120 protein-coding genes, 1 tRNA gene and 2 pseudogenes (2 of these 123 running past the window's edge) are annotated in these 108,057 nt (G+C 66.5%); 55 read left to right on the top strand and 68 right to left on the bottom strand.

Going from position 1 to position 108,057, the window contains the following annotated elements; genetic code table 11:
• The 3 genes in view from NP511_RS07170 to NP511_RS07160 are tightly spaced (each overlapping or abutting the next) and all read right to left on the bottom strand, a layout consistent with a single transcriptional unit that may run on beyond the window.
• Positions 1–418: the 5' portion of a type II toxin-antitoxin system VapC family toxin gene (locus NP511_RS07170; protein ID WP_136396865.1), read on the bottom strand. 50 nt of this gene lie to the left of the window's left edge; the window shows 418 of its 468 coding nt (coding positions 1–418); the start codon lies at positions 416–418; its stop codon lies off the left edge, out of view.
• The gene (locus NP511_RS07165; protein ID WP_136396864.1) at positions 408–764 is read right to left on the bottom strand and encodes a hypothetical protein; all 357 of its coding nucleotides are present in this window, start codon (positions 762–764) and stop codon (positions 408–410) included. The genes NP511_RS07170 and NP511_RS07165 overlap by 11 nt, the downstream gene beginning before the upstream one ends.
• The gene (locus NP511_RS07160) at positions 761–1,327 is read right to left on the bottom strand and encodes a hypothetical protein (protein ID WP_144240366.1); all 567 of its coding nucleotides are present in this window, start codon (positions 1,325–1,327) and stop codon (positions 761–763) included. Before NP511_RS07160 ends, NP511_RS07165 begins: the two co-directional genes overlap by 4 nt.
• Before the next feature lie 1,053 nt (positions 1,328–2,380).
• Between NP511_RS07160 and NP511_RS07155 the strand changes: the two genes are divergently transcribed.
• Entirely contained in the window at positions 2,381–2,599 is a 219-nt protein-coding gene (locus tag NP511_RS07155) for a HalOD1 output domain-containing protein (protein ID WP_049964992.1), read from the top strand.
• A 19-nt stretch (positions 2,600–2,618) separates the two neighbouring features.
• Here NP511_RS07155 and NP511_RS07150 read toward each other — a convergent pair whose 3' ends face one another.
• From NP511_RS07150 to NP511_RS07135, 4 genes are all read right to left on the bottom strand, one after another.
• The gene (locus NP511_RS07150; protein WP_049964991.1) at positions 2,619–3,266 is read right to left on the bottom strand and encodes an anthranilate synthase component II; all 648 of its coding nucleotides are present in this window, start codon (positions 3,264–3,266) and stop codon (positions 2,619–2,621) included.
• The gene (gene pabB / locus NP511_RS07145; RefSeq protein ID WP_049964990.1) at positions 3,259–4,854 is read right to left on the bottom strand and encodes an aminodeoxychorismate synthase, component I; all 1,596 of its coding nucleotides are present in this window, start codon (positions 4,852–4,854) and stop codon (positions 3,259–3,261) included. Before pabB ends, NP511_RS07150 begins: the two co-directional genes overlap by 8 nt.
• A gap of 177 nt (positions 4,855–5,031) precedes the next feature.
• Positions 5,032–5,748 (bottom strand): helix-hairpin-helix domain-containing protein, encoded by a 717-nt coding sequence (locus tag NP511_RS07140; protein ID WP_049964989.1) that lies wholly within the window; start codon positions 5,746–5,748, stop codon positions 5,032–5,034.
• Positions 5,749–5,818: 70 nt separating this feature from the next.
• A complete protein-coding gene (locus tag NP511_RS07135; protein WP_049964988.1) occupies positions 5,819–6,622 on the bottom strand; it encodes a shikimate dehydrogenase in 804 nt (267 codons plus the stop codon).
• Positions 6,623–6,987: 365 nt separating this feature from the next.
• Here NP511_RS07135 and NP511_RS07130 point away from each other — a divergent pair, with 365 nt between their 5' ends.
• Complete coding sequence (locus tag NP511_RS07130; protein ID WP_049964987.1) at positions 6,988–7,932, top strand: calcium/sodium antiporter; 945 nt, start codon at positions 6,988–6,990, stop codon at positions 7,930–7,932.
• Between the two features lie 42 nt (positions 7,933–7,974).
• Here the strand turns inward: NP511_RS07130 and NP511_RS07125 are convergent, their stop codons facing one another.
• Entirely contained in the window at positions 7,975–9,300 is a 1,326-nt protein-coding gene (locus tag NP511_RS07125; protein WP_049964986.1) for a DUF7344 domain-containing protein, read from the bottom strand.
• A 74-nt stretch (positions 9,301–9,374) separates the two neighbouring features.
• Positions 9,375–11,813, bottom strand: a complete 2,439-nt coding sequence (locus NP511_RS07120) for a PAS domain S-box protein (protein ID WP_049964985.1) — start codon at positions 11,811–11,813, stop codon at positions 9,375–9,377.
• 154 nt (positions 11,814–11,967) lie between these two features.
• On the opposite strand from NP511_RS07120, the gene NP511_RS07115 reads away from it, so the two are divergent.
• The 4 genes and pseudogenes from NP511_RS07115 to NP511_RS07100 all read left to right on the top strand — a co-directional run bounded on the left by NP511_RS07115 (position 11,968) and on the right by NP511_RS07100 (position 16,794).
• Positions 11,968–13,356: a D-aminoacyl-tRNA deacylase gene (locus NP511_RS07115; RefSeq protein WP_049964984.1), complete on the top strand. Its 1,389-nt coding sequence runs from the start codon at positions 11,968–11,970 to the stop codon at positions 13,354–13,356.
• Between the two features lie 158 nt (positions 13,357–13,514).
• On the top strand, positions 13,515–14,681 hold the full coding sequence (ftsZ, locus tag NP511_RS07110; RefSeq protein WP_049964983.1) for a cell division protein FtsZ: 1,167 nt from the start codon (positions 13,515–13,517) through the stop codon (positions 14,679–14,681).
• A 450-nt stretch (positions 14,682–15,131) separates the two neighbouring features.
• Positions 15,132–15,704, top strand: a complete 573-nt coding sequence (locus NP511_RS07105; protein WP_136396862.1) for a hypothetical protein — start codon at positions 15,132–15,134, stop codon at positions 15,702–15,704.
• 460 nt (positions 15,705–16,164) lie between these two features.
• A pseudogene (locus NP511_RS07100) lies at positions 16,165–16,794 on the top strand (DDE-type integrase/transposase/recombinase).
• A gap of 96 nt (positions 16,795–16,890) precedes the next feature.
• On the opposite strand, the gene NP511_RS07095 reads toward NP511_RS07100, so the two are convergent.
• A complete protein-coding gene (locus NP511_RS07095; protein ID WP_136396861.1) occupies positions 16,891–17,295 on the bottom strand; it encodes a hypothetical protein in 405 nt (134 codons plus the stop codon).
• A 198-nt stretch (positions 17,296–17,493) separates the two neighbouring features.
• Entirely contained in the window at positions 17,494–18,129 is a 636-nt protein-coding gene (locus tag NP511_RS07090) for a hypothetical protein (RefSeq protein WP_049964981.1), read from the bottom strand.
• Between the two features lie 86 nt (positions 18,130–18,215).
• Here NP511_RS07090 and NP511_RS07085 point away from each other — a divergent pair, with 86 nt between their 5' ends.
• Positions 18,216–19,397, top strand: a complete 1,182-nt coding sequence (locus NP511_RS07085; RefSeq protein WP_049964980.1) for an MBL fold metallo-hydrolase — start codon at positions 18,216–18,218, stop codon at positions 19,395–19,397.
• A 4-nt stretch (positions 19,398–19,401) separates the two neighbouring features.
• Here the strand turns inward: NP511_RS07085 and NP511_RS07080 are convergent, their stop codons facing one another.
• Both NP511_RS07080 and NP511_RS07075 read right to left on the bottom strand, forming a co-directional pair.
• Positions 19,402–19,734 (bottom strand): 2Fe-2S iron-sulfur cluster-binding protein, encoded by a 333-nt coding sequence (locus tag NP511_RS07080; protein ID WP_049964979.1) that lies wholly within the window; start codon positions 19,732–19,734, stop codon positions 19,402–19,404.
• A gap of 87 nt (positions 19,735–19,821) precedes the next feature.
• A complete protein-coding gene (locus NP511_RS07075; RefSeq protein WP_049905800.1) occupies positions 19,822–20,160 on the bottom strand; it encodes a twin-arginine translocation signal domain-containing protein in 339 nt (112 codons plus the stop codon).
• A 222-nt stretch (positions 20,161–20,382) separates the two neighbouring features.
• On the opposite strand from NP511_RS07075, the gene NP511_RS07070 reads away from it, so the two are divergent.
• Both NP511_RS07070 and NP511_RS07065 read left to right on the top strand, forming a co-directional pair.
• Positions 20,383–21,786: a geranylgeranyl reductase family protein gene (locus tag NP511_RS07070; protein WP_049964978.1), complete on the top strand. Its 1,404-nt coding sequence runs from the start codon at positions 20,383–20,385 to the stop codon at positions 21,784–21,786.
• Positions 21,787–22,216: 430 nt separating this feature from the next.
• Positions 22,217–23,011 (top strand): DUF4397 domain-containing protein, encoded by a 795-nt coding sequence (locus tag NP511_RS07065; protein ID WP_049965096.1) that lies wholly within the window; start codon positions 22,217–22,219, stop codon positions 23,009–23,011.
• A gap of 13 nt (positions 23,012–23,024) precedes the next feature.
• On the opposite strand, the gene NP511_RS07060 is transcribed toward NP511_RS07065, so the two are convergent.
• The 3 genes from NP511_RS07060 to NP511_RS07050 form a co-directional block, all read right to left on the bottom strand.
• A complete protein-coding gene (locus tag NP511_RS07060; protein ID WP_049964977.1) occupies positions 23,025–24,251 on the bottom strand; it encodes a M48 family metallopeptidase in 1,227 nt (408 codons plus the stop codon).
• Positions 24,252–24,380: 129 nt separating this feature from the next.
• Entirely contained in the window at positions 24,381–25,658 is a 1,278-nt protein-coding gene (locus NP511_RS07055) for an amidohydrolase (RefSeq protein ID WP_049964976.1), read from the bottom strand.
• 81 nt (positions 25,659–25,739) lie between these two features.
• Positions 25,740–26,075, bottom strand: a complete 336-nt coding sequence (locus NP511_RS07050) for an uS10/mL48 family ribosomal protein (protein WP_006181433.1) — start codon at positions 26,073–26,075, stop codon at positions 25,740–25,742.
• A gap of 180 nt (positions 26,076–26,255) precedes the next feature.
• Here NP511_RS07050 and NP511_RS07045 point away from each other — a divergent pair, with 180 nt between their 5' ends.
• Together NP511_RS07045 and NP511_RS07040 are read left to right on the top strand one after the other, a co-directional pair.
• Complete coding sequence (locus NP511_RS07045; protein ID WP_006181432.1) at positions 26,256–26,696, top strand: bis(5'-nucleosyl)-tetraphosphatase; 441 nt, start codon at positions 26,256–26,258, stop codon at positions 26,694–26,696.
• Between the two features lie 159 nt (positions 26,697–26,855).
• On the top strand, positions 26,856–27,905 hold the full coding sequence (locus tag NP511_RS07040; protein WP_049964975.1) for a DUF5787 family protein: 1,050 nt from the start codon (positions 26,856–26,858) through the stop codon (positions 27,903–27,905).
• 316 nt (positions 27,906–28,221) lie between these two features.
• On the opposite strand, the gene NP511_RS07035 is transcribed toward NP511_RS07040, so the two are convergent.
• From NP511_RS07035 to NP511_RS07025, 3 genes and pseudogenes are all read right to left on the bottom strand, one after another.
• Entirely contained in the window at positions 28,222–28,725 is a 504-nt protein-coding gene (locus NP511_RS07035; RefSeq protein ID WP_006650126.1) for a DUF5797 family protein, read from the bottom strand.
• Positions 28,726–28,796: 71 nt separating this feature from the next.
• Complete coding sequence (locus tag NP511_RS07030) at positions 28,797–29,960, bottom strand: epoxide hydrolase family protein (protein ID WP_049964974.1); 1,164 nt, start codon at positions 29,958–29,960, stop codon at positions 28,797–28,799.
• Between the two features lie 87 nt (positions 29,961–30,047).
• Positions 30,048–31,339, bottom strand: a pseudogene (locus NP511_RS07025) (MFS transporter).
• Between the two features lie 115 nt (positions 31,340–31,454).
• Between NP511_RS07025 and NP511_RS07020 the strand changes: the two are divergent.
• From NP511_RS07020 to NP511_RS07010, 3 genes are all read left to right on the top strand, one after another.
• Positions 31,455–31,709, top strand: coding sequence for a DUF5789 family protein (locus NP511_RS07020; protein WP_049964973.1), 255 nt, complete (start codon positions 31,455–31,457; stop codon positions 31,707–31,709).
• A 251-nt stretch (positions 31,710–31,960) separates the two neighbouring features.
• Positions 31,961–32,281 (top strand): hypothetical protein, encoded by a 321-nt coding sequence (locus NP511_RS07015; RefSeq protein ID WP_308986955.1) that lies wholly within the window; start codon positions 31,961–31,963, stop codon positions 32,279–32,281.
• A gap of 132 nt (positions 32,282–32,413) precedes the next feature.
• Positions 32,414–32,722 carry a transcription factor S gene (locus NP511_RS07010; RefSeq protein ID WP_006650129.1) on the top strand — a complete coding sequence of 103 codons (309 nt, stop codon included), beginning with the start codon at positions 32,414–32,416 and terminating at the stop codon, positions 32,720–32,722.
• 288 nt (positions 32,723–33,010) lie between these two features.
• On the opposite strand, the gene NP511_RS07005 is transcribed toward NP511_RS07010, so the two are convergent.
• The 3 genes from NP511_RS07005 to NP511_RS06995 form a co-directional block, all read right to left on the bottom strand.
• On the bottom strand, positions 33,011–33,796 hold the full coding sequence (locus NP511_RS07005; RefSeq protein ID WP_211249095.1) for a methyltransferase domain-containing protein: 786 nt from the start codon (positions 33,794–33,796) through the stop codon (positions 33,011–33,013).
• Positions 33,793–34,173 carry a nascent polypeptide-associated complex protein gene (locus NP511_RS07000; protein WP_049964970.1) on the bottom strand — a complete coding sequence of 127 codons (381 nt, stop codon included), beginning with the start codon at positions 34,171–34,173 and terminating at the stop codon, positions 33,793–33,795. The genes NP511_RS07005 and NP511_RS07000 overlap by 4 nt, the downstream gene beginning before the upstream one ends.
• 129 nt (positions 34,174–34,302) lie before the next feature.
• The gene (locus NP511_RS06995) at positions 34,303–35,160 is read right to left on the bottom strand and encodes an SDR family oxidoreductase (protein WP_049964969.1); all 858 of its coding nucleotides are present in this window, start codon (positions 35,158–35,160) and stop codon (positions 34,303–34,305) included.
• A gap of 97 nt (positions 35,161–35,257) precedes the next feature.
• Between NP511_RS06995 and NP511_RS06990 the strand changes: the two genes are divergently transcribed.
• On the top strand, positions 35,258–35,869 hold the full coding sequence (locus NP511_RS06990) for an HD domain-containing protein (protein ID WP_049964968.1): 612 nt from the start codon (positions 35,258–35,260) through the stop codon (positions 35,867–35,869).
• Positions 35,870–35,905: 36 nt separating this feature from the next.
• Here the strand turns inward: NP511_RS06990 and NP511_RS06985 are convergent, their stop codons facing one another.
• On the bottom strand, positions 35,906–36,394 hold the full coding sequence (locus NP511_RS06985) for a PUA domain-containing protein (RefSeq protein WP_006650134.1): 489 nt from the start codon (positions 36,392–36,394) through the stop codon (positions 35,906–35,908).
• A 198-nt stretch (positions 36,395–36,592) separates the two neighbouring features.
• On the opposite strand from NP511_RS06985, the gene NP511_RS06980 reads away from it, so the two are divergent.
• Positions 36,593–36,769, top strand: coding sequence for a hypothetical protein (locus NP511_RS06980; protein ID WP_006181419.1), 177 nt, complete (start codon positions 36,593–36,595; stop codon positions 36,767–36,769).
• 38 nt (positions 36,770–36,807) lie between these two features.
• On the opposite strand, the gene NP511_RS06975 is transcribed toward NP511_RS06980, so the two are convergent.
• Entirely contained in the window at positions 36,808–37,305 is a 498-nt protein-coding gene (locus tag NP511_RS06975; protein ID WP_006181418.1) for a LabA-like NYN domain-containing protein, read from the bottom strand.
• Positions 37,306–37,374: 69 nt separating this feature from the next.
• On the bottom strand, positions 37,375–38,199 hold the full coding sequence (locus NP511_RS06970) for a M48 family metallopeptidase (RefSeq protein ID WP_006650135.1): 825 nt from the start codon (positions 38,197–38,199) through the stop codon (positions 37,375–37,377).
• Between the two features lie 341 nt (positions 38,200–38,540).
• Between NP511_RS06970 and dapA the strand changes: the two genes are divergently transcribed.
• The 8 genes from dapA (at position 38,541) to NP511_RS06930 (ending at position 45,401) form a co-directional block, all read left to right on the top strand.
• Positions 38,541–39,464, top strand: a complete 924-nt coding sequence (gene dapA, locus NP511_RS06965; RefSeq protein ID WP_049964967.1) for a 4-hydroxy-tetrahydrodipicolinate synthase — start codon at positions 38,541–38,543, stop codon at positions 39,462–39,464.
• Positions 39,461–40,228 carry a 4-hydroxy-tetrahydrodipicolinate reductase gene (gene dapB, locus NP511_RS06960; RefSeq protein ID WP_049964966.1) on the top strand — a complete coding sequence of 256 codons (768 nt, stop codon included), beginning with the start codon at positions 39,461–39,463 and terminating at the stop codon, positions 40,226–40,228. Before dapA ends, dapB begins: the two co-directional genes overlap by 4 nt.
• Positions 40,225–41,061, top strand: a complete 837-nt coding sequence (locus NP511_RS06955; protein ID WP_049964965.1) for a 2,3,4,5-tetrahydropyridine-2,6-dicarboxylate N-succinyltransferase — start codon at positions 40,225–40,227, stop codon at positions 41,059–41,061. Before dapB ends, NP511_RS06955 begins: the two co-directional genes overlap by 4 nt.
• A gap of 110 nt (positions 41,062–41,171) precedes the next feature.
• Positions 41,172–41,423, top strand: coding sequence for an AbrB/MazE/SpoVT family DNA-binding domain-containing protein (locus NP511_RS06950; RefSeq protein WP_049964964.1), 252 nt, complete (start codon positions 41,172–41,174; stop codon positions 41,421–41,423).
• Positions 41,424–41,429: 6 nt separating this feature from the next.
• Positions 41,430–41,810, top strand: a complete 381-nt coding sequence (locus NP511_RS06945; protein ID WP_049964963.1) for a type II toxin-antitoxin system VapC family toxin — start codon at positions 41,430–41,432, stop codon at positions 41,808–41,810.
• 46 nt (positions 41,811–41,856) lie between these two features.
• Positions 41,857–43,290, top strand: a complete 1,434-nt coding sequence (gene lysA / locus NP511_RS06940) for a diaminopimelate decarboxylase (protein ID WP_049964962.1) — start codon at positions 41,857–41,859, stop codon at positions 43,288–43,290.
• Positions 43,291–43,387: 97 nt separating this feature from the next.
• Entirely contained in the window at positions 43,388–44,218 is an 831-nt protein-coding gene (gene dapF, locus NP511_RS06935; protein WP_006650142.1) for a diaminopimelate epimerase, read from the top strand.
• A gap of 13 nt (positions 44,219–44,231) precedes the next feature.
• A complete protein-coding gene (locus NP511_RS06930) occupies positions 44,232–45,401 on the top strand; it encodes a M20 family metallopeptidase (RefSeq protein ID WP_049964961.1) in 1,170 nt (389 codons plus the stop codon).
• A gap of 29 nt (positions 45,402–45,430) precedes the next feature.
• On the opposite strand, the gene NP511_RS06925 is transcribed toward NP511_RS06930, so the two are convergent.
• From NP511_RS06925 to purB, 4 genes are all read right to left on the bottom strand, one after another.
• A complete protein-coding gene (locus tag NP511_RS06925) occupies positions 45,431–45,694 on the bottom strand; it encodes a hypothetical protein (protein ID WP_006650144.1) in 264 nt (87 codons plus the stop codon).
• 82 nt (positions 45,695–45,776) lie between these two features.
• The gene (locus NP511_RS06920; protein ID WP_006181407.1) at positions 45,777–46,193 is read right to left on the bottom strand and encodes an EamA family transporter; all 417 of its coding nucleotides are present in this window, start codon (positions 46,191–46,193) and stop codon (positions 45,777–45,779) included.
• Entirely contained in the window at positions 46,193–46,615 is a 423-nt protein-coding gene (locus tag NP511_RS06915; protein WP_049964960.1) for an EamA family transporter, read from the bottom strand. The genes NP511_RS06920 and NP511_RS06915 overlap by 1 nt, the downstream gene beginning before the upstream one ends.
• Positions 46,616–46,693: 78 nt before the next feature.
• Complete coding sequence (gene purB, locus NP511_RS06910; RefSeq protein ID WP_049964959.1) at positions 46,694–48,079, bottom strand: adenylosuccinate lyase; 1,386 nt, start codon at positions 48,077–48,079, stop codon at positions 46,694–46,696.
• A gap of 177 nt (positions 48,080–48,256) precedes the next feature.
• Between purB and purH the strand changes: the two genes are divergently transcribed.
• On the top strand, positions 48,257–49,894 hold the full coding sequence (gene purH, locus NP511_RS06905) for a bifunctional phosphoribosylaminoimidazolecarboxamide formyltransferase/IMP cyclohydrolase (RefSeq protein WP_136396860.1): 1,638 nt from the start codon (positions 48,257–48,259) through the stop codon (positions 49,892–49,894).
• Positions 49,895–50,786: 892 nt separating this feature from the next.
• Here purH and NP511_RS06900 read toward each other — a convergent pair.
• The gene (locus tag NP511_RS06900; RefSeq protein WP_049964936.1) at positions 50,787–51,227 is read right to left on the bottom strand and encodes a DUF5518 domain-containing protein; all 441 of its coding nucleotides are present in this window, start codon (positions 51,225–51,227) and stop codon (positions 50,787–50,789) included.
• A gap of 212 nt (positions 51,228–51,439) precedes the next feature.
• Here NP511_RS06900 and NP511_RS06895 point away from each other — a divergent pair, with 212 nt between their 5' ends.
• Positions 51,440–52,768 (top strand): glycerate kinase type-2 family protein, encoded by a 1,329-nt coding sequence (locus NP511_RS06895; protein ID WP_049964935.1) that lies wholly within the window; start codon positions 51,440–51,442, stop codon positions 52,766–52,768.
• On the opposite strand, the gene NP511_RS06890 is transcribed toward NP511_RS06895, so the two are convergent.
• Together NP511_RS06890 and NP511_RS06885 are read right to left on the bottom strand one after the other, a co-directional pair.
• On the bottom strand, positions 52,765–54,126 hold the full coding sequence (locus NP511_RS06890) for a GntP family permease (protein ID WP_049964934.1): 1,362 nt from the start codon (positions 54,124–54,126) through the stop codon (positions 52,765–52,767). The two genes, NP511_RS06895 and NP511_RS06890, sit on opposite strands and share 4 nt — an antisense overlap.
• 342 nt (positions 54,127–54,468) lie before the next feature.
• On the bottom strand, positions 54,469–55,302 hold the full coding sequence (locus NP511_RS06885) for an amidohydrolase family protein (protein WP_049905825.1): 834 nt from the start codon (positions 55,300–55,302) through the stop codon (positions 54,469–54,471).
• A gap of 187 nt (positions 55,303–55,489) precedes the next feature.
• Here NP511_RS06885 and thsA point away from each other — a divergent pair, with 187 nt between their 5' ends.
• Both thsA and NP511_RS06875 read left to right on the top strand, forming a co-directional pair.
• Positions 55,490–57,034: a thermosome subunit alpha gene (thsA, locus tag NP511_RS06880; protein WP_049964933.1), complete on the top strand. Its 1,545-nt coding sequence runs from the start codon at positions 55,490–55,492 to the stop codon at positions 57,032–57,034.
• Between the two features lie 104 nt (positions 57,035–57,138).
• Entirely contained in the window at positions 57,139–57,510 is a 372-nt protein-coding gene (locus NP511_RS06875; protein ID WP_049964932.1) for a HalOD1 output domain-containing protein, read from the top strand.
• Here NP511_RS06875 and NP511_RS06870 read toward each other — a convergent pair whose 3' ends face one another.
• Positions 57,511–58,356, bottom strand: a complete 846-nt coding sequence (locus tag NP511_RS06870) for an SAM hydrolase/SAM-dependent halogenase family protein (RefSeq protein ID WP_049964931.1) — start codon at positions 58,354–58,356, stop codon at positions 57,511–57,513. It abuts the gene before it with no gap.
• Between the two features lie 28 nt (positions 58,357–58,384).
• Positions 58,385–58,903, bottom strand: a complete 519-nt coding sequence (locus tag NP511_RS06865) for a nicotinamide-nucleotide adenylyltransferase (protein WP_006650155.1) — start codon at positions 58,901–58,903, stop codon at positions 58,385–58,387.
• Positions 58,904–59,188: 285 nt separating this feature from the next.
• Between NP511_RS06865 and lonB the strand changes: the two genes are divergently transcribed.
• The 3 genes from lonB to NP511_RS06850 are packed head-to-tail and all read left to right on the top strand — an operon-like array spanning position 59,189 to position 62,728.
• Complete coding sequence (lonB, locus tag NP511_RS06860) at positions 59,189–61,342, top strand: ATP-dependent protease LonB (RefSeq protein WP_049964930.1); 2,154 nt, start codon at positions 59,189–59,191, stop codon at positions 61,340–61,342.
• Positions 61,343–62,362 (top strand): CPBP family intramembrane glutamic endopeptidase, encoded by a 1,020-nt coding sequence (locus NP511_RS06855; RefSeq protein ID WP_049964929.1) that lies wholly within the window; start codon positions 61,343–61,345, stop codon positions 62,360–62,362.
• A gap of 24 nt (positions 62,363–62,386) precedes the next feature.
• Positions 62,387–62,728, top strand: a complete 342-nt coding sequence (locus tag NP511_RS06850) for a hypothetical protein (protein WP_049964928.1) — start codon at positions 62,387–62,389, stop codon at positions 62,726–62,728.
• Positions 62,729–62,812: 84 nt separating this feature from the next.
• Here the strand turns inward: NP511_RS06850 and NP511_RS06845 are convergent, their stop codons facing one another.
• On the bottom strand, positions 62,813–63,190 hold the full coding sequence (locus NP511_RS06845; protein ID WP_006650158.1) for a DUF8147 domain-containing protein: 378 nt from the start codon (positions 63,188–63,190) through the stop codon (positions 62,813–62,815).
• Between the two features lie 63 nt (positions 63,191–63,253).
• The gene (gene rnhB, locus NP511_RS06840; protein ID WP_049964927.1) at positions 63,254–63,925 is read right to left on the bottom strand and encodes a ribonuclease HII; all 672 of its coding nucleotides are present in this window, start codon (positions 63,923–63,925) and stop codon (positions 63,254–63,256) included.
• Between the two features lie 106 nt (positions 63,926–64,031).
• Between rnhB and NP511_RS06835 the strand changes: the two genes are divergently transcribed.
• Positions 64,032–64,331, top strand: a complete 300-nt coding sequence (locus NP511_RS06835; protein ID WP_006650160.1) for a ribbon-helix-helix domain-containing protein — start codon at positions 64,032–64,034, stop codon at positions 64,329–64,331.
• A 44-nt stretch (positions 64,332–64,375) separates the two neighbouring features.
• Here the strand turns inward: NP511_RS06835 and NP511_RS06830 are convergent, their stop codons facing one another.
• Entirely contained in the window at positions 64,376–65,749 is a 1,374-nt protein-coding gene (locus tag NP511_RS06830) for a tRNA pseudouridine(54/55) synthase Pus10 (RefSeq protein ID WP_049964957.1), read from the bottom strand.
• Between the two features lie 162 nt (positions 65,750–65,911).
• On the opposite strand from NP511_RS06830, the gene NP511_RS06825 reads away from it, so the two are divergent.
• From NP511_RS06825 to NP511_RS06815, 3 genes are all read left to right on the top strand, one after another.
• On the top strand, positions 65,912–67,024 hold the full coding sequence (locus NP511_RS06825) for a S1C family serine protease (protein ID WP_049964956.1): 1,113 nt from the start codon (positions 65,912–65,914) through the stop codon (positions 67,022–67,024).
• 280 nt (positions 67,025–67,304) lie between these two features.
• Entirely contained in the window at positions 67,305–67,496 is a 192-nt protein-coding gene (locus NP511_RS06820; RefSeq protein WP_006181387.1) for a DUF7511 domain-containing protein, read from the top strand.
• A gap of 8 nt (positions 67,497–67,504) precedes the next feature.
• Positions 67,505–67,693 carry a DUF8028 family protein gene (locus NP511_RS06815; RefSeq protein WP_006181386.1) on the top strand — a complete coding sequence of 63 codons (189 nt, stop codon included), beginning with the start codon at positions 67,505–67,507 and terminating at the stop codon, positions 67,691–67,693.
• A gap of 26 nt (positions 67,694–67,719) precedes the next feature.
• Here the strand turns inward: NP511_RS06815 and NP511_RS06810 are convergent, their stop codons facing one another.
• A complete protein-coding gene (locus NP511_RS06810) occupies positions 67,720–67,896 on the bottom strand; it encodes an HVO_A0556 family zinc finger protein (RefSeq protein ID WP_006181385.1) in 177 nt (58 codons plus the stop codon).
• Between the two features lie 105 nt (positions 67,897–68,001).
• On the opposite strand from NP511_RS06810, the gene NP511_RS06805 reads away from it, so the two are divergent.
• On the top strand, positions 68,002–68,553 hold the full coding sequence (locus tag NP511_RS06805; protein WP_006650163.1) for a metal-dependent hydrolase: 552 nt from the start codon (positions 68,002–68,004) through the stop codon (positions 68,551–68,553).
• A 16-nt stretch (positions 68,554–68,569) separates the two neighbouring features.
• On the opposite strand, the gene NP511_RS06800 is transcribed toward NP511_RS06805, so the two are convergent.
• On the bottom strand, positions 68,570–68,881 hold the full coding sequence (locus NP511_RS06800) for a HalOD1 output domain-containing protein (RefSeq protein ID WP_049964926.1): 312 nt from the start codon (positions 68,879–68,881) through the stop codon (positions 68,570–68,572).
• A gap of 114 nt (positions 68,882–68,995) precedes the next feature.
• Here NP511_RS06800 and trmY point away from each other — a divergent pair, with 114 nt between their 5' ends.
• Positions 68,996–69,598, top strand: a complete 603-nt coding sequence (trmY, locus tag NP511_RS06795) for a tRNA (pseudouridine(54)-N(1))-methyltransferase TrmY (RefSeq protein ID WP_049964925.1) — start codon at positions 68,996–68,998, stop codon at positions 69,596–69,598.
• 84 nt (positions 69,599–69,682) lie between these two features.
• A tRNA-Pro gene (locus tag NP511_RS06790) sits at positions 69,683–69,755 on the top strand.
• A gap of 449 nt (positions 69,756–70,204) precedes the next feature.
• Here NP511_RS06790 and NP511_RS06785 read toward each other — a convergent pair.
• The 5 genes from NP511_RS06785 to NP511_RS06765 all read right to left on the bottom strand — a co-directional run bounded on the left by NP511_RS06785 (position 70,205) and on the right by NP511_RS06765 (position 75,416).
• A complete protein-coding gene (locus NP511_RS06785; RefSeq protein ID WP_006650166.1) occupies positions 70,205–70,429 on the bottom strand; it encodes a hypothetical protein in 225 nt (74 codons plus the stop codon).
• A gap of 161 nt (positions 70,430–70,590) precedes the next feature.
• Positions 70,591–72,663 (bottom strand): hypothetical protein, encoded by a 2,073-nt coding sequence (locus NP511_RS06780; protein WP_049964924.1) that lies wholly within the window; start codon positions 72,661–72,663, stop codon positions 70,591–70,593.
• Positions 72,664–72,813: 150 nt separating this feature from the next.
• Positions 72,814–74,394, bottom strand: coding sequence for an acetolactate synthase large subunit (locus tag NP511_RS06775; RefSeq protein ID WP_049964923.1), 1,581 nt, complete (start codon positions 74,392–74,394; stop codon positions 72,814–72,816).
• A 94-nt stretch (positions 74,395–74,488) separates the two neighbouring features.
• Positions 74,489–74,917: a DUF5518 domain-containing protein gene (locus NP511_RS06770; protein WP_049964922.1), complete on the bottom strand. Its 429-nt coding sequence runs from the start codon at positions 74,915–74,917 to the stop codon at positions 74,489–74,491.
• A gap of 109 nt (positions 74,918–75,026) precedes the next feature.
• Positions 75,027–75,416, bottom strand: coding sequence for a PPOX class F420-dependent oxidoreductase (locus NP511_RS06765; RefSeq protein WP_049964921.1), 390 nt, complete (start codon positions 75,414–75,416; stop codon positions 75,027–75,029).
• Positions 75,417–75,582: 166 nt separating this feature from the next.
• Between NP511_RS06765 and NP511_RS06760 the strand changes: the two genes are divergently transcribed.
• The 3 genes from NP511_RS06760 (at position 75,583) to NP511_RS06750 (ending at position 77,068) form a co-directional block, all read left to right on the top strand.
• Positions 75,583–75,867: a hypothetical protein gene (locus NP511_RS06760; protein ID WP_049964920.1), complete on the top strand. Its 285-nt coding sequence runs from the start codon at positions 75,583–75,585 to the stop codon at positions 75,865–75,867.
• Positions 75,868–75,945: 78 nt separating this feature from the next.
• Positions 75,946–76,674, top strand: a complete 729-nt coding sequence (locus tag NP511_RS06755; protein ID WP_049964919.1) for a profilin-fold protein — start codon at positions 75,946–75,948, stop codon at positions 76,672–76,674.
• A gap of 139 nt (positions 76,675–76,813) precedes the next feature.
• Positions 76,814–77,068, top strand: coding sequence for a DUF7511 domain-containing protein (locus tag NP511_RS06750; RefSeq protein ID WP_006650172.1), 255 nt, complete (start codon positions 76,814–76,816; stop codon positions 77,066–77,068).
• An 82-nt stretch (positions 77,069–77,150) separates the two neighbouring features.
• On the opposite strand, the gene NP511_RS06745 is transcribed toward NP511_RS06750, so the two are convergent.
• Complete coding sequence (locus tag NP511_RS06745; protein ID WP_006181375.1) at positions 77,151–77,426, bottom strand: PadR family transcriptional regulator; 276 nt, start codon at positions 77,424–77,426, stop codon at positions 77,151–77,153.
• 185 nt (positions 77,427–77,611) lie between these two features.
• Between NP511_RS06745 and NP511_RS06740 the strand changes: the two genes are divergently transcribed.
• Positions 77,612–78,181 carry an NUDIX hydrolase gene (locus NP511_RS06740; RefSeq protein WP_049964918.1) on the top strand — a complete coding sequence of 190 codons (570 nt, stop codon included), beginning with the start codon at positions 77,612–77,614 and terminating at the stop codon, positions 78,179–78,181.
• A gap of 67 nt (positions 78,182–78,248) precedes the next feature.
• Here NP511_RS06740 and NP511_RS06735 read toward each other — a convergent pair whose 3' ends face one another.
• Together NP511_RS06735 and NP511_RS06730 are read right to left on the bottom strand one after the other, a co-directional pair.
• Positions 78,249–79,319, bottom strand: coding sequence for a hypothetical protein (locus NP511_RS06735; protein WP_049964917.1), 1,071 nt, complete (start codon positions 79,317–79,319; stop codon positions 78,249–78,251).
• A 336-nt stretch (positions 79,320–79,655) separates the two neighbouring features.
• Complete coding sequence (locus NP511_RS06730; protein ID WP_049964916.1) at positions 79,656–79,847, bottom strand: HVO_0649 family zinc finger protein; 192 nt, start codon at positions 79,845–79,847, stop codon at positions 79,656–79,658.
• Between the two features lie 105 nt (positions 79,848–79,952).
• On the opposite strand from NP511_RS06730, the gene NP511_RS06725 reads away from it, so the two are divergent.
• Together NP511_RS06725 and NP511_RS06720 are read left to right on the top strand one after the other, a co-directional pair.
• Positions 79,953–81,836 carry a bacterio-opsin activator domain-containing protein gene (locus tag NP511_RS06725; protein ID WP_049964915.1) on the top strand — a complete coding sequence of 628 codons (1,884 nt, stop codon included), beginning with the start codon at positions 79,953–79,955 and terminating at the stop codon, positions 81,834–81,836.
• Between the two features lie 108 nt (positions 81,837–81,944).
• A complete protein-coding gene (locus NP511_RS06720; protein WP_006650178.1) occupies positions 81,945–82,145 on the top strand; it encodes a DUF1328 family protein in 201 nt (66 codons plus the stop codon).
• A gap of 29 nt (positions 82,146–82,174) precedes the next feature.
• Here the strand turns inward: NP511_RS06720 and NP511_RS06715 are convergent, their stop codons facing one another.
• Complete coding sequence (locus NP511_RS06715) at positions 82,175–82,837, bottom strand: helix-turn-helix domain-containing protein (RefSeq protein WP_006650179.1); 663 nt, start codon at positions 82,835–82,837, stop codon at positions 82,175–82,177.
• 92 nt (positions 82,838–82,929) lie between these two features.
• Between NP511_RS06715 and NP511_RS06710 the strand changes: the two genes are divergently transcribed.
• The gene (locus tag NP511_RS06710) at positions 82,930–84,123 is read left to right on the top strand and encodes an FAD-dependent monooxygenase (protein WP_136396859.1); all 1,194 of its coding nucleotides are present in this window, start codon (positions 82,930–82,932) and stop codon (positions 84,121–84,123) included.
• 202 nt (positions 84,124–84,325) lie between these two features.
• Positions 84,326–86,251, top strand: a complete 1,926-nt coding sequence (locus NP511_RS06705) for an aldehyde ferredoxin oxidoreductase family protein (RefSeq protein WP_049964913.1) — start codon at positions 84,326–84,328, stop codon at positions 86,249–86,251.
• Positions 86,252–86,443: 192 nt separating this feature from the next.
• Here the strand turns inward: NP511_RS06705 and NP511_RS06700 are convergent, their stop codons facing one another.
• Positions 86,444–86,839: a winged helix-turn-helix domain-containing protein gene (locus tag NP511_RS06700; protein WP_006650182.1), complete on the bottom strand. Its 396-nt coding sequence runs from the start codon at positions 86,837–86,839 to the stop codon at positions 86,444–86,446.
• Positions 86,840–86,981: 142 nt separating this feature from the next.
• On the opposite strand from NP511_RS06700, the gene NP511_RS06695 reads away from it, so the two are divergent.
• Together NP511_RS06695 and NP511_RS06690 are read left to right on the top strand one after the other, a co-directional pair.
• Positions 86,982–87,641 (top strand): helix-turn-helix domain-containing protein, encoded by a 660-nt coding sequence (locus tag NP511_RS06695; protein WP_049964912.1) that lies wholly within the window; start codon positions 86,982–86,984, stop codon positions 87,639–87,641.
• A 174-nt stretch (positions 87,642–87,815) separates the two neighbouring features.
• Complete coding sequence (locus NP511_RS06690) at positions 87,816–87,965, top strand: DUF7560 family zinc ribbon protein (protein WP_006181366.1); 150 nt, start codon at positions 87,816–87,818, stop codon at positions 87,963–87,965.
• Between the two features lie 37 nt (positions 87,966–88,002).
• Here the strand turns inward: NP511_RS06690 and NP511_RS06685 are convergent, their stop codons facing one another.
• From NP511_RS06685 to NP511_RS06635, 11 genes are all read right to left on the bottom strand, one after another.
• A complete protein-coding gene (locus NP511_RS06685; protein WP_006181365.1) occupies positions 88,003–88,455 on the bottom strand; it encodes a pyridoxamine 5'-phosphate oxidase family protein in 453 nt (150 codons plus the stop codon).
• 104 nt (positions 88,456–88,559) lie between these two features.
• Positions 88,560–88,931, bottom strand: a complete 372-nt coding sequence (locus NP511_RS06680; RefSeq protein WP_049964911.1) for a DUF8048 family protein — start codon at positions 88,929–88,931, stop codon at positions 88,560–88,562.
• Positions 88,932–89,192 carry a MoaD-like domain-containing protein gene (locus NP511_RS06675; protein ID WP_049964910.1) on the bottom strand — a complete coding sequence of 87 codons (261 nt, stop codon included), beginning with the start codon at positions 89,190–89,192 and terminating at the stop codon, positions 88,932–88,934.
• A 50-nt stretch (positions 89,193–89,242) separates the two neighbouring features.
• Positions 89,243–89,563 (bottom strand): AzlD family protein, encoded by a 321-nt coding sequence (locus tag NP511_RS06670; protein ID WP_084158246.1) that lies wholly within the window; start codon positions 89,561–89,563, stop codon positions 89,243–89,245.
• Positions 89,553–90,335 (bottom strand): AzlC family ABC transporter permease, encoded by a 783-nt coding sequence (locus tag NP511_RS06665; RefSeq protein WP_049964955.1) that lies wholly within the window; start codon positions 90,333–90,335, stop codon positions 89,553–89,555. The genes NP511_RS06670 and NP511_RS06665 overlap by 11 nt, the downstream gene beginning before the upstream one ends.
• A gap of 82 nt (positions 90,336–90,417) precedes the next feature.
• A complete protein-coding gene (locus NP511_RS06660; RefSeq protein ID WP_049964908.1) occupies positions 90,418–90,627 on the bottom strand; it encodes a hypothetical protein in 210 nt (69 codons plus the stop codon).
• A gap of 69 nt (positions 90,628–90,696) precedes the next feature.
• Complete coding sequence (locus tag NP511_RS06655; protein WP_006181359.1) at positions 90,697–90,975, bottom strand: ubiquitin-like small modifier protein 1; 279 nt, start codon at positions 90,973–90,975, stop codon at positions 90,697–90,699.
• Between the two features lie 68 nt (positions 90,976–91,043).
• Positions 91,044–91,394 carry a hypothetical protein gene (locus NP511_RS06650; RefSeq protein ID WP_049964907.1) on the bottom strand — a complete coding sequence of 117 codons (351 nt, stop codon included), beginning with the start codon at positions 91,392–91,394 and terminating at the stop codon, positions 91,044–91,046.
• 67 nt (positions 91,395–91,461) lie between these two features.
• Complete coding sequence (locus NP511_RS06645) at positions 91,462–91,848, bottom strand: DUF7971 family protein (RefSeq protein WP_006650190.1); 387 nt, start codon at positions 91,846–91,848, stop codon at positions 91,462–91,464.
• Between the two features lie 94 nt (positions 91,849–91,942).
• Complete coding sequence (locus NP511_RS06640; protein WP_049964905.1) at positions 91,943–92,506, bottom strand: PadR family transcriptional regulator; 564 nt, start codon at positions 92,504–92,506, stop codon at positions 91,943–91,945.
• A 92-nt stretch (positions 92,507–92,598) separates the two neighbouring features.
• The gene (locus tag NP511_RS06635) at positions 92,599–93,456 is read right to left on the bottom strand and encodes a GNAT family N-acetyltransferase (RefSeq protein ID WP_049964954.1); all 858 of its coding nucleotides are present in this window, start codon (positions 93,454–93,456) and stop codon (positions 92,599–92,601) included.
• A 1,113-nt stretch (positions 93,457–94,569) separates the two neighbouring features.
• Here NP511_RS06635 and NP511_RS06630 point away from each other — a divergent pair.
• The 4 genes from NP511_RS06630 to dpsA all read left to right on the top strand — a co-directional run bounded on the left by NP511_RS06630 (position 94,570) and on the right by dpsA (position 99,041).
• The gene (locus tag NP511_RS06630; protein WP_049964901.1) at positions 94,570–95,457 is read left to right on the top strand and encodes a VOC family protein; all 888 of its coding nucleotides are present in this window, start codon (positions 94,570–94,572) and stop codon (positions 95,455–95,457) included.
• Between the two features lie 736 nt (positions 95,458–96,193).
• On the top strand, positions 96,194–96,658 hold the full coding sequence (locus NP511_RS06625; protein WP_049964899.1) for a response regulator: 465 nt from the start codon (positions 96,194–96,196) through the stop codon (positions 96,656–96,658).
• Entirely contained in the window at positions 96,655–98,346 is a 1,692-nt protein-coding gene (locus tag NP511_RS06620) for a bacterio-opsin activator domain-containing protein (protein WP_049964898.1), read from the top strand. The genes NP511_RS06625 and NP511_RS06620 overlap by 4 nt, the downstream gene beginning before the upstream one ends.
• A gap of 149 nt (positions 98,347–98,495) precedes the next feature.
• A complete protein-coding gene (gene dpsA / locus NP511_RS06615; protein ID WP_049964897.1) occupies positions 98,496–99,041 on the top strand; it encodes a DNA starvation/stationary phase protection protein DpsA in 546 nt (181 codons plus the stop codon).
• An 81-nt stretch (positions 99,042–99,122) separates the two neighbouring features.
• On the opposite strand, the gene NP511_RS06610 is transcribed toward dpsA, so the two are convergent.
• The 4 genes from NP511_RS06610 to arcS all read right to left on the bottom strand — a co-directional run bounded on the left by NP511_RS06610 (position 99,123) and on the right by arcS (position 102,680).
• A complete protein-coding gene (locus NP511_RS06610) occupies positions 99,123–99,509 on the bottom strand; it encodes a metal-dependent transcriptional regulator (RefSeq protein ID WP_049964896.1) in 387 nt (128 codons plus the stop codon).
• The gene (locus tag NP511_RS06605) at positions 99,506–99,637 is read right to left on the bottom strand and encodes a hypothetical protein (RefSeq protein WP_257720303.1); all 132 of its coding nucleotides are present in this window, start codon (positions 99,635–99,637) and stop codon (positions 99,506–99,508) included. Before NP511_RS06605 ends, NP511_RS06610 begins: the two co-directional genes overlap by 4 nt.
• A gap of 201 nt (positions 99,638–99,838) precedes the next feature.
• Positions 99,839–100,441 carry an HdeD family acid-resistance protein gene (locus NP511_RS06600; RefSeq protein WP_049964953.1) on the bottom strand — a complete coding sequence of 201 codons (603 nt, stop codon included), beginning with the start codon at positions 100,439–100,441 and terminating at the stop codon, positions 99,839–99,841.
• Positions 100,442–100,928: 487 nt separating this feature from the next.
• Positions 100,929–102,680 carry an archaeosine synthase subunit alpha gene (gene arcS, locus NP511_RS06595; protein WP_049964895.1) on the bottom strand — a complete coding sequence of 584 codons (1,752 nt, stop codon included), beginning with the start codon at positions 102,678–102,680 and terminating at the stop codon, positions 100,929–100,931.
• A 151-nt stretch (positions 102,681–102,831) separates the two neighbouring features.
• On the opposite strand from arcS, the gene NP511_RS06590 reads away from it, so the two are divergent.
• Positions 102,832–104,820: a hypothetical protein gene (locus NP511_RS06590; RefSeq protein WP_049964894.1), complete on the top strand. Its 1,989-nt coding sequence runs from the start codon at positions 102,832–102,834 to the stop codon at positions 104,818–104,820.
• Between the two features lie 45 nt (positions 104,821–104,865).
• Here NP511_RS06590 and NP511_RS06585 read toward each other — a convergent pair whose 3' ends face one another.
• Complete coding sequence (locus NP511_RS06585) at positions 104,866–105,228, bottom strand: TRAM domain-containing protein (RefSeq protein WP_006181344.1); 363 nt, start codon at positions 105,226–105,228, stop codon at positions 104,866–104,868.
• A gap of 255 nt (positions 105,229–105,483) precedes the next feature.
• Between NP511_RS06585 and ddfA the strand changes: the two genes are divergently transcribed.
• Positions 105,484–105,792: a DdfA family disk-determining factor gene (gene ddfA / locus NP511_RS06580; protein WP_006650203.1), complete on the top strand. Its 309-nt coding sequence runs from the start codon at positions 105,484–105,486 to the stop codon at positions 105,790–105,792.
• Between the two features lie 66 nt (positions 105,793–105,858).
• On the opposite strand, the gene tgtA is transcribed toward ddfA, so the two are convergent.
• The 3 genes from tgtA to NP511_RS06565 form a co-directional block, all read right to left on the bottom strand.
• Positions 105,859–107,337: a tRNA guanosine(15) transglycosylase TgtA gene (tgtA, locus tag NP511_RS06575; RefSeq protein ID WP_049964893.1), complete on the bottom strand. Its 1,479-nt coding sequence runs from the start codon at positions 107,335–107,337 to the stop codon at positions 105,859–105,861.
• Positions 107,338–107,409: 72 nt separating this feature from the next.
• Entirely contained in the window at positions 107,410–107,706 is a 297-nt protein-coding gene (locus tag NP511_RS06570) for a type II toxin-antitoxin system RelE family toxin (RefSeq protein ID WP_049964892.1), read from the bottom strand.
• Positions 107,696–107,893: a hypothetical protein gene (locus tag NP511_RS06565; protein WP_049964891.1), complete on the bottom strand. Its 198-nt coding sequence runs from the start codon at positions 107,891–107,893 to the stop codon at positions 107,696–107,698. The genes NP511_RS06570 and NP511_RS06565 overlap by 11 nt, the downstream gene beginning before the upstream one ends.
• A 132-nt stretch (positions 107,894–108,025) precedes the next feature.
• Between NP511_RS06565 and NP511_RS06560 the strand changes: the two genes are divergently transcribed.
• Positions 108,026–108,057: the start of an archaeosine biosynthesis radical SAM protein RaSEA gene (locus tag NP511_RS06560; RefSeq protein ID WP_049964890.1), read on the top strand. The gene runs 1,069 nt beyond the window's last position; only the first 32 of its 1,101 coding nucleotides appear in the window; its start codon is at positions 108,026–108,028; its stop codon lies beyond the right edge, outside the window.

Here is a 108,057-nt window from a genome sequence, read left to right as displayed (position 1 = left end):
AAATAACATCACTTTCTAATCCAGGAACTTTATCAAAGTCATCGTCCAAAGTGATGATCTTATTTGCTTCTGTAATTTGTGCAACCCTTGCATAATAACTGTCCCATCCATCAATACTAATGTCCTGCAAAATACTAAGGCTCTCCCTCAAAATGTCTTTAGACATTTCACCAAACCAGACTATACTTTTTGCAGATGAAAAATTTCTCATTAGTTGACTTGCGTGTTGTCGATCAATTTTGTACACACCACGCAAAACATGATATGCCCCAATAACTGCCGAACAAGGAACTATCGCCGTAACGTCTCCGGAGATTGCTTTACGAACATGGTCTAATGCAGGTTCACTAACTGGTGTTCCAGCATGAGCCAATGCTATTGTCGCGACATCAAATAACACCGGGCCATCATGATCCATCCCTCTCAGCACCTTTCTTGATTACTTGTCGATGCCGTTGAGTGTATGTATCTTCCGGTATTTCAGCTGAATCGACTCTTTGGATTTCTCCAGATGCTAGTTTTGAGGTGATCTCCTCAATGTATTCAATTATCTCATTTGCTTCTCTGTTATCAAGGTGATCCTTGGCATCGTCAAGGTCTTCCCAGTCTTTGAATTCAGGCCTTGATTTAGACTGCTTCTCTCTAGTAGAGTCTGTATCAATTTTCTTCTCCTGGTTTTCTCCAGATACCCGCCTCATATCATCTTCAATTGGCCAGAGATCACCTGACCGAGTCCTGCATCTACTAGAGGCTGCGGGAGTCATGGTCTAACCTCTTCTACGAAGTCGATATGCTTAGTAATGTTGGTTGATATATATTCCTCTATTTCTTCAGATTTTATCACAGTATCTGGATAGGACGATGCTCTTATGAGACTCCCACCGCTTGATTCTTGTACAATATAGTTGTCTTCATCATGATCGAATCGATATCCGACGAGATCTACTTGGTCTGCGGAGTCATGTATGATATTCAGATCATTTGGGCTATTTTCGATATGAAGGTCTGATTCAATCGATCGAATATTTATTTGCTTCTCACCTAATACATCGGACAAGAACTCAAATACGTCATCAAAGTTTTCAGGACCGATATATGGGTGAAAATGGATTCTGGGTGGTTCATCTTCTTCACTTTCAAACATATTTATGAGTAAGCTAGAGTATTCATATGTGTCTGGTTCTGATAGCTTATCCTCAGAGATCATAATTTCAGATTCTTCGACATTATCTTCTTGAATTTCAACAGAGTAGTTCTGAAGACTGTCCGGGAAGGACATTTCTTTGATTTCCTTGAAGAGTTCAACGGCTTCTGTGTCATCCTCCATCTCAACGTTAGAGCAAATGGAGGTAAAAACAACTTGAGTAGATTCGTCACTCATACTGTGTTCTTGGATAGTCCTATCAACATCATACCCATATAAGTTTTTATTTGCCCTACCGACATGTGAGAATATAAGTTCGGGCTGAGCCCCCATTTTAACACTATGCGAATGGGTTATATTAATATTACACGAGTATACTATTTCCTTTTCATGTTGAGGTAGAGTGATGTTTCTATTGCACTACCACGGAGCAGTGCGGTGTATTTTGATGAAGCGGCCTTAGCCGTACTCTCTACTCGAACTGACGAATTGCATCACTTACTGCTAGTCCGTGTTGATCTGCGACCTCGGCCGCGAGATTCAATGCTTGGTCTTCTCTCTTGGTCCCTTTATGCTCCTTAGCAAGGAGTGATAGTGCGTAAACGATCAGTAGGTCATCTTGTGGGTGTCACATCTGACCATGGTTCGCCGCGGCTTCACTGATATACCCTTGTAGGCATATTCGACAATCACGGTTAACGAGCTCCCGCTACATCCTACCAGTAAAGTAGCCCCGCTCAATTTTTCGACAGCGCGGCGCGCAATTGCTTTGCCCCCTTAGGGGCACCCCGTTTTTGCAGAAGTACCGACGAACCGTGCCCACAGTCTGTCTCTCGAGCCAACACCCACCACCCAACCAGTCAATATCCTAACGTTCTTTAGGATAGATTCCGTAACGTACAAACGCGCACGAAAGTGCGCTGAGCCGGAGTCCTGCCACCAAGCTAGCACTCCGGCTCAACTATCGCCCCCGCGTCGCGGGAGCAATCCACCATTGACGTTGGCGAAATAAAGACCTGCCGACGTCCGTCGACCGGTCGCGCCCGTCGCCGACTCCCTCGCTGGGTTGTGAACCGCCGTCTCGGGGACACACAGAACGACCTATGGTCTCAAGCATCACCATCCACTGCGATTGTGGGACAGACTGCTGTATCGTACCGACCGACGGTCCGACCACGTGTCCGGACTGCGAGACGACGTTCGAACTCACGCTCCTCGAGCGCCCCACCGATCACCATGCACCCAGCAATCGCCACGGCACTCACGTATATTGCGGCCCGTGAGGATCGTGCGGTGACGGGTCTGCCGCCCCTCTCCGAGGCGGTCGACACCGAGGCGCTTGCCGCCGTCCTCGAGTCGAACCCGACCGCTACCGTCCGCTTCGAGTACGCGGGCTATCGTATCGTGTTGGGTCCCGACCCCGACGCGGTCACGGTGATCGAACGGGATCGCTGAGACCGCTCGAGCGGCTCGATCACGCGTCGGCGCGGGCGGCGAGCCGACAGAAGTTCGCGATCAGCTGTTTGCCCACCTCGAGCGAGATCTCTTCGCCGCTCCCGTCCTCGCCGGCCGCGCCCGGATCCGCCCGCGTGAGGATGCTTTCGGGGTGGAACTGCACCCCGAACTGGGGCTTCTCGCGGTGGCGGACCGCCATCAAAACGCCGCGCTCGTCGGTCGTTCGGGCGGTCTCCTCGAGCGTGTCCGGCAGGCCAGCGCGCTCCACCGACAGCGAGTGATACCGGCCGACCCGAAACGTCTCGGGCAGCCCGTCGAAGAGTCCCGTCCCGTCGTGGGTGATCGTCGACGGCTTCCCGTGGACGACCTCGGGGGCGTGGCCCACCGGCGCACCGTTGGCCGCACACAGCGCCTGATGGCCCAGACAGACCCCCAGAATCGGGTACTCGGTCTCGGAAAACAGCGGCATCGAGATTCCCGCCTCCTGCGGCGTTCCCGGCCCCGGCGAGACGACGATCCCCGTCGGCTCGAGGGCCCGAACGTCCGCGAGGTCGATCTCGTCGTTCCGGCGGACCACGACGTCGTCGGCGATTTCGCCCACGTACTGGACGAGGTTGTAGGCGAACGAGTCGTAGTTGTCGATCACCAGAACGCGCGTCTCAGTCACTCGCGTCACCTCCGTTCGGCTCCGTTGCGTCGTCGCCGGCCTCGAGCCCCAGCGCGGCCCGCTCGCCCAGCGCCTCGTCGACGGCCGCGATGAGCGCCCGTGCTTTGTCCAGCGTCTCGTCGTACTCGCGCTGTGGGTCGGAGTCGTGGACGATCCCCGCGCCCACCCGGAGGTGGTACTCCTCGGCCTGCCTGACCAGCGTCCGGATGACGATGTTCAGCGTCGCTTTGCCGTCGAAGCCGAAGATCCCCACGCTGCCGGTGTAGGGACCCCGCCGGGTTGCCTCGAGCTCGTCGATGATCGCCATGGTCCGGGGTTTGGGCGCGCCGGTGATCGTCCCGCCGGGGAAGACCGCCCCGATGGCGTCCGAGAGCGTGGCGTCGGGCCGGAGTCTGCCCGTGACGTTCGAGACGAGATGCATCACCTCCGAGTAGCGGTCGATCCGGCGATACTCCGCGACGTCGACCGAGCCGTACGTACAGACCTTCCCGAGGTCGTTGCGCTCTAAATCGACCAACATCGCGTGTTCGGCCCGCTCTTTCTCGTCGTCCAGCAGGTCGGCCTCGAGCGCGTCGTCCTCGGCCGGCGTCTCGCCGCGGGGCCGGGTGCCCGCGATCGGCTCCGTCCGGACGAACTCGCCGTCGCGCTCTAGCAGCAGTTCGGGACTCGCACTGACCAGATCGGCCGCCCGAAACTCGAGCAGACAGGAGTACGGCGCGGGATTGACCCGCCGCAGGGCGTCGTAGGCGGCGACGGGGTGGACCGCGGCGGGCGCGACCAGCCGCTGGGAGATATTCGCCTGGAAGGTGTCGCCGTCGCGGACGGACGCCTTGACCCGGCGCACGCGGTCGGCGAAGGCCTCACGGCCGCAGTCGCTCTCGAAGGTCGCTTCGGGGCTCGAGACCGGCGGGTCGCCGACCGTCGGATCGCCCTCGAGAATCCGCTCGGCGAGGTCGAGCGCCCGCTCGCGGCCGCGTTCGTAGGCGGGCTCGATGGCGTCGTCGGCCGGCGCTTCGTCCGCGTCGCCGGTCCCGACTCGCGGGCAGGCCGTGATCCGCAGCGTCGTCTCGCCGTCGACCGGTGCCTCCCACGCCGCCAGCCGGTCGTAGACCGCGGCCTCGAGCCGCGGCAGCCCCCGGTCGTCGACGGCCGACTCGGGGAGGGTCTCGAGTTCGCGGGCGACGTCGTAGGAGAGCCAGCCGACGGCCCCGCAGGGATAGGGCACGTCGCAGTCGCCGCGGGCCAGCCGGTCCGTCGCGAGCAGGCCCTCGAGCGCGGCCAGCGTCGGGGAGCCGCCGTCGGATCGCGCCACCGCGTCGGGGCCGACGGTGAGCCGGTCGACCGGGTCGACGCCGAAGTAGCCCCAGCCGGGCTGGCCGCCGGTCGTCTCGAGGAAGGCGCCGCCCTCGCCGTCGCGGGCGCGACGGTAGGCGTCGAAGGGGTCGTCGACGGCGAGTCGCACCTCGACGGGAACGCGGCGGCCGGTGCGCGTCGCCGGGGCGTCACGGGGCGTCGACGCGCCGGGCTCGGGATCGCGAGCGGCGGCGCGAAACGAGTCGAGCGTCGTGACGACGCGCGGGTCGCTCATGTGGCTCGGAACGGAACGGATCGATAATCCTCTTGCGATTCGGCAGTCGGCCGACCGCCGAACGCGGGCGGGGACGCCGGCGATCACGGGCCGCCGGTCGGCGGGGTCGACCGGCAAAACTGGGTCGGATCGGAGAACGGGGAGAGACGGCGAGAGAGTGAGAGAACCGCGGGGTCGTTACCTGACTTCGGCGCGGTCGATCCAGCCCTGAATGCGCTTCTCGGAGATGTCGGTCTGCTCGGCCAGGTCGGCGGCGTCGGCGACGGCGAGTTCGCCGACGGTCTCGACGCCCGCGCCGGCCAGCCGGTCGGCGTAGGCCGGGCCGATCCCCTTGATGGAGTCGACCGGTTCCTGATTCTCCGGTTCGGGCTCGTCTGCGTCGGGTTCGGCGTCGTCAACTTCGCCGTCGGTCTCCGCTTCGCCGACCGACTCCTCGAGGGCGGATTCGGCGGCGCTTTCCTCCGCAGCGTCGGAGTCGGTCGCCGCGGCCTCCTCGTCTGCGGCGTCGTCGGCCCCGTCCGCGGTTTCGAGTTCGGGCTCTGCGGATTCGGGTTCGGCCTCCTCGACGGGCGACTCGGGCTCGGCCGTCGTCTCCGTCGTCGGTGCCGCGTCCTCGGTCTCCGGCCCGGTCGCCTCCGCCGCTTCGGCGGCCTCCTCCGGGCGATCGGGCTCGTCCGTCAGCGACTCCGTCGACGCCGCCGCCGTCGAGCCGGTCGCGGCCGACTGGGGCGGCTCGGCGGCCCCTTCGTCCGCCGCGCCCGCGTCGGCGTCGCTCCCGGCGTCGTCGTTCGATCGTTCCCGCTCGACCGTTACCCCGACCTCTCGAGCGCCCCCGCGCTCCGAGTCCGACTCGTCGAACCCCAACAGGGACTTCAGCTTTTGGAGGATTGCCATTATCTGATCGTAGTCGGTTCCAACACTTAAATTCGCCTGATACTGTCGGTCCCGCGGTGCTGGCGCTGGGTTACAGCCGCGAGCGCAGTGCCTCGTTCATCGCTTCGACCGGTGCGTCCCGGCCGGTCCAGATCTCGAACGCCTCGACGCCCTGATACAGCAGCATCCACGCGCCGTCGACCGTCGTCGCGCCCGCTTCGGCCGCGTCGCGCAGCAGTCGCGTCTCGAGGGGCTGATACACCGCGTCGAGGACGGCCAGATCGCCGTGGAGCGCGTCGGCCGGCACCGGCGTCGCGTCCTCCTCCATCCCGACGCTGGTGGCGTTGACCAGCACGTCGGCCTCGGCCAGCAGCCGCTCGACGTCCGCCAGCCCGTGGCCGCTCGCCCGGGGGACCGCCTCGGCCAGCTGGCGGGCCTTGGGCTCGGTACGGTTGGCGATCGCGACCGTCGCGCCGGCGTCGGCCAGCCCGAACGCGACCGCCCGCCCGGCCCCGCCGGCCCCGACGACGACCGCCCGCGCGTCCTCGAGGTCCACGTCGTGGTCCCGCAGCGCGCGTAACGCGCCGACGGCGTCGGTGTTGTAGCCCGTCGGCGGCCCGGAGCCGGAGAAGTCGATCGTGTTGACCGCGCCGATCCGGGTCGCTAAGTCCTCCGGCGCGACGATCTCGAGCGCCTCCTGTTTGAACGGGATCGTCACGTTCAGCCCCGCGATCCCGAGGGCGTCGGCCCCCTCGATCGCGGCCGCGAGGTCGTCCTGATCCGGTTCGAAGGTCACGTAGCGGGCCTCGAGGCCGAGTTCGTCGTAGGCCGCCTCGTGCATCGGCGGGGACAGGGAGTGTCCCACCGGGTTGCCGAGGAGCCCGTACACGTCCATTGCCATCGTTTCCCGGTAGTCGGCGCGGCGGGCCTATAATGGGACCGGCTCCGGCAGGGACTCGTGGCTCGCTTTGATCACAGTAGCGGCCTTCGATGGGTGGTCCGGATTGCCGACAGCGACTACGGACAAGCGTCCTGCTATCGTGGCTGCAGGGAGCGGCCACGCCCTCCCCAGCCGATTCGCTCAGTCACTCCGTTCCTTCGCTCACCCCTCGCGCAGTTTCGTCGGCTGGCCGAACGGTAGTGAGGACAGCCGACAGTGCGCGCCACCGCAGCGAGACAGGCCGAGCGTGCGCAACGAGTGCCGACGCGGCGACGAGCTGTTTCGCGTCGCTTTTAGGCCCCTCGTGAGTAGCCGCCGCCATGCTTTCGGGAACGCCGTTGTATCTCCTCCTGTTGGCGGCCGGTATCGTCGCGCTGTATGGCGGTGCCGAGCTACTGGTCTCGGGGGCGGGGCGGCTGGCGCTCGGGATCGGACTGCGGGCGACGACCGTCGGCGTGACCGTCATCGCTTTCGCGACGACCGCGCCCGAACTGTTCGTCTCGACTATCGGCGCGCTGAACGTCTCGAGCGACGTGGGACTGGGAACGGTCGTCGGCTCGAACATCGCGAACATCGGGCTCGTGCTGGGGGTGTCCGCGTTGATAAAGCCGCTTCCGATCGGCGATCGGGTCCTCCGCCGGCACGTCCCCACGATGGTGCTTGCTGCCCTGCTTCTGGTCGGGCTGGGGGCAAACGGGCGGATCGGTCGCCTCGAGGGCGCGATCTTCCTGCTGGTGTTGGCCGGATTCACGGCCTTTCTCCTCTACTACGTGAACGCGGATCCGCCGTCGGTGGCCGACGATCCGGACGCCGGCGCGGGCGTCTCGATCCGCGATATCGGGCTCGTCGTCGCCGGCCTGATCGCGCTGGTGGTCGGCTCGCGGTGGCTCGTCGCCGGCGGGACGGGGCTGTTGTCGGCGCTCGGCGTCCCGGACCTCATCATCGGGCTGACGGTGCTGGCGCTGGGGACGTCGTTGCCCGAACTGGCGGCCTCGGTCGTGGGTGCCGTCCGCGGCGAGACGGAGTTCGCGGTCGGGAACGTCGTCGGCTCGAACATCTACAACGTCCTCGCGGTACTCGGGGTCGTGGCACTGATCACGCCGATCGAGATCCAGCCAGCGACGCTTCGGTTCGAACTCCCGGTCATGGTTGCCTTTACGCTCGTGTTAGTCGGCATGATGAGCTACGGCCGGCGGCTCACGCGACTCGACGGCGCGGCCCTCGTCGTCGGCTACGCCGGCTTCATGGCCTTGCTGGTCCTTTGATACGGTCTACTGTCCGTCAGTTACAGCAAACCGTCTGAGCCGTCACATTGGCAGGGGCGTCCCGTCGGTTTCGTCGCCGGCGGTCGGCAGCCGGTCCAGCCGTGGTCCGAGCTGAGTGCGGACGACCGACACGAGCGCATTCTCGCGGCCCTCGCCGGTGATAGCGCCCGCTCGTACTGACTCGTCGCCCACGTCGCGCTCGGCCGTCACGAGCATGGCCGCTTCGCGGTCCGCGAGGAGGACGTATCCGCACTGTGGCGCGTCCACCGGGAAACTGAACCAGTCGAACCGCGGTTCACAGACCGTCGCGGTCGGTACCGCCGACCGGACCGTGTCGCGAACGCGGGGCGACCGCGACGCCACGTAGACGTCGACTCCACGGTCGGCGGCATCCCGCAGGTTCTCGAGACACGTCGACCCGAGTAACACGGCGCTGGGCGCCATCACGAACAGTTCCTCGTCGGCCCCGGCGGCGATCTCGTCGCCCCGTTCGGCGACGTTCGCCTCGCCCTCGAGCGTCCAGCAGCTCTCGACGTCCGTCCCCGTCCGCTCGCTCCCGTCCGGCTCCCGGGCGATCGTCCGCGCCGGGACCGACGGCTCGCTCTCGGGTCGCGCTCGTCGCGTCGAATCGGACCGCACGAGCGCGGCGGCCTCGGCGAGCGGGCCGTCGGCGAGCCAGTCGACGGCCCAGTGTGGCGCGTCGGTTTCGAGCGCGGCCCGCCCCGACTCGTCGTCGTGGGCCACGAGCCCAGCGGCCGCGAGCGCGGGGAGCTGTTTGTGGGCCAGGTCCGTCGCCGCGGCCGTCCGCCGCGAGTCGGCCACGTCGGCCGGGCGGTCCGCCTCGCCCTCCCGGACGAGGACGCCGGCGGCGAGGTCGTCGACGGCGATCGGTCCGCCCCGACTCGCGAGTTCGGTACAGACGATCAGACGCCGCGGCTCCCGGAGCGCCTCGAGGGTCCGGGTCAGCGTCTCCCCTGCGACGGGGACGTCGTCCCCGGTCGGATCCTTAAGGAGGCTCTCGACCCACTCGAGATCGAGGATCGGGTGGGTGGTGAGCGAGACCGCCGGGTCGTCGCCGTCGGCGTCCCGGGACAGAACACCGCGGTCGACCAGCCGCGGGACGTGCCGGTGAATCAGTTCGATCTGGAGGCGCTCGCAGTGGGCGTCGGGAACGATCGGGGTGCCCCGTTCCACGGCCGCGACTTCGGTCGCGAGGTCGGCGATCGGCATGGCGGGTCCCGTCGCTGTGGCGGCCGTCGGGGTTTGCCCCTCGCGGTCGCGCAACACGGCGAGGAGGGCCCGCCGGTGCGGGTCCGCGAGGACGTCCGCCGCGGTCGTCGTCAGCTCGAGGGACGGGGGGAAACTCATTGGCGGATAGAGACAGCGAGCGGTGGAAAGAACTGTACCAGCATACTCTGGTATCGCTCGGTGGTGCCATCGGCTCAGTCGTCGTCGCCGAAGTACGCCGAGAGCAGTTTCGCCTGTGCGACCCGGAGGTGCTGGTGGAAGGTCTGGCGGGCGATGTCGAGCCGGTCGGCGACCTCCGAGGCGTCGCTGTTTCGCGTCGGCCACTCGAAGTAGCCGCCGTGATAGGCCGCCTCGAGGGCGAGGCGCTGTTTCTCGGTCAGTGCCGACTCGACGGTCCGCCGGAAGTCCCCGCGGGTCCGGACCGGCCGATCGACGGTCCGCTTCGAGACGAGCCGGGTGTCGGGGTAGGCCGAGGTGATCGCCCCGACGAGTTCCCGGAGATCCGAGTCGGGGCTGGTCTGGACGGTTAACTCGGCCGTGCCGTCCCGGACGACCTTCGACTCGAGGCGGGCCCCGTACTCCCCGAGTAGCTCGGTGATCGTCGAGCCTCGGACGACGATCTCCCAGTAGCTCTCGTCGTCGTCGGCGTCGATGAGACGCAGTTCCGTGATCGCGGCCGCCTCGGTCGCCGCCGATCGGAGCGTGTCGGGTTCGATGCCTGACACGGTGAGATAGTAGACGAACACCTCGTCGGTCAGCGGCAACACGTGGTCGATCGAGAGATCGCAGCCCGCCACCCACGAGAGATCGATACAGACGTCCCCGCGGTCGGTCGACTCGAGTTCGAGTTCGACGACGGTGTCGAGATAGAGGAGTCGGCGGACAGCCATCGCGTTGATCGCGTGCCCGATGGTGCCGCCGAACTCCTGTAACACCTCCCGCTCGCGGTCGGCGAACGCCGACGGTTCGCGGGCGGCGATCACGAGCGCGCCGAGGGGGCGATCGCTCGCGACGATGGGGACGACCGCGACCGACGCGTACTCGCGGGCCGCCGCGTGGGTTCGCCACGCCGCGATATCGCTCTCGGGGAGGGCCCGGTAGCGCTGGACGCTCCGACTCTCGAGCGCCGGCGAGCCGTCGGCCTCGGCCGGGGGATCGACGAACGACGAGAGGAGGTCCGCGTCGGCCGTCGGGTCGATCCCCGCCCCCGTTTCGGGCGTCCAGGCGTAGCCGTCCGTCCCACCGGGGTCCGCCCGACCGATGACGGCGAACCGGTAGGCGTCGGCGGCCGCGAACGCCTCGACGATCGCCCGCTCGATCTCGTCGCGTGTCTCGGCGGCGACCATCGTCTCGTCGATCGTCCGGACGATCGCATTGAGCCGCTCGAGGCGCTCGAGTTCGCGCTCGCGGGCCTTGCGGTCGCTGATGTCGCGGCCGACGCCGGTAAAGCCCAACACGGTGCCGTCGTCGTCGGTGATGCGGGCGCTGTTGAACTCGTAGGGGATCCGCTCGCCGTCCGCGGTGAGGAGCCGCCCCTCGGCGGTCACGCGCTCGCCGGCCTCGAGGATGCGATCGATCGCCGCCCCGATGTGGTCCCGGTCTTTCGGCGCGATGAATCGGAGCGGATGCATGCCGACGAGGTCGTCCGATTCGTAGCCGGTCACGTGCTGGAACTGGTCGTTCCACTCGATCAGGTTCCCCTCGGTGTCGAAGGCATAGAGGATGTCCGGCTGGGCCTCGAGGACGCTCTCGGTGAAGGCCTTCTCCTCGCGGAGTTCGCGCTCGCGGGCCTTGCGGTCGCTGATGTCGCGACCGATGCCGGTAAAGCCTAAGACGGTACCCTCGTCGTCGGTGACACGGGCGCTGTTGAACTCGTAGGGGATCCGCTCGCCGTCCGCGGTGAGGAGAGCGGCTTCGACGGTGACGGACGTCTCGTGTTCGAGGACGCGATCGATCGACGCCGCGATCCGGTCCCGATCCGCCGGCGCGACGAACTCGAGGGGGGCCATCTCGACCAGTTCCGACTCGGTGTAGCCGGTCACCTCCGGCACTCGATCGCTCCACTCGATGAACTCCCCGTCGGTGTCGAACGCGTAGACGATGTCCGGCTGGGCCTCGACAACCCGTTCAACGACGTGCTTCTCCTCTCGAGGCCGCCGTTCGCGCTCGTGGTCGTCGGTGCGGTCGTGGACGACCCAGACGTAGCCGGCCGGCTCGGCGTCCGCTCCCACGGCGACGCCGACGTCGTCGCCCTCGACCGTCGCCAGCACTTCGTGGACCCACACCCGGCCCCCATCGCTCGTGACGCGCCACCCTTCGGACTCGACCGTTCCGCTCGAGCGCGCGGCCTCGAGCAGTCGCTCCGGGTCGCCCGCCTCGCGTTCGGCCGCCGGAAAGAGGCGGCGGTACCGCGAGCCGACGGCCGCGTCCGCGTCGTATCCGAAAAGGGCCTGTGCGCCGTCGTTCCACGCCGTGAACTTCCCCTTGCCGTCGAGGACCGCGATGGCAGCGTCGCTGACGACCGCGCTCAGGTCGTTGATCCCGAGTCGGTCGGCGATACGCCGACCCTCCCGTGTCCCGTCGCGATCGCTTCCGTTCCCCGACTCCGATTCGTCGGGCGACTCGTCGATCATTGCTCCCCAACCACGGTGTTTCGTGCCATCTACCCCCATGGGTGAAAAGCTACGGGCCGCGTTTGCTGCGAGCTTTTAGAACTCGAGCGGCACGCCATGCCGCCGGCGGGTCCGAACCGGCGATGTTAACGGGTTCACCGACCGACGGGCAGGTATGACGACGCTCGCGATCGTCGAGAGCCGCGCCGACCGCGCCTCCGAACATATCTGTGACCGCCTCCGCGAGCGCGCCGACTGGCAGGTCCGCGAGGACGACTCCCGGCCCGACGCAGCGGGCGGCGGCACCTACTATCGCCTCGCGGACGCGGTCCTGCGCTCGTTTGACGACCTCCACATCGAACTCGAGGCCCCCGCCGAGGCCTTCGACTGCGACCCCGACCTGCTCGTGTTCGCCTCGAGACACTCCGGCGACACGGGTCCGCTACTGACCGGCCACTTCACGGGCAACTTCGGCCCCGCCGAGTTCGGCGGCGAGCCCGACGCGCTGGCCGACGCCGCCCCGAACGCGCTAGCCCGCCTGCTCGAGGCCTTCGACGAGTACGCGCCCGAGGAGTACGAGGTCGGCATGGAAGGGACCCACCACGGCCCCACCGACGTTGGCTGTCCGTCGCTCTTTGCCGAACTCGGCAGCGACGACGAGCAGTGGGACGACCCCGCCGGTGCCGAGGCCGTCGCCCGCGCCATCCTCGCGCTTCGGGACGTCGACCCGCATCGCTCCAGACAGGTCGTCGGCTTCGGCGGCAACCACTACGCCCCGCGGTTCGAACGGATCGTCCGCGAGACCGACTGGGCGGTCGGCCACGTCGCCCCCGACTGGGCCCTCGAGGCGATGGGTCATCCGACGGCCCACCGCGACGTCCTCGAGCGCGCGTTCGACGCCAGCGACGCCGAGATCGCGCTGCTGGACGGCGAGTGGCCGGTCCTCGAGGAGACCCTCGCCGACCTCGACTGCCGGCTCGTCGGCGAGACGTGGCTGCGGGAGGTCGACGACCGGCCGATCGAACTGGTCGATCGGATCGAAGCCGACCTCGGCCCGATCGCCGACGGCGTTCGCTTCGGCGACTGTCGCGCGGACGAGATTCGCGTCGTCGACCTCCCGGCCGATCTCGTCGAAACCGCACAGGGGATCGACCCCGACCGGGTCCGGACGATCGTCGAGAACCACACCGTCGCCTTCACCACGGACAACGGCGGAACGCGCGTCGGCTCGCGGGCGGCGATTCCCGCGAGCGCGGGCGATGCCGCGGACGACTGTGACGGCGCTGTCGGGGACGAACGCGACGCCGACACGCTTGGTCCGCGGCGGGCGATCGTCGACGACCTGGCCGCGGTCCTCGAGACGAAGTTCGACGCCGTCCGGCTCGAGGCCGGGGCCGTCGTCGCCGAGGAGACGGCCTTCGATCCGAAGTTAGCACGCGAGGCTGGCGTTCCCGAAGGGCCGAAGTTCGGCGCGCTCGCCGACGGCGAGCCGGTGACCGTCGACGGCGAAACGGTCAGTCCCGAGAGGGTTCTGACAGAGCGTACGCGACGGTTTCCGATCTGACTGAACGGGAACTCGACAGTAATAGATACCTATACCCCTCCTGTCGCGGCTTTCGTGGTGTCCTGCGTTCGACACGTATGAATCGATTACCGCGTCAGACAGGCGGCTGACGTGTAGGGGAAAGGTAATTATGCTCCATCTTTTAGACAGGGCCAAGAATGGACTCTCTCATCGACGACGCAATCGACGAGGCCGAAGACGGGGAGGCCGCGGTCCCCGACGAGACGCCACAGGGCGGACAGTCGGCCGACAACACTGAGTCGGACGGTCGACAGACCGGGACGATGACCGACGACGAACTCGAGGACGTTCTCCAGGATCTCCAGACCGACATCACCGTCGTCGGCTGTGGCGGTGCCGGCGGGAACACCATCAACCGCATGCACGAGGAGGGGATCCACGGCGCGAAACTCGTCGCGGCCAACACCGACGTCCAACACCTGGTCGAAATCGAGGCCGACACCAAGATCCTCATGGGCGAGGACAAGACCGGCGGCCGCGGGGCCGGTTCCCTGCCCCAGGTCGGCGAGGAGGCCGCCCTCGAGAGTCAGGAGGACATCTACGAGGCCATCGACGGCTCGGACATGGTCTTCGTTACGGCTGGACTGGGCGGCGGTACCGGGACCGGTTCCGCACCCGTCGTCGCCAAGGCCGCCCGCGAGGCCGGCGCGCTGACGATCTCGATCGTCACGACGCCCTTTACCGCGGAGGGCGAGGTTCGCCGGACCAACGCCGAGGCCGGCCTCGAGCGCCTGCGGGACGTCTCCGACACCGTGATCGTCGTCCCCAACGACCGCCTGCTCGACTCGGTCGGCAAACTGCCCGTCCGACAGGCGTTCAAAGTTTCCGACGAGGTGCTGATGCGCTCGGTGAAGGGGATCACGGAACTGATCACGAAACCCGGCCTCGTCAACTTGGACTTCGCCGACGTTCGCACCGTCATGGAACGGGGCGGCGTCGCCATGATCGGCCTCGGCGAGGCCGACTCCGAGGCCAAGGCCGAGGACTCGGTCAAGACCGCCTTGCGCTCGCCACTGCTCGACGTCGACATCTCCGGCGCGAGTTCCGCGCTGGTCAACGTCACCGGCGGCAACGACATGGCCATCGAGGAGGCAGAAGGCGTCGTCGAGGAGATCTACGACCGTATCGACCCCGACGCACGCATCATCTGGGGGACCTCGATCGACGAGAGCCTCGAGGGCAGCATGCGCACCATGATCGTCGTCACGGGCGTCCAGTCGCCCCAGATCTACGGCCGACCGGACGGCGAGGAGCCGGTCCAGCCCGAGCCCGCGGACGGCGAGGACATTGACTTCGTCGAGTGATGGGGACCGCGAGCCGTTAGACCGCAGAGCGGATCAAAGGGAGGAAGGTCCATCTTCACCACTTCTAGCTGTCTATACTCATATTTCAGGACCGTGAACTGTAAGTAAGAATTGCGACAAAGATGTCCGAACGATCCCGTTCACCTTCTACATCTTTTCGATCACATGGTCGAGTTCTGCTTCCATCACATGTCCATTAAAAATCCTGACTGGTTGCCCTTCATCGAGAAATATGGATTTTATATAGACTAAATATCACACAAACTACTCAGTTTCTCGCTGCCGCTGGTAGATATCTGACTTTTCTTGTTCTCCACGTTTCAACAACAGGTTCGAAGCCACGTCTAAAAGTGGTTTTAAACGGTTTTCAACACGGATCGACTGCTCCCGCCGGTCCCTCTATCTGATACATGAAAAAATTTATTATAGTTAAGAGTAAAATAAAAATTGATGTCTAAGGATAATAGAATAAATAGAAGAAGAATACTAAAAAGCACCGCGGCGTTCGGTACAGCATCGGCTACCGGACTCGTTGGCGTAAGCACCGCATCAGCGAATAACGCGACAGTCGATATCGACTCGTTGCTGGCGAGAACGGAAGTTGAGTCGATCATGAAGGAAATTCCAGGACTGGAGCTACAGTCGGACGACACCATAGTGCTGGAGAACGGGTCGGTAATCGTTTTGATTCCGGCGAACTACGGATCGCTGGTCGTCACTGACTCGGAGAACGGACGAACGGCGGCGTTCTACTTCGAAGAGCGGGTTCCTGCGCTCGACGCCGATTGGCCCAAGGGAACCCACGCTCGGTTGCAGGCGACGGTTGACGATCCCGAGCCCCTGTTCCAACGAACCACGACGGACGAAGAAATGCACCGCTATCTCGTTTCTATCGGTGCATCGGACCTCCGTACCGACGACGTTCATGTGAGTGTGACTCCGGAAACAGACGAGATCGACGTCACACATAAACAGCGACGAGCGCGTGATGACTGTTATCCGTGCTCAAATTTCGGACAGTAATGTGGAGAAAGCACGTGGCACACTGTCCAAAGCCTCGGGGTCCGCCCCCACCGCCGAGATTATAGAAAGAGAACGTTATGGGACTGGACGCAGTGCTGACGGGTCTGGTGGAGTACAGGTTGCATCTGTGGGTGGATGTGGCGGCTGTGGCGATGACATTGCCCTTGACGTACTTTACTGTCTAAACCAGGTAAAGAACTGTGGATTGTGTACGATTGGAAGCCCCGCCCCGCCAGTCGCCGTGGCCTGTTGGCTGATTGTGTGCTTCGGCGTTTCCTCCGCTGACGGTGTTTCAGCGGTACTCGATGACGTTAATATTCCCGGTTGCACGAATCTTGCCGGATGCGCCGCCGATTGCTTCATAGAGGAGTGGAAGGAATTGTGGTAGATTCTATAACACGGCACTGTCTAGTTGGTTCAGGTTGAGAAGTGAGCAGGCCGCTGAATTTCTTGTCCAAGGATGCTCTTAAACCTGATCAGCGGGAGTTATTCGGCGGATTTAGAAGAATCGTGGGAAACCGAGCGGACGGTGAACGCCTCAATGGACGTTCCCATTCACTTCCACGAAACTAGTTGTTCCCTTAATGAAATAACAACGATTTTATCCGAATTCGGTGTTGAAGGCTCGCATGGAGCGATTTGGAATGGAGTCTATCGTCTGGCTGACAGCGGTTGCGACCCGCCGACGGCGAAGTCGTCAAGGTCGCAGTTGACGAAACCCCTGTCAAAATTAATGGCGAATGGCTTCGGTTGTATGCTGCAATAGACATCGAGACAAGGTTGATTCTCACCTTCGACTGTTTGGTCGGCATGGTACCGATCCAGCAGCTGCGTTTCTGCATCAACTCAAGGAGAAACATGATCTTTCTGAGACTATGTTTCTCGTTGACCAATTCGACTATTGGACTGCCTCTCTTGAGTAGGACTGAGCAGTCAGGTCAGCTATATCGAGTGTTGCTTGATCGAAAAGTGGTTTCACACCTTCATGCGGATTGACCGCTTTCATAACTTGTAGGTGGGAAGTTGATCGAGTGTCCGCGGGTTACTTAGACAATTTATGCGCTACTATAACCGCCAGAGACCGCACTAAACTCTCGTTGGGAAGGTATCAATCGAGAATGTGCAGAACTAGACCGTTCCTGAGTGCTGGACGTGTGAGTGCGCATCAGGTAGGAAATTAAGGTATTCATGCAGTATGATACTGGCGTAATATTCTAAAAAGAAGGAACGCACCGATTCCACTGATCACAAGAAGGACAAGTTGAGATTTCGACCCTGGTGCTTGAGATCCAGCTGCTTTAAAAGGAACTCCAGTTATAAGGGTGAGAGCAAACAATTTTGCTCTCGTAGACACTAGTATTGATTTGATCCTAGCATATGAGACTTGGGTAGATTTACTTTTCTCAAAACCATTTCTTTTAAATATATAATAGGGAAATAACAAAAGACCACCAAGAGGAATGAGAATGGCTAGGTCATATCGCTGAAATTCATCAAGGTCAAAGCGACACATGTCCACGTATACGAATATAGCGATTAGAAATTGAATCAAATATATAGACAGGAGTATAATCCCTGTTGAACTGGCCATATATCCCATAAGGGTTAGTCAGAAATAAATTTTTTGGAGTGGAATAGTTGTGTGTGGTTTAATAATTTATAAATTATAACCAAAGACCTCGACATGTGAGGATGAGACCTCTAAAATCACTCGCTCTCGATGATCGCTCACAGATACGATGCTTGGCCTGAGGAAAGTACGCCGTCAGACTTAATCACTGCCCCTGCCTCAGCAAATTGGTTTCGGATCGATCCCTAAGTTGTCCAACGAACCCGCGTATGCGTCGTACGCGGCCTCGATTACCGCCTCGGCCGCGTCCCGAGCCTCGTCCCACTCGTCTTCGTTCCCACAGACCTCCTCGAGCAACGCGGCCGCCCGCTCGCCCTGTGCGACCGTCTCGGTTCGCAGGTCCCGGAAGCAGTCGGCTCGCTCCTCGTCGCCCTCGTTGACGAAGAAACTCACTACCTGCAGGTGGGTCCGATCCCCGACCAGCGCTCGCCCGACGAGCCCGCCCAGCCGGGCCGCCGTCGACTCGAGCGAGCGAAGTTCGGCGTGCATCGGGTCGACGCTCTCGGCGTCGCCTTCGTACTCGTCCTCGAGCAAGTCCGTAATGCGGTCGCAGTGGTCTCGCTCCTGCTCGCGGAAGTCGGCGAAGGCCTCGCGCGCCCCGTCGTGGTCCTCGTCGTCAGTCCACTCGGCGAGGGTCGCCGCGGCGACGCGCTCGCTGTCCGCAGCGGTCCGGAGGACCTGCGTTTCGGTCAGGTCCGCGTCGGTCAGCGCAACGAGGCGTTTCGACGAGCCGAGCCGCTCGAGTTCGGTTGCCATCGACTCCGCGACCGTGGCCTCGAATTCGTCGGCGTCCATACCGGCCCGACACCGGCCAGGGTGTTGAACGTTAGCCAGCGGTGTCCGCCGGCGGGTTTACCAGCGACGGGGACGTATCCGAACCCATGACCGACCGGAGCGACGCCGACGGACCGGCCGACGTCCCCTCGATCACGCCAGTGGCGCTGGCCGAGCGGCTACGAACCGGGGCGGAACTGACCGTCCTCGACGTCCGTGACCGCGACGAGTTCGAACGCTGGCACCTCGCGGGCGAGGGGGTCGAGGCCGTCCAGATCCCGCACATGAAGTTCGTCCAGGCGCAGGCCACCGGCGGGGTGACCGACCTCGCGGCCGACCTCGAGGAGCCGATCCTGGCGGTCTGTGGACACGGCGAGGCGAGCGCCCACGCCGTTTCCCTGCTCCGGGACGCGGGGATCGACGCGGCTAACCTCGCCGGCGGGATGGACGCTTGGGCCGACCTGTATCTCGCCCGCGAACTGCCGGTCGACGCGCCCGCGACGGTCGTCCAGTACGACCGCCCCTCGAGCGGCTGTCTCGCCTACGCGATCTACAGCGACGGCGAAGCCGCGGTGATCGACCCTCTGCGGGCCTTCGCCGACCGATACGCTGCCGACGCCGACGACCGGGGCGCGACCCTCGAGTACGCCATCGACACGCACGTCCATGCCGACCACGTCAGCGGCGTCCGGACGCTCGCGGACCGAACCGATGTGACGGCCGTCGTTCCCGCGGGCGCGACCGACCGCGGGCTGGCGTTCGAGGCCGCGACCGTCTCCGACGGTGACGAACTGCAGGTCGGCGACGCGACGCTGACCGTCGTGGCGACCCCCGGCCACACGAGCGAGTCCGTCTCCGTTCGGCTCGCCGGCGACGATGCCGGGCCCCTGTTTACCGGCGACACCTTGTTCCTCGAGGGCATCGGCCGACCGGACCTCGAACGCGGCGACGAGGGCGCAGCCGCCGCTGCCGAGGCGTTGTACGAGACGCTTCAAAACCACGTCCTCGCGTTCCCCGACGACACGACGATCGCGCCGGGCCACTACGGCGACGCCGCCGAGTCGCGCGCGGATGGGACCTACGCCGCCCGGCTCGGCGACCTCCGCGATCGGCTCGAGGCGCTCTCGATGAACGATCGGGAGTTCCTGGCCCACGCGACGAGCGACCTCCCGCCGCGGCCGTCCAACCACGAGCGCATCGTGGCGGCGAACCTCGGGCACGAGGCGATCGACGACGAAACGGCGTTCGAACTCGAGCTGGGACCGAACAACTGCGCCGTCGCGGACTAACCGGTCAGTCGTCGGCGACCGCGCCGTCGCTCGAGACGGCCTCGAGGTCGCCCTCGATGCTCGGCGGATACTTCCCGCGGTCGAGTTTCAGGTCCGACTGCGGCCGGGCCATACAGGTCAGCGCGTAGTTCTCGGCCTCTTCCTCGGTGAGTCCGCGGGCAGCGGGCTGGGTGACCTCGCCCGCGACGATCTCGGCCGAACACGCCAGACACATCCCCACCCGGCAGGAGTATTCCTGGGCGATGCCCTCCTCGAGACACCGGCTCAGGATGGTCTCTTTGTCGGTACAGGTGATCGTCTCACCCGTTCCGACGAACTCGATGGTGTACTCAGTCATACCTCTCGGTACGACTGACCTCCCTAAAACGTTTTATGTGCCAGCGGACGCCGGCTGCGGCTGGCTCCGTCCAACCGCGGGAGGTGGCTAGATCTCCCGAACGAAATCTTCCGCGATCCACCAGTCGTCGTCTAGCTTGTGCCAGTCGACCTTGTAAACCTCCGTGCCGTCGTCGTCGGCGATCGCCCGAACGTATCCCGCCCAAGAGTGGTTGATCTCCGTCCAGTCACCGCTTCTGTCGCTGTTCTCCCAGCCGGGAGCGTACCCGAAGTCCCCCCAGGCCTGAACTTGATCACCCACGTCGATCCCCCAATCGGACGCACTGGCCGTGCCGACCGCGGCGACCGTACCGACACCCGCAGCGACCGTCGCGGCGGACGTTTTCAGCACGTTTCGTCGAGATCGTCCGTCGTCGTTTCCAGGCATTGCATTCGAACAGTGAATATTGTCGCATATAAATTTAATCTAGAAAATATTACGAAGTAGACCTGTGCTGGATTGGTGAACCCGTGGACCACGGCTGTAAGTGAAAAGACAGCCACACCACAACGTCGCGCTTGCTCCGAACCGGGTACTGCTGCGGTCAACGCGGCACCACCGCGGACCGACCATAAAACGTTTTCTTACCACGGCCTCCACACAGTTGATATGAGTACGCAGGAGCAGTCGGCCGCCACGACGCCGAAGACTCAGTCGCCGGACGCGGTCGTCGTCGGAGCCGGAACGGCAGGGTGCTACGCCGCAGCGACCATCGCACGAGCGGGGTACGAGGTCGTCATCCTCGAGCGAAAGGACGAGGAAGAGGCGGGCCACATCGCCTGTGGCGACGCCCTGAAGGGTGCCGATGCCTTCCCCGAAGCCATCCCGAAGTCCAAACTCGAGCCGGCCTTTACCAACACCGACGTCGACCACGGCCGGTTCGAGATTCCACAGGAGGATACCGTCCTCGAGATCCCGGTACCGGGCGAACTGGCCGTCATCGACCGCTGGGAGTACGGCCGCCGGATCATCGACGGGGCCGAGGACAGGGGGGTCGAGTTTCGCTACGATACGGTCGTCCAGAACGTCCGCCAGAACGACGACGGCCGCGTCACGGGCGTCGAGGCGATCCGCAAGGGCGACCCGGTCACCTACGAGGCCGACATCGTCATCGACGCCGCCGGCTCGCTGTCGGTGCTGCAAGACCACGTCGACTTCTCCGACTCCACGTTCGACACCAACGTCGACTACAGCCACTTCTGTTCGGCCTACCGCGAGATCGTCGAGGTCGAGGAACCCGTCGAGTGGGACGACGCGCTGGTCTTCAAGCCGACCGAGCGCGCGGCGGGCTATCTCTGGTATTTCCCGCGGACCGACACCGAGATCAACGCCGGCTTGGGCTTCCAGATGACCGAGGAGCCGATGCAACTGGTCGACGACCTCAAACGCGACCTCGAGAACCGCCCCGAGTTCGAGGGTGCCGAGGTCGAGGACAAACTCGGCGCGGCGCTGCCCACCCGACGACCCTACGATTCGGCCGTGCATCCTGGCTACATGGCCATCGGCGACGCCGCCGGCCACGTCAACCCCACCACCGGCGGCGGCATCGCCGGGGCCGCCTACGGCGGCAAGTACGCCGCCGAGCGGGCCATCGAGGCCCTCGAGACGGACGAGTTCGGCGAGGACGTCCTCTGGGAGTACAATCAAAAAGTGATGGACCACTTCGGCGCGCGCTACGCCGCGCTGGACGTCTACAACATCCTCTCGACGGCCGTCGACGTCGACGACCTGATGAGTCTACTCGCCGCCATGCCCGGCGACAAACTCGCCGAGGCGCTGTACTCGGGCAGTACCGACATCGGGCTCAAACTCAAACTCGAGGCGCTGGTCAAGAGCCGCGGCCACTGGGGCACGATCTGGAACCTCTACAAGACCAAGCGCCGTGCCGACGAACTCCTCTCGCACTACGAGAACTACCCGACCAGTCCCGAGGGGCTGGCGGGCTGGCAGGACCGCCGTGACGACCTCATGGAGAAGGTCTACGAGACGACCGGGGCCGAGCCCAAATACTAGCCACCGAACTTTTGCTCTGCGGGCGCGGCGAAGCCGCGCCCTCGGCAAAATCTCGAGAGAGCGCGAAGCGCTCTCTCGGACCTCGCGGGGGCTTCGCTCCCGCTTAGCTTCGATGAAAAGCACTCCTCCTTCCGTTCGTTCCTTTCAGTCACTCACATCAGTCGTCGGCCCGCTCGCTCGGCCTCCGGCCTCGCTCGCGGTCGGTGTCGGGCGGCGGCCTGCCCTCCCCCGAGTCGTGCGTCTCTCGCCGATGCTCGAGACGCACTCCCGGCCAGTGATCGTTCGGCTTGTTCCGTTCGACTGACTCTCGAGTAACTGGAACGTTCGGCCGTCGGATACCGGTTCGCTTCCCGTAGTATCGTTTCCCGTGAATATTCCCCTACGCTGTTAGGATATCTTGGCTTTCCTATCCGTCAAATAACGGGTTATGATGGCACGGAACCACACACGGCGACGCGCACTGACACTGATCGGAACCGCGAGCGGCATCGCGCTGGCCGGCTGTATGGGCGGCGACGACGGGGACGACGAGGAGATGAGCGACGATGATTCGGGCAACGGCATGGGAGACGACGGGATGGACGACGACTCCGGGTCGGACGACATGGAGTCGTCCGGCTCGAACGTCCGGGTCGCGCACCTCTCGCCCGACGCCCCCAACGTCGACGTCTCCGTCGACGGCGACGCCGTCCTCGAGGACGTGCCCTACCGGGCCGTCAGCGACTACCTCGAACTCGAACCTGGCACCTACGAGGTGATGATCACGGCCGCCGGCGACGCCGACACCGTCGTCTTCGATCAGGAACTCGAGATCGCCGAGGGGTCGTTCACGATCGCGGCGCTGGGCGAACTCGCCGACGAGAACCAGCCCTTCGAGCCGGCGGTCCTCGAGGACGACGTCAGCGACCCCGGCGACGACGCGCGGGTGCGTCTGGTCCACGCCTCGCCGGACGCCCCTGCAGTCGACGTCACCGTCGGCGACGGCGAGACCGTGCTGTTCGAGGACGCCGCCTTCGGCGACGCGGCCGCGACCGAAGTGCCGGGCGGCGACTACACCCTCGAGGTCCGACCCGCGACCGAGACCAACGACGGCGACGTGGTCGCGACCTTCGACGTCGCACCGGAGGGCGGCAACGTTTACAGCGCCTTCGCCGTCGGCTACCTCGAGCCCGGCTCGGCTCCCGCCGACGAGGCGTTCGACCTCGAGGTCATCATGGACGCCTGATCGACGATACGGGTCAGCGCTGGGACCGAAGCCGTTCGATCCGGCGCTCCGTCGGCGGGTGCGTGCCGAACAGCCGCCGGTGGAGGAACCGCCGCGTACGGTCGAAAAAGCGGTGTTCCTCCCACGGCGGCGGGACGATCGAGAACGCAGCCGTCGAGCGGTGTTTGCGGAGATCGTTCGAGGGCCGTTCCTCGAGGGCGGAATCGAGTTTCTCGAGGGCGCTTGCCAGCGCCGCGGGGTCGCCGGTGATCGCGACGGCGCCGCGGTCGGCGACGTACTCCCGATAGCGGGTGACGACGGCGACGGACCACCGGACGAGGACGATGACCATACCACACGGGACGGCCACAAACGGGTGGAAATCGTAGCGCTCGATGAGCGCGGCCGCGGAAGCTGCGGGCACCGATAACGCGGTCAGCACCGCCGCGTCCCTGTTTTTCGCGTGGGCGAGTTCGTGTGCGAGGACGGCGTCGAGTTCGCGGTCATCGACGGCCTCGAGCAGGCCCTTGGAGACGACGATCGTGGACGATCCGGCCCGATAGCCGACGGTCGCTGCCGTCGGCGTCGACGAAACGCCAAGACGGACCGTCGGTGCGGGGAGATCGACCTGCTTGGCGAGCCGGTCGACACGGCGTTGGACGGCAGTTCGGCGTTCCTCGAGGTCCTCGTCTGGCCGATCGATGACGCGGACGACGCCTTCGATATCGCGGAGCGCAGCGGCGTCATCGGTTCGTTCGGAGTAGGCGATCCACGCCACGTGTGCGAGGACGACGAGGACGCCGACCGCAGCGGCGGCGGACAACGGATCGACGATCGAGCGCCACGCGACCGCCTCCGTGACTGCGAACCCGACGAACGACCCGAGAGCCACACCGCCGAGCAGGCCGAGGATTTTCGGCCAGTTCGCGATCGCCTCCGCGGACAGCAGCGTCTCACCGACGGCTTCGACTGCGTTGGCGGTCCCGTCGTGAGCGATGCGATCCGAGAGGGTCTGTTCGGGATAGTAGCGTCGGATCACGATCGCGATGCCGAGCCAACAAATGAACGCACCAGCGAACAGTAGCGAGACGAGGAAGAAAAAAGCGAGAAAATCCTCGAGCGCCACGAGGAGAAACAGTGCGACGAACCCGCCGACGACGAACTCGAGTGCGAGGACCACGAGCTGTGCGGCTCCGACGAGAAGTCCGGCGACCGCCATCCGCACCCAGAGTCCGAGGTGGAGGGGCGTCGGACGGATCACCGACCGGCCACCTCGAGCGCGGCCGTTCGGGTCGTCGATCGCGAATCGGGGACTGGATCAGTGGACTGCACCGTCACTGATCCGTACTGGTAGGATACCCAAGAACATTCGGGGTCCGTTCTCGGTCGGTTACTGGTCGTGGCCGAGTCGCTCGATCGTGCCCGCGAGCGTGTCGATGCCGTGTTGGATGCTTGCCTCGTCGACGTCGAACGTTGCGGTGTGGTGACCGCCGGGATGGTCGGTGCCGACGCCGACGTAGCAGGCACTGCCCCCGTTTTCCTGTACCGCCTGCATCAGATAGGTCGCGTCCTCGCTGCCGCCCAGTTCGTCGCGCTCGAGGACGCGCTCGACGCCGGGCGTCTCGCCGGCGACGTCGGCGACGATCGAGACCAGTTCCTCGTCGCTGGTCGCACTGGGGGCCTCCGCACCGATCTCGATTTCGACCTCGCAGTCGTGCATCGCGGCGGCGCTCCGGAGGACCTGCCGGGTCCGCCCTTTCATGTACTCCATCAGGTCGGTCGTCTCACCTCGTACCTCGGCGACGATCCGGGCCTCGGCCGGGATGACGTTGGCCGCGCTCCCGCCCTCGACGACGCCCGCGTTGACCCGCGTCGCGCCGTCGTTGTGCCGTGGAATCCCGTAGAGGTTCTGGACGGCTGTCGCCATCGCCTGGACGGCGTTGCGGCCCTGCTCGGGGTGTCCCCCCGCGTGGGACGACGCGCCGGTGAACTCGGCCTCGAGGTGCGAGACCGCCAGGAAGCCGTCGATACCGGCGACGATCTCGCCGGTCGGGTGGTCGAGGCCGATGTGAACCGCGAGCAGAGAGTCGACGTCCTGTAGGTGGTCGCTCTCGGCCATCGCCTTCCCACCGCCGACGACCTCCTCGGCGGGCTGGAAGAAGACCTTGAAGGTTCCCGCGAAATCGCTCTCCGCGATCCGCTCGAGTACGCCGATCCCGATCGTCGCGTGGGCGTCGTGGCCGCAGGCGTGCATCGCGCCCTCGTGGTCGGAGCGAAAGCCCTCGGCGACGGGCCGGTGGCTCGGGTCGTCGGACTCGGTTTGGGGGAGGCCGTCGATGTCGACCCGAAGGCCGACGGTCGGTCCTTCGCCGCGCTCGAGGACGGCCACTGCACCCGTATACCCGCCGTCCAGTCGCTCGAGAGTAGCGTCGTCGACGCCGGCGTCCCGCGCCTGTTCGTACCAGTGGGTGAATTCGGTTTCCTCGGGGACCGCCAGCCGGTGGTCGCCGGCGATCGCCTCGGGGCCGACGTGGAGTTCGGCGAGGTCGTCGCCCAGTCGGGACTCGAGTTCGTCGACGATCCGTGCAGTCGTGTAAAACTCCCGCCAGGCTGGTTCGGGTTTTCGGTGCAGGTCTCGACGCAGCGTAACGAGGTCGTCTGCGGTCATACGATCATCTCGTCGTGAACGACCAAAAGCCCTCCCGACGGTTTCGGTGTCCGACGATCGCAGAAGTGCGACCGAGGCCAGTCAGTTGCTGCGGCCGGCCCCGTGGATCTGCTCGACCTCGGCCTCGATGTGGACCGAGTCGGGGAAGTTCTGTGAGGCGATGTTGCGCGCGAGGTCGTCGTGGCCGTGGATCTCGAGTTCGCGGGTGAAGACGGTGTACTCCCAGGAGTCGAAGTGACGGTCGTCGTCGGCGTGGAGTCGGCAACGCTGGGGGACCGACAGCTTTTCCGGCGGGTGGGAGTGGGGACCTTTCAGTGCCGCCCCCTTCCGTTCGGCGGTGGTTTTGATGTCCTCGACGATGCCATCGAGCGCGGCGCGATCGCCGCTCTGGAGGGTGAGACGGGTGACGAAGGTCATGGCTGGTGCTGTCGCATACGTCTGCGACGGGCGCGTAAAAACCTGCTGAGACGCGTCGCCGGCACGACAGTGAACGACTGCAGACGATCGCCCGTTTCGTGCGTGACAATCCGGTCGGATCCGTGTCCGTAGGACGAACAGTCCGATATTCTCTTAACGTCGCACCTGTTAGCCCACCTAATGGCAGTCGAAGCTACGAGCGCAGGCGCGATCCTCTTCCGCGACACGCGGGGCCGGCGCGAGTATCTTCTACTCAAGAGCCGCCCGGGCGATTGGGAGTTTCCCAAGGGCGGTGTCGAAGGAGACGAAGAACTTCAGCAGACGGCTATCCGCGAAGTAACGGAAGAGGCAGGTATCGAACAGTTCCGACTACTCGACGGCTTTCGCAAGGACTACGACTACGTCTTCGAGGCGAACGGCAAGACGATCCACAAGACCGTTCATCTCTTCATCGCGAAGTCGTTCGAAGCCAGCGCGGAACTATCGAACGAACATCGCGACCTCCAGTGGCGCGACTACGAACAGGCGGTAAACACCGTCACGCAGGACGGCCCCAGAGAGATCCTCGAGGACGCCCACGAGTTCCTCGACGAACGCGAGGCGGAAGACGACGAGGAGTAGCCGGTCGCGGCCGGTGAGAAATCACTTCTCTCGTGTCGTGCGACGCGGGCATCGCGACCGACCTCGAAATACGGTCGATAGCACCGCCCATATCGTTCGCTCGACCCGATCGTCGGCCGATCGGGCAGCGTTTTTGCGCCTCCGAATTCAACGGGGAGCGTGGACGCATACACCGCCGAGTTCGGGTTCGAACTCCGGACCTGCCGGTGGGCCGAACGCGAGTGGCCGCCCGGCGAAACCGACGGTACTGACACCGCCGTCCTCGTCGCCCGCCAACTCGGGACGACCCGCCGCCGCTGGGATACGATCGTCCTCGAGTGCGACCCCGAGGGGCTGCGCCGCCGCGCCCGGTTCGGCCCTGATCGGCTCGATAGCGACCTCCTGCACGTCGTCCGAAACGCCCCCGACGAGTGGTGCTACTACCGCGACGCGCTTCCCGACCCGGGCTATCCGTGGCGATACGTCCGCGAGTCGATCCACGAGGCCGCCGACCGCGGGATCCTCGAGACCCGCAAGTCGGGCAACCGGATCGAGATCCGTCGACAGTGGGCCTACCCCGACTGGCTCGAGCGGCTCGTCGCGATCGAGAACAAACCTGACTTGGACGCCAGCGCTGCCCGCGCGCTCGGATCACAACTCGAGTACGACGTGGCCGTCGGGCTGGCCGACGAGGCCTGGGTCGCGACCCGTCGAACGGACGAACCCGTCGAACCCGTCCTCTTCGAGGACCTGCCGGTCGAAGCCGGGGTCCTCGCGCTCGAGCCCGACGACCTGACCGCCGAGGTCGCGTGGTATCCCCGCTCGCTCCCGGTGACGGAACCGGGGACCCGCATCCTCGAGCGGCCCGACGGCGGGGACCGGGACGGTTCGGCGGCCCGATTCGAGTACGCCGACACCGACTGGAAGGTCGACAAGCGCCTCGCCATCGCCGAGCGCGCCTACGAGCGCGGCTGGCGCTCGTTCGTCGACACGATGCGGCCCGACTGCCGCCACTTCGAGCTACGGGACCCCGACGGCTCACAGGCGCTGCCGTACTGCACTGCCAAGGAGCGGTGCCAGACGGCCGCGGAGTGTGCCGGCTCCTGTCCCGAGTTCGAGCCCGAGCCGCCCGCTTGGCGCACCCGCGGCTGGCCGATCGAGGGCGGGCCCGGAAAACGGGTCCAGCGAATCCTCGCGGAGCGCCGGCGGCGACGGCGACTAGGGCTGTAGCCCGTCAGTAGCTTCTGACAAGCATCCGCGACCGAAGCGAGCGGTTCACCGACGGTGAGGCCGAAGGCCGAGCCGTCGGCCTTTTTCATCGAAGTCCGCGAGAGCTTTGCTCTCGCGGGCCCATCAGAAATCCTCGATTTCTGAGGACGTTTTTGCGCCCAGCGCGGGATCGCCGGTCCCGCGAGCCGTGCGAACGGGCAATGCGCGGCGCTACGCGCCGCGACTGTCGGGACGGCGCAGCCGTCCCGCAGCGCCCGTGAGCAGAGAGTGGTGAGCGAGCAGCGCGAGCGAACCCGAGGCGGAAAAAGTTCGGTGTTTAGTCGGAGACGGCGACCTCGAGGTCCGCACGCTCGACGGCCAGCCGGAACGTGGGGACGGTGCGGTACTCGACTTCGACGACGCCCTTGCGCCGGAGACTCTGGAGGCCCGACCGGACGTCCTCGGCCTCGGCGTCGACGTCGTACTCGTCCCGGAGTTTGTGCAGTACCGAGACGACGCTCTCGGACTCCTCGTCCGGGCCGGAAAGCACCGCCACGATCCGCGCCTGTAGTTCCGGGACGCGGACCTTCGAGGGGACCCCCTCGTCGTCCGGGTCGCTCTCGATCCCCGGCTCGACGTCAACCAGCTCGGCGGCTTCGGCGGTCGCTCGGATCAGACTGTTGTCGTCCCGGAAGTAGTAATCGCCGAGTTCGTTCTCGAGGTACTGGTGGACCTCGCTGCCGCTCTCCATCCCCCACCGCTCCTGCAGTTCGCCGTTCTTCGTCGGCTGTAGCTCCACCACGTCCGCCAACCGGTCCTGGGCCTCCTCCGAGAGCGTCATCGTCGAACCGTATGGGGATCCGGTACTTTTGCGTTGCGTCCCGCCGCGACTCGAGCGACTCCGCCCCGTCCTCAGCCGAACTCGCCGGCGAACGCTCGCAGGTCCTCGACGAACAGTTCCGGCACCTCCATCGCGGCGAAGTGGCCGCCCTCGGGCTGTTCGGACCAGTACTCGACGTCGTAGACCGCCTCGGCCCAGCCGCGGGGCGTCTTGTACACTTCGGCCGGATAGCGCGCGTGGCCCGTCGGCACGTCGACCGAATCCGGCGTCGCCGCGCCCACGTCCGTCTCGGCGTAGAGCCGCATCGAAGAGCCGATGGTCCTGGTCAGCCAGTAGACGCTGAGGTTGTCGAGCAGCCGGTCGCGGTCGATCCACGACTCGAGGTCGCCGTCGCAGTCGCTCCAGGCGCGGAACTTCTCGACGATCCAGCCCGCCAGCCCGGCCGGCGAGTCGGTGAGTCCGTAGGCCAGACTCTGTGGTTTGGTCGCCTGGATCTCGTGGTAGGCGGTTTCGGTCTCGCGGAACGTCGCGGTCTCCCGGTAGTCGGCCATCCCCCGTTCGTCGAGCAGGTCGGTCGGATCGTCGGCCTCGAGCGACGAAGGGTTCAAAAAGAGCATGTTCGTATGGATCGCGTCCACGCGATCGGGGTAGTTCGCACCCAGTAATGCGGCGACCAGCGCGCCCCAGTCCCCGCCCTGTGCGACGTAGCGGTCGTAGCCGAGCCGGGCCATCAGGTCCGCGACGGCGTCGGCGATGCGGGGCACGTCGTATCCTTGCTCCGCTGTCGGGCCGGAGAAGCCAAAGCCCGGCAGCGAGGGCGCGACGACGTGAAAGGCGTCGGCCGGATCGCCGCCGTGGGCGGCCGGATCCGTCAGCGGCCCGAGAACGTCGAGGAACTCGGTGACGGAGCCGGGCCAGCCGTGGCTCAAAACGAGCGGCGTCGCGTCCGGTTCGGGCGAGCGGACGTGATAGAAATGCAGCCGCTGGCCGTCGATCGTCGTCACGTACTGGTCGAACTCGTTGCACCGGTCCTCGAACGCCGCCCAGTCGAACTCCGCGCGCCAGTACGCACAGAGGTCCCAGAGAAACTCGCGGTCGGTCCCATTCGCCCAGCCCGTCTCGGGAAGCTGGTCCGGCCAGCGCGTCCGCTCGAGACGCGTCCGGAGGTCGTCGATCTCGTCCGGATCGACAGACACCTCGAACGAGCGAATCGAATCGTCGGTGTCCGTCGTCATGTCGCTACCCCGGTTCGAGTTCCGCCATCGTTCGTGATACCGACTCGCATACCGGATTCGACACGACCGCGTCACAAAGGGGTATCGTCAATCGTCACCGATGACCGGAACCGGAACCGTCGTCTCGAGGGTCTCCTCGACCTGCGTGTAGACGAGGACCGTCCCGAGGACGGCGAGCGCGGTGCCGAAGACGAACGGGGTCTCGAAGCCGAACCGCACCAGCGCGCCCGAGGAGAGCGGCCCGACCGCGATCCCGTAGCCGAAAGCCATCGTCAGCACCGACAGCTTCGAGCCCGACTCGCCCTCGCCGGCGAGGTCGCCGGCCAGCGCCAGCGACGGGGCAAAGACCATCGCGGCGGCGATCCCCTGAAACAGGCGAGCCAGGAACATCAGCGCCGAAGAGAGCAGAAAGCCCTGGACGAGCGTCGTCGGAATCAGCAGTGCCATCCCGGTCACGATGAACGGCCGCCGGCCGTACCGATCGCAGGCCCGCCCGATCGGCGTCTGGAGCGCGACCTGTGCGATGATAAACCCCGCGAACTGCAGGCCGAACCAGGTCGCCCCCTGCTCGAGGCGGGCGTTGACCTGCGGCTGGATGGTCGCAAACAGCGCGATGGCGGTCGCCATGAAAAACGACGCGACCCCGAGAGGGTGAAGATCGGATCGAGCAGGTTCGGACCGGTCCGATCGAGGATCGGGATCGAGAGGTCCGCGCCGGCGTTGGCGGCCGTCGACTCGGGGTCCGAAACCAGGATCGTCACCATGACGTAGCTGATCACCGCGGTGATCGTCGCGACGTAGAAGGCGGCGTCGAACCCGGAGACTGCCAGACCGCCGGGGAGCGCGTACGGACCGCGACTGACGACCGCGCCGGCAACCGCCGGCCCGGCACCGAACCCAACCAGCCGAAACGTGTTGTAGACGCCCATGTTCCCGCCGCGGTCGCCTGCCGTCGCGAGTTCGTTGACGAGCGCGACCGACGACGGGATGATGAAGGCGACGCTGACGCCCTGTAACCCACGGATGACCAGCAAGGAGAGGTACGTCTCCGCGAAGACGTACGCGACGTTGGTCATCGCGAGGCCCGCGAGCCCGACCAGAATGAACGGCTTGCGCCGGCCGAGCCGATCCGACAGCCGGCCGGTAACCGGCTGGAACGAGCTGTTGAGAAAACCAAAGAGCGAGAGGATCACCCCGATGAGCAGCGACTCGCCGAGACCGAAGGCCGTCCCGCCGACGACGCCGCTGGTCACGTACAGCGGGATGACGATGATCAGAAACGAGTTGCCGATCCCGTCGGCCATGCGGGCGCCCGCCAGTGCGAGGACCCGTCGATCGACGGCGAAGGGCGCGACGAGACGTTCCACCACGCTCCGCATTGGCAACACCTGCGTGATCCCGACCGATTATAGTTTCGAACCGAAATGTCGATCGACTGGATAGTCCGCGGGAGCGTCGCGGAGCTACAAGCCGCTGGCCCGCCTCCGTTCGGCCATGCCCGACGTCAAACTCAGCCGGGTCGACACCGTCCTCGCCGACCTCGAGTACCCGATCACCAACGAGCAGGCGGCGACCGAACTCGCGGACGTCACCCTGTTGCTCGCCGACGGCCAGCGGAACTTGGGCGACCTCGTCGCGAAAAGCGGCAGCGACCGCTTCGAGTCGACCGAGGACCTCCAGTCGGAACTCAACAACGTCCTCCCGCGGGAAGCCGTCGGCGAGCCCTACCAGTCCGAAGGCGAGGGTTAGACCGATGAGACGCTGCAGTCGCTCGGTACGTGCTTTTCGTTTGTCAGTCCCGACGTGACGTCCCGGGCTCCTGCCGAGGAACCGCCACAACAGAACAGGGAATCCATCTATAGATCTTGCCTCTTTACAGTTGGAAATATAATAGAGTGACGAAATTCTAGAGACGATCGACGGTGAGCAGAAGACGAACCGGTCTCGATATCGTCTCGGTTATCATTTCTGGATGTTGTCTCGTGTACGTCAATTCGACCGTGATCGAACTGTCGATAGTCTGGTCGTTCGTTCTCCTCGTACTCGTTCTGGTCGGTGTTCATCGGACGATCGAACGGCTATACGAAGCGCTCTCCGGAAACTCGATTCGAGACGACCGAACCGATGACGGTGAGACAGTCCTCGCCGATAAACACGACTCGGTCTCTGTTGTAGTGGTTGTATCCACGGTCCTCATCACCGAATACATCGACCCAACCGTCGTCTCGCTTTCCGACTACCAGACGGTGGTTCTCATCGTCGGTCTCGTGTTTGCGATCCACGAGGCGATCCAACGGACCTACAGGTGGGCAGTGTTATGAGGTCACGCCCGGTCTCCATTGGCTGATCCGTTGCTTTCGCCTCGCTACCGACGCTATCACCCTGTCAACGTCCCGCTCGCGGGGCGACTTCTTTTCTACACACTTAACCGGGGTGAGCGACAACCGAGGCATATGGAATTCTGCGACGAATGCGGTTCGATGATGAAGGCCGACGACGGCCTCTGGGAGTGTGGCAGCTGTGGGTACACGGAGCCGAAAGGCGACGCCGACCAGTACATCGTCACCGACGATCAGGAGGTCGGCGAAATCATCGAGTCCTCCGGCGAGACTTCGCTGCCCGAGACCGACGCCATCTGTCCCGAGTGTGGCAACGACCGCGCCCACTGGTACATGCAACAGATCCGCTCGGCCGACGAGTCCGAGACGCGCTTCTTCATCTGTACCGAGTGCGAACACAAGTGGCGCGAGGACGACAACTAACGAAATTTTGCTCTGCGGTCTATCGCGAGCGAAGCGCCGAGCGCTTCGCTCGCGATGTCCCTCGGCAAAATTTCGATTAAAAGCACTCCTCCTTCCCCGTCAGCCGCGCGGAACGCGGCTTCTGGGTCAGTCGTCGGCCCGCTCGCTCGCCCTACGGGCTCGCTCGCGGTCGGTGTCGGGTGACTGCCTGCCCTCCCCCGAATCGCGGGCTCCTCGCGTTGCTCGGAGCCCGCTCTCGGCCATTGCTCTCTCGAGTTGAATACGGAATTTGAGTAAGGAGAAACCGCACTACTCGTTGCGCGCGATCGTCAGATAGCCGGTGTGACCGACTGGCGCAGTCGTCGGCCGCGAGCCCCGCTCGTCGAACTGCATCTCGCGTTGGATCGTCTCTCGAGTGGTGACGTTCGCGAGGCCGACTTCGCCGGCCGTCCGTGCGACTTCGCGGGTCGACTCGATGAAGGGGCTGTAGACCGCGACGAACCCGCCGTCGACCAGGAGGTCGGGCGCGTGTTCGACCATCGTGGGCGCGTCGGCCGTATCGAGGGTCATGACGTCGAACGACGACGGCTCGAGGCCGTCGATCTCCTCGGTCACGTCGCCGGTCCGGACGTCGACGGCGTCGGCCACGCCGCCGAGTGCCATGTTCTCGCGAGCCACGTCGGCGAACTCGGCGTCCTGTTCGTAGGTCACGACCTCGGCCCCGGCCCGGGCCAGCAGGGCCGCGAGGACGCCGGTTCCGGTGCCGGCGTCGAGGACCCGGTCGCCGCCGGCGATGCCGGTCTCGCCGATGACGAGCCCGATATCGCGGGGCACCATCGGCGCGCCCGTCCGCTCGAAGTGATGGAAGAGATCGGGGCCGCGCAGCCGCCGCACCTGGAACTCGTCGCCCAGATGCGTCTCGATGGTGTCGCCCGACTGCACGTCCTCGGGGACCTCGAGAACGCCGAGGTCGGTCCCCTGTTCGCCGCCGGGTTCGACGAGGTACTCGCGGTCGCCGCGGACGAGCAAGACCGGGACACGATCCGTGCCACTTTCGGCGTCGTCCGCGCTCTCGTCCTCGCTCACGCGAGTCACTCGAGGGATTCGACTGCTGCGGCGAGGTCGCCGTCGGCGTCCTCGAGGGCCTCCCGGGCCTCGTCATCGCTGACGCCGGCACGGGTCGCGACGAGTTCGACGTCCTCGTCGGGGATCGACGAGCCGGCGTCGCCCCCGGTGTCGGCACTGCCGCCGGCCGAGCCGGCCTCGACCTCCTCGGGCGAGCCGATGACCTGGTAGGTCTCCTGGCCGCGGGCGTCCATCTTGGTGACCTCGGCGTCGTCGAAGACGAGGTCGTACTCGTCGGTGCGGATGATGACCTCTTCGGCGTCGATGTCCTCGACGTCGATGCCCATCTGTTCCATCATCTGTTCCATCTTGCGCGGGTTGAGTCCGCCGCCGCCTCCTCCGAACATACTCGACACGTGGCCACGGGCGACCTTTTAGTTTGTCGTTCGCTCGAGGGTGGGCGGGCAGTCCCGGCCGTCAGTGTCGGCGCGACCGCAGGACCCGCGGTCGCGCCACCGATCGTACAACAGTCCGTCTCAGGCGCCGTCCGGCCGCGAGTAGCCCGGATCGAACAGTTGTGCCGACGTCGGTTCGGGATCGCCCTCGGTGAGGTTGTACCCGGAGAAGTCCTCGACGCCGGCCTCCCGGAGGAAGTCCTCGTCGTAGACGCGGTTCCCGGTGAACTCGGCGGGATCGCGGGCCAGGATCTCGAGGACCGTATCCGAGACGATATCGGGCGTCCGCCAGTCGTCTTCGGTCCCCATCTCGAAGTACCGGGTCGCGCGCGTGTCGATCGCAGTCACCGGCCAGAAGGTGTTGCAGCCGATCCCGTCGTCGGCCAGTTCCTGGGCCATCGACAGCGTCACGAACGACATCCCCATCTTCGACCAGGAGTAGGCGGCCGACCCCGGGGCGCGGTCGAGTTCGACCGGCGGCGCGTTCGTCAGGATCCAGGCGTCTTCCTCGACGCCTTTGAGGTGGTCGATGAACGCCCGCGAGACGAGGTAGGTGCCGCGCACGTTGACCTCGTTCAGGAGGTCGTACCGGTTTGCCGGCAGGTCCTCGACCGCGCCCATCTGGATGGCCGAGGCGTTGTTGATCACGATGTTGATCTCGCCCATCTCGTCGATCGCCTCCTCGACGGCCGCCTCGATGGCGTCCTCGTCGCGGACGTCCAACTGGATCGCGTGCGTCTCGACGCCTTTCTCGGCGCAGGCCTCGGCGGTCTTGTGGATCGTCCCCTCGAGGTCCGAGTCCGAGTCGTCGACGGTCTTGCCCGTCGAGACGATGTCACAGCCCTGCTCGGCGAGTGCGAGTGCGAGTTGCTTCCCGATTCCACGCGTGGTACCCGTTATAAACGCGGTCTGTCCGCTCAGATCTGGTTTTTGCGGCATTCGTGATCTATACACACACTCCGCCCCTAATAGTCCATTCAAACTCCCGGGTCGCCGATCGACGTTTTCAATCCCGATCGGCGCGTGGGCAATCGTAATGACCGACGAACTCGACGCCTTGCTCGAGGCTCTCGAACTGAAAGACGAGCGCCGGACCGGTTGGGATCTTCGCGGGATCGATGCCCCGGAGTCTGTCGCAGCCCACACGTGGGGCGTGGCGACGCTGTGTCTGTACTATGCCGACCGGGCCGACGGCGTCGACCGCGACCGCGCGGTATCGATGGCGCTGCTTCACGATCTGGGCGAGGCCCGCATCGGCGATATTGCGACGCGCGCCGAGGACGACAACCAGCGAGTCGACGGCGACGAGAAAGTCGCCCGCGAGCGGGACGCGATCGTGGACCTACTCGAGCCGTTCGACGGCGACGAGTTCCGCTCCCTCTGGGCGGCGTACGAGGCCCGCGAGACTCAGACGGCGCGGTTCGTCAAGGACATGGATCTGATCGACAACTGTTTGCAGGCGCTCAAATACGAACGTGGGGAGCGCTACGACGAGACCGAGCGCAACGAGGCCTTCGACGAGTACGAGAATCTCGACGAGTTCTTCGCGACGGCCGCGCCGCGACTCCGGACGCCCGTCGGCGAGCGACTCTTCGAGGCGATCAAGACACGGTACGAGCGCGAGATCGGTCGGGAGTGTCAGCTCTAGCGGTCCTCGCGGACCGGCTGCCGGTCCGTCACCCCGCTACGTCTCTGCGGGCGCACCCTCGCGCACGTTGACTGCCATCCCCGTCTCGAAGTCCCGGATGGCGTCGGCGTCGAGTTCGGCCGTCCCGACCGCCAGCAACTCGCCGCGTTCGTGGACCACCAGTACCTCGTCGCCCGGCCGGATCTCGTCGCCGACCTCGAGGACGAACTTCGCGAAGACGTTTTTCTCCTCGCGGACGAAGGGCTCGCTCTCGTCGTCGACGACAACTCGATAGGCCGGCGGCTCGAGCGCGGCCGCGAGCCGGCGACCGCCCTCGAGGCCGAGCGTGAACCGGCCGTCGGTGCCGAAGGAGACGATCCGGCCGGCGTCGGCGTGGACCTGCTGGGGGCGGCCCGAGGAGGTCCGTTTGACCGTCAGCGATTCCGACGGCGGGAACAGCGCCGTGCCGGCGTCCGCACCGAACTGGTAGTCCGCGATGGTCCGAAGCTGGGGCAGGCCCGCGCTCCCGTCTGCTGACTCGCTCATTGGGCCGAATTTGCGCCGGCGGGTCGAAAGCCCTTCGACCTGCGGTTCCGGCGTATTCGCTCGGATCGAGCCCGTGTGGGCACCGAATCCGGCCACCGGAGCGGCTTCAGGCCGTGGCGACCCCCTCGATCAGTCACCGACGCGACCGAAACGAGATGGAGAACGTTATTATCGTCGCTTCAGTAGTATCGGCCCTACATGGACGTCACGCAAATCGGTCTCGGGGTCGCCCTGCTGGTCATCGGGACCCTGACACTGATCGGGCCGGCCGCGATCGCCACCGGTCCGCTCGTCTATCTCGTTACCGGTGCGACGCTGCTTGTCACCGGCTACGCGCTGGTGATCGGTCTCTGGCAGACCCGCCAGCCGAACTGATTCTCGGCCCGAACCGAGTGTGGTTCGGGTCGGCGCGCCTACAGCAGGAACGTCTCGTGGCGTTCGCCCAGATCGAGGAAGGAGTCGGCGGCGTCGATGAGCTCTTCGGCCGTCGAGGACTGGAACGCCATCACCTCGACGCGGACCCCTTCGTGGCGCAAGTGCGAACACAGCCGCGAGAAGTCGCCGTCGCCCGTACAGAGGACGATCGTGTCGACGTGGTTGGCCAGCGTCACCGCGTCCAGACTCATCCCGACGTCCCAGTCGGCCTTCTTCGAACCGTCGGCGAAGGTCTTGATGTCCTTGATCTTCGGTTCGAAGCCGATGTCGATCAACGCCTCGAAGAAGCTCTCCTCCTCCGGCGAGTCCGCGCGGATGACGTACGCGATCGCGCGCGTGAGCTGGCGGTCCTGGACCGCCTTCTCGAGCAGAGCGGAGTAGTCGATATTGCGGCTGTGCATGCTCTGGGCAGTGTGATAGAGGTTCTGGGCGTCGACGAGGACGGCGACGCGCTGCCCAGGGTGAATTTCCGTCATATACTAGCATGTCGTGGGCGGCTATAAAAAATCGCGGCGTTCGAGACGGACCCAGTGGGCCTGTCGCGGTTACCTCCGAAGCTTCCGAATGCGCTTTTCCGTCGGCGGGTGGGTGGCAAACAGCGTCTGCAGCAGGCCCTTCTCCGAGTTGAAGATACACAGCGCGCTCATGCTGTCGTCGAGTTGGGATTCGCGACCCTGCGCACCGTTCGAGATCTTCTCGAGGGCGCGGGCGAGCGGGTCGCCGCTGCCGATGTACTGGCGGGCGTCGTCGTCGGCGACGTACTCGCGGTACCGCGAAATCGCGAGGACGAACACCATCACGAGCATCTGGGCGATGTTCGAGATGATCATGCCGACGATGATGCTGCCGATGTTGCGTTCGCCGCCGAACATGTAGACCATGTAGGCGACCCAGCCGACCATCATCGCGATGGAACTCCCGAAGACCATCGCGAGGACGTCGCGGTTCTTGATGTGGGCGAGTTCGTGGGCGATAACGCCCTCGAGTTCGTCCCGCTGGAGCAGGCGGATGAGTTCGGTCGAGACGACGACGTAGCTCTTGCCCTTCCGGCCGGTCGCGAAGGCGTTGGGGACGCCCATATCCATGACCATCAGCGTGGGCTTTTCGATGCCCATGTCGCGACAGAGCGACTCCGTCATCCGATGGACCTCCTGATACTGGCCGTCCTCGGGCATCTCCTCGGCGCGTCTCGTGGCCGACCAGGTCCCGATCTTGTACTGGATGGCCGGGAGGACGAGCAGGCCGAGCCCGACGAGCGGCCACGCGCCGACCCCGAACATCGCCAGGCCGAAGGCGCCGACGAGCATGTAGAACGCGAACAGGATCGAGCCGACGATCGCCATTCGCACTTTCAATCCGAAATTCGTCATGGCTGACTCTAGACAACGACTCGGGATAAGTTACGCGGATTCATGTGTCAGACCGACTCACGCACAGCGATCGGGTCGGTCGAAGACACAACGGCTAAGTCGGTTCGGTTCAGTCTCCCGGGTATGCGTCACGTCGCTCGCTCGAGGCTCGAACCCACCGTGAGCGGCGTCGCCCCCCGTTTTTCGAAACGTAAACGCGCCTGCGAGTGCTCGCGGCGGGCGTAGCGCCCCCGTCCCGGGCACGCTTCGACCGCGCGTGATCGATTACAACGACCGATCGGAACCGATAGGACCTCCCGATCGGAGTTCGACACACGACTCAACGACACCACCACCATCACATGACTGCTATCGACCTTTCGGGCGTCTTTCCGGCGATGTGTACGCCCTTCGACAGCGACGAACGGATCGACTTCGAAACGCTGCAGACCGACGCCCAGCGACTCGAGACCGCGGGCGTCGACGGGCTCGTCCCGGTCGGCTCGACCGGTGAATCGGCGACGCTGACCCACGACGAACACGTTCAGGTCGTCGAGGCCGTCATCGAGGCCGTCGACGACGTACCCGTCATCGCGGGTACCGGTTCGAACAACACCCGCGAGGCGCTGGAACTGTCAGAGCGGGCCGCCGACGCGGGCGCCGACGGCCTCCTGCTCATCTCGCCGTACTACAACAAGCCCGAACAGCGCGGGCTGATCGAGCATTACCGGACGATCGCGGACGCCGTCGACCTGCCCCAGATCGTCTACAACGTCCCCTCGCGGACGGGCCGGAACATCGAGCCCGACACCGCCGTCGAGCTGGCGAGCCACGAGAACATCGCGGGCTACAAGGCCGCAAGCGGCGATCTGGGCCAGATCAGTGAAGTCGTCGAACGCACGCGCGACGAGGACTTCGCGGTGCTGTCGGGCGACGACGGCATGACCCTGCCGACCCTCTCGGTCGGCGGCACCGGGACGATCAGCGTCGCCGCGAACATCGAACCCGAGCGCACGTGTGCCATGGTCGGCGCGGCGCTGGACGGCGATTACCAACGCGCCAGGGAACTGCACCACGAACTCGGCCCGCTGTTCCGCGAACTGTTCGTCGAGACCAACCCCATCCCGGTCAAGGAGGCCATGGAGATCCGCGGCTACGGACCGGCTCGCCTGCGCTCGCCGCTCTCCCGCCTGGCCGACGAGTACCGCGCGGACCTCGAGGCAGTGCTGGCCGACCTCGAGCGCGACGAGACGGACGTCGCCGATCCGGCGGAGGGTGATCGATGACGGTCCGGCTGGGCGTCACCGGCGCGACCGGGCGAATGGGCCGGGAAGTCATCGCCGCGGCGGCGGGACGCGAGGACTGCGAGGTCGCTTTCGCAGTCAACCGTGACCCCGCCGGCGAGACGATCGAGGGCGTCGACATCGAGCCCGCGGCCGAGTTCGACTCGCTGGTCGCCGACCGCGAACCGGCCGCCGTGATCGACTTCACCGGCCCGGAGTCGGCCGTCGACTACGCCCGTGCCTGCGCCGACGCCGGCGTCGCCTTCGTCACTGGGACGACCGGCTTCGACGACGACGAGTACGAAGCTCTCGAGGACGCAAGCGAGGAGATCCCGGTCCTGCACGCGCCGAACTTCGCCCGCGGCGTGCAGGCCCTGCTCAACGTCGTCGGCGAGGCAGTCCGGAACCTGCCGGGCTACGACGTGGAACTCGTCGAGACCCATCACAACGCCAAGCGCGACGCCCCGAGCGGCACCGCCAACCGGCTGCTCGAGGAGATCGAGGCCAACGGTGACTTCGGCGAACGCGTTCACGGCCGCGAGGGCGAGGCCCCGCGATCGGAGTCCGAAATCGGGGTCCACGCGCTTCGTGCGGGCAACGTTACGGGCGAACACGAGATCGTCCTCGCGGACAACCACGAGGAGGTCCGGCTCACCCACCGCGCCGAGGACCGCGGGGTCTTCGCCGCGGGCGCGGTCGACGCGGCGGTCTGGATCGCTGGACAGAAGGCAGGGTGGTACGACTTCGCAGACGTGATCGGAGAATGAGCGCACTCGAACGCGAAATCGGCGAGCTGTGGGACCGCAAACAGGACGGCGACGTCAGCGCTGACACCGCCGGCGAGGACGAATACGCCACCCTCGAGGCCTTCCTCGACGCCCTCGAGTCCGGCGAGGTCCGGGCCGCCGAGAAGTCGGGCGACGAGTGGGAGGCAAACGAGTGGGTCAAGCAGGGGATCCTGCTGAACTTCGGCCTTCGGGAGATCCAGCAGTACGACCACGGCGACACGACGTACAACGACGTGCTGCCGCTTGCGGACGCGAGCGCGTACGGCGACCGCGGGAGCCGCAACACGCCCGACGGCACCGTCGTCCGGCAGGGCGCTCACATCGGCTCGGACTGCATCATGATGAGCCCGTCGTTCGTCAACATCGGCGCGTACGTCGGCGACGGCACGCTCGTCGACTCCTGTGACACGGTCGGCTCCTGTGCCCAGATCGGCGATAACGTCAAGCTCGGCGCGAACACCCTCATCGGCGGCGTCCTCGAGCCGGTCGAGAACGCGCCGGTCATCGTCGAGGACAACGTCTCGCTCGGTGCGGGCTGTCGCGTCACCAGCGGCTTCGTCGTCGGCGAGAACAGCGTCGTCGGCGAGAACACCCTGTTGACGCCGCGTATCCCCGTCTACGACCTCGTCGAGGAGGAGGTCATCTACGGGAAACTGCCCGCGAACCGCCGGGCTTTCACGCGCTTCGTCGAGTCCTCGATCAGCGACCACGACCTCTTCGAGGGCGGCGCGTACAAGCCCGCCGTCGTGGCGACCGACCTGGAAACGGAAACGCTCGAGGCGACCGAGCGCGAGGACGCGCTTCGGGAATAGACGAGCCGTGCCCGACGGCCTCGGACGAATCGCCGTGATCGCACTCGGTCCGGGGAAACCACAGGAGATCGTGGGAGGACTTTTGGTCGTTCCCCCAGTAGTGGATCGTAATGAGCAAACGAGCCGAAGCCGACGATCGAGGTCGCATCGTCATCCCCCACGAGATCCGTGAGAGACACGGCGACCGATACCGCGTCGTCGAACTCGAGGATCGGATCGAACTGATCCCGTTGAACGACGACCCGATCGAGGGCCTCCGCGATGCCGTCGGTGACGCCTTCGACGGCAGATCGATCGACGAGATCAAGCGCGAGGCACGCGAGAACGCTCGAACGGACGCGATAGACGACGCGAGTGACTAGGGTCAGATGATATACGCCGATATCGACTTCTTCATCGCGTTGGTGAAAGACGACGACTGGCTGCAGGATCGGGCAGCCGAGATCGCGCTCGAGAACGAGGGGGAAATCTACACCTCGCGGGCGACGCTGCTCGAACTGCTCGTGATCTCGGACCGGTTCGAGTTCGATCGGATGGAAGCGCTCACGTCCGCGCTCGAAATCGCGACTATCCCCGAAGACGAGGACGTCCTGTTTCAGGCGGCGGACTATATGGAAGAAGACGGTCTCACAGCCTTCGATGCGTACCACGTCGCCTACGCGGAGGCAGATCCGATCGTTTCGTCGGACGAATCGATCGACGACGTGACGGACGATCGGATCGCGATAGAAGAACGGGAATCGGAGTAGCGGAGAACCCAAACGCTTGAATCCTCTCGCTCACTTTGAGGTACCAATGACTGACGCCGCGGCTTCGGTGCCCGTCCGCCGCCTCTCCGACTGGGACGCGGCCGAACTACACACGCTCGTCGAGGACTACGGCTCGCCGCTGTACGTCCTCGATCTCGAGCGGGTCCGGGAGAACTACCGCCGCCTCGAGACCGCCTTTCCCGACGCCGAGATCCTGTACGCGGTGAAAGCCAACGCGCTGGGGGACGTTCTCTCGACGCTCCACGAGGCGGGGGCGGGCCTCGAGTGTGCCTCCGCCGGCGAGGTCCAGCGCGCGCTCGAGGCGGGCGCGGCCGGGTCGGAGATCCACTACACGGCGGTCAACCCGCCGGCGCGGGATCTCGACTGGATCGTCGACGCCTGGGCCGACGAGCCGGAGCTGACCGTCACCGCCGGCTCCACGGACACGATCGATCGCCTCGAGGAGCGCGGCTACGACGGCCGGCTCTGCCTGCGCGTGAATCCGGGCATCGGCGCGGGTCACCACGAGAAGGTCAAAACCGGTGCGGCCGCGAAGTTCGGCGTCCCCGCCGAGCGGGCCGTCGACGTGCTGACCGACGCCGCCGACCGCGGCTTCGACGTCGTCGGGATCCACGCTCACGTCGGCTCCGGCGTCTCGAGCGACCAACTCGAGGCCCACCGGGAGTTCGTCGCGCGGATGGGTGATCTCGCGCGGGACGTGAGCGAGGCGCTACGCGCCTCGGATAGCCGAACGGGGAGCGAAGCGACCCGTGAGGCGCGCGAGGCCGTCGGCGGCCTCGAGTTCGTCGACGTCGGCGGCGGCTTCGGGGTGCCCTACCGCGAGGACGAGGGCCCGCTGGATCTCGAGTCGGTTGCCAACGCGACCCGCGAGGCGCTGGGTGACGTCGATGCCGACCTGACGATCGAGCCCGGCCGCTACTTCGTCGCGGACGCGGGCGTGTTGCTGACCGAAGTGAACACGGTCAAGGAAGCCCGCGAGACGACCGTTACCGGCGTCGACGCCGGGATGACGACCCTGCTCCGGCCGGCGATGTACGACGCCTACCACCCGATCCGAAACCTGACCGCCGAGACGGCGGGCGACGGCTCGAGCGATCGCGATGCGACCGACGCCGCCGGGCGCGAGATCGTTCCGCAGACCGTCGCCGGCCCCATCTGCGAGAGCGGCGACGTTTTCTGTGCCGAGCGTGAACTACCAGCAAGCGAACGTGCGGACATCCTCGCGATCGGCAATGCGGGGGCCTACGGCTACGAAATGGCGAACCAGTACAACACCAGACCTCGACCCGCGTCGATCGTCCTCGCGGACGGCCAGGCGCGACTCGCCCGCCGTCGTGAGACGGTCACCGACGTGACCCGCCCCGAACGCGAGGCGCGGGGCGTCTCGGATACCTCGAGCGGTGCGAGGCGCGACCGAAGTGAGCGCCTCGATGAAAGAGCGGGGCGGAACGACCCGTGAGCGAGTCACCGCGAGAGCGCGAGGCGAGCCATACTGCACCGGCGGATCGAAAGAACGACCACGACCGAGCGACCGACACCGACAACGACCAAGTACGATGAGCGTCCCATTCCAGAAGTACCACGGCACCGGCAACGACTTTCTAATCATCCAGGCTGACGAGTACGTCCCCAATCGGGGTGCGCTCGCCGAACGCGAGTGCGACCGCGACGACGGCGTCGGTGCCGACGGGATCCTCTATCTCGCCCTCGAGGAGCGGTTCAACCCGCCCCGCGTCGTGATGACGCTGGTCCAGCCCGACGGCGCGACCGCGCCGATGTGTGGCAACGGCGCGCGCTGTGCGGCCGACTGGGCCATGGATCGGACCGGAGCCGACAGCGTCATGATCGACACGCAGGCCGGCACCCTGCGCGCGGACCGGACCGACGACGGGATCATCATCGAGATGGGGACCCCGACGTTCGACCCCGAAGAGGTCCCCGTCAGGGCCGACGAACCGGTCTTCGAGGAGGAGATCGAAGGCCTCGAGGTGACGATGGTCAACACCGGCGTTCCCCACGCCGTGAGCTTCGTCGACGACGTCGACGACGTCGACCTCCAGACCGTCGCGCCGCGGGTCCGCTATGCCGACGCGTTCCCCGTCGGGACGAACGTCACGATCGCCAGCCCCGACGGCGAGGGCGGCTTCGACCAGCGGACCTACGAACGCGGCGTCGAGGACGAGACCGACTCCTGTGGCACCGGTGCGGTCGCCATCGCGGTCGTCGCGCGACGGCTCGGACTGACCGACGCCGATCCGGTCGAGGTCCGACCGCCGGGCGGGGACCTGCAGGTGAGCTTCAACGACCGAGGGAACGCGACGCTCGCCGGCCCCGTCGAACACGAGTTCGACGGCGAGGTAGCCGTCCGATCGCCGACCGAACTGTGAACGGGAGCCATCGATGAGCGGGGACGAGCCGACCGCGAGCGGCCCCGACGGCGACGGCGAGTTCGACCCCATCGCGTTCCTCGAGACGGCGGTCCAGCACGCCTCCCACGAGGACGTCGGCCCGATGCGGGCGTTCCTCCGTGAGACGCTCGAGACCCACGGGGTCGACCCCCGCGTCGACGACGCCGGAAACGTGCTGGCGAGTCGCGGACCGCCGGCGGCCGACGCCGACAGCCACGTCGTGTTGAACACCCACATCGACACGGTCTCGCCCCACGTCCCTTACGAGCGCGACCCGGATGCGCCCGAGGCCGACGGCGGCGAGGTGATCCGCGGACGGGGCTCCTGTGACGCGAAGGGACCGCTCGCGGCGCTGTTGTCGGCCTTTTTCGCGGTCGAGCCGACCGATGACCGCGTCACGCTCGCGGTCACCCCCGACGAGGAAGTCCTCTCGACGGGCGCGTACGCGCTCGTCTCCGGCGAGGCGTCGCCCACCGCGGACGCCGACGCCGTAATCGTCGGCGAACCAACCGATCTCGACGTCTGTACGGCCGCCAAGGGCCGGTTCCAGGGAACGATCCACCTTTCGGGTGCCAACGCCCACGCCGCCGAACCCGAGACCGGAACCAATGCCGTCGCCGCCCTCGAGGGCGTCCTCGAGGCGGTCCGGACCTTCGGCGAGCGCGCCGACGCGCCGCCGACCCATCCGCAACTCGGTGCGGCGACGCTGACTCCGACCGTCGTCGAGGGCGGTGAGGCGACGAATCAGGTGCCGGCAGACGCCGCATTGACCGTCGACCGCCGGAGCGTCCCCCCGGAGACGGCCGACGAGTTCCACGAATCGCTGACCGCGCACCTGCGGGCTGCCGTCCCCGACGATGTCGGCCTCGACTTTCGCTTTACCGACCGACCGACGCCGTTCCTCGAGGCCTGGGACACCGATCCCGACGCGCCGGTTGCGCGAACGCTTGCGGACGCCGCTGGCGGCGAGATCCGACCGTTCACCGCGGCGACGGAAGCGTCCTACTTCGCCGCCGACGCCCCAACGGTTGTCTTCGGCCCCGGCGTCCTCGCCGACGACGAGGGGGCCGTCGCACACGCGCCACGGGAGTACGTGCGGCTCGAGGCCGTTCGGAAGGCTGCCCGAGCGCTCGAGGCGACGCTATCGGAACTGGTCGAATAGGGCGGTACGATTCGATTCTCTGCGCGGCGTCAGGACAGCAACGTGAGGAGTCCCCCGAGAACGGTGAGGATCGCACCGACCGTCACGACGGTTACTACCCGGTCGTCGGGGATCGAGGGATCGTCGGCGATCGTGACCTGGTAGGCCGTCGCCAGTACCATCCCGACGCCGCCGATCGAGAGCAAAACGGCCGGAATGGAGGTGGTCCCCGACGCGAGCGTCGACAATCCCATGAAACCGAGCGTGCCGCCGATAATGGCCATGGACGCGTGATAGCGGAGTGCGGTTCGCATGTGTGTCAATTGGCCCGGCACGCACAATAACTGTTTTCTCGGTGAACTGTTCGCCCGTCGTGACGGTGTCTCGTCCCCGGCGTCAGACCGACATCAGCGCGATCGCGACCACGCTCAGTGCGATGGCGGCGAGTTTACGCGGTGTGACGGTCTCGTCGAAGGCGACGATCCCGATCAGGGAACTGACTACGATGAACAGGCCGTAAATCGGGACGACGATGCTCACCGGGCCGAGCGCGAGCGCCCGGTAGTAGGTCAGCAATCCGATCGTCAGCAACACGCCCATCGCGAGGATGTACGGGGTGCGGGGGTGGTGCAGATACGGCCGCACGGGGTGGCCACGATAGCGGACGACGAGGCCGACGGTGACGAACATCACCGAGTTCGAGAGGAACACGGCGAGGGAACTCGGCAGATCGGTCATCGCGATCGAGAGCAGCGGCGCGACCAGACTGTAGGCCAGACAGGCGAGGACCGATAGCTCGAGGTATCGGCGCATTATTCCTCACCTCCCGCGGCGAGGTAGATCGCCGCCGTCGCGACGGCGATCCCGGCCGCCCGCGTCGCGGTCAGTTCCTCGCCCAGTGCGGCGATACCGACGATCGAACTCCCGACGATAAAGAGGCCGTAAATCGGCACGACGACGCTGACCGGTCCCTGCTCTAAGGCCTGATAGTACGCGAGGATCCCCGTCGAGAGGAAGAGGCCGGCGACGTAGACGATCCCCGCCGAGGGCGTCGTCACGTCGGCCGGCTGGCCCGTCCCGGACACCAGGAGGACGACCGCCGTCAGACAGAGGAAGATCGTCGTCGAGAGAAAGAGCGCGACCGCGGGCGGAACCTCCTTCGTCACGAAACTCGTCAGCGGTGCCATCAACCCGTACGCCACGAGGGCGACGATCACCCAGAGCAGATACTCCATACCGACGGTCCCTCGAGGGGGACCTATACAGTCACGGTCTCGGAACGGCGTGCCGGAGCCCCAGTCCGGGAGGGCGTCTCACTCGAGGCCGTCGACCAACTCGCTCGCCATGCCCGTGTACCCGGCCGGCGTCAGCGCGTGCAGTTCCTCGCGGACGCTCTCATCGACCTCGAGGTCGTCGAACATCTCGCGGAAGTCCTCGAGGGTGACGTCCTTGCCCCGGGTGACGGCCTTGACGCGCTCGTAGGCGTCTTCCTGGCCCTCGCGCCGGAGGACCGTCTGGACGGCCTCGCCGATGATCTCGGGGGTGGCCTCGAGGTCGTCGCGCATGACCTGCTCGTTCGGCACGACCTTCGAGAGGCCGGCGGCGGTCTTGCCGTAGGCGATCAGGCAGTGGGCGAAGGCCCCGCCGATGTTTCGCTTGACCGTCGAGTCCGAGAGGTCCCGCTGGAGCCGGGAGGTGGTGACGTAGTCGGCGAGGAAGGTCAGATCCGAGTTCGCCTTCGAGAGGTTCCCCTCGCTGTTCTCGAAGTCGATCGGGTTGACTTTGTGGGGCATCGTCGAGGAGCCGGTCTCGCCCTCGACGGCCTCCTGTCCGAGGTAGCGATCGGAGACGTAGAGCCACATGTCCAGATCGAGATCGAGCAGAACGTCGTTGGCCCCGCGGAACGCATCGAACAGCGCCGCGAGGTCGTCACAGGGGTTGACCTGCGTCGTGAGCGGTTCGAACTCGAGGCCCAGTTCCGTGACGAACGCCTCGGCGAAGTCCTGCCAGTCGACGTCGGGATAGGCGGCGACGTGGGCCGCGTAGGTACCCGACGCGCCGCCGAGTTTGCCGCGCAGGTCGTCGGTCGCTTGCCGGATTCGGCCGGTCGCACGACCCAGCCGCGAGGCGTAGACGGCCATCTCCTTGCCGAAGGTCGTCGGCGTCGCTGGCTGGCCGTGGGTCCGGGCCAGCATCGGGAGGTCGCGGTAGTCGCGAGCCATCTCGGCCAGCGTGTCGCGGACGCCGTACAGTTCGGGCAGCAACACCTCGTCGACGGCGTCGCGGACCAGCAGCCGATGGGCGAGGTTGTTCACGTCCTCGCTGGTCAGCCCGAAGTGGATCCACGCCGAAGCGTCGCTGCCCTCGGGCAGTCGGTGGCGCACGAAGTACTCGACGGCTTTGACGTCGTGGTTGGTCGCCTCGAAGCCGGCGTGGCCCTCGGTCTCGAGTTTCTTGATCAGTTCGGCGTCCTCCTCGGCGAAGTGCTTGTAGAGCCCTCGTAGCTCCTCGCGTTCCTCGAGGCCGAGTTCCAGCGGCGTCGCCTCGAGGTCGGCGAGCGCGATCAGGTACTCGACCTCGACGCGAACGCGGGCCCGCATCAAGGCGGCCTCGCTCGCGTACGGCGACAGCGGTGCGGTCCGTCCGTCGTACCGACCGTCCAGCGGCGAGACGGCGTACAGGGCGTCGGTATCGGTCATTGTGCGACTCTTTCCAGCGCGGTGCAAAAGCGTATCGAAACCGCGACCCACACAGGGCCACGAGCGTGTATATCTCGAGGGCCCGATTCGGAAATACTACCGGAATAATACACGTCCGTGCATATCACGGGGATCGAGACCGCAACGGCTTTGCCCCTCGCGGGCGGGCATCCGACCATGACGCGAATCGCCGGGATGGCCGGCAACCGAGGGCGCAACCTGTTGAACATCGCAGACCGAGCGCCGGGCGGGGCCGCGTTCGCCGTGATCCTCGCGACCGATCCGGACGCACCGGTGCTGGAGGGCGCGGCCGAGCGCGGGATCCCGACCGAAGTCGTCCCGCTCGAGGACGACATGGACCGCCGCGATCACGAGGAGGCGGTCCTCGAGGCTCTCTCGGACTACGAGTTCGACCTCGTCTGTCTGGACGGCTACATGCGGATCCTCTCGGAGACGTTCCTCGAGGAAGCACCCACCACGCTGAACGTTCACCCCGCCCTGTTGCCGTCGTTCCCCGGCATGGACGCCTGGGGCGACGCGCTCGAGGCGGGCGTCTCGGTCACGGGCTGTACGGTCCACGTCGTCACGGACGCGACCGACGAGGACGGCGCGGTCGTCGAGGACGATGTCGACGCCGGTCCGATCGTCACGCAGGAGCCGATCCCGGTCTACGAGGGCGACGACGAGGCCGACCTCAAAGAGCGAGTCCTCTACGAGGGCGAGTTCCGCGCCTACCCGCGGGCGGTCAAGTGGTTCGCTGAAGGTGCAGTAGACGTCGACCTCGAGGCGGGCGAGGTCACTGTCGATGCTGACGTGGCCGGCGTCGACGACGCCGATCACGATGGCTTGCCGAGTCGGCGCGTCGTCTCGGACGATCGCGCGGACACGCTCCGCTACGGGGAAAACCCCCATCAGGATGCGGCAGTCTACACCGACTACACCACCGACGAGGCCAGCGTCGTCCACGCCGACCAGTTGAACGAGGGTGCGAAGGGGCTCTCGTACAACAACTACAACGACGCCGACGGCGCCCTGAACCTCATCAAGGAGTTCGACGAGCCCGCAGCAGCGGTCATCAAACACACCAACCCGGCGGGCTGTGCGACCGCCGACTCGCTCTCTGACGCGTACGAGAAGGCCCTCTCGACGGACCCGATGAGCGCCTTTGGCGGCATCGTCGCGCTCAACCGGGAGTGTGACGCCGCCACCGCGGAACAGATCATCGACTCGTTCAAGGAAGTCGTCGTCGCGCCCGGTTACACCGACGACGCCCTCGAGGTCCTCTTCGAGAAGGACAACCTGCGCGTGCTGGACGTGGGCGAACTCGGCGAGCGGACCGAGCGCTTCACCGAGAAGCCGCTGGTCGGCGGTCGACTGGTCCAGGAACGCGACCTCCAGTCGATCGCGGCCGACGACCTCGAGGTCGTCACCGAGCGCGAGCCCACCGACGAGGAACTCGAGACGATGGTCTTCGCGTGGCAGACCCTGAAACACGTCAAGTCCAACGGCATCCTCTTCGCCGACGGCACGGAGACGGTCGGTATCGGCATGGGACAGGTCTCCCGCGTCGACGCGGTCCGACTGGCGGCGATGAAGGCCAACGAACACGCCGAAGGAAAGGACGCCGAGGGCGCGGTGATGGCCTCGGACGCGTTCTTCCCGTTCCCGGACGGCATCGAAGAGGCCGCCGAGGCGGGCATCGAGGCGGTGATTCAGCCCGGCGGCTCGGTCAACGACGAGGACGTGATCGAGGCCGCGGACGAACACGGGATGGCGATGGCGTTTACGGGTCAGCGGTCGTTCCGGCACGATTAGAACCGCGAGCGAACGTAGTGAGTGAGCGGCTTTTTGGTCCAGGTTTTTGCACGAGGGGTGAGCGACCATCGGGAGTGAACCCGAGTGGAAAAAGGTGGATGCCGCGATGGCGTTTACGGGTCAGCGGTCGTTCCGGCACGATTAGAACCGCGAGCGAACGTAGTGAGTGAGCGGCTTTTTGGTCCAGGTTTTTGCACGAGGGGTGAGCGACCATCGGGAGTGAACCCGAGTGGAAAAAGGTGGATGCCGCGATGGCGTTTACGGGTCAGCGGTCGTTCCGGCACGATTAGAACCGCGAGCGAACGTAGTGAGTGAGCGGCTTTTTGGTCCAGGTTTTTGCACGAGGGGTGAGCGACCATCGGGAGTGAACCCGAGTGGAAAAAGGTGGATGCCGCGATGGCGTTTACGGGTCAGCGGTCGTTCCGGCACGATTAGAACCGCGAGCGAACGTAGTGAGTGAGCGGCTTTTTGGTCCAGGTTTTTGCACGAGGGGTGAGCGACCATCGGGAGTGAACCCGAGTGGAAAAAGGTGGATGCCGCGATGGCGTTTACGGGTCAGCGGTCGTTCCGGCACGATTAGAACCGCGAGCGAACGTAGTGAGTGAGCGGCTTTTTGGTCCAGGTTTTTGCACGAGGGGTGAGCGACCATCGGGAGTGAACCCGAGTGGAAAAAGGTGGATGCCGCGATGGCGTTTACGGGTCAGCGGTCGTTCCGGCACGATTAGAACCGCGAGCGAACGTAGTGAGTGAGCGGCTTTTTGGTCCAGATTTTTGCACGAGGGGTGAGCGACCATCGGGAGTGAACCCGAGTGGAAAAAGGTGGATGCCGCGATGGCGTTTACGGGCCAGCGGTCGTTCAAACACGACTGAGCGCGAGCGCGACCAGCACTTCTCACATCGTGATTCCGGCCGGGCGCAGCCAGTGGGTCTTCGCGCGCAGCCAGCCGCCGACCCGCGCGCCGATGGCGGCGAGTACGACGGCTATTCCGAACAGCAACGCGGTAAACAGCGTTAGAAAGCCGACGGCGGCTGCGCGCGCCAGCACCGACGGTTCCACTTCGGTCGCGATGAAGACCAGGACGTCGGCGACCATCCACAGCCCCGGCAGCACGCCGATGACGCCCGCTCTGTTCGCGGCTCGAGCGCGCGCCGACGGGTCGGCGACGAGATAGCCGGCGATGAGGCCGGCGACGAACACCGGACCGAGCGCGAGTTCGCTTCCCGTCCGGACGTAGGCGGCGGTCGTGAACGGGAGGGCGGCCACGCCACCGACGAGTCCGGCCCGCCAACACTCGTCCTCGAGCAGCGGTCGAAGGGACAGGGTGGGGCTCATGGTCGACTAGTCCGCGGCCCGCCGTATAAAGACAACCGGCCGACACGTCCGTCCGCCCGATTCCCGCGAGCGGCCTGACACGAAGCGCATCGAATCCGCGAGTTTTAGCCCGTCGCGACTGACTGCTCACACATGACAGCGACGGGAGCCGCCGATCGAACCGCGAGCGCCGACGCCGGTCCGCGACCGCGCGCCGCCCGGGGTGGACAGACGTGATCGAGGACCGCGACCGACTCGCCTCGAGCGAGGCCCGCGAGGCCGCGCTCGCCTGCGTCGAGGCCGGCATCGAGGCGGGCCATCCACGCACTGTCGTCCGCGAGGCCGTCTCGCTCGCGGGCGAGACCCTCCGCGTCGCCGACGCGACCTACGACCTCAGTGCGTACGACGAGGTCCGCGTCCTCGGGGGCGGCAACGCCGCGGCCCACGTCGCCGCGGCGCTCGAGGAGATCCTGGGCGATCGGATCGACGGCGGCGTGGTCGTCACGGACGACCCCGTCGACACCGACCGCGTAACGGTCCGCGAGGGCGACCATCCGACGCCGAGCGAGCGCGGGGTCGCGGGAACGCGGGCCCTGCTCGAGGCGGCCGACGCGGCGAGCGAGGACACGCTCGTGCTGGCGGCGATCACCGGCGGCGGGAGCGCGCTCATGGCCGCGCCCGCCGGCGACGTGTCGCTGTCCGATCTGCAGTCGACGACCGACGCCTTACTCGAGAGCGGGGCCGACATCGGCGAGATCAATGCGGTCCGGAAGCACCTCTCGGCGCTTAAAGGCGGTCGGCTGGCCCGCCGGGCCGCCCCCGCGACGGTCGCCGGCGTGATCCTCAGCGACGTGGTCGGGAACGATCTGAGCGTGATCGCCAGCGGCCCGGTCGCCCCCGACGCGTCGACGTTCGACGACGCGCTCGCCGTTCTCGAGCGCTACGGGATCGACGCGCCCGACGCCGTCCGCGAGCGCTTAGAGCGCGGCGCGACCGGCGAGGTCGCCGAGACGCCTGGGCCGGACGACCCGGCGTTCGAGCGCGTCTCGAACCGCGTCGTCGCGGACGGGATGACCGTCCTCGAGGCCGCCCGCGACGCGGCGATCGAACGGGGGTACGACCCGCTCGTCCTCTCCTCGCGCGTCCGCGGCGAGGCCCGCGAGGCGGCGACGACCCACGTCGGGATCGCGGAGGAGATACGGGCCACCGGGACGCCGATCGAGCCGCCGGCCGTGATCCTCTCCGGCGGCGAGACGACGGTGACGGTCCGGGGCGACGGGTCGGGCGGGCCGAACCAGGAGTTCGCGACGAGTGCGGCGCTGTCGCTCGCGGAGCGGGAAACGGACGTCGCGGTCGCCGCGGTCGACACCGACGGCATCGACGGCGCGACCGACGCGGCCGGCGCGCTGGTGGACGAAGCGACCGTCGAGGACCCCGACGCGGCGCGGGCGGCGCTGGCCGACAACGACGTCTATCCGTATCTCGAGTCCAGAAATAGCCTCGTTTGCACGGGGCCGACGGGCACGAACCTGAACGACCTGCGGGTACTGGTCGTCCGCTAGAAGGCCAGTCCCGCGACGTTTCGGAGGACGACGATCCAGACGATACTCGAGACGCCGAGTACCAGCGTCGCGAGCGTCCAGGCCTGGTAGGCCGTCGACGTCTCCATGTCGGTGAACTCCGTGATGATCCAGAAGTAGGAGTCGTTGGCGTGGCTGACAGTCATGCTGCCGGCCCCGATCGCGAGAACGGTGAAGACCTTGCCGATCTCGGTGTCCAGGCCCAGCGAGCCAAGCAGTGGTGCGACGAGCCCCGCCGTCGTCAGGATCGCGACCGTCGAGGAACCGAGCGCGGATTTCATCGCCGCGGCGACGACGAACGCGGCGAGCAGGCCGATACCGAGCCCGCCCAGCGTGTCGGTGATGAAGTTCTCGAGGGGCAGCGCCGAGAGGACCTCGCCGAACGCGCCGCCGGCGCCGGTCACCGCGAGGATGACGGCGGCGTTTTTGATCCCGTCGGAGACCCACTCGTCGGTCACGTCGCTGGTGAAGTCGGGCACGATCGCGAAGGCGATGAACGCGCCGATGATCAGCGCGACGGCCGGATCGCCGAGGAACAGCAGCCAGCGCTGGAGCGTTCCAGTGATCAGTTCCGGGTTCTCCGCTTCGGGGTAGGCGGCGATCGAGCCGAGCGCGATGAGCGCGATCGGCACGAGCAGCGGGGCGAACGATGCCGCACGCGAGGGCATCGACCCGTACTCGGCTTTGATCTCCTCGATCGTCATCTCGGGGTTGGGGTCGATGTGGTAGTTCGAGGCGACCCTGTCGGCCCACGTCGCGGCGACGAAGACGATGGGGGCACTGACGATGAGTCCGGCGAGCATGACGAGACCGATGTCCGCGCCGATGATCCCGGCCGCGGCGATCGGCCCCGGCGTCGGCGGCACGAAGACGTGCGTGACGTAGAGCCCGCCCGCGAGCGCGACGCCGAGCGTCGACAGCGAGAGTCCCGATCGCTCGGCGAGCGACCGGTTCAGACCCGAGAGAATGACGAACCCGGAGTCACAGAACACCGGAATCGAGACGATGCTTCCCGTGATCGCCATCACCTGCGTGGTGTACTCCTCTCCGACGTAGTCCAGTACCGTCTCCGCGATGACGATGGCGGCACCCGAGCGCTCGAGGCAGGTGCCGATGATCGTCCCGGCGACGATGACGATCCCGATGTAGCCGAGGATGCCGCCAAAGCCGTCGGTCACGAGCGAGGCGACCTCCGCGGGATCGAGCCCCGCAGCGAGACCGGTCAGGTAGGCGGCGATCAGCAGTGCGAGGAACGCGTGCAGATCCAACTTCGCCGTGGCGACGATGATAAAGGCCACCGCCGCGGCGAGCAACAGTACCAGTGGAAATCCTTCGAGCATGTAGTCGGTTCCCGCTCATGAACGATGATGAATTTATCGATCAATACGCAATTCGTGATACCTGGTATATGATTCCGGCCAATATCTTGCACCTGAAACGTAGGAATAGAGATATTTGGTAAATAATTCAGGCGGATCGGGGGCCACTCGTGTCGAAACCCGATGCGTTTCGTTCCCGAAGCGCGAGCCCCCTCGCGGGCCGGCTCACCCGCCGCTGTCCGGTCGTCGAGTGGCAGGTCGGCGAAATCCGTTCGTCGGCGGACGGCGGGCGGAGTCCGAGCGGTCGACGAGAACCGCGCGACCCCCGACGCGAACGGGCAGGACCGCGGCCGTCGCTCGGTTTCAGTTCCAGGCGTCCGCCTCGGGTGCGAGCGCGTCGATCACGCGACAGGCGTTTTTCGAAAACGCACGGCGAAGCATGTCCTCGGAGACGTCCAGCGTGAGGATCTCCATAACCGCGACGTTGGGGTGACAGGCCGGCGCGCCGCTGCCGAAGAAGACGCGGTCGGGATGCTCGAGGACGGCGCGCTCGAGCTGCTCGCGGTAGCGGACGAAACTCGTCTCGAGGTAGCAGTCGTCGTACTCGTCGAGGAGGTCGATCATCTCGTCCATCAGCTCCCGATTCAGCGGGTGGCCGCCGAACCGGCCGACGACGACGGGGAACGACCGATCGAGTATCGTTTCGGCGAGGGTCTCGGGAGGCGCGTCGACGCCGCCGCGGACGATTACGGGGAGGCCGACGTCCTCCAGCGCCGCCAGCACGTCCTCGTCGGGGTAGTCATCGACGGCGGGGTCGAGGACGAACCCGTGAAAGCGGTCGTCGTAGGCGAACTTCTCGACGTCGCTCGGCGAGGTGTGGTGGTCCTCGCGGCCGCTGACGGCGTTGCGCAGTCGGTCGGTGGTCGTCCGCCCCGGCGTCTCGGTCCCGTTGATCCGGGCGAAGGCGACGAACGGGCGGTCGACGCTGCGTCTGGCGACGCCGTTGTTCGGCGCGAGATAGCTCGTCTCGGGAAGCGCGGGTGGGAAGACGACCGACCCCGTGATCCCCGCCTGATGCATCTCCCGCTCGAGGCGGTCCGCGGTGATCGTCGGTACGCTGGGCACCCCCGTCCCGTCCGCCGGCGGCAGCCGCGTCGCGACGTCGACGACGCGGAACCCGTGTTCCAGCTCCAGCATTCGTCCGGCCATTCCGAGCGGACCCATATTTCCCTACCGGCTCGTCGCCGACCCGTCGTGTCGACGGTTCACACGGGCAATCGCAAGACGGAGCGGTGGTAGGAGGGAAACGCTTATATAGAAGTGCTAACGACATAGGTAGTGAGGATCAACGATGGCACAACAGCGACGCATGGGTGGGCAGCCCATGTTCATTATGAGCGAGGATAGTCAGCGAACGCAGGGTCGGGACGCCCAGTCGTCCAACATCATGGCCGGCAAGGCCGTGGCCGAGTCGGTACGTACCACACTCGGACCCCGCGGTATGGACAAGATGCTCGTCGACTCCGGCGGGGACGTCGTCATCACCAACGACGGCGCGACCATCCTGAACGAGATGGACATCGAACACCCCGCGGCCCAGATGATCGTCGAAGTCTCCGACACCCAGGAGGAGGAAGTCGGTGACGGGACGACCACCGCCGCGGTACTGGCCGGCAACCTGCTGGGCGAGGCCGAGGACCTGATCGAGCAGGACGTCCACGCGACGACGATCGTCGAGGGCTACCACGAGGCCGCCGAGATCGCCCTCGAGGCGATCGACGAGCAGGTCAACGAGGCCGACGTCGACGACGAAATCCTCCGACAGGTCGCCGAGTCGTGCATGACCGGCAAGGGCACCGGCGGACTCACCGCCGCGTCCCTGGCCGAGACCGTCGTCGAGGCGATCCGCCACGTCGATACCGACGAGGGCGTCGCCCGCGACAACGTCACCGTTCACACCCAGATCGGTGCCTCCTCGAACGCGACCGAACTCGTCCCCGGGATCGTCGTCGACGAGGAGCCCGCCCACGACGGCATGCCGAGCGCGGTCGAAGACGCGTCGATCGCCATCCTGGACGTCGAACTCGACGTCCGGACCGGCGACGTCGACGCCGAGTACGCCATCGACTCGATCGACCAGCTCAACGCCGCCATCGACGCCGAAGAGGGCGAACTCGAGGGCTACGCCGAGGCCGTCGCCGACAGCGGGGCCGACGTCGTCTTCACGACCGAGGACGTCCACGACCGCGTCGCGAACGCGCTGGCAAACGAGGACGTTCTCGTCTTCGAAGGGCTGGGCGACAGCGACGCCCGACAGGTCGCCTCCGCGACCGGCGCGCGCCGCGTCGGCGACCTCGACGACCTCGAGGACGAGGATCTCGGCTCCGCCGACCGGATCCGCACCGAGAACTTCGGCGACGACGACCTGGCGTTCGTCGAGGGCGGCGCGGCCGCCGAGACGGTCACCGTCTTCGTTCGCGGCGGCACCGAACACGTCGTCGACGAACTCGAGCGCGCCATCGGCGACGCCTTGGACGTCGTCGCGACGGCGCTGGAGTCCGGCGAGGTCGTCCCCGGCGCGGGCGCGACCGAGATCGCGATCGCGGACAAGGTCCGCGAGGAAGCCGCCGGCATCGAGGGCCGTAAACAGCTCGCCGTGACGGCCTTCGCCGACGCGGTCGACATCGTCCCGCGGACGCTCGCGGCCAACACCGGCCGCGACCCCATCGACGCGCTCGTGGACCTCCGTGCCGCCCACGACTCCGAGGGCCGCGCGGGCCTGATCACCGACGGTGACGAGGTCACGATCGACGATCCCTTCGAGTACGGCGTCGTCGACCCCGCCGACGTCAAGCGTGAGGCCGTCGAGAGCGCGACCGAGGCCGCGACGATGATCGCCCGTATCGACGACGTCATCGCCGCCGAGTAACGTCGCTGTTTCCCGCGTTCGCGTTTTTTCGTGTCGCTTGCTGCCGGTCCCGGTCGATTATGGCCATTACTGTTAAGTGTTAACAAACACCATCTAGGTCTAGTATGTCCGGAACCGCTCCGCGAGACACCCTGACGCCGATCGGTGACACTGACGGTCGGACGGTCTACTACGACGAGGACCGCGGGACCTACCACACGTGGTGTGACGACCGCGCCTATGAACCGGTGAGTACGGCCCTGCTCATGACCGTCTCGTCGGTCCTCGGCGTCGAGCCCGACGATCTCGAGGCGCTTTCGGAGTGTATCGATCCGGACGCACTCAACGCCCTGTTCGTCCACTGGCGGGGCGACGAGCCCCGGATCGGCGACGGTTCGGTGTCGTTTACGTTCTCGGAGTGTGCCGTGACGGTGTATGCCGACGGCGAGGTCGTGATCGATCCGGCGCGACAGCGGTCGCGGCCGGCCGATGACTGACTACTCCGCTTCCTCGCCGCCTTCGGGCTCGAGGACCACCCGATCGCCCGGTGCGAGGCCGAACGCGTCGTCGCCGCGGCCGCGGTTGACGTCGAGTTCGACGTAGCCGTGGCTCCCGACGGTCGCGAGTCGCTCACCCGCCGGCACCGCGGCGAACGTGTCGCCGATCGGGACCGAGTCGCCGTTCGCGACGATCCGCGCTCGGTCCGCGAGATAGGTGCCCGGGACGTTCGTAATCGCGTTCCCGAAGCCGTCGACCACCAGTACCTCGCCGACCGCTCGGCCGTCTTCGAGCGTCGGCGTCGGCAACGTCAGTTCGACGTCGATCGCCGTCGGTTCGAGCCACTCGAGCGAGTCCAGCGCCGCCGGATCGGTCTCGTGGACGGCGGCGGCCGCGGGCGCGAAGACGTCCCGACCGTGGAACGTGTTGCTCCGGCCACCCGGCGGTCGCTGTGGGCTCTCACCGTCGATCGACTCGACGGGGACAGTCGGTTCGACCGGCTCGAGCGCCGCCTCGTCGACGGTGTAGCACTCGGGGTTCTCGGATCCGGCGAGTCGGGTCGCCGCGGGGACCAAGACGCCGTTGTCGGGGCCGACGAACGTGTGATCGCCCGCACGGAGAACGATCGCGTCGCGGTCGGTTCCGACGCCGGGGTCGACGACGACCAGGTGGGTCGCCGGCGGAAAATAGGGCAGTACTTCTCGGAGCCAGAAGGCGGCCGTACGGACGTCCTGTCGGGGGAAATCGTGTGCGACGTCGACCAGCCGGGAATCGGTGCGTTGCAACAGCACGCCCTTCATCGCCGCGGGATAGGGCGAGCCGAAGTCGGACGCGAGCGTGATCATGGGCTCGGTTACGACTTTCGAGGCCAAATCAGTCCCCGTTCGAGTCCGAATCGCTGACCATCTGAATCCGTTCGATACCGTCCATCTCCTCGACGACCTCGACGACGGCGTCGGGCACGAGCGACTGCCAGTCGCCGTCAGTGATCATCCGTTCGCGGACCTCCGACCCCTCCAAGACGTCGCGGTTGAACATCGGGGACTGGCGGATCTCGATGCCGGCTTCCCGGAAGAGTTGGATGACCAGCGGATTGTTCGAGTAGGCGACGTCGAAGTCGGGGCTCATGCTCTGGACGTGGCTCACCCACACCGAGTTCCGTTCTAAGTCCTCGATCGGGACGGCGTAGGTGACCAGATCGTACTCGACCAGCGACTTCGTGATCATCATGATGCGTTCGCCCGCGGTAAACGGGTTGCGTACGGTGTGTGAGTCGTCGGCGCTCCCGATCCCGAGGACGAGTTCGTCGACGTCTTCGGCGATCTGCTTGACCATGTTCAGATGGCCGTTGTGAAACGGCTGGAACCGACCGATGTAGAACCCCCGAGTCATGCCGGGAACTGCTCGGGCACGGCGCTTAAGCGTGGCGAGTCGTCTCGAACGCGGGACACTGACCGACAGCGCCCCGTCGCCTCCCGCTCGTCCCGTGCCGGTCACGCTGACCGATCACTGAGCGATACATTCGTTGAATATGTACCGAATTAAAACAGGGACGGTCGCTCCCTGATTAGCCACGTCGGGCGCTGTTCCCGCCGGTATCAGCAACTGACACCATCCTCCGCATGGAGAAAGTATATCAGTCGCAATCCCTTCGAAACAGATACCGAACAGAGTTCTATGAGTAACGATACGAACGTTGACGATCCTCCCGAAGACGCTTCGGACGCTGCTCCCGACGAGGACGGGCGCGAGCAGCCCCCCGAGCGTCAGGGAGACCGGCCGCCGCTCGAGGACGAGGGCGACCGAGGCGACGACCTCGATGAGCCGATCGACGGGTTCGACCCGTCGTCCGACGAGGACGACGACCTCGAGACGGTCGAGGACCTCGGCAGTACGGTCGAGGTCGATCCCGGCGTCGAGGTCGACGAGGAGATCGCCGAGGACGACCTTCTCGGTGGACTGAAGATCGATTCGACCGAGGACATCGAGGTCCCGGATCGGCTCGTCGATCAGGTCATCGGCCAGGACGAAGCACGCGATATCATCATCAAGGCGGCCAAGCAGCGCCGCCACGTCATGATGATCGGTTCCCCGGGGACCGGCAAGTCGATGCTGGCCAAGGCGATGAGCCAACTGCTCCCGAAGGAAGATCTTCAAGACGTCTTAGTCTACCACAACCCGGACGACGGTAACGAGCCGAAAGTCCGAACCGTTCCTGCTGGGAAAGGCGAGCAGATCATCGACGCCCACAAGGAGGAAGCCCGCAAGCGCAACCAGATGCGGTCGATCCTGATGTGGATCATCATCGCGATCGTCATCGGGTACGCGATCCTCACGGGTCCGATCCTGCTTGGTATCCTCGCAGCCGGGATCATCTGGCTGATCTTCCGCTACACCTCTCGGGGCTCGGACGCGATGGTCCCCAACATGATCGTCAACAACGGCGATCAGCGCGTGGCGCCGTTCGAGGACGCGACGGGTGCCCACGCCGGCGCCTTGCTGGGCGACGTCCGCCACGACCCCTTCCAGTCCGGCGGCATGGAGACGCCGAGCCACGACCGCGTCGAGCCCGGCGCGATCCACAAGTCCAACAAGGGCGTGCTGTTCGTCGACGAGATCAACACGCTCGACATCCGCACCCAGCAGAAGCTGATGACGGCGATCCAGGAGGGCGAGTTCGCCATCACGGGCCAGTCCGAGCGCTCCTCGGGCGCGATGGTCCAGACCGAACCCGTCCCCTGTGACTTCATCATGGTCGCCGCCGGGAACCTCGACGCCATGGAGAACATGCACCCCGCGCTGCGCAACCGGATCAAGGGGTACGGCTACGAGGTCTACATGGACGACACCATCGAGGACACCCCCGAAATGCGGCGCAAGTACGCCCGCTTCATCGCTCAGGAGGTCGAACGCGACGGGCGTCTCCCTCACTTCACCGACGACGCCGTCGAGGAACTCATCCTCGAGGCCAAGCGTCGATCGGGCCGCAAGAACCACCTCACGCTGCACTTCCGGAGCCTCGGTGGCCTGGTCCGCGTCGCCGGCGACATCGCCCGTGCCGAGGATCGGGACCGAACCACCCGCGAGGACGTCTTGCAGGCCAAGCAGCGCTCCCGGTCGATCGAGCAACAGCTCGCCGACGACTACATCGAGCGCCGCAAGGACTACGAACTGCAGGTCAACGAAGGCGGCGTCGAGGGCCGTGTCAACGGCCTCGCGGTCATGGGCGAAGACTCGGGCATCATGCTTCCGGTCATGGCCGAGATCGCCCCCGCACAGGGCGGTGGACAGGTCATCGCCACCGGGAAGCTGCAGGAGATGGCCGAGGAGTCGGTCCAGAACGTCTCCGCGATCATCAAGAAGTTCTCCGACGTCGACCTCTCCGAGAAGGACATCCACATCCAGTTCGTTCAGGCCGGCCAACAGGGTGTCGACGGCGACTCCGCCTCGATCACCGTGGCGACCGCCGTCATCTCCGCGCTCGAGAACATTCCGGTCGATCAGTCGGTCGCGATGACCGGCTCGCTGTCGGTCCGTGGCGACGTGTTGCCGGTCGGTGGGGTCACCCACAAGATCGAGGCCGCCGCCAAGGCCGGCTGTACCAAGGTCATCATTCCCCAGGCGAACGAACAGGACGTGATGATCGAAGACGAGTACGAGGACATGATCGAGATCATCCCCTGCTCGAACATCAGCGAAGTTCTCGACGTCGCCCTGATGGGCGAACCCAAGAAGGACTCGCTGGTCGATCGACTCAAGTCGATTACCGGTACCGCGTTCGATCAGGGCACCGTCGGCTCCGCCGGCGGGTCGAACCCGAGCCCGCAGTAGATGCCTCAGTGGGCGACGTTCCTCGGTCTCACGGGCGTCGTCCTGACGTTGCTGCTCGTTTTATCCCACCTCACGCAGTCGGCGTTTACCGACGGAGCCGACGACGTCACTGACGGACCGGCGACAGCGAGAAGCGACGCATCGGCCGGCGAGTCGCCGCCGTCTACCGACGCCTTCCGCGAGCCGTCATCGGACGACGACGGGTCGCGGCCACCCGACGCTCACGGCCGGCCCGGGTCGGCGACCCACGCCTCGAGCGACGGTGAGCGCCCGGTAGAGCGATCGGCGACGCCGCCGAGCGCCACCGATGCCGGTACCGAGCCTGATGGGGACACGAACACCGACTCGAGCGACCCGGCTGCGTCCGCTCTCGATGCGGACCGCCCGGCGGATCGCGGGGTCGATCCGGACTCGCTCTCGACGGGGATGGTCCTCGCCAACGTCGCGTTCTCCCAGGGGCTGTTCGCGCTCCTCTTACTCGGCGCGGCGGTCTATACGGCGATCCCGGCATCGGCGCTGGGCATCGAGTTCACCGTCCCGTACCTCGAGTCCGGCCTGCTTCTGGGGACGATCGCCGGGTTCGGCTTCTACGTCGGGAACGAACTCGCCGCGGCGGGGGCGACCCGGTTCGGGTTCGATCACGACGAGGCGTTGCGGGAACTGCTTTCGCCGGATTCGGCGACGGGCTGGCTCGTCCTGCTGGTCGGCGTGTTGCCGATCATCGCCGGCTTCGAGGAACTGCTTTTCCGGGCGGCGCTGATCGGCGTCCCGGCGGCCGGCTACGGCGTCTCGCCGTGGCTCCTCGCGGTCGGCTCCTCGATCGCCTTCGCTCTCGGGCACGGGATGCAGGGTTCGGTCGGCATCGTCGTCACCGGCCTGCTCGGATTCGGCCTTGCGGCTGTCTACATCGTCACCGGCAGCCTGCTGGTCGTCGTCGTCGCCCACTACTTCATCAACGCCCTCGAGTTCGTCGTCCACGAGGGGCTGGGTCTCGAGTGGGCCGAAACCCTCGAAGGCTAAGGGCCGGGAGTCCGTCGACCGGCTATGGATCTGACTGCCGGCTCACCGGCTCGCTCTCGAGCGGTCACCGCCATGATTCTGAGCTACTTCGCCGTCTTCGCCTACGCGACGGCCACGAACGACCCGCGAGCGGTGACGCTCACGGAATTCGGCTTCGGAATCATCGCGATCGCGGTGGGAGCAATGCTATACGGGCAGCGGTCGCGGTCGGAACCGGTGCTGACCCTGGGCGCGGGCAGCCTCGTCGCCGGCGGCCTGTTGAATGTCGTGGCCCTCCTCACGGACTCGAGCGCCGCCGATACGCTCTCCTCGCTGCTGGTCTTTCTCGGCGTCGGCTGCTACGTCTACGCGGTCTGGCGCAGTTGATCGCGGGGAGTTTGATCCTCTCGTGGCGTCGCTCGAGTCGGCTGTCACCGAGACGAACCCGTTCCATACTCGTCGCGTATCGCGCTATCCAGTCGGCGGTTTCTCGCGTCGAGCCCGAATCCCGACGACGAGTCCCCCAACGATACCGATGCCGGTCGCGCTCACGATCGAACCGATCACGCCCGCCCGGAGCAAGACGAGCGCGACGACCAAGACGGTGAGGAAGGTGACGCCGAACGTCCCGAGGCCCAGCGCGAGCGGTTGGGGCGTGCCGTCCGCGTTTCGACCGAACTGGACGAGAACGACGGCTGCGATCAGGACGCCGGCCCCGATTCCGGCCGGCAGTCCGACGAGTACCGAGAACTCGAGGTACGGGAGCAGGAGTTCCGACACAGCGACGAAGACGACGAGAAACGTTGCGAGACCTGCCGCCGCGGCGTAGCCGAGCGTTCGAACGCGCATTTCGATCACGGTGACAGTACGACTGTGGCCACTATAGGGACTCCGACAGGGACCGTGGGTCGGTCAGAACTGCTCGAGCCCGGTCTGTTCGGCCGCGGCCAGCGCGTCCTCGCAGGTCGACCACGACGCCCGCGCGAACGGCGGGAGGTTGCCGTGTTCGTCGACGTAGTCCGCGAGGAACTCGCGGGTCGTCGAATCGCCCGGGTAGCCGCTGCCGACCGGGCCGTACTCGTCGGCCAGCGCAGCGACGTGGGAATCCCGTTCGACTTTGGCGACGATGCTGGCCGCGCCGACCAGCGGCGATTCGTCGTCGGCACCGTGGCGTGCATCGACGGTGAGGGCCTCGAGCGAGCAGGCGTCGGCGACCCGCCGGGCGAACCGGTCGGCGTCGGTGTCACAGGCGTCACAGAGCCCCGAGAACTGTTCGTCCGCGCTCGCGTCGCGAGCGCGGTCCGCGAGCGCGCCCTCGATGGCCGTCGCGTGGGCCGCGACCGCCAGCGAGTTCATGTCGGTCTCGGGGTCGTCGATCCGCGCCGGCGTGATCTCGGCGACGCCGATCGCGATCCGGTCGTCGCCCCGCAGTGTCGCCGCCAGTTCCTCGCGGCGCTCGGGCGAGAGCCGCTTCGAATCCCTGATGCCGTCGGGAAGGACGGCGGGGTCCTCGCAGTGGATGGCCGCGGCGAACATCGATCCCAGCGCGGGGCCCTTGCCGGCCTCGTCGACGCCGAATGGCATACGCCGTTGATCCGTCGCCGGGCGCTAAACGGTTGTGTTGTCGGTCCCCGATTCACCGCGTCGCGTGTCGCACGATATTTGTCCGTGGCCTCGAAACCGGCGCGTCGTGCAATCCGACAGCGAGGGACTCGAGGTCGACGCGCCCGATCGGCTCCTCGAGCGAGCCGACGTTCTCGCGACCGCGCTCGGGACGAGCCGGTCCGAACTGCTCGTCGCCGCGCTTCGGGACTACCTCGAGAACGCCCGTGAGGGACCGCTCGAAGGGGAGGTCGCCGCCGCCTACTACGACGACGAGATCGCGTACGAGGAACTGACCGCTCTGGTGGGCAAGCGACGCGCGGCGGACTTTCGGCTCCTCAAGCGACAACTCGAGGAGGCGTCCGTCGACGGATCTCCGGAACAGTAGCCGGGGCGTGAGCCGCCCGTTTCGACCGAGCGGCCGACGGCGGCTCAGGCGTCTCCCGTCGCCGGCTCGGAGCCGTCGCGCGGCTCGTCCAGGAAGTACGCCTCGCGCTCGAACGGCTCGTTCTCTCCTTCGACACCGGTCACGTCAAGCGCCGTCACCTCGGCGTCGGTTCCGAGCAGGCCCGCGAGGCTGGGTTCGGTCCGGCCGCCGTCGCTGCTGATCAGTTCCTTGACGTAGAGGCCGCCCTCGCCGTGGAGTCGGACCTCGGCCTCGGTGGGCGATCGCAGGTCGCCGTCGATGGCGTAGACGGTCCGCTCGCGGGTCAGCCCCGCCCGGCGGTGGTCGACTCGCTCCGGCGTGTACTGCTCGACGGTCGTCCCCTCGAGTTCCGCGAGGGCGGTCTCGAAGGCGTCCTCGTCGACCGACTCGGCGAACTCGACGTCGGCACGGTAGTGCTTGCTCGCGTCGTGTTCCTTGACGCGCTCGACCATTTCGTAGGTCGCCAGCCGCAGGCCCGCGACCTCGACCGCGCCGTCGGCGGCCTCGTTGATCTCGGCCTCGAGTTCGGCCGGGTCGGGATCTCGCACCCGGGGTCGTTTCACCTCGAGGACGAACGGCCGGCCCTCCTCGAGCATGCGGGCGTCGACGTCTTCGCGGCCCGCGCCGTGGAAGGTGCCTTCGTCGCCGTCCATGGCGTCGACGACGTGGGGCCGGACGACCTGTTCGACACTGGTGTCGTACAGATAGCCGGAGCCGCCGCAGTAGTCACAGGGCTCCTCGCCGTCGTCGCCGAGCTGGATCCCGCTACCGCCACACTCCCGGCACGGCCACTCCGTCTGGGGAATGTCGCGCTCGAGCTTACGGTAGCGGCCGTAGACGAACGCGGGGTTGATCTGGACATCGACCGCGTGGCTCGTGACGGTCCCCGACTCGAGGGCCTCGAGCGGGTCGAACCCCTCGAGATCGACGACCGCGAGGACGTCCGGTCGGTCGAAGTCGACCTCGGTCTCGGTCGTCGCGCCGACGCGCCGGCCGACTTCGCGGTTCATCTCGCGTTTCATCGATTCGCCGACGTCGGGCTCGAGACCGGCGTCCTCCCGGAGCAGGCGTTCGTTCTCCTCGACCAGCGGCGGGACGCGGGTCCCGACCTGATAGGTGGCGAACGCGGTTCCCTCGAGGGCGTCGACGATGGTCTCGGCGACGGCGTCGAACGTGCCGCAGTACCCCTCACAGACCCAGCAGTCCGCGGGTGCGGTCGTCTCGAAGTCCTCGTCGTCGGCCAGCGCGACGGTCGTCCGCAGCGCCCGGCCGCGTTCGGCGTTGGTCAGCCCGAAACTGCGATCGGCGAAGGGCCGTCCGAGACACGAGTCGCAGACGGCACCCGTCGACAGCAGCGCACGGGCGTCTTCCGTGATCATGTCTCGGGACTCGGGGAGCCGCGGGTAACACGTTTTCCCTTCGCGGGGCCGACCGCGGCGTCGACGACGGATGCCGTCCGGTTCGGTGACGACCGCCGGCACCCCTCGAACGCGCCGAGCGCTAGCCACGGCGTTCAAATGGTTCGGGTCCAAGGTCACGACATGAACGATTCCCGACTGGACCGCCGCTCCTTTCTCGCGGCCGCGAGCGCGGGGGTCGCCGCGGTCGCCGGCTGTGCCGAACCCCGAGCCGACAGTTCGATCGAGGGCGACTCCTCGTTCGACAACCGCGGGAACCTCGCCGACGGCTCGGCGTTTACCGACCTCTACAACGAGATCATCGAATCGGTGACACAGGTGCGTGCCTTCGGCGTCGAGAACCCGTCGACGGGCGAACGGGGGCGAGGCCAGGGTTCGGGCTTTCTCTACGACGAGGACCACGTCGTCACCAACCACCACGTCGTCGCCGGTGCCGAGGCCGCGGACCTCCAGTACGTCACCGGCGACTGGGCCGGCACCACGCTCGTCGGCAGCGACTACCACAGCGATCTGGCCGTCCTCGAGGTCGATTACGTTCCCGACTCGGCGACGCCGCTGTCGCTGACCGACGACCGACCGGTCGTCGGCCAGCAGGTGGCCGCGGTCGGCAACCCCTACGGCCTCGAGGGGTCGATGTCCGCGGGGATCGTCAGCGGCGTCGATCGGACGCTCGACGTCCCGCAGCGGCAGTTCTCCTTCCCGAACGTCGTCCAGACCGACGCCGCGGTCAACCCCGGCAACAGCGGCGGCCCGCTCGCGAACCTCGACGGCGAGGTCGTCGGCGTCGTCAACTCCGGCGGCGGCGACAACATCGGCTTCGCCATCTCGGCCGCGCTCACCGAGCGCGTGGTCCCGTCGCTGCTCGCCGACGGCTCCTACGACCACTCGTACATGGGGATCGGGCTCAGATCCGTCGACCGGCTCGTCGCCGAGGCGAACGACCTCGACGAGGCCAGCGGCGTCCTCGTCACCGACGTCGTCGACGGTTCGGCGGCCGACGGCGTTCTCGAGCCGGCCTCGGGGACCGTCGAGCGCCGCGGCGAGGCCATCCCCGTCGGCGGCGACGTGATCCGCGCGTTCGACGGGACGCCGATCCCCGACCGCCACGCCCTCTCGACGTACCTCGCGCTCGAGACCAGTCCCGGCGAGGCGCTCGATATCCGGTTCCGCCGGAACGGGCGATCCGAGACGACGCGACTCACGCTCGACGCCCGGCCGGAGCCCGCCTCGGCGTAGGCCCGGCCGTCGGAGTCGCGGCGTCCCGGCGGCCGTTCGACGGCACGCGATCGGCGGAAACGATCCCTTATTGCGTTGAGACGGCGATGACTGTCCGGAACCCGTGCCATAGCGGCGTCGTACACGTCGGCCCTCGTTGCGGTCGGTTCCGGGGTAGTGAACCGTCTGAACCCGACGGAACCGAACGCTATCGTCCGCGTTCGAGGCGTTACCCACTCGATAACAATAGTAGGGGACCGGATAGGAACTCTCGGCGCGCGTACCCGTCGCCTGATCCCGCATGACCGACGCCGATGTCCACCGCACTGACAGCGAGGAACCGCCAGTCGAACTCGAACACGTCACCATCGAAAACGATGATGCACCCAACGAGTGTGCCATCTTCCCGCGCCACGCCAGCGGGAGCGTGTTGACGACGACCTGGATCACCGCCCACGGAGAGGGATTCGTCGACCTCGAGGCGATGCGCTGATCGTACCGATGCCGCTGCACCGCTCCGTTACCGCGGCGGGCTTCTGGCTCGGGGCCTTGCTTCCGATCGTCTACGTCCCCGTCATCGTCGCGGGGATCGACTCGTTCGGCCGGCTCACGATGTTTCTCGGGCTCATCGCGGTTCACGCACTCGCGCTCGTCATCGGCCACGACTACTCCGGCTCGCGGTCGCGGTGAGCGGGTCCCGCCCGGTCCCTCGAGCGCTAGCCGGTCCAGACCTGCGCCCGCGGCGTGCCACAGCTGTCGCAGACGACCGCTCGCTTGTCCTTGTAGCTGTCCCGCTCGAGTTCGCCGTCGGCGCAGTCCGGGCAGGGCCGCCCCTCGAGGATCGCGAGCAACCGCCGACTACCGCCGGACTGCGACGACTCTGATTTCGCCATATACGCACTCCATACTCGAGACGGGGAAATCGGTTGGCCATGCCTATGCAGCCCGACGGCGGCGAGTCGAAGCGCCTATGCCGGTTTCCGGAGTAGCCTCTCTGGATGTGGCCCTGGGGACACCTCGCCGTCGCCTACCTGCTGTATACCGCCGTCGTTCACCGCCGGTTCGGCCGCCCGCCGCGTGCCCTGCCGGCGATCGCCCTCGCCGTCGGCTCACAGACGCCGGACCTGATCGACAAACCCCTCGCGTGGAACGTCGGAATCTTGCCCGGCGGGCGGACCCTCTCACACTCGGTGTTCGCCCTCGCCGCCCTCGTGGTGGCGGTGCTGGCCGTCGCGACGCGACTGCGGCGTCGCCCGCTCGGCGTCGGCTTTCTCGTGGGCTATGGCTCGCACCTGCTGGCCGACGTTCCGCCGGCGGTGTTTGGCGGTGACTTTTCCGGCGCGACCTATCTCCTGTGGCCGGTCCTCGAGCCGCCACCGGAGGAGCCGGTCGCCGGCATCCTCGATGCCATCCTCAGCTACTACGAACTCGGGGCCTTCGAGTGGGTCCAGTTCGGCCTGTTCGCCGTCGGGGCCGTCGTCTGGTATCGCGACGGCATGCCGGGACTGGGGCTCGTGACCGCCCCGCTCGAGCGGTGGGTGACCGCGTAGGCCCGTTTACGACGGCTCACTCCGTCGGGCAGATGCGGACCGGATCGTTGCGGACCGCGACCGTCCCCGCGCTCGTGACGACGACCCTACAGTCCCCGACCGCGAACTCGAGGCGCACGTCGCCGCCTTTCGCCGCGGCGTGGGCGAACAGGTCGACCATCGCCTCCGGTTCGATCCAGTCGTAGAGTGGCCGGTCGGGAGCCGGCGGTTCATCGACGGCTTCGACGCCCCGTACGACGGTGTCGACGATCGCCGTCGGCTCTTCGTACTGCATTCGAACCGACGCACCACCGTCCGTGATCGGTAACTCGTCGTCCGAGCGTGACATATTCCCAATCTAGAGAATCACCATGATATATGTTATCGATCGTTTCACAGTTGTCGGGCCGAACCGCCGATCCGGAACCGTGGCAGCTATTCCGTTCGTCCTCGTTGCACCGGTATGCGCCAGTTCGTGTTGCTCGGTCACGACATCCCAACCGAGCCCGACTTCTCGCTGGACGACCTCGCGGGCGGGGCCGGTCGCCTCGACGCGCTCTGTCGGTCGATCACCGCCGCGTTCGTTACCTCCCACGGCATCCGGGAGGCCGTCCGCGTCCACCTGGTCGCACAGGACGAACTCACCATTACCTTCGACGGACGCGAGCTACAGCGGCTCAATCCTGACGAACGCAGTACCGCCGCGCTGGTCCGCAACGCCCTCGAGCATCGCGAGGACGCCATCGGTGCCCTCCCGGCCGAGCCCAGCCCCGGGGTCGAGCTGTACCGGCGCGGGTTCGAGGGGACCCTCGAGGAAATCGCCGACGACGGTCCGGTGATCCAACTCCACGAGGAGGGCGACGCCGTCGTCGACGTCGACCCCACGACGCTCGCCGACGGGATCTTCGTGCTGTCGGACCATCGGGATTTCACCGCCGACGAAGCGGCGCTGCTCGAGGCGTACGCGGAGCAGCGGCTTCGGCTGGGGCCGGAACTCCTGCACGCCGATCAGGCGATCACCGTCGCGCACCACTATCTGGACACCAACGGCTACGAGCGGTGCTGAGGCTCGCGGGGACCGACTCCCCTCGGGCGGTCCGACGGCGGCTTTCGCAAGCGTTAAACGCCCGGCCGGGTACGTTTCGATTGCGGGCCGGTGGGGTAGCTTGGTATCCTTCGGCCTTCGGGTGGCCGTAACCGCGATTCGAATTCGCGCCGGCCCACTACCGTTCCCGCACTTCACTCTTCACAGCGACGGCTTTCGGGTGGCCGTAACCGCACATAGGTGGAAGACAATGATCAGCGTTCGGACGGAGCAGTGGTCTCGAGAAACGCCGACGGAAGCCGGCGTTGGAACCCCCTCCGATGATGGGAAATCGATCGGATGGATCCGAGATCGTCGCACTGTGGCCAGTGGCGGCGAACGATCTCATCGGCGAGGTGCCGTCTGTCTCGGAGTCGGCGGATTCCGTCGGGAAACGACTGAATCGTGCCTCGCCGTTCGTGACGTTGTGCCGTTCTTAAATAGCCTTGTTGGCCGCAGGTTGGTCATCGTCCAACGATGACGGCCCGACACCTCGCACCAAAGAACGGAGTCGATCGATAGCACCGCCCGTTCAGCTCCGGGGTGAGTTCCGCCTCCATCGGAAGCACGGGCAAGCGCTCGAGGCGGTCACACTCCGGGATGTGCCGTTCCGTTTTCGTCCGAGTCCGCGTCCTCGTCCTCGAAGACCTCGCCCCCGTCGATGACCCGCAGCGACGGGTCCGTACACGAACAGGCATTATGGGGACTCACTGGCCGGACGGTCCCGTCGCAGGATTCCCACACCGTAAACAGTTCCCCGCAGCGCCGGCAGATACCAGCGGCTTTCTCCCGCTCGTCGTCGGATTTCGTCACGGACCCGACCCCATCTCTGTTTATTGTTAACGACACCCAAACGGAAAACCTTCGCGGTCGAGTACCCGCTCGACCCCGTCCAGCGGGTCGATTGCGTCGCGATCATCGCGATCGCTACGCACAACGACATCCGCACTGGACGCTGTCGGCGACGACCGCCCTCACAGCGTCTCGGACGCCCGGGCCTGTTCGGCGCGCCGATCGGCCTGTTCGAGACGCTTCTCGGTCGCTCGCGAGAGCGACGCGGGCATGTCTTCCTCCGCTGCGGCGAGACGCTCCCCGACCCGCTCGAGTCGGTCCCGGACGGCCTCGAGTTGCTCGTCCGCGTTTCCGCGATCGCCAGCGCGCGCTCGTTCGGCGGCCCGGCTGGCGGCGTCGGCGACGGCCGCGAGGGCGCGCTCGAGGCCGGTAACGGGGTTCGACGAACCGTTGTCGTCCGTATCGCCCTCGGGTTCGACCGCGGCGACCGCCGCCCGCGTCTCCGCGGCGATTTCCGCGACGAACGACGCCAACGATGCCGTGCCGGTCTCGGGGCGGTCGATTCGGACCGGTTCCTCGGTGACGGGATCGGGGTTGATTCGATAGGCACCGATCTCGTCGTCGGCGTCCCGGACCTCGGTCGTGTAGGCCCCGCCGTCGTGGACGTAGACCGCGTCGCCGCCCTCGACCGCCGACTCGTAGAGCCGCCCGGCGAAGTCGTCCTCGAGGGCCACTGCGGCGAGTTCGCCGTCGCCCTCCTCGCCGCCGACCTCGAGTCTCGTCGCGCGCTCGCGGGCGACCAGCGGGATCTCGCCGTCGACGCCGGCCGCCGTCGTCGCCCCGCCGTCGGCCACGGTGACGCGCTCGCTGTGGGGTGCCGTCCCGGCCCCGTTGACCGTCAGCCGGTGGTCGCCGGCCGGCACGTCCCGCACGACGGCCACGCCGCCGAAGGTCGGTACGGCTTCGGGGTCGCTCTCGAGCAGGACGACCGATTCGACCCCCGTCGCGGTCGTCGTCAGCCCCTCGTCGGTCGGCGCGTCGTCGGCCGTCACCGCCGCCGTGATCTCGCTGACGACGGTGTTTATCGGTGCAGGGTCACCGATGGCGTCGTAGCGGTCGGCCAGCACTTCTCGGTGGTTCGGCGCGGAGATGTCCGCCGCCGGGTTCTCGTAGCGGGGCTGGCTCCACGGGGTACCGGTCGCCGTGATGTGGCCGGCGACGGCGTCCTCGACAGCGTCGGGGACGGCGAACTCGAAGCTCAGTTGCGGCCCCGAAAACTCGGTGATATGCTCGAGGTCGGCGGTCGGGACGAGGTCGTACGCGACGTCGGCGTCGCCGGCGCGCTCGCGGTGGTCGAAGACCAGCCCCGTTTCGCGGGCCGGGAGATCGGTCGGCGGCGATGTCAGCGCGTCGAACGAGCGGACCGTCACCGCCGCGTCGATCAACGAGTCGCGGGTGACGGACGGCAGGTCCTCGTGGTCGTACAGCGGCGCGCCCTCGTACTCCGGAACGACGTAGGGGAGTCGCGAGCCCTCGTCGCGGGGCAGCCCGTACGCCAGCGGGATCTCGGCGAGGTCCTCGATGCCTTCGATTGCCGTGTTCGTGATGTCCGCCAGCAGGTCCTCGACGGCGACCCGCTGGAAGCGATCCGGGACGTCGTTGACCGAGAGCGTACTCGAGTGCGAGCCCAGTTCCGAGAGGACCCGTGGGACGGCGTCGGGGTCGGGATCCAGGAACTCGTTGTTGGGGACCTTTCTGGAGTGGGAGCTGGCGACGTACAGTTGGGGCTCGTCGGTCTCGGTGTCGACGAAGACGTGGAGTACCTCCCAGTCGTGCCAGTGGAAGTTGGTCGTGAACTGGTCGAACGCCGAGTACGACCAGAACTGGACGGCCGCCAGCGGCGAGTCCTCGTACGCGACGGCGTGGTAGAAGACGGCCGGGTTCGGCGGCTCCCCGTCGCTCGCCCGGGCGTGGTACCCCTCGAGCGCGTCGAAGCCGTCGACGACGGTGTCGCCGTCGCGCTCGCTTTCGTAGGGCCGAGGGTCCGTCGGGAACCACGGCTCCCGGCTGTCGAAGTACAACGTCGGGGCGAACCGCTCGGCCAACTCCCGCGCCGTATCGTCGTCCAGTTGCTCGGTCTCGGCGTCGCTCTCCCGTTCGAACGCCGAACAGCCGGCGAGGGCGGCCCCGCCGACGCCGGCGAGCGCGCCGAGTACCGTTCGCCGATCCACGTTGGTCCCGTCTGCGTCGGTCACGTACCGTCACCGTCCGTCACCGCCCGCTTCGAGATGCGGCCGCTCGGCTGCCGAGTGAACATACCGTCGGATACGCCTGATCGATCAAGTAGCTTCTGTCCGCCCCAGCCGACGCGCCCCTGCCGTCGACGGCCGGCGGCCCGTCGTCGCTCACTCGAGTCTGACCTGGATCACTGCCAGTTCGTCCGACGGGACGGCCCCGGCGAACGCCGCCTCGAGTTCGTCCCACCCGTCGGGGCGGTAGGCCTCGATCCCGAAGCTCTCGGCGAAGGTCACCAGGTCCGGCGTCGTCAGTTCGGTCCCGGTGTGGTCGTCCCGGTGGGCCTCCTGTTTCTCCGAAATGAGCCCGTAGTCCTCGTCGTCGAAGACGACGGTGGTAAAGCCACAGTCCAGTCTGGTCGCGGTCTCGAGTTCGGCCGCGTTCATCAGGAACCCGCCGTCGCCGGTGCCCGCCACGACGTTCGCATCGACGGCCAGATCGGCCGCCAGCGCGCCCGGGACGGCGATCCCCATGCTCGCCAGCCCGTTCGAGATCACGCAGGTGTTCGGCTCGTAGGTCGGGAACGACTGGGCGATGGCCATCTTGTGACTGCCCACGTCCGAGACTAGTACGTCGGAATCGGCCATCGCCTCGCGTAGGAGCGGGAGGGCGTTTCGCACCGTCACCGGGTCGCCGTCGGTCGGCGGCTCCGTCACGCCCTCGAGCAGCCGATCGTGGAGGTCGTCACACCACAGCGAACAGGCCGCCGCGGAGAGGTCGTCGGCGATGGCCGACAGCGCCGCGCCGACGTCGGCGACGATCTCGACGTCGGGGTTGTAGTGGCGGTAGACCTCCGCGGGCTCGTAGTCGACGTGGATAATGGTCTTCTCGCGGTCCGGATTCCACCCCTGTGGATCGTGTTCGGCGATGTCGTAGCCGACGGCGACGACGCAGTCGGCCCGCTCGATCGCCCGCGCGGCCTCCTCGTCCGGGCCTGAATCGAGCGTCATCAGCGACGCCGGCACGCGGTCCGAGATCGCCCCCTTTCCCATGTAGGTCTCGACGACCGGGAGTCCGACGCGGTCGACGACCGCCCGGACCTGCTCCGACGCGCGGGTCCGGACCGCGCCGTTGCCCGCCAGCAGGAGCGGCCGCTCGGCGTCGGCGATCAATTGGGCGGCCCGCGCGGCCGACTCGTCGTCCGGATCCGGCCGCCGGACCGGATCGCGACGGTCGATCGGCTCCGCGTCGATCTCGGTCGCCGCGACGTCTTCGGGAAACTCGAGGTGGGTCGCGCCCGGCTTCTCGTACTCGGCGAGTTTGAACGCCTTGCGTACCGACTCGGGGGCGATCTCGGGCTCCCCGATCTGGGTGTTCCACTCGACGATCGGCTCGAAGACGTCGACGACGTCCAGCGCCTGGTGGCTCTCCTTGTGCAGCCGCTCGCGGCCGCCCTGACCCGTGATCGCGACGACGGGGCTCTTGTCCAGTTGGGCGTCGGCGACGCCGGTCATCAGGTTCGTCGCGCCGGGGCCGAGCGTCGACAGACAGACGCCGGCCGCGCCGGTCAGCCGGCCGTGGACGTCGGCCATGAACGCCGCGCCCTGTTCGTGACGCGTCGGAATAAAGCGGATCGACGACGCCCGCAGCGCGAACAGCAGATCCTCGATCTCCTCGCCCGGCACGCCGAAGACCCGTTCGACGCCCTCCGCCTCGAGACAGTCGACCAGCAGGGCCGCGGTGGTTGCCATAGGCGGCCGTCCACACCGTCGGCATTAATCACCGGCCCTGCATGGGGCTAGAGAACGAGACTCGAGCCGCCGTCGACCGCGACCGAGTGGCGCGTCACCTCGCGACGGGCTCCGATCGGGACCCGCCGATCCTGTTCGCCAGCCAGCCGCCGACGAGTCCTCCGAGGCCCCCGACGAGCCCGAAGTAGCCGATGTAGAGGACGACGACGAGGACCGTGTAGAGTCCCGTGAGGACCGAGAGACCGATCGGGAACGAATACTCGGGGATGTCCGTGACGAACCGAACCCCGCCCCCAAGCAGGGCGAGTCCGCCAACCAGACCTGCTCGCATCCCGGCACGGCGGCTCCAAGGCGGTCGCTCGGCGAACAGATAGCCGACGACCAGACCAGCGAAAAGCACGGGCACGAAGACGTAGCTGCCGGCGGACCGCCACTGGAGAACGAGCGTGACCGGAACCGATGCGAGCCCCGCGATAATCGGCGCGCGCCACTGTGGGTCGGCGATCGCTCCCGGCACCGTCATACGGGATATTTAAAAACTGAGGAACATAGCTATTCCGCTGCTCACATTTTCGACCGGGGACTCGCAGCGGGACGGCCGCTGGCGTTCGAGAGCGACGTCCCATGGCGGGTCACAGGACCCGATCCGGCCGAATCCGCAAAATCACGCGCTCGGTTTCGATCGTCGGCTGGTACTCGTCGATGTCCTGATAGCGCCGGGCCAGTTCGTCGATGTGGGCTCGAGCGCCGTCGGTCGTGATCTCCTCGACCTCGCCGATTACCGAGAGGAATCGGTAGGGATCGTCGGGATCGGTCATGCTGACGCCGACGCCCGGGTTGTTCCGGACGTTGCGCTCCTTCTGGCGGCCCCGCTCGGTGTTGATCAGCAGGCGGTCGTCGGCCGCGTCGTAGTCGATCCAGACCGGCGTGACGTGGGGCAGCCCCTCACTGGTCAGCGTCGCGACGTGGGCGAACGTTTCCGTCTCGAACAGGTCGTGGAACTCCTCGGGGATCGAGACCATGGACCCCGGTTCACCGGCCCTGTTCTTGGGCGTGGTGCCTACCTCGACCGGGAACGAGGCGTCGCGGACCCAGCGACGGTGATCGGCCCCTCCCGCGGCCGCGTGCGTCGACGACCACGCACGTGCCGCCTGACGGCTTATTCCGGTCGCACTCGACTCGTCCCGTATGACTACCGACCGGTCGACGACTCGCCGACGCGTGCTGGGACTGACCGGTGTCGCGGCCTCGAGCGCCTTCCTGGCCGGCTGTGGCGGGCCGGGCGGCGACAACGAGAGCGACGGTGAGACCGAGGCCGAAGAGGGGACGGGCAACGGTCAGGACATCGAGGAGGACGAGGAACCGAGTACGGACGACGGCCCCAATGAAACCGCCGGTAATGAAACCGAAAACGCGACCAACGAAACGGGCGGCGATAACGAGAGCGAGAACACGACCACCGAGGGCGAGTAACTCATCCGCCCGCGTCGCACCGTCCCGCCAACACCCCGTGGCGAAACCGTTACCGGCCCCCGGCCCCTCGATCGAGTGATGACCGACGGACTCGAGACGGACGTCGAAGGGGCGGACGAGATCGCCCGGCAGCGCGACGAGCTGGCGACCCGGGTGCGGACCCACGCCGGCCGGATCGCACGGGAGTTGGCCGTTTTACAGGGCGGCGACTACGGACAGAAGACGTTCACCACCGACGCCGGCAGCTGGACGCTCAAGTACGAGGCCGGCGACGTGCAGTACCTGCGATACGAGCCCCAGTCGGGGTCGGAGATCTACGCCGTCTCGAGCAAGCAGCCGCCCGAGCCCGACGCGCTCGAGCGGGCGATGACCGACTACGACGCCTTCGTCGCGGCCTTCAACGAGTACGTCCGGTCGTTCGAGGACCTCTTTGCGGACGTACCGGAGACGTTCCCCGAGGTCGAATCGACCGCGGAGCTGGCCGCCCAGCGGGATCGAACCCTCGAGCGGATCCGCGAGGTCTGTACCGCGATGGCTGGCCAGCTCCACCGCTACGACGGCGACTACGGCACCTACGCGACGACGATCGACGGGACCCGCTGGGAGCTGAAGTGGGACGGCGACGCGGTCTCCTATCTGCGCGTCGGCGGCGAGGACGGGATCTATCTCCTCTCGCAGTACGGGCCGCCGCCGGCCCCCGAAGTTCGCCGACTGGTCGACGACGTCCCCGCGTTCGTCACCGCGTTCAACGACCACGTGCGGGATCTCGAGGCCGACCTCGAGACGGTCGCGTTCGAGTCGAAGTGAGCCCGCCGCCGGGGTGTCGCCGTGTCGAAGGCTGGCGAACGGCCGGCGCGCTCGAGGCCGTTTTCGAACGGTACCGAGTTCACCTGACCCCTCTATACTCCAACTAGTAGCCGTTTTTACCGCCCAGCCCCTACTACCGGTGGCGACGACGCTCGCCGAGATCACCATGGACGGCGCTACTGACGGGACCGACGGGGGCACTGGCAACGAGGACGCGACCGACGACCGAGCCGGACCCGCCGATGCGGCCCTGTTCGAGGCCGTCGTGGTCCGCTACGAGTCGGAATGCGATCGCTGTACGCTCGTGCCACGCGACGGGTCGACCGAGGCGAAGCTCAACGCCTGGCTCGCGGCGGATCTCGAGACGGTCGTCGATCTCGACGACGCACGGTGATCGCCGCCCAGCGGCCGCCGATCGGTCTACCGACGAGAGGCGTGGCTCCCGGGCTGGGTCAAAACGGCCACGGCGTCAGAAGTCACACGTCGACGTACTGGTCGACCCACTCCTGACGGCGTTGCAGTGCGCGTCGGCCCTTGGGCGTCAGCGCGTAGTAGTTCGTCCGGCGATCGAGTTGCCCCTTTTCCACGAGGTCTTTCTCGACGAGCGTATCGAGGTTCGGATACAGCCGACCGTGTGTCACCGGCTGCTCGATGTAGTCGTTGATATCGTCGAGAATGGCCTGTCCGGACGGCCGATCTTTCCCTGCGATCACGTACAACAGGTCACGTTGGAAGCCAGTTAGCTGGTCCATGGATCACCCTCTGAGTGACGACGTTCACCTCGCTGTGGCTTTGTTATAGAGCGGGTACGTCGGCCGACCGAACCGGAACGGACCGCGTAGGATCGGTACCGGCCGCAAACGGCGCTTGCCTGCACCCCGAGCGCGACCGCGGACACGACGCGGCGTTTTTGACCCGGACGGCCGTAGCCGCCGTTGTGCCAACCGATTCGCTCGAGTGGGATACCCGCGACCGTCGCGTAGCCTACTCCTGTCCGGGGTTCGACGTCGTTAACGAGTCCGTTCGACTCCCCGACGGGACCGAAACCGACTTCGACTACCTCTCGGAGCCGGCCAGCGTCTGTATTCTCCCGTTGACCCCCGACGGGGACGTCGTCTGTATCGACGAGTGGCGACAGGCCGTCTCCCGAGTCAGCCACGGGCTCCCCGTCGGCGGCACCGAACCCGAGGACGACGACCTCGAGGCGGCGGCGCGCCGCGAACTCGCCGAGGAGACCGGCCACGAGGCCGACGAGCTGGATCCGCTGGTGACCGTCGAACCGGCAAACGGGATCGCCGACGCCGTATTGCACCTCTTCGTCGCCCGGGGCTGTCGGCCGACCGCCGAACAGCGCCTCGATCACAACGAGAGCATTCGCGTCCGAACCCGGTCGCTCGAGGCGCTGACCGATGCGGTGGCCGACGGCGAGGTCCGCGACGGTCGGACCGTCCTCGCACTCTCGTACTACCGACTGTTCGGGCCGGACCGGGACTCGGGCGAAGCATAGTCGGCCGGAGAGCAGCGACGAAAGGCCGCGGAGCGGCTACGGGGACCGGGGCAACCGCCGTCCCGCGTCACCCGGTTTCGTTGGCTGCTGTCTCGTTTCCGCTCTCGTTTGTGGCCGTCCCGTTCTCGCTCTGTGGCTGCTCGAGGGCGGCCTGTAATCCGTCGGTTTCACCGAGGGTGACACTGCTCGCGGCGACGTCGTCGATCGTCATTGATCCGGCCTCGAGCGACGGGATCGTCTCGCCCGCCATCTCGTCGTCGGTACCGGTCGGTTCCGTTTCGTTGCCAGCCGTCTCGTTGCCGGCGGTTTCGTTCTCTCCAGTCTCGTTCGCCGTCGTTTCGTTTCCGCCGGTCTCGTTGCCCGCCGTCTCGTTCCCGTCGGCCTGTGTCTCGAGGCTGCCGACGGTCATCGAGGTGACCGTAATCTCGTCGACGTCGAACTCCTCGACGGTTAGTTCCTCGATATCCTGCGTGCTGGCGTTCTCGCTCTCGTTGGCCTCGCCGTCGCCGTCACCGCCGAACAGGCCGCCGATGAAGTCGGAGATCCCCGAGAGGATGCCGCCGCCGTCGTCCTCGACAGTCAGGTCCTCGACGGTCAGTTGCTCGGTGGTCATCGACTCGATCGTCATGTTTCCGACCGTGACGTTCGTGGCCCCCTCGTCGATCGCCTGCCCGATGCCGGCCGCGGAGTCGTTCTCGCCGGCGGCGCTCTCGTTGTCGGTCGCGTTTGTGCCATCGGTTCCGCCGAGGTCCTCGATCGAGACGTTCTCGAGCGCGAGCGACTCGAACGCGACGTTCGAGATCGTGACCTCGTCGCCCGCGGACTCGTTGCCGGCCGCGGTGTCGTTTCCGGCGGACTGGTCGTCCGCGGACTCGTTCAGTGCGTCTTGGAGCCCCTCGCTGTTCTGGACGTCCAGCTGCTGGACGCTGAGTTCTTCGATCATGGCGTTTCGAACCGTGACGTTCTCGAGTTCCAGCGTCCCGACCTGGACGTTCTGTAGCGTTGCGCTCGTGTCGCTCATGTCTCCGGCGTCGTCGTTCGCGGCCGGTGCGGTTGCCCCTGCGAGGGCGGGACCCCCCGAGAGCGCGACCAGCACGGCGACGAACGCGACACCGAGTGTTCGTGGTCGTGAAACCATACGGACCGACGTAGGAGCGATCCTCGGCTAAAACCGGTCGACTGTTACGGGATTAGACCGAGGAAAACAGCCCTTTCGAGCCCGGAACCGATCGATCGCGATCATACGACCCCCGTTCGACTGCGTCGGCTGCGACCGACCGCAAGCGATCGGCAGTGCCCGCCGGATCGACGCCGCGACGACTGAAACCGACGATTCTGCGCCATCCAGTCGGTCTCAGTTCCTCGTTACCGACGGCTCCTGCGGAAAAAGGCGGGTTTCCGTCCGAAACTGGGCGCACGACGGTCGGCGTCGCCGCTCGCGAACGGCTGCGGTCGCCCGAGTCCCGGCGAGCGATCACTCGAGGCGGAGTTCCCGGGTTTCGACGGCGTCGCAGGTGGGACAGACGAACTGGTATCGGACCCGGTCGCCGGACGTGGTCACGCGCCAGCCGCCCTCGGCGTCGACGTAGCCGCATTCCGGACACCGGAGCTCGGACTCGTCGAACTTCTCCCGGAGCCGCTCGAACGGCGATCGATACGCTGACATGTGATACACTACACCGTGGCAGTATTTAACAACCTAGCCTGCGACGCGGCGGCGACGCACCCTCCGATCACAACGGTTCTTAGGGATCCGGCCGTACACGGGGGTATGGACGATGTGGATGCGGACCGGCGTGGCAACGTCGGCGACCCCGCGGCCGCAGCACGTGCCCTCGAACACGTCGTCGATCCGCTCGTGGCGGTCGCTGACGGAACGATCACGTACGCGAACGAGGCCGCGCGCAACGCCTTCGGGATCGGCGAGGCCGACCGCGACGCCGCGACCGCACTCCCGGGCTACTGGGACCGGCTCGCGACGGCGATCGACGAGACGACGGTCGGCACCGTTCGCCGGGTCGATTTCGACGACGATCGGCAGGGCGCGCGGATCCACCGCGGGGTCGACGGCGCGACGATCACGTTCGACCGCGGGGCGACCGGCGCCGACGACGAGGGGGCACTGGCCGGCACTCGGGACCGACTCGTCAAGGACCGCGCGCTCGAGGAGGCGCCGGTCGGGATCACCATCTCCGATCCCGACATGGAGGACAACCCGCTGGTGTACGTCAACGAGGCCTACGAGGAGATGACCGGCTACGAGTACGACGAGGTGGTCGGTCGGAACTGCCGGTTCCTCCAGGGCGAAGACTCCAGCGAGGCGGCCATCGCGGAGATGGCGGCGGCCGTCGCGGAGGACTACCCGGTGACCGTCGAACTCAAAAACTACCGGAAAGATGGGACCGAGTTCTGGAACGAGGTGACCATCGCGCCCGTCCGCGACGAGGACGGCGCGGTGACCAACTACGTCGGCTTCCAGAACGACGTCACCGCGCGCAAGGAGGCCGAACTCGCACTCGAGGAACGGACCGAGGAACTCGAGTACATCCTCGATCGCGTCGAGGGGCTGATCCAGGACGTGACCGCGGTCGTGGCGGGCTCGACGGATCGATCGGAGCTCGAGAGCGAAGTCTGTGAGCGGATCGCCGCCGAAGACGGCTACGACGGGGTCTGGATCGGGGAACGGAACCCCGCGACCGGCACGATCGACGTTCGCTCGAGTGCGGGCAGCGGAGCGGACCGCCAGCAGCTCGAGACCGGGGCGGACCATCCCGCCGTCGAGACCCTCGAGACGACCGAATCCACCGTCGGCACGGTCGAGGGCCGCACCTGTGTCGCCCTGCCGCTGTCGTACAACGGCATCGAGTACGGCGTGTTGACGGTTCGGGCCGACCGGGACCGGGACGTCGACGAGCGGGAGACGGTCATCCTCTCCGCGCTGGCCCGATCGATCGCAAGCGGTGTCAATGCCCGCGAAACGAGCCGGGTCCTCGCGACCGACGCCGTCGTCGCCGTCGAACTCGAGCTGGCCGACCGGTCGTTCGCGCCGGCAGCACTCTCGTCGGCGGCTGACTGTCGGCTGGAGTACCGCCGGTCAGTTCATCGCACCGGCGACGAGACGGCATCGCTGTTTACCGTCGCCGGTGCAACCGGCGAGGATCTCACCGCGGCAGTCGCGGACCTCGAGGGGGTCGATTGCCGGGTCGTCGTCGAACACGACGACGAGTGTCTGGTCGAACTGACCGGCGACTCCGGCCTCGTCGGCTGGCTCTCGGAACGGGGCGCCCGAACGCAGGCGATCGAGGCCGAGGACGGCCGGGCACGGGTCACCCTCGAGATACCCCGCTCGGCGAACGTCCGCTCGATCGTCGAGGCCATAGAGGACCGCTACGCCGGCACCGACGTCCGTTCGTTCCAGCAACGCGAACGCGAGGGCGAGACCCGCCAGGAGTTCGCCGCCCGGCTCGAGGAGGCGTTGACCGACCGCCAGTTCGGGGCCCTACAGCGGGCCTATCTCGGCGGCTACTTCGAGTGGCCCCGGCCGACGACCGGCGAGGAACTCGCCCAGTCGATGGGCGTTTCGCGGCCGACGTTCCACGAACACCTGCGGACGGCGGAGGCGAAGCTCTGTCGCGCGTTCTTCGGGGACGCGTAACCCCCGGTCCGGACTGTCTTCGCTCGTGACCTGTAGTCACGGCTTAGGACCCAGAACGGTCGTGGACGGTCGCGGAGGTTTATGTGAGCAGTCGTGGGAGCGATGAGCATGTTCTCGTTCACGATGCCGCTGCAGAACGTGCCGCTGCAGACGGGTGGTGGGTTCCTGTACTGGGCGATCATCTTCTTCGTCCTCGCGATCGTCGCCGCCGCCGTCGGCGCCCGCGGGGTCGCCGGCATCTCGATGGAGATCGCACGGATCTTCGTGCTGATTTTCATCATCCTCGCCGTGGTCGCACTCCTGTTATAGCCGCGGTCTCGCGGGCGGCCCGGCCCCGATCAGCGGACCAGCGCCTCGAACACTCGCTGCTCGATCTTGCGGAGATGTTCGCCCGCGGTCACCGGTGCGATCCCGACGGCGGCCGCCACGTCCTCGTGGGTCGCCTGCCGCGGTGCGGCGTAGTAGCCGACCTCGACTGCCGCCTCGAGGACCTCCCGCTGGCGGGCCGTTAGCAGTCGCGTGAACGCTCTTTCGTCGGGTTCGTACGTCCCCGTCTTGACGACCTCGAAGGTGAGCGGGAGTTCCGACATCACCTCCCGGAACAGGGTCCGGAGGGCCGACTCGCTTCCGAGATGGGTGACTCGGAGCGAGCCGTCGTCGGTAATGCGGATCGGCATTTCGATGACGATGTCCGAGTCGCGCTCGAGTTCGAGGAGCCGGCGCATCGGAGCCGTCGGCTCGAACTGACTCACCGCCATCCACCGCCCGGTCCGCTCGCCGGAGACCATGTGATCGACCACGTGTGGCGAGTCCCGCATGATCTCCGCGTACCGATCTCGATCGCCGCTCCCCTCCGCGAGCAACAGCACCGTCCCGTCGGCGAGTCGTTCGACCTGATGGATGGCTTCCCGACCGATCGAGGGGGCCGCCGAGAGCGCCTCCCCGACCGGGTGGAACGCACCGCTCTCCGTCGGGCGAACGAGAACGGTGAGATAGCGCATACCCGCCCATCGCCGTCGCTCGAACTTAAAGCACAATGCATACGCTGCAGTTCGCGCTTCGCTGTGGCGCTCGAAGACTGGATATGACCCGGATGCAAGCGACACTCGACGTCGCCGTCGTCGGCGGCGGTATCTGTGGCCTGACGACGGCGATCGCACTCGAGCAACGCGGCATCGAACCGACCGTCTACGAGGCGGCATCCGATTACCGACCCGTCGGTGCCGGCATCCTCCTGCAGGCGAACGCGCTTCTCGTCTTCGACCGACTCGGCATCGTCGATCGGGTCCGAGCGGCCGGGAAGCCGCTCGAGGACGTCCGGATCCGCTCGCCCGCCGGGCGGGTCCTGTCGCGGTTCGACCTGAACGGCGTCGAACGGTCCGCGTTCGGGTACGGAGCGGTCGCGATCTACCGCGCCGACCTACAGCGGATCCTGCTCGACGAACTCGACGGCACGGTCGAAACCGGGACGGCATGCACAGCGGTCGACGCGGGGGAAACGCCGACCGTTCGGTTCGACGACGGCACCCGCGTTCGGCCGGACGTGGTCGTCGGCGCGGACGGCATCCATTCGACCGTCCGCGACGCGGTCGTGCCCGACGTCGAATTGCGGACGCTCGACAGCGTCGTCTACCGGGCGGTCGCCGAGATCGAACTGCCGCCGGCACACCGTGCGCTGGGGTTCGAGGTGTGGGGTGACGGCACGTACGCGGGCGGCGCGCCGATCGGCGACGACCGGTTCTACTGGTTCGCGACTGTGGCCGGACGACAGGCCGAGTCCGCGGCGACGACTCGAGACCAACTATCGCCGCTTCGGAACCGGCTCGCCGATTATCCCGAGCCGATGCCGTCCGTTGTCAACTCGCTCGAGCCGGACGACATCGTCGTCACCGCCCTGGAAGACGTTCCGCCGCTCGAGCGGTGGTCTCACGGCTCGGTCGTCCTCGCTGGCGACGCGGCACACGGGATGTATCCGTTCGCCGGGCAGGGGGCGGCACAGGCGATCGAGGATGCACTCGCCCTGGCCCACTCGCTTGCCGCCCGCGAGGAGCCGTCCGCGGCCATCGACGCGTACGTCGCCGAGCGGATGCCGAGAGCCGAGCGGGTTCGCTCCGAGTCACATCGCCTCGGCACGATCGCGACGATCCGCTCGAGGATCGGCTGTCGAGTACGGAACCTCGCGTTCGGCCTCTGTCCGGACGCGGTGTTCCGCCGCGCTCGCCGGACCCGGATCGCCGGGACCTCGCTCCCGACGACCCCGGACGCTGGCCACGGGACGGGCGACTGACCCCCGCTCGAGGCCGACCGTCCGGTATCGGTTACGGTGTCGGAGTCCCCGTTCCGTCTCGAGAGAGTCCGCCTTCGAATCGGCCCCCGCTCGCGAGTTGGCGGCTCGCGATCGGTGTCGGAGATCGGATAACCGAACCCGGTTACGTTTGACTGTCAACAACTAACGTGCTGGGCGTCGTAGCTAACACGGAACGGTTACCATGACTGAACTCGGCGGATTTCAAGACAGGGTCGCCCGCATCGATCTCTCGGACGGGGAAGTCGCATACGAGTCGATCGACGACGAAGATGCAAAGCAGTATATCGGTGCGCGGGGGCTTGGGGTAAAGTACGTCTTCGACCAGGGTCCGGACGTCGATCCGCTCGGACCCGACAACCTGCTGGCCTTCATGAACGGGCCGCTGTCGGGCACGCAGGTAACGATGAGCGGCCGGATCGCCATCTGTACCAAATCGCCGCTGACCGGCACGGTCACCGACAGCCACCACGGCGGCTGGTCCGGCGCTCGGCTCAAGTGGGCCGGCTTCGACGGCCTGTGTTTCGAAGGCGAGGCCGACGAACCGGTCTACGCCTTCGTCGAGGACGGCGAGGTCGAACTGCGCGACGCCTCCCACCTCTGGGGCGAGGGCTTCCACGACACGCGCGACGAGATCGAGGCGGAGGTCGAGGGGTCCTACGGCAAGAACCTCTCGATCATGGGGATCGGCCCCGGCGGCGAGAACGGCGTCAAGTACGCCTCCATTATGAACGAGGACGACCGGGCCTCCGGCCGCGGCGGCACCGGCTGTGTCATGGGGTCGAAGAACCTCAAGGCCGTCGTCGTCAAGTCCTCGACGAAGATGCCGAAGCCGGCCGACTCGGAGACGTTCAAGGAGGGCCACCAGCAGGCCATGCAGGCCATCCAGGAGTCGGAGGTCACCGCGCCCAACGAGGGCGGCCTCTCGATGTACGGCACCAACGTCCTGATGAACATCGGCGAGGAGATGGACGGCCTCCCGACGAAGAACGGGAAATACACGTCGACGAAGAGCATGCGCGAGGCCGAGGGCGTCGACATCGACGCCGAGCGCGTCTCCGGCGAGAACGTCCGCGAGAACATCCTCGTCGACGAACCGACGTGTCACTCCTGTCCCGTCGCCTGCAAGAAGGAAGTCGAGGTGACGGCGATGCACAAGGGCGAGGAGATGAACGTCCGCACCGAGTCCTACGAGTACGAGTCGGCCTACGCGCTCGGCCCGAACTCCGGCCACACCGACCGCGACAAGATCGCGCTCATGCTCGAGCGCTGTAACGACATGGGCATCGACACCATCGACGCGGGCAACATGATGGCGATGGCCATGGAGATGACCGAGGAGGGCAAACTCGAGGGCGTCGGCGAACTCGAGTGGGGCGACACCGAGACGATGATCGACATGATCGAGCGCATCGCCCACCGCGAGGACGAGTTCGCGGACCTGCTCGCGGAGGGGCCGCGCCGCGTCGCCGAGGCGAAAGACGCCCACGACAACTCGCTGGCGGTCAAGGGCCAGACCATCGCGGCCTACGACCCGCGCTGCATGAAGGGGATGGGCATCGGCTACGCCACCTCGAACCGCGGGGCCTGCCACCTGCGCGGGTACACCCCCGCCGCCGAAATCCTCGGCATCCCCGAGAAGGTCGACCCCTACGAGTACGAGGGCAAGGGCGAACTCACCGCCCAGTTCCAGGACCTCCACGCCATCAGCGACTCCTTCGACATCTGCAAGTTCAACGCCTTCGCGGAGGGCATCGAGGAGTACGTCCTGCAGTACAACGGCATGACCGGCCGCGACGTCGGCGAGGAGGAACTGCTCGAGGCCGGCGAGCGCATCTACAACCTCGAGCGCTACTACAACAACCTCAACGGCTTCGACGGCGCGGACGACTCCCTGCCCGAGCGGTTCCTCGAGGACGGCATCCGCGGCCAGGGCGCGAGCGAGGGCGAGTACTGCGAACTCGAGGAGATGAAAGAAGAGTACTACGACCACCGCGGCTGGGTCGACGGGGTCGTCCCCGACGAAAAACTCGAGGAACTCGGCATCGACCTCGGCCCCGGCACCGGCGTCAGCGGCGAGGGCGGTGCGGCGGTCTCGAGCGACGACTGAGCGGGACCGTCGGATCGTTTTCGCGCTCGAGACGGCGTGTCCGGAAGGGTGTCGGTCGCCCTACCGACCGCTGTCGTCCGATCCGAGCAGTAGACGACGGCAGCGATGCGACGAGAAGGAATCTATCGACGAACGGTGTCGACTCGAGCGGGATCCACTACAATCGATCCGAAGACGGCGAAGGCGCCCGGTTCAGTCATCGGCGACCGCTGGCGAGCCGTAGCTCGACCCGGCCTCGGCGTCGCCCTCCGGTTTGGTCAGTTCGATCTCGAACCCGTCGTCGCCGACGGAGACGTGGACGTCGTCGAAGTTCGTGGCGTATTCGGTCGCGTGCTTGCCCGAGGTGTTGATCCGGACCTGCTCCTCGACCAGGTCGGCGTCGGTCAGCAGTTCGACCTTCCGGTAGGCGGTCGACATCGGGATGTCACAGCGGTCGGAGAGTTCCGTCGCGGTCAGTGCCTCCTGGGTCGTCGCCTCGAGGATGGCCCGACAGGCGTCGTCGTCGAGGGCGGCCAACACGGCCTGTGTATCGACGGTCTCGTCGCGGTGCCAGCCTCGCTTCCGGGCGTCGGAGTTCGTAGCGGACATCTGTTACACCTCATCGTATCCACCGAGCCCCCTCCAAACGAGTCCCAATAAATACAGGGGCCTTTATATGGGGTGGGATACGGGTGGCGGGGTCGAACTGCGGACACAGGGTTTAGGATGCCGGCCCCCCGAGTACCGGTCGATGGCTTCGGGGATTCGCGCTGAGATAAAGATCGACGACCCGCCGGACTGCGTCGTCGCGCAGGCCGCCGCGGCGGCCAGTGGGCGAGTCCATTCGGTTTCCAAAAGCACCAGCCCGTCCGCGCCCGAGCGCGTGACCGAGGAGTTCATGCTCGAGGCCGACGACTACCCCGAGGAGTTCGACGTCGACGCCGAGATCGAGTCGATCTTCTCCTACGGCTCGAGCGAGGTCTACCGGTTCGAGCGCGAACTGGGCCAGGGCTGTCCCTGCGAGTGTATCGAGGGCCACGACTGTCCGGTCGTCGACGTCCGGGCACACGGCAGTGCGTTGTATCTCACGTTCCACACCCCGGACATGCACGTCCTGCAGGCGGTCATCGGCGACCTGCGCGAGCGGTATTCGGGGCTCGACGTCCAGCGACTGCTTCAGTCCCAGCAGGACCACGACGAGCGACACCTCGTCTTCGTCGACCGGAGTACGCTGACCGACCGCCAGACCGAGGTGTTGGAGACGGCTCACCGGATGGGCTACTTCGAACACCCAAAGCGGGCCAACGCCGGCGAAGTCGCCACGGAACTCGGTATTACCAGTACGACGTTTACCGAACACCTCGCGGCGGCCCAGACGAAACTCCTCGATGCGATCCTCGACCATGAGTGACCGACGACGCGTCGGTCGTCGTTCGGGACAACGGGACGTGGACGGCGGCTGCTGACTCGAACCCTATGAACGTAACGGGACCTACAGGCCGGTGGCACCGAACCGCAACCCTATATATACTGGACGTACAGCTATACGGTAGACAACCGACGGTTCACGCGAGTTTCCCCCGACATGAGTAGATACGAGTTCACGTGCCCCGAGTGCGGGCAGGAGATCGAGGTCAACGAATCGATGCGCGAGGCCACACTCACACACGGCTGTCCGGTCTGTGGGGCGTCGGTCTCGTCGGCGGACTTCGTCGCAGAACAGCAGACGAACTAGACTCGCTCCGAGTCGGCACTGGCCCGATCGCCCGCTCTTACTCCTCTCGATCGACTTCGGTTCGCCGTCCCGCCAGCGTTGCGGGCACGAGGCGGTAGAGTTCGATGTCGAGTGCGTCCTTCCCTTCGGCCCAGATTTCGAACAGCGGCCGCTTCGCGTCGCCGTACTGGGCGATCTGGTCCGGCGTCAGCTCCGCGGGCTCGATGCTTTGTAGTTCGCCGGTCGCGATGACGCTCCGGTAGGTCGAACCGGCTTCGTCGTAGACGACGAGTCGCCCTGCGGGCGTAGATTCGAGGAACTGCCGCTTCTCGCTGTCGGGCGTCGATACCATCCGCATGTAGAACTCCCGGGCGTCGTCGTCGTAGCCGTACGAGATCGGAATCGCGTACGGGTCGTCCGTCCGCGCGAGCGACAACACCCCCGTCTCGTGACGACTGAGGAAGTCGTCGATCTCCGCGTCGGTCATCTCGGTTTCCTGGTCGATAGCCATCGTCTGGGTGGTTCTTCAAAGGTGAAACACGATCTTTATAGTTGCCATCGACCGCGAGCGGCCGCGGCGCGACCGCGACGCCCTCGAGGGGACGCTGACCGCCGCTACTCGTCGTCTTCCGGCGTGGCGATGACCACCGGCTCGCGGATCTCGAGGGCCGTCTCGAACTCCGCCTCGCGGTCGGTTCGTCGGCCGATCCGCAGGAGTTGCTCCTCGTGTGCGCGACGAACGGCCGACAGTTCGCGATCGGTTAGTCCGATCTCCTCGCCGATCCCCTCCCAGTGGCCCCAATCGACCAGGAAGGCCTCGAGATCGTCGTCGGCGTAGCATCGCTCGAACTCCCGGCGGTATCGCTCGCGGTCGGGGCCCACCCTCGCCTGCGCCCGCTCGATGAGGTCCGGCAGTCGGGTCGCCGGGACGCTCGCCTTCGCGGCCGTCAGCAGGAGGACCTGCCCCTCGATCGGTTCGCCCGCCATCTATCCGCCCGCGCGCATCGCCTTCTGTGCGAACTGCTCGACCAGCGGCTCGAGGGTCTCCTCGTCGCCCTCGAAGACGATCGTCACCTCGGTCAGCTGCAGCGACGGTCCGACGGCGACCGTTTCCGAGGAGAACGTCGCCGTCCAGTCCTCGCCTTCGACCGTGTCGTCGTCGACCTGCTCACCGCCTAAGTTCGTCAGGTAGCGGACGACGAGCCGCTCGGAGATGCCGCGAAAGGAACGCTCGGTACGGGTTGCCATACTCCCGGTTCGACGGCCGGACGGATAAATTCGCGTTCGTGGGTCCCGGCTCACAGGAGCGCGCGGAACGCGACGACGGCTCCGATCCCGCCGCACAGCGACAGCAGGATGTTCTCGGTGCGCCACATGATCGCCAGTACGACGCCGGCCGCGCCCCACTCCGCCGGCCCGCCAGTCGCCAGCTCCGGCCCGAGGATCGCGATCACGATCGCGCCCGGCAGGACCGAGAGGCCGGCCTCGACTCGATCGCTCACCTCGAGCCGCGAGAGGAGCCAGAAGCCGCCGATCTTCGTGAGGGCGGTCACGATCGCCATCGCGAGGACGACGCCGACGACGAGCGGATCGAGCGCGAGCGGTCCCTCACTCATCATAGCGGACCACCTCGACGGCGGCGGCCGCGAACCCGCCCAGGAGGATGTACCACTGGCCGGACAGTAGGGCGTCGGCGACGACGGCGGTTGCGAGCGCGACGAGCCACGGCACCAGCGTCGCCCGCCCCTCCCAGAGTTCGAGCGCGAGCGCGACGAAGACCGCCGCGAGGACGAAGTCGAGGCCGTACCGGGCCGGGTCGCCGATCACGCCGCCGGCGGCCGCGCCGACGACCGTCGCCGCGACCCAGAAGAGCCACATCACGATCCCGGTCCCCAGCAGGAACGCGCCCCGGCTGCCTCCGTCTTTGAGTTCGCGCATCGTCAGTGCCCAGTTCTCGTCGGCCATCAGTAGGAGGCTGCCGTAGCTCCGAAGCGGGGTGAGTCGCTCGAGCCACGGGCGAAGCGCCGCGCCCATCAGCGAGTACCGGAGGTTGATCGCCAGCGTCGCGAGGAGGACGGTCGCAATGGGGATCGGCTCGGTCCAAAGCTCGACGGCGACGATCTGGGCCGCGCCGGCGAGTACCGTCGCACTCATCAGTGCCGCCTCGGCGACGCTCAGGCCCGCCTGGCGCGCGAGCATCCCGAAGGCGATCCCGTAGCCGCCGACGCCGACGGCGATCGGGAGACAGGTCAGGAAGCCGGCGCGGATCCCCTCGCGATCGAACGTGACCGACTCGGCCTCGACCTCGGCGGGTCGGCTCCCGCCGATCGAGTCCGGTGGCGTCTCGCCGGCGGCACCGCGATCCGCGTCACTGCTGTCGGTTTCCGTCACGTTCGACTCGAGTATCACGAGGCCTAAAGCGTTCTCGGAAGCGCTCGCGGAGCGCGGTGTCGGCGGTTCCCACGGCTGTCAGTCACGCACCATAGAGGAGCAATACCAGCGCGACGACGCCCACAGCGAGCCCGTACAGCGGCCCGACGAGGACCGCCAGCGCGGCCGCGGTTACGGCGGCGACGAGACCGAGAAACAGTGACGCCTGCTCGAGCCGTGATCGCGTCCCGTTGCGATCGATGAGCCAGTCGACTCCCAGCTCGAGGACGAGTTCGGCGGCTTCATCGAGCATACGCTGATCGTTTCGATCGACCAACAAAAGCGTCGGGGAAACGCCCCGGATCACCGCCCGATTTTCACTCTACCCGCCGGCGACCGGCGGGAACACCGACACCACGTCGCCCGCTTCGAGCGTCGTGTCGACGCCCTCCATGTGGACCACGTTGCGGCCGTTTTTCAACACGCTCAGTTGCGGCCGAACCTCGCCATCGGCGAGTAGCTGCCCCTCGAGGCCCTCGTACTCGGCCTCGAGGCTCGCGAGGACGTCGCCGACGGTGGCGTCGTCCGCCACGGTTCGCGTTCGCTCCTTCTCGCCGACGGCTTCCCGGAACGTGGCGAAGAATCGGAGATCGATGTCCATACCACGTACTCGCCGTCCAGCGACATAAGTCCGTCCGGTAACGCGATACCGGGACGCGGCGGCCGTCCTCAGATCGGTTCGACCGTCGGCGACGACGCGTCGTCGTCGGGCTCGGCGTCGGTCCCGGCGAGCGCCGCCTCGATCGCGGCCATCCCTTCTTCGGCCGCCGCGTCGGCATCGTCGGCGTCGACGGTCACCGTCACCTCGACCGCGAGCGCGATCGTGTAGGGATCGAACGGCGCGGTCGGGTGTTCGTACACCTCGGCGTCGGCGATCTCCCAATCGGTCAGCTGGCCCTCCGCAACGAGCGCCTCGAGGGTCTCGGCGAGATCGGCCTCGGCCTCGTTGCAGGCGGTGGTATCGGATCCCCCATGGAGGGTGAGACGCGTCGTTCCGGCGCGGGAGACGGCGAATGCCATACCGTTTCCTACGCCGTCCTGAAGTTTCAACGCTTGGGAGAAGACGGTTCGAAACGGGTCGCCGTCGCTACAGGTCCTGCAGCCGAATGCCGTCCTCGACAAGTCGCGCGTTTCGTTCCCGGTCGAGGTGGTCGGCGAGGTCGTCGTGATCGTACAGCTGGGCGATCACGTCGGCGTACAGCGTCCGCCACGCGATCGCGTAGATCGGCGACTGGCCCCACGCCCGCAGCTCGGGGACGAACGCGTCGTAGGTCTCGTAGCGTTCCTCGAACCGTTCGATGGCCTCGAGTATCCGTCCGGCGGCCTCGCGGTCGTCCGCGGCCTCCTCGCGGACGCGGTTGAGTTGGTCCTCCCAGCCCGCGACGGCCTTGTGCATGTCCGCCGCCGCGCTCTCGTCGTCGTCCGGCAGTCGCTCGAGGATCGGCTCCGGTACGCCAAGGGAAATTTCCTCCATGCGGCGTGATATGGGATCGACTGGCAAGAAGATGGTCCTCCGTCCTCGCGGTGGTGTCGGCGTCCGGCGCTCCGCGAGTACCGACGGGATGGGGTCACGACCGACGCTGTGGCTCGGCCTCCAATTCGTCCCGTAGGTCGGTCAGCCACTGACAGTACGTGTCGACGAGCCGGATCGCGAGGTCCTGCAGATCACGCCGGTACCCGGTCGGCTCCGCCAGCGTCTCTTCGTGAGTCGCTTTGACGTCGTGCCATCGGCTGCGGGCCCGCTCGAACCGATCGATAAGCGCCGCGAGTCGCTCGCTCCGTTCGTCGGCGGGGAGGTGATGGAGAAAGCCGATCGTCAGAACGAGTCGCGGGCCGCCCATCGGAATCTCGTCGTCGGGAATCGGCTCGTTCAGCAGCGTCCGAAGTCGCTCGCGACCGTCGTCCGTGATCGCGTACTCGGTTTCCCGGCGGCCCGCCGCCGTGACCGACGTGACCGCCGTGACGTGACCCGCCTCCCGGAGCCGCTCGACGGTCGGCTCGAGCGCCCCGTACCCCGCTGTCCAGTATCGACTGAAGTTGTGCCGGAGCCGTTCGCGGACGGTTTCCGTGTCGGCGGGCTCCTCCGCGAGTACTCCCAATACGCCGAGTTCGGCGAACCGATTCGGTTCCATGCGTCCGAGTCCATCGTGGCTATGTATAGTGCTACCGCCAAACAGCGTATTCGTCGAGGCCGATGCGTCCGATCGACTCGCTCTCCGGTGTGCTACGGCCAGACCGCCAGCATGACCTCGTCGACGTACTCGCCGTCGAGACAGTACTGCCCCTCGTGGGTTCCCTCCCGCTCCCAGCCGTTCTCCTCGAGGAAGGCGATCGCCCCGTCGTTGGTCGCGGGGACGTGCTGGTAGCACTTCTCGTAGCCCGCGTCGATCGCCCACTCGAGGCCGTATTCGAGCAGTTCTGTGCCGATCCCCTCCCGGCGGTGGTTGGGATCGACGCCGACGGTCACCTCGGCGGTATGACGGAGCGCCCGGCGTTCGGGTGCATCGACGTGGAGCCAGCCGACGACGTCGCCGTCCGTCGACGCGTCCGCGTTTCCGCCGGAATCCGCTTCCGACTCGCCTTCGTCATCGGACGCCGGCTCGAGGATCGCGGTGAAGACGACCCGCGCCCGGTCCTCGTTGGCCCGTACGAGCGCCCGATCGCGCTCGAGGTCGGTCGCGACGTGGTCGGCGACGACGTACGGCCCGTCGGCGGCGACCGTCCGCATCGTCTCGATGATCCCCGCCCGGTCCCGCCCGCGTGCCGGCCGGATGGTGACGCGCCCGTCCTCGCAGTCGAGGTCCGTCGTCGTCGCCGCGAGCGCGACCCGAAGCTTGCCGTCGGTCTCGGTCAGATGTCCCTCCGCCTGCAGTGCCTCGAGACACGTCCGGAGTTCGTCCGGCGTCGGCGGCACCGACTCGGTGTAGGTCCCCGACCGCGCGGGTTTGGAGGTGGCCCGGCCGTCGTCGACCGTGATCGTGCGGGCCAGCTCGTCGCGAGTGACGGCTCCGTTACGCTCGACGTACTCGTAGACGCGCCGCTGGAGGTCGGTCGTGAACGATCCCGTCGGGTCCGGTATCATATCTACGCCCGCGCCGACCGCCGCCATTAGTATGCGATCCGTATCGTCCGCCCTGTGGGACCGCTCGCGGCGACACCGCGAGTTCGATTCCGTTTCGGCCCGTCGATCACCCCGTTCCGTCCGGCCAATCTCCGATTAGGGCCGCTCCGACGCAGTCGATGTCCGTCCAGCCCAGTACTGGAATTGCTATAGCAGCATATGATTTATAAGATACTGTTCGAACGGACGTTCCCGTTCCGACCCCGGAGCAAGCGCCACGGTCGAATCGATTCGACCGATCGTTCCGACCGGCAACTGGGCCGACGATCGGTTCGCCTCTCCCAGCGCCCGGCCCTTGTTTCCAGCTCACACGATTATACCGGCCGACGGCACGGCGTCAGTCACGACTGGGGATCTCGTGCCGCGACGGTCGGCTGCAACGCCGCAGTCGAATTCGTCGTCCGTCGGCGATCGAGTTCCACGATACCACCGGGTGGCTCGAGTCGGTGTCGGCCCGTTCGGAGCGGCCGGTTTTCGGGTCGTGACCCAGGGGTTTGAGGCCGGTGACGACGGTTCCCGACCGTCGGACGAGAACTGGATTCCGATCGGACTCGAGCGGGCCGGGTGGCCACGGGAAGTCCGGTCGTCGCCGATCGCTGTCGATGAGTCGCCCGCGATCGGCCGAACGGGTGAGTTGCCGGCCGTCGTCAGGGTCGTGCCCGGGGTGGTCGACTACGGCGATCGGCCGTCGGTTCGAACCTTCCCTTCGACTGCGGACGCCGTTTCCGGGGCCGTTTCGGCTCGTCGCTACTTGCGGACGGCGACGACGTCCCCGGCTGGCCGTCCGCTCAGTCCCTGAGTATCGAAGCCCGCGCGGACCGCGACCGGGCTGGGACGCGTCGCTATCGGCACGAGTCCGGTATGTTCGCCGGTCGGCTCGCTCGAGCGATCGCGGTCCGATCACGCTCGGTCGGTACTCTCCCCTGCTCCCCAGGTATAAATCACATATGGCGATACAGAAACGCGGTTCGGAGCCCGGTCCCGGGCGGTGGTGGAGTCAACGAGCCGATCGACGTCCGTCGTCGGCATTTGGCCGAAAGAGCCACTTAGGGGCCTCGAGCCCGTAGGAAACGTATGACTGCGTCTTCGGATCCATCCCCGACGCTTCCGGACGGCACCCGGCTCGGCCGGGCCGCACTGGTGGTCGCCGACCGCACTGCGACCGTCGACTTCTACCGCGACACCGTCGGCCTCCGTGTGGTAGAGCGGGCCGATCGAACGACGACCCTCGGAACCGAGGGGACGGCACTGCTGGTCGTCGGCGAGGACTCGACCGTCGCGTCGCGCGACGAGCGGGCGGCCGGTCTCTATCACACCGCCTTCCGGGTCCCCTCGCGGGCAGCGCTTGCCGCCGCCCTCGAGCGACTCCGGGATGGCTGGACGCTCGAGGGGGCCTCCGATCACGGCATCAGCGAGGCGCTGTACTGTACGGATCCCGCGGGCAACGGAGTCGAGATCTACCGCGACCGGCCCCGAGCGGCGTGGCCGCGGGCCGACGACGGCACCATCCGGGCCGACGGCGCGCCGCTCGACCTCGATGCCCTCGCGGCCGCCGGCGATGCCGGGCCGGCTCCCGCGGGGCCGCAACTGGTCCCCGACGGGACGACGATCGGCCACGTCCATCTCGAGGTGTCCTCGCTCGAGGCGGCGCGGTCGTTCTACGCCGACCGGCTGGGTTTCGACGTGACGATGACGGGCGTGCCCGGCGCGCTGTTTTTCGCTGCCGGGGACTATCACCACCACGTCGGGACGAACACGTGGAACCGCCGGTCGGAGCCGGCCGGCGGGCGGGGACTGGCGTGGTTCGAACTGCTCGTCCCCGGTGAGGGGGCCCTCGAGGCAGTCCGGGAGCGACTCCTCGAGGCCGACGTTTCGATCACTGATCGTGGGGACGGGTTCGAGGTCGTCGATCCTGACGGGGCCGCGGTTCGACTCCGACCGGGAACCGATAGTAGCCACTGACAGTCAATGCACACCCGATCGCACGACGGCTGTGCGATCGGTGTGTGACTCGTTTCAGTTGTTATTATAACTGGCTGGTGGGGCACTCGAGCGCCACCGTAAGCGACGGCCGATCCTCGCCGACCGTTCGGTCACTCCCATGATGGGTAATACGGACGGAGAGTCTCTCTCGAGAGGGTCCGGCGCTAGGTTTACCCTTCTCGCGGGTCTTTCGAACGGTAGTATGGCTGCTGTCGATCCCTCGTCGGACGCGCTCGCTGCTCGATTGCGGTATCGGGTGGCCGTCGCGACACTCGGCCAGCGGGCGCTCGAGTCGGCCGACCTCGAGGTGCGGACCGAGGAGACCGACGCCGGGATCGAGACCGGTCCCACGTCTTCGTGTCGATGGCGACCCCGACCAGCTTCGGAAGCTGTTCCAGAACCTGCCGGATTCCGCGATTACCTATTCGGGCGAACGAACCCCACGTATATCCGTATTCGCCGAGTACGATGGTCCGAGATGGAAGGTTTCAGTCCGCGATCGGGGATCGGAATCGATCCGAGGGAGACGGATCGTCTCTTCCGGGTGTTCGATCGGCTCCACGGCCGCGAGGAGTACGTCGGCACCGGCGGGGGCTCGCGCCCTGTCGGCGCATCGCCGAGCGCCACGATGGCGCGATCACCGTCGACTCGGAGACGGGCGGGGGAGCAGCGGTCTCCGTCGCGTTACCCACCACACCGAACCACGACTTGAGCGATGACTGAGACAGCACACACCCAGCCCGAGCCGGCCCGAATCCTGCTCGTCGAGGACAATCCCGGCGACGTTCGCCTGACCAAGGAGGCGTTCAAACAGGGTCGCATCGAGAACGACCTGTACGTCGTCTCCGACGGGACCGAGGCGTTGGAGTTCCTTTCCAAGCACGGCGAGTACGCCGATGCCCCCCGTCCGAACCTGATCCTGCTGGATCTCAACCTCCCCGGCAAGGACGGCGAGGACGTCCTCGAGGACCTCAAGGCCGATCCGAAACTGCAATCGATCCCGGTGATCGTGCTGACCAGTTCTCGGGCGGAAGAGGACATCGCCCGGTCCTACGAACTCCACGCGAACGCCTACCTCACGAAGCCGGTCGATCCGGACGAGTTCATCGAGACCGTTCGGGCCTTCGAGAAGTTCTGGTTCTCGGTCGTTCGGCTGCCACCGGAGGTCGATCCACAATGAGCGAGACCGACACCAGAGCGGGGGCGGGCGGAGAGGGCAACGCGACCGACGCCCTTCGGGTCCTCCTGATCGAGGACAACCCCGGCGACGCCAGGCTGATCCAGGAGATGCTCCGGGATACCGAGGAACTGGCCCAGCGGGTCAGCCCCGGCGATGCGGCCGGTGGGGCACCGGAAATCGTCCGCGAAACCCGCCTCGAGGACGGGCTCGCGACCGCCGAAACCGAACCGACCGACATCGTCCTGCTCGATCTGAACCTCCCCGACAGCGAGGGGCTCACGACCCTCGAGACGGTCCACGAGGAGACCGGCGAGACGCCGATCGTCGTACTGACGGGGGTTCGCGACCAGCAGGTCGGGGTCAAGGCGATCCAGCGGGGCGCACAGGACTTCCTCGTCAAGGACGAGGTGACCAGCGAACTGCTGGTGCGGACGATCCACCACGCGATCGAGCGTGCCCATCAGGAACGAAAGCGCCGCCAGCAACGCGAGCAACTCGAGGCGCTAAATCGCCTCAACCGGATCGGCCACGACATCAGTCACGCGGTGATCACGACCGAGACGCGCACGGAACTCGAACAGCAGGTCTGTGACCGGCTCGCCGCGGAGGACGCCTACCGGTTCGCGTGGATCGGCGGTGTCAACCCGGGCAGCGACCGCATCGTCCCGAAGGCAGCCGCCGGCGTCGAGGACGGTTACCTCGACGAGATCGACGTCTCCGTCACCGAGGACGACGAGACCGGACGGGGGCCGGCCGGAACGGCCGTCCGGACCGGCGAGGTGCAGGTCATGAACGACGCGCAGGCGGATCCGGGGTTCGGACCGTGGCGGGAGGCCGCACGCTCCCGCGGTTACCGGTCGTCGGCCGCGGTCCCGATCGTCCACGAAGATCTCGTCTACGGCGTGTTGAACGTCTACTCGTCGTCGCCGCGGGCGTTCATGGGGGCCGAGACCGAGGTCCTCGCCCGGACCGGCGACGTCATCGCCCACGCGATCACGGCGATCGAACGCAAGGACGCCCTCGTCAGCGACGCCGTCGTCGAACTCGAGTTCCGCGTCGAGGACATGGCGGAGGAACTGGTCGAACTCTCGGCGGCGGAGTCGTGTACGATCGAGTTCGAACAGCTAGTCGGCGGCGACGAGGCGCTGTTGGCCTACGGCACGGCACGCGGCGTCTCGCAGGAAGCGTTCGAAGACAGCATCGACGACACCGACGGGGTCGGCAACGTTCGGTTCCTCTCGGTCAGGCGCGACGAACTCGAGTTCGAACTCGTCGCTCCGGCGGCGGTGTCGCTGTTCGAGACGATCGCGACCCACGGCGGCCGCGTCGCGTCGGCAACGATCGCCGACGGCGAGTTCCGGTTCGTCATCGAACTGCCGCGGGGCCGGGACACGCGCCGGATGATCGAACTCATTCAGGACCAGCGCGCCGACGCGACCTACCTCGCCCAGCGGACGACCGAGCGGAGCGACCGCAGCGACGCCGGCCCGTCGTCGGTCCTCGAGGACGAACTGACCGACAAACAGCGGGCGGCCCTCGAGACGGCCTACTTCGCGGGCTACTTCGACTGGCCGCGGGGCAGTACGGGCGAGGAGATCGCCGAACGCCTCGGTATTGCGCCCGCGACCTTCAACCAGCATCTGCGGACGTCCGAGCGGAAGTTCTTCGAGTCGGTATTCGGCGAGTAGCACGACCGAATGCTATCTCGGTGCCAGCCGGTCTCTAGCAGTTCCGTTCTCGGCCCCTGAACCACCGTGTACCCGCCGCCCGATTTTTAGGCCACACGAAAAAATATAAGATAAGTTATATGAGTGTGGGTGCCCTATAGACTACTGTGATGAACACGCAGCAGACCGTCCAACAGGAAGCCGGTACCGTCGAGGAGAATTCGCTCAGGCTCGAGCCCGAGAAGGCCGAGCAGATCGTCGAGGCGCTCAACCGCGATCTGGCGGACGCGTACGTCCTCTATCACCAGCTCCACAAGCACCACTGGAACGTCGAGGGCGCGGAGTTCCTCGACATTCACGTGTTCCTGCAGGAGGTCTACGAGGACGTCGAGGACGCCGCCGACGAGATCGCCGAGCGACTGCAGGCGCTTGGCGGCGTTCCACACGCGAACATGACGACGCTGGCCGAGAAGGCGACCGTCGAACCCGAAGACGAGGACGTCTACGACATCCGGACGTCGCTTGCCAACGACCTCGAGATGATGGGCGACATCATCGAGAGTACGCGCCAGCACATCGAACTCGCCGAGAACCTCGGCGATCACGCGACCGCCGAGATGCTCCGCGAACAGCTCGTGACCATCGAGGAACACACTCACCATATCGAACACTACCTCGAGGACGACACGCTGGTCCTCGAGTCGGCGACGAACTGACGGCCGCTCGTGCGGGGCGATCCCCCGCCGCGGCTCGAACCGCTCTCTCGACCCGGCTCTTGTTATTTCTCGATCGCCGTCTCAGACCGGCACGTCGATCGCTTCGACGTCTTCGGCCTCGAGCAGCGTTTCGGCGACGCGTTCGGTCACGAGCGGACTGACGCTGCCCGCCAGTGTCATCGCCTCGCGGTCGGGCTCCGCGAGGTCGAGGACTTCTCGGAAGAACGTCGACAGGACGACGTAGCGCTCGTGGAGGTCGGCGGCCGCCTCGCGTCCCTGGTCGGTTAGCGTCGCTCCCTCGTACGGTTCGTAGCGCAGATAGCCCCGCCGCTCGAGGCGCTGGAGCGTCTCCGTCGTAACCGACGGCGACCGCTCGAGTTCGTCCGCGACGTAGCCCGGCGACACCGGCTCGCCCTCCTCCCGCGCGCCGAGATAGCACGCCAGCAGGTACTGGGACGCGTCCGTCATCCGCGGCGAGCGAGGCGATTGCGGCCGGATCGCTGGCGGGCCTCACGAGCGGCATCGAGCCGGGTCCTCGGTACCGACGCGACGGACGGCCGCGTCGGCTCGCGGTCCCCGTACGGATCGTCGTCCATGTGATTTAGGCTTACCTAAAACAATAAAGTAGTTGCGACTCACACGTTCCGGCGGTCGCTATAGCCGCCACTGAAACGGTTTCCACACTGATCGCAACGTCGTCGTGCGGCCAGGTATGCGACGACTTTCGCGACGATCGTCGTCGTCACGGCGGGCATCGGCGACCGCCGGAGCCGGGCCGTCCCGGGGTCCGACCGGGATTACGCCCCGCGCGGTCCGGTCGCGGACGGCGTCGCCTCCTCGAGCGGGCGTCGAGCGGTCGCGGCGACGGCCACCATCGCGAGCCCGGTCACGAGGAGGTTCGCGCCGACGAGCAGGCCGATCGCCCACGCCGCGGTCGCCGGGAAGCCGGCCCAGAGGAGGCCGGCGAGGACGAGCGCGGCGACGCCGCTGACGGCGATCGAGGTCCGGCCGCGGGAGGCGGGCAGCCGCGTCGCCGCCACGAGTTCCGCGATTCCCTCGACGGCCAGGTACGCCACGAGCGCGATCGTCAGGGTGACGAGCGCGACGGCGGGAGCCGCGAGTACCGCCGCTCCGGCGACGATCGAAACGACCGCCAGCGCCCCCTGCCAAGCCGCGCCGCGCCAGCCCCGCACCGCGAACGCGTGGCCCGCGTGGACGATCCCGCCCGCGATCAGGAGCAGTCCCAGCGCGAGCGTGACCGAGATCCCGGTCACGACCGGCGCGGCCATCGCAAGCAGTCCGAGTAGCCCGACGATTCCGCCCGCGATCGCGAGCCACCGCCAGTCGTTCTCGAGGTCGATGCCCTCGCCGTGTCCAGTGGGTGCTGTGATACTGTTCATCTCGTTCACCGCATTTTTCTACGTCGCGTCTGGAGATAAAACGAGTTCACGGTTTGACGGTCTGTCCCGGCTTCGGACCGGTCCGAACGGGTTTCGGGGCCGCTCGAGCCGCTGTCGGAATCGGTCCGGCGAAACAGACATTGTCGTTCGGGTGCCACCTCGAAGCGTGACCGACGACCGTGACGATCGCGAGTGTGACCTCTGTGGGGAATCGGTGCCCGCGGCCGTCTATCGCGAACATCTACTCAAGGAGTGTCCGGGCCGGTAGCGGCGTCACCGTCCGTCGTTTTCCCGGGGCGAGAGGGAGGGAAACGCCTATGGGAGTCGTCGGAATCAGGGAGACACAGTGATGGGGGCGTTCGACGCGAGTCTCTGGGAGTGTCCGGCGTGTGGTCGATCCGTCAACCGATTCGTAAACGGCCGTCAGTGCCCGTCCTGCCAGGTGGACGGCTCGGAGGGCCGTGACTGTGATTCCGACGCGACGTGATTACTTCTCTTCGACGTGGCGGATCTCGCAGGCGATCCCGCGCGTACTCTCGGCCATCTCACGGCCGAACATCTCGGCACGGCCGACGGCGAAGGCCTGGGGTCCCTCGACGATCACCTCGTCGCCGACGCGAATGTCGTCGTCGGCGTCGACGACTCCCGGCGCGAGGACGCTCCCGTGGGGGACGAAGCCGTCGATCTCGACGCGTTTGGTCGGTGCCGCGCTCTCGAGCCACCGCTTCGCTCCCTCGAGCGTAAAGGAGAGGGTGCCGTACTGGGGGACCATCGTCGCGAGCTGGGTGTCCTCGTCGTCGCGCACCTGAATTTTGGGGTAGCGGCTCGTCGTTTGGATGTCCGCGAAGAGGTCGTCGCCGGCCCCGTCGCCGAGCAGGTAGTCGGCGAGCGCGCGGACGGTGTTGTGTTCGCGCTCGCGCTTGGAGTACTTCAACTCGCCCGACAGCGCCTCCGAGAGGTTCGCGAGCGACTCGTCGTCGGTCGGGTGGTCGGCGACCGTATAGGTAATATCGAGGTCGAGCCGTTCCTCGACGCGTTCGACGATGTCGCGGTAACCCTCGTCGGGGACGTGGGCGACGATCTTTGGGTACTCGTTGCGCTCGAGGTACCGCTGTAGCACCTCGCTGACGAACTCCTTCTCGTCTTCTGTCCAGCGGCCGGTCACGACGGTGTCGTAGTGCTGGGCCGGGTAGGTCGTCTCGAGTTCCTGGGGTACGACGCCGATCGGCGAGGTCATCGAGACCAGGTGGCCGCGCCACTGGATGGCGTCGTGGAACTGGCGGTGGCTCTGTGACTCGCTGTAGGGCTTGGCGGCCGAACAGGGCACCAGCACCAGCGGGTTGTCGAACCGGTTGCGATAGCGCGTGGTCACCCGGTCGGCAAAGCGCTGGATCTCGACCCGGCGGAGGGTGTCGCCGGTCGCGGCGTCGATCCGTGCGTCCCGGAGGATCGGCGTCCGTTCCTCGAGGTAGCCCCACTGGTCGTCGAGTTCGCGCATGGCCGCGGTGAGCCACTGGTCGTGGCGGGCCTGCCCCTCGAGGTAGTCCCGCAGGCGCCCGTCGCGGATCCGCCGACGGACGATCGCCAGTTCGGATTCGAGGGCGTGTCGGTTGTGGTCGGCACAATCCTCGCGAGTGAACTCCTCGCGCGGCCCCTGACAGGCGGGACACGAGCAGGGGAGTTCCTCGAGGTCCTCGAGGAAGTAGGCCTCGTCGGTCGTCAGATAGCGTCCCTCGGTGCCTTTCACGACGGCCGCGGTCGCGTCGAACAGATCGACGCCGGCGTAGGCGAGCAAGGCGACGTTTCGGGGCGTCGCGACGCCGGAGAACAGCAGGGCGGTGTCGGCCGGGATCGCCTCGCGGACGTCGACGACCGCTTCGACCAGCGCCGCCCCGTGGCCCATCACCGACTGGACGTCCGACAGCGCGTAGGCGTCCGTTCCCTGCGACTCGACGTCCTCGCTCGAGACGACCGCGACGCTTGGGTAGTCGACGTCGGGGGCGTCGACGGCGAACGATGCCTGGACCTCCTCGGAGGTGCCGCCGGGGAACGCCCGGTGGGGCAACACGGTAAGCCGGGACTCGTCGCCGTCGGGGAGATCGCGGTCCGCGCTCCAGAGCGACCCCGCGTCCTCGAGGACGTCGTCGACGAGTGCTGGCGTCGTTCGGGGCGAGGAGAGGCGGAGTTCGCCCACGCGCGCGGCCCCATCGCGCTCGTGAACTTCGAAGTATTCGGTCATACCCAATATGGCCGCGGCGAGCGAAAGAGGGTGTCGATAGCGAGCGGTCGGTTCGACCCGTCGTCGGCCACGGCGAGGACCGTCCCGGTCGTCGATTGGTAGAAACGTGTGAAAATCAACCTTTATGATCACTCGGTCGGATGTCACTCGTATGGAATCGAAATCGAACCTCCGCTCTACGGACGGGTTCAGGGCGTTCCTGATCCTGCTCGTAGTCGCGGCAGTCGGACTCGCGACCATCGGCCTACCGGTCGTCTACGGCGGGTCGACGACGACTGCTGTTGCAGCGGAACCGACCGTGGAATCGTATCAGACCGCCTCCCAAGCCGGCTCCGAACTCGGCGCGGCCGACGAGGTCTATCTCGGCGAGAACGGCAGCGCCGTCCTCGCATACGAGGACGACATGGAGGACCTCGACGAGTTCGAGGTCGGCATGGACGTCAGCGAAGGGCTGGCCTACATGCTGGTCGAGGGCGACTACGAGGAGACCGACGAGTTCGAGAGCGGCTCCGTCTCGGCAGTCCTCGATCAGGACGGCTTCACCGGGAACGGCTCGTTCGTCATGGAACAGCCCGAGGACCTCGAACGCCTCGACCTCGACGTCTCCGGTGAGGTCACCGACGAGACCAACGCGTTCGAGGCGAGTGCGACCGGCGCGTTCGCCGGCGAGGACTCGACCCCGACGACGGTCGAGTCCAACGGCCAGCTCACGATGAGCGCCGACCGCTTCGAGACGAGCGGCTCCGCGACCGTCACGACCGAGAGTTCGATGGGCGCGACGAGCGACGGCCAGACCCTCGACGTCTTCCTCGAGGAGACCTCGAACGGCTACACTCTCGATGTGACCGATGAACGGGCCGTCTCCAGCTACGCCGCGTCCGACTGGGAGACGCGAGAGCAGGCCAAGCAGACGCTCACCGAGCAGTACGCCAGCTTCGCCATGCAGCTCGGCGGGGACGCCGACGTCACGATCGAGAACTACAACTTCGACGAGGGAACCAACCGGCTCGAACTCGAGTTCACGATCGAGTACACCGGCATCGACAGCGGGATCGAACAGATGCTCCCGGTCATGCTGATGAACGACGACACCGCCGGGCTGAGCCAGGAAGAGGCCCAGGCGGTTGCGACCGGCGTCACCGACCTCGAGATCGAAACCGTCGACGTGCGGGTCGAAGACCGCGGTGACTCGATGAACGCCGAGTGGGACGTCAAGCTCTCGAACTACGACGAACTCACGATGGCGATGCTCGATGCGGCCGAATCGGCCGCCTCGGAGGAAGACCTCGAGCAGATGAACATCGAGGACGCCCGGACGGCCATCGAGGCACAGCAGGCCACGAACCTCGAGACGAACATGGAGTGGGACGCATCGCTCGAGCAGACCACCGGAGAGGAGCTGCAGTTCGACGTTCAGGCCTCCAGTGACACCGCGAACTGGGCCGACTACGTCGACGAACTCGAGTCCCGAGGTATCGACTCCATGAACGACGTCAAATTCGAACTGTCGGCCGACACCGACGGGGACCAGCTCTCGCTCGAGGGCATGTTCGAACTCGAGGGTCAGGAGCTATCCCAGCAGGCGATCGACGCCATGGCCCAGTCGGCCCAGACCGGTCCGACCGGCACGACGTCGCCCGAGGCAACCCAGTTCATGCAGGCGCTGTCCGACGCCAACCTGCAGGTCGCTCGCGTCGACGCCGACATGAGCGACGGGACGGTGCGCCTCGAGGGCGGTGCGAAGTTCGAGGACATGAGCGAACTGACCGACACCGTCACGGGGACGATGGCCGTCAGCGGCGTCTCCAGCACGGCGTCCGGTGACACCGCGTCGATGTACGTCCACGTCGAGGACATGGGCGACGTCGACACCGCATCGGCCACGAAGGCCGATATCGATCACCTCGAGGTCGTCGGCGACGAGACGACCGTCCACGAGGCCGGCGAGTGGGACAAGGAGTTCCCCGCGGTCCCCACCGACACGATGAGCGAGTATCTCAGCACCGAAAGCGCCGAGACGAGTAACGAGACCGACGACGGCGACGACGAAGACGACAGCATCCCCGGCTTCGGTCCGGGGATCGCGCTCGCGTCGGTCGCGGGACTGCTGACGGCACTGCTGCTCCGCCAGCGGAACTGAGACGATCGCTTTTTTTCGGCCGTTCGACCGGTAGCGACGCGGCGCTCAGGCGCGTTCGAGATACGTCGCCGTCGCGGAGGTGTGGCCGCGGTTGAACGAGAGGATCTTGATGCGGATCGCGTCGGTCGGCTCGCAGTCGGCGGGGACGTCCTCGACGAAGACGACGAACCCTTCGACCTTGCCGACGGCCCGTCGCTCACCGGAGTGGTGATCGGTGAACTCCCGAATTGCGACGGTCTCGACGTCGCCGATATCGACCGGTGGGTCGCGATCCTGTGCCTCCTCGTGGCGCTTTCGGGAGCGCTGCGCGGCCGCCGACCGCCCGCGGCCACGAATCCGTCTGAACAGCCACGTTCCGATCACGAACGCAACGAGCAGCCCGCCGCCGAGTACGGCTGGTCCGAACATACCGGGAACGGGAAGCGCCGAGGGTTTCGGTGTTCCGATCCGGATAGCCCACCGCTGCGGTCGGTCGGAAACGTTCCGTCGGTGCGGACGAGTGACCGGTCGCCGCGACGCGCGAGGGCAGCCAGCCGTTCCGAACAGTGTGGGAACCGAATTGCGACACAGCGAACGTGAGACGGTTGGTTTCGACGTACAAATAGCGCTCTATCCGAGGCAATCGCCGTCATCGTTTTATACGCAACGCCGCTTGAGTACGTCGTGACAAACTCCTCCACCGGCACCGGCGGCGACGCAGTCCACGAGACGGTCAGTAGCGCGGTCGTCAACGTGATCGCGACCCACCGGAACGTCGATCCGGTCGATCTCCCACCCCTCTACGAGTGGATCGATCCGGACGCGATCGACGCCCTCTTCGAGCCGACGCGGACCGGCGGCCCTCGGCACGGTCGCCTCGAGTTCGACTACGACGGGCAGCGGGTCGCGGTCGACTGTACCGACGACGTCGAAATCTCGATCGACGGTGCATCGGCCGCCCCGTCGGTCTCGGTTCGCCAGTCCAACGCGTAACCTCGCTCCCGCCGGAACCCGGCCGCGATGGCCGATTCCTCGTTTTCCTACTCGAGTCGCCCCGGCTCACGCCTCGTCAGCGAGATCGACGAGGGCCACCCCGTCGGGGAGTCGCTCGAGGACGTCGGCGGGCCAGTCCCGATGGGCCAGCGTGACGCTGGTCTCCGGGCTCGTTTCGACGAGGCGAGCGACGCCGTCGGCGGCGGCCTCGAGGGCGGCCCGATCGGTCCGCTCGGGGGTCTCGGCGGTGAGCGGATACGTCTTCGAGAGCGCCCGCGGGAAGGGACCGAACGGGGGTTGGACCCGCCAGACGTCGTCGTACCCCGCGTCGGGCGCGGATCGGTCGACGGTGAGCAACAGCGAGTCCGGCACCGAGAGCCGCTCGAGTCGTCGGTGATGCCGGACGACTTCCGGGCGGCGTGCGCTCTCGTGGGAGGTGTAGAAGAACGACCCCTTCGAGACGGGATCGGATCGCTCGAGCTGGGCGGCGTGATCGAGCAGCGTGCGGTAGCCGTCGAGCATCGCCGGATGTGAGCGGGCGCGTTGCTCGACGAGTTCGAGCAGGTTTCCGGCGCGGATCGCCTGCTTGATCCGGCGGATCTCCGCGAAGGTGACGTGGAGGTTGTGGGCGGCCAGTTCGGATTCGCGCTCGGCGTCGGGCAACGCGCGCAGTTCGGCCGGCGAGTGGTCGGTACAGACGGCACACGAACAGGGGAGGTAGTCCAGATCCGCGAGATGTCTGGTGCCACGCACCGTCAGGTAGCGGTCGTCGCGGGCGTACAGCGCGTAGGCCGCCGAGTCGAACAGGTCACAGCCCGCGGCGACGGCCAGCGCGAACATCATGGGATGGCCGGCCCCGAAGAGGTGGACCGGCGCGTCGGCTCCCAGTCCCCGCTTGGCGGCGGCGACGACCTCGATCATGTCGTCGTACCGGTAGTCGTTCATCAGCGGGACGACCGCGCCGACCGGAAAGACGTCGAGGTCGGTTCCCGCAGCGTGGCGGCCGGCCCGCTCGCGCAGACCGGGGTACGTCGAGCCTTGGACCGGCGCGCTGACGAGCATCTCGCCCGTATCAACGTCCTCGGCGATCTCGAGGCGTTCCTGTGTCGTCTCGAGGTCGCTCGCGGCCCGGTCGTGGGAGACGTCCGGCGGGGTCGGGATGTCGACCGGCGTGGCGATGTCGGAGCCGATCTCGCGCTGGAAGTCGAGGATCTCCTCGGTGGTGACGTCGATTTCGCCGTACTCCGAGAGCTGGAACGAACCGGAGTCGGTCATGATCGCGCCCGGAAAGTCGAGCAAGTCGTGGAGCCCCTCCTCGAGGGCCCGCTCGTGGAGCGTGTCGTCGCCGTGGATAATGTAGGAGTTCGTGATGAGGATCTCGGCGCCGAACTCGTCGGCGAGCCGACGGGGGCTGATCGTGTCTAAGTTCGGGTTGATGACCGGTAACAGGGCCGGGGTCTCGACGGTCGTCCCGGCGCGGGGAACCGTCAGCTCCCCGATACGGCCGCCGGCGTCGGTGTCCCGGATCTCGAAGGACTCGCGCATTGGCTTCAGATTGGCCCGTCGGACGTAAGTCGTGACGGTTTTCGAGCGACGGATCGACGGGTCCTCTCTCGATCAGTCGAACCCATAGCGTTTGTGCGCGTCATCGATATCCAGCAACTCGACGACGCGAACTTCTCGCTCGTCCTCGAGGACGTCGTAGAACGCCGTGTGAGTCCGGCCGATATGCAGTCGATAGAGTTCTTCGCCGTCGACGATAAGCTTCTCCTTATCACCGCTCCCGGAATCGGGTCGCGGATACGGGTCGGACTCGAGTTTCCGCAGGTTTTCCCTGACGATCCGCGTACTCTTTTCATCGAGAGTGGCGACGTACTCGCGTGGCTGGTCCGCGAGCAGAACCCTATAACTCATCGAGTGCCGTCAACGCCTCGCTATCGGTATCCCGGACCTCCCGCGTCCGTTCGGCGAGTTCCCGCCGCTTGTGTTCCCGAATCAACTCCGCGAGGAGATCGTCGTACGTTTCGCCGGCCCCCTTGAGTTCGTTCAGCTCCTCCCATCGCTCTTCTGTCACCGGAATCCGCTTGCTTGCGTTAGACATGGGTTCGGCTACGTATGATATTTACAGTCCTTACAACGTAACTCCTTCGCTGGCTACCGATGTTTCGACGGGATGGCGTTCGGAACGGCATAGACGAAGGCGCTTTACGCTCCGGGCCGCTTGCGTCTCCTAATGAGCAAACCGAGCCCCGAGGTCTACGAGCA

This window comes from Natrinema thermotolerans (assembly GCF_031165565.1).
GTDB lineage: Archaea > Halobacteriota > Halobacteria > Halobacteriales > Natrialbaceae > Natrinema > Natrinema thermotolerans.
The sequence above is the reverse complement of the archived record's forward strand: the minus strand, read 5'-3'. Positions and strand labels throughout refer to the sequence as shown.

Bases quoted from the DNA above. Each gene is read 5' to 3' on its own strand.
- NP511_RS07165 (WP_136396864.1), bottom strand. From the start codon at position 764: ATGACTCCCGCAGCCTCTAGTAGATGCAGGACTCGGTCAGGTGATCTC.
- NP511_RS07160 (WP_144240366.1), bottom strand. From the start codon at position 1,327: ATGGAGGATGACACAGAAGCCGTTGAACTCTTCAAGGAAATCAAAGAA.
- NP511_RS07155 (WP_049964992.1), top strand. From the start codon at position 2,381: ATGCACCCAGCAATCGCCACGGCACTCACGTATATTGCGGCCCGTGAG.
- pabB (WP_049964990.1), bottom strand. From the start codon at position 4,854: ATGAGCGACCCGCGCGTCGTCACGACGCTCGACTCGTTTCGCGCCGCC.
- NP511_RS07140 (WP_049964989.1), bottom strand. From the start codon at position 5,748: ATGGCAATCCTCCAAAAGCTGAAGTCCCTGTTGGGGTTCGACGAGTCG.
- NP511_RS07135 (WP_049964988.1), bottom strand. From the start codon at position 6,622: ATGGACGTGTACGGGCTCCTCGGCAACCCGGTGGGACACTCCCTGTCC.
- NP511_RS07130 (WP_049964987.1), top strand. From the start codon at position 6,988: ATGCTTTCGGGAACGCCGTTGTATCTCCTCCTGTTGGCGGCCGGTATC.
- NP511_RS07125 (WP_049964986.1), bottom strand. From the start codon at position 9,300: ATGAGTTTCCCCCCGTCCCTCGAGCTGACGACGACCGCGGCGGACGTC.
- NP511_RS07120 (WP_049964985.1), bottom strand. From the start codon at position 11,813: ATGATCGACGAGTCGCCCGACGAATCGGAGTCGGGGAACGGAAGCGAT.
- NP511_RS07115 (WP_049964984.1), top strand. From the start codon at position 11,968: ATGACGACGCTCGCGATCGTCGAGAGCCGCGCCGACCGCGCCTCCGAA.
- ftsZ (WP_049964983.1), top strand. From the start codon at position 13,515: ATGGACTCTCTCATCGACGACGCAATCGACGAGGCCGAAGACGGGGAG.
- NP511_RS07105 (WP_136396862.1), top strand. From the start codon at position 15,132: ATGTCTAAGGATAATAGAATAAATAGAAGAAGAATACTAAAAAGCACC.
- NP511_RS07095 (WP_136396861.1), bottom strand. From the start codon at position 17,295: ATGGCCAGTTCAACAGGGATTATACTCCTGTCTATATATTTGATTCAA.
- NP511_RS07090 (WP_049964981.1), bottom strand. From the start codon at position 18,129: ATGGACGCCGACGAATTCGAGGCCACGGTCGCGGAGTCGATGGCAACC.
- NP511_RS07085 (WP_049964980.1), top strand. From the start codon at position 18,216: ATGACCGACCGGAGCGACGCCGACGGACCGGCCGACGTCCCCTCGATC.
- NP511_RS07080 (WP_049964979.1), bottom strand. From the start codon at position 19,734: ATGACTGAGTACACCATCGAGTTCGTCGGAACGGGTGAGACGATCACC.
- NP511_RS07075 (WP_049905800.1), bottom strand. From the start codon at position 20,160: ATGCCTGGAAACGACGACGGACGATCTCGACGAAACGTGCTGAAAACG.
- NP511_RS07070 (WP_049964978.1), top strand. From the start codon at position 20,383: ATGAGTACGCAGGAGCAGTCGGCCGCCACGACGCCGAAGACTCAGTCG.
- NP511_RS07065 (WP_049965096.1), top strand. From the start codon at position 22,217: ATGGCACGGAACCACACACGGCGACGCGCACTGACACTGATCGGAACC.
- NP511_RS07055 (WP_049964976.1), bottom strand. From the start codon at position 25,658: ATGACCGCAGACGACCTCGTTACGCTGCGTCGAGACCTGCACCGAAAA.
- NP511_RS07050 (WP_006181433.1), bottom strand. From the start codon at position 26,075: ATGACCTTCGTCACCCGTCTCACCCTCCAGAGCGGCGATCGCGCCGCG.
- NP511_RS07045 (WP_006181432.1), top strand. From the start codon at position 26,256: ATGGCAGTCGAAGCTACGAGCGCAGGCGCGATCCTCTTCCGCGACACG.
- NP511_RS07035 (WP_006650126.1), bottom strand. From the start codon at position 28,725: ATGACGCTCTCGGAGGAGGCCCAGGACCGGTTGGCGGACGTGGTGGAG.
- NP511_RS07030 (WP_049964974.1), bottom strand. From the start codon at position 29,960: ATGACGACGGACACCGACGATTCGATTCGCTCGTTCGAGGTGTCTGTC.
- NP511_RS07020 (WP_049964973.1), top strand. From the start codon at position 31,455: ATGCCCGACGTCAAACTCAGCCGGGTCGACACCGTCCTCGCCGACCTC.
- NP511_RS07010 (WP_006650129.1), top strand. From the start codon at position 32,414: ATGGAATTCTGCGACGAATGCGGTTCGATGATGAAGGCCGACGACGGC.
- NP511_RS07000 (WP_049964970.1), bottom strand. From the start codon at position 34,173: ATGTTCGGAGGAGGCGGCGGCGGACTCAACCCGCGCAAGATGGAACAG.
- NP511_RS06995 (WP_049964969.1), bottom strand. From the start codon at position 35,160: ATGCCGCAAAAACCAGATCTGAGCGGACAGACCGCGTTTATAACGGGT.
- NP511_RS06990 (WP_049964968.1), top strand. From the start codon at position 35,258: ATGACCGACGAACTCGACGCCTTGCTCGAGGCTCTCGAACTGAAAGAC.
- NP511_RS06985 (WP_006650134.1), bottom strand. From the start codon at position 36,394: ATGAGCGAGTCAGCAGACGGGAGCGCGGGCCTGCCCCAGCTTCGGACC.
- NP511_RS06980 (WP_006181419.1), top strand. From the start codon at position 36,593: ATGGACGTCACGCAAATCGGTCTCGGGGTCGCCCTGCTGGTCATCGGG.
- NP511_RS06975 (WP_006181418.1), bottom strand. From the start codon at position 37,305: ATGACGGAAATTCACCCTGGGCAGCGCGTCGCCGTCCTCGTCGACGCC.
- NP511_RS06970 (WP_006650135.1), bottom strand. From the start codon at position 38,199: ATGACGAATTTCGGATTGAAAGTGCGAATGGCGATCGTCGGCTCGATC.
- dapA (WP_049964967.1), top strand. From the start codon at position 38,541: ATGACTGCTATCGACCTTTCGGGCGTCTTTCCGGCGATGTGTACGCCC.
- dapB (WP_049964966.1), top strand. From the start codon at position 39,461: ATGACGGTCCGGCTGGGCGTCACCGGCGCGACCGGGCGAATGGGCCGG.
- NP511_RS06955 (WP_049964965.1), top strand. From the start codon at position 40,225: ATGAGCGCACTCGAACGCGAAATCGGCGAGCTGTGGGACCGCAAACAG.
- NP511_RS06950 (WP_049964964.1), top strand. From the start codon at position 41,172: ATGAGCAAACGAGCCGAAGCCGACGATCGAGGTCGCATCGTCATCCCC.
- NP511_RS06945 (WP_049964963.1), top strand. From the start codon at position 41,430: ATGATATACGCCGATATCGACTTCTTCATCGCGTTGGTGAAAGACGAC.
- lysA (WP_049964962.1), top strand. From the start codon at position 41,857: ATGACTGACGCCGCGGCTTCGGTGCCCGTCCGCCGCCTCTCCGACTGG.
- dapF (WP_006650142.1), top strand. From the start codon at position 43,388: ATGAGCGTCCCATTCCAGAAGTACCACGGCACCGGCAACGACTTTCTA.
- NP511_RS06930 (WP_049964961.1), top strand. From the start codon at position 44,232: ATGAGCGGGGACGAGCCGACCGCGAGCGGCCCCGACGGCGACGGCGAG.
- NP511_RS06925 (WP_006650144.1), bottom strand. From the start codon at position 45,694: ATGCGAACCGCACTCCGCTATCACGCGTCCATGGCCATTATCGGCGGC.
- NP511_RS06920 (WP_006181407.1), bottom strand. From the start codon at position 46,193: ATGCGCCGATACCTCGAGCTATCGGTCCTCGCCTGTCTGGCCTACAGT.
- NP511_RS06915 (WP_049964960.1), bottom strand. From the start codon at position 46,615: ATGGAGTATCTGCTCTGGGTGATCGTCGCCCTCGTGGCGTACGGGTTG.
- purB (WP_049964959.1), bottom strand. From the start codon at position 48,079: ATGACCGATACCGACGCCCTGTACGCCGTCTCGCCGCTGGACGGTCGG.
- purH (WP_136396860.1), top strand. From the start codon at position 48,257: ATGACGCGAATCGCCGGGATGGCCGGCAACCGAGGGCGCAACCTGTTG.
- NP511_RS06900 (WP_049964936.1), bottom strand. From the start codon at position 51,227: ATGAGCCCCACCCTGTCCCTTCGACCGCTGCTCGAGGACGAGTGTTGG.
- NP511_RS06890 (WP_049964934.1), bottom strand. From the start codon at position 54,126: ATGCTCGAAGGATTTCCACTGGTACTGTTGCTCGCCGCGGCGGTGGCC.
- NP511_RS06885 (WP_049905825.1), bottom strand. From the start codon at position 55,302: ATGCTGGAGCTGGAACACGGGTTCCGCGTCGTCGACGTCGCGACGCGG.
- thsA (WP_049964933.1), top strand. From the start codon at position 55,490: ATGTTCATTATGAGCGAGGATAGTCAGCGAACGCAGGGTCGGGACGCC.
- NP511_RS06875 (WP_049964932.1), top strand. From the start codon at position 57,139: ATGTCCGGAACCGCTCCGCGAGACACCCTGACGCCGATCGGTGACACT.
- NP511_RS06870 (WP_049964931.1), bottom strand. From the start codon at position 58,356: ATGATCACGCTCGCGTCCGACTTCGGCTCGCCCTATCCCGCGGCGATG.
- NP511_RS06865 (WP_006650155.1), bottom strand. From the start codon at position 58,903: ATGACTCGGGGGTTCTACATCGGTCGGTTCCAGCCGTTTCACAACGGC.
- lonB (WP_049964930.1), top strand. From the start codon at position 59,189: ATGAGTAACGATACGAACGTTGACGATCCTCCCGAAGACGCTTCGGAC.
- NP511_RS06855 (WP_049964929.1), top strand. From the start codon at position 61,343: ATGCCTCAGTGGGCGACGTTCCTCGGTCTCACGGGCGTCGTCCTGACG.
- NP511_RS06850 (WP_049964928.1), top strand. From the start codon at position 62,387: ATGGATCTGACTGCCGGCTCACCGGCTCGCTCTCGAGCGGTCACCGCC.
- NP511_RS06845 (WP_006650158.1), bottom strand. From the start codon at position 63,190: ATGCGCGTTCGAACGCTCGGCTACGCCGCGGCGGCAGGTCTCGCAACG.
- rnhB (WP_049964927.1), bottom strand. From the start codon at position 63,925: ATGCCATTCGGCGTCGACGAGGCCGGCAAGGGCCCCGCGCTGGGATCG.
- NP511_RS06830 (WP_049964957.1), bottom strand. From the start codon at position 65,749: ATGATCACGGAAGACGCCCGTGCGCTGCTGTCGACGGGTGCCGTCTGC.
- NP511_RS06825 (WP_049964956.1), top strand. From the start codon at position 65,912: ATGAACGATTCCCGACTGGACCGCCGCTCCTTTCTCGCGGCCGCGAGC.
- NP511_RS06820 (WP_006181387.1), top strand. From the start codon at position 67,305: ATGACCGACGCCGATGTCCACCGCACTGACAGCGAGGAACCGCCAGTC.
- NP511_RS06815 (WP_006181386.1), top strand. From the start codon at position 67,505: ATGCCGCTGCACCGCTCCGTTACCGCGGCGGGCTTCTGGCTCGGGGCC.
- NP511_RS06810 (WP_006181385.1), bottom strand. From the start codon at position 67,896: ATGGCGAAATCAGAGTCGTCGCAGTCCGGCGGTAGTCGGCGGTTGCTC.
- NP511_RS06805 (WP_006650163.1), top strand. From the start codon at position 68,002: ATGTGGCCCTGGGGACACCTCGCCGTCGCCTACCTGCTGTATACCGCC.
- NP511_RS06800 (WP_049964926.1), bottom strand. From the start codon at position 68,881: ATGTCACGCTCGGACGACGAGTTACCGATCACGGACGGTGGTGCGTCG.
- trmY (WP_049964925.1), top strand. From the start codon at position 68,996: ATGCGCCAGTTCGTGTTGCTCGGTCACGACATCCCAACCGAGCCCGAC.
- NP511_RS06775 (WP_049964923.1), bottom strand. From the start codon at position 74,394: ATGGCAACCACCGCGGCCCTGCTGGTCGACTGTCTCGAGGCGGAGGGC.
- NP511_RS06770 (WP_049964922.1), bottom strand. From the start codon at position 74,917: ATGACGGTGCCGGGAGCGATCGCCGACCCACAGTGGCGCGCGCCGATT.
- NP511_RS06765 (WP_049964921.1), bottom strand. From the start codon at position 75,416: ATGGTCTCGATCCCCGAGGAGTTCCACGACCTGTTCGAGACGGAAACG.
- NP511_RS06760 (WP_049964920.1), top strand. From the start codon at position 75,583: ATGACTACCGACCGGTCGACGACTCGCCGACGCGTGCTGGGACTGACC.
- NP511_RS06755 (WP_049964919.1), top strand. From the start codon at position 75,946: ATGACCGACGGACTCGAGACGGACGTCGAAGGGGCGGACGAGATCGCC.
- NP511_RS06745 (WP_006181375.1), bottom strand. From the start codon at position 77,426: ATGGACCAGCTAACTGGCTTCCAACGTGACCTGTTGTACGTGATCGCA.
- NP511_RS06735 (WP_049964917.1), bottom strand. From the start codon at position 79,319: ATGGTTTCACGACCACGAACACTCGGTGTCGCGTTCGTCGCCGTGCTG.
- NP511_RS06730 (WP_049964916.1), bottom strand. From the start codon at position 79,847: ATGTCAGCGTATCGATCGCCGTTCGAGCGGCTCCGGGAGAAGTTCGAC.
- NP511_RS06725 (WP_049964915.1), top strand. From the start codon at position 79,953: ATGGACGATGTGGATGCGGACCGGCGTGGCAACGTCGGCGACCCCGCG.
- NP511_RS06720 (WP_006650178.1), top strand. From the start codon at position 81,945: ATGTTCTCGTTCACGATGCCGCTGCAGAACGTGCCGCTGCAGACGGGT.
- NP511_RS06715 (WP_006650179.1), bottom strand. From the start codon at position 82,837: ATGCGCTATCTCACCGTTCTCGTTCGCCCGACGGAGAGCGGTGCGTTC.
- NP511_RS06710 (WP_136396859.1), top strand. From the start codon at position 82,930: ATGCAAGCGACACTCGACGTCGCCGTCGTCGGCGGCGGTATCTGTGGC.
- NP511_RS06705 (WP_049964913.1), top strand. From the start codon at position 84,326: ATGACTGAACTCGGCGGATTTCAAGACAGGGTCGCCCGCATCGATCTC.
- NP511_RS06700 (WP_006650182.1), bottom strand. From the start codon at position 86,839: ATGTCCGCTACGAACTCCGACGCCCGGAAGCGAGGCTGGCACCGCGAC.
- NP511_RS06695 (WP_049964912.1), top strand. From the start codon at position 86,982: ATGGCTTCGGGGATTCGCGCTGAGATAAAGATCGACGACCCGCCGGAC.
- NP511_RS06690 (WP_006181366.1), top strand. From the start codon at position 87,816: ATGAGTAGATACGAGTTCACGTGCCCCGAGTGCGGGCAGGAGATCGAG.
- NP511_RS06685 (WP_006181365.1), bottom strand. From the start codon at position 88,455: ATGGCTATCGACCAGGAAACCGAGATGACCGACGCGGAGATCGACGAC.
- NP511_RS06680 (WP_049964911.1), bottom strand. From the start codon at position 88,931: ATGGCGGGCGAACCGATCGAGGGGCAGGTCCTCCTGCTGACGGCCGCG.
- NP511_RS06675 (WP_049964910.1), bottom strand. From the start codon at position 89,192: ATGGCAACCCGTACCGAGCGTTCCTTTCGCGGCATCTCCGAGCGGCTC.
- NP511_RS06670 (WP_084158246.1), bottom strand. From the start codon at position 89,563: ATGATGAGTGAGGGACCGCTCGCGCTCGATCCGCTCGTCGTCGGCGTC.
- NP511_RS06660 (WP_049964908.1), bottom strand. From the start codon at position 90,627: ATGCTCGATGAAGCCGCCGAACTCGTCCTCGAGCTGGGAGTCGACTGG.
- NP511_RS06655 (WP_006181359.1), bottom strand. From the start codon at position 90,975: ATGGACATCGATCTCCGATTCTTCGCCACGTTCCGGGAAGCCGTCGGC.
- NP511_RS06650 (WP_049964907.1), bottom strand. From the start codon at position 91,394: ATGGCATTCGCCGTCTCCCGCGCCGGAACGACGCGTCTCACCCTCCAT.
- NP511_RS06645 (WP_006650190.1), bottom strand. From the start codon at position 91,848: ATGGAGGAAATTTCCCTTGGCGTACCGGAGCCGATCCTCGAGCGACTG.
- NP511_RS06640 (WP_049964905.1), bottom strand. From the start codon at position 92,506: ATGGAACCGAATCGGTTCGCCGAACTCGGCGTATTGGGAGTACTCGCG.
- NP511_RS06635 (WP_049964954.1), bottom strand. From the start codon at position 93,456: ATGATACCGGACCCGACGGGATCGTTCACGACCGACCTCCAGCGGCGC.
- NP511_RS06630 (WP_049964901.1), top strand. From the start codon at position 94,570: ATGACTGCGTCTTCGGATCCATCCCCGACGCTTCCGGACGGCACCCGG.
- NP511_RS06625 (WP_049964899.1), top strand. From the start codon at position 96,194: ATGACTGAGACAGCACACACCCAGCCCGAGCCGGCCCGAATCCTGCTC.
- NP511_RS06620 (WP_049964898.1), top strand. From the start codon at position 96,655: ATGAGCGAGACCGACACCAGAGCGGGGGCGGGCGGAGAGGGCAACGCG.
- dpsA (WP_049964897.1), top strand. From the start codon at position 98,496: ATGAACACGCAGCAGACCGTCCAACAGGAAGCCGGTACCGTCGAGGAG.
- NP511_RS06610 (WP_049964896.1), bottom strand. From the start codon at position 99,509: ATGACGGACGCGTCCCAGTACCTGCTGGCGTGCTATCTCGGCGCGCGG.
- NP511_RS06605 (WP_257720303.1), bottom strand. From the start codon at position 99,637: ATGGACGACGATCCGTACGGGGACCGCGAGCCGACGCGGCCGTCCGTC.
- NP511_RS06600 (WP_049964953.1), bottom strand. From the start codon at position 100,441: ATGAACAGTATCACAGCACCCACTGGACACGGCGAGGGCATCGACCTC.
- arcS (WP_049964895.1), bottom strand. From the start codon at position 102,680: ATGACCGAATACTTCGAAGTTCACGAGCGCGATGGGGCCGCGCGCGTG.
- NP511_RS06590 (WP_049964894.1), top strand. From the start codon at position 102,832: ATGGAATCGAAATCGAACCTCCGCTCTACGGACGGGTTCAGGGCGTTC.
- NP511_RS06585 (WP_006181344.1), bottom strand. From the start codon at position 105,228: ATGTTCGGACCAGCCGTACTCGGCGGCGGGCTGCTCGTTGCGTTCGTG.
- tgtA (WP_049964893.1), bottom strand. From the start codon at position 107,337: ATGCGCGAGTCCTTCGAGATCCGGGACACCGACGCCGGCGGCCGTATC.
- NP511_RS06570 (WP_049964892.1), bottom strand. From the start codon at position 107,706: ATGAGTTATAGGGTTCTGCTCGCGGACCAGCCACGCGAGTACGTCGCC.
- NP511_RS06565 (WP_049964891.1), bottom strand. From the start codon at position 107,893: ATGTCTAACGCAAGCAAGCGGATTCCGGTGACAGAAGAGCGATGGGAG.